Below are 112541 nucleotides of genomic sequence, written 5' to 3'. Positions count from 1 at the left end.
CGGTCTGCACCGGCTCGATGATCCTCGGCGCGGCCGGGCTCCTCGACGGCAAGCGGGCGACGACGCACTGGATGTTCCGCGACCTGCTGACCGGCCTGGGCGCGACGCCGGTCGCCCGGCGCTGGGTCGAGGACGGCCGGGTGATCACCGCGGCGGGCGTCTCGGCCGGCATCGACTTGGCGCTGCACCTGGTCGAACGGCTGGCCGGGCGGCAGATCGCGACGAACGTCCAGTTCGCCATCGAGTACGACCCGGAACCGCCGCAGGGCGGCCTGGACTGGGCGAACCAGCCCTACGGCGACCTCAAGCCGCTGCGCGAACACACGCTGCGGGCCGGGCTCGCGGACAACCCGGAGCTCCTGGGCAAACTGCTCGCGCACACCTGAACCAACGTCGTCGGCCATCCGGGTGATCGGGCGGAATGCCAGGCATCCGAGGGCTACATTCACCCCCGCTCGATCAGGTGATCTCGCGGGTGAGGTGTAGCCGTGCGGTTCCAGGTCCTCGGCCCGATGACGGCCTCCGTCGTGCTGCCGTCGGCGGCCCAGCCGCGGCGGCTGCTCGCCGTCCTGCTCGCGCGCGCCGGCCAGTACGTCGGCCGCGACACCCTCGTCGACGAGCTGTGGCCGGACGGCGCGCCGTCCAGCGCCGCGGCGATCGTGCAGGTCACCGTGTCGAAGCTGCGCAAGACGCTCTCGCCGGGACTTGGGACCGCCGAGGCCGGGCAGCGCCTGCTCTCGGGGCCGCGGGGCTACGCGCTGGCCGTCGAGCCGGGGGAGCTGGACGCGGACGACTTCGTGACGCTGCTGTCCTCCGGCGCCGACGACCGGGCGCAGCGCCGCCGCGCGCTCGAACGGGCCTTGGCGTGCTGGCGGGGTGACGCCTTCGCCGACGTCGCGGGCGGGCCGCTGCTGGAGGCGCACAAGCTCTGGCTGGAGGACCGGCGCTCAGCGGCGTTGCTGCAGCTGGTGGAGCTGGAGCTCGCCGACGGGGACGGCCGGGCCGTCGTCGAGCGGCTCGACCCGGTCGTCGCGGCCCGCCCCGCCGACGAGCGGTTCGCCGCCCGGCTCGCGTCCGCGCTCGGCGCCGTCGGCCGTCGCGAGTCGGCGCTGGAGGTGCTCCGGCGGACGCGGCGGGCGCTCTGGGAAGAGGCGGGCGTCTGGCCGGGCGACGACCTCGTCGCGGTGTACCGCCGGATCGCCGGCACCGACTGGACGACGCCGGGGCCGCCCGCCCAGCTGCCGCCGGCCGTGCCCGACTTCACCGGCCGCGCGGGCGAGCTCGCCGACGTCGGCCGGGCCCTGCGCGGCCCGGGGCCGGTGGTGCTGCACGGGGCCGCCGGCGCGGGGAAGTCCGCGCTGGCCGTCCAGGCGGCCTGGCGGGCGCGCCGCCGGTTCCCCGACGGCCAGCTGACGGCGTCACTGCGCGACGCGGACCCGGCGACCGTGCTGTCCGGCTTCCTGCGCCTGCTCGGCGCGACGCCCGCGGAGCTGGCCGACCGCGCGGGCCTGACCGGGCTGTGGCGCGGCTACACCGCGGACCGGCGGCTGCTGGTGCTGCTGGAGGACGTGACCAGCGAGGCCCAGGTGCGGGCGCTGCTGCCGAGCGGTCCCGGCTGCGCGACGCTGGTCACGGCGCGCCGTGAGCTGCCGGGCTTGTGTGGAGCGCGGCCGGTTCCGGTCGTCGGACTGTCTACAGAGGACGCCTGGGCGTTGCTCGCGGCGATCGCGGGCGAGGCGCGTCTGCGGGCGGAACACAAAGCGGCGCAACGACTTCTCGGCCACTGCGCCGGGCTGGCACTGGCGGTCCGGATCGCCGGGGCGAAGCTGGCGGCGCGGCCGAACCTGCGCGTGGCCGACCTCGCGGCCCGGCTCGCCGACGACCGTCGCCGGCTCGACGAGCTGTCCGCGGGCGATCTCGCGGTGCGGACAGTGGTGACGTCGGAGCTGCGGGAGAGGCCGGCGCCGGACCGGTATCTGCTGCGTTTGCTGGCGGCTTTCGCCGGTCCGGTACCGGATTGGTGCGCCGCGGCGCTGCTGGACTGCCCTCTGGACGAGGCCCGCGCCCGGCTCGACACGCTGGCCGGTGCCCACCTGCTGGACCTGGCTGGGACGCACTGGGCGGTGGCCCCGTTCGCCCGGCTGGTGCTGACGGAGGGGGCGGCGCCGGAGACGGACGGGGTCGCGCTGCGCCGTGCGTGCGAGGTCACGCTCGCCCTCGCGGAGCGCACGCGGGGGGAGGCCGGTGGTGGCCTGGTGGGGGAAGGGACCGCGCGCGGGTCGTATGGCCCGGCCGGGCTTGCTCGGGGTGACGCCGGTGATGGCCCGGCAAGACCGGAGGTCGTGCTCGGGGCGCGTGGTGCCGCCGATCCCGTGGGCTGGGCCGCCGCGGAAACCGCGCACCTCGCCGCCGCCGCGAGGCTGGCCGGCGCCCACGGCTGGCACGACCTCACCGAACGCCTCGCCGACACGTGCACCGCCCTGGCCGGCACCCCGTGGCTCGGCCACGCCGCCCGCGCCGTGTCGGTCCTCGGCCTCGCCGCCGCCCGGCGCAGGCAAGACCCGCACGCCGAAGCCGAAAAGCTCTACAACCTCGGCTCCGTCCACCTCCAGCACGGCCGCGGACGGCAGGCGCGCAACTACTTCGTCATGGCCGAGAACCGCTTCCGGCAGCTGGACGATCCGCAAGGCACCGGCGCCGTGCTGGCCGCGCTCGCCGACGTCGACCTCGACGGGGGTGATCCGCAGGCCGCCGAAGCCGCGCTCGTCGAGGCACTCGACCTGCTGCGCCAGTGCGGCGATCGTCATGGGCAGGCGGCCGCGGCAGCGCAGCTGGGCTCGCTGGCCGAGGACGTCGGGGACGTGCGACGCGCCGTCGAGAGCTTCGAGGTCAGCATGCTGCTCGCCCGGGAATGCGACGACGGCCGCTGGCACGATCACGCCGCCAAGCGCTATGCCGATGTCCTCCGCCGGCACGGTGGCTGTGACCAGGCGGCCGATCTGCTCACCGGTGCTCTCGGCGGTGCCGTCCGGACCCGGGAGCGGCATTGGGAGGCCCACGTCCTGCGCAGCCTCGGCGACCTGCACACCGACGCGGGAGAGCTCGGCCACGGCGAACGCTGCCTGACGCGCTCGCTGGCGCTGTTCGAGCAGATCGGGCACCGGCACGCCGCCGCCTACACCCACCGCTCCCTCGCCGAGCTGCGCCGCCGCACCGGTGATCCGGCGGGCGCGCGGTGGCACCTGCGGGTCGCCATGGGGGTGTTCCGGGAGCTGCGGGACCGGCGCGGTGCCGGATACACCCTGCTCAGCCTCGGCCGGACGCACGCCGACGAGGGGGCCGGACCGGAGGCCGCGCGGCTGCTGCGGACGTCGGCGGGGCTGTTCGAGGAGCTCGGGTTCCCGCTGTGGGAGCTGCGCGCGCTGCGGGAGCTCACCGCCGTCACCAGTGAATCCCCGGCACGGGACCGGACTCGTGAAGTCTTGACGAAGATCAGGACCTGACGCGCTCCCGCCGGGGTCCGCGGCGCCGCCGTTTGGCGAAGTTATGGCCGTCCCGATTTGGCTGCCGCCGTCTGGGATCGTCGCAGGAGAAGGAGCAAGGCATGCCGGGACAACGGATGCTCGCGCGCGTGGCGGTGGGGCTGACCGCTTCGGCCGCGATGGTGGTCGCGACCATCGGCACGGCGTCGGCGAGCGTCGAGGTCACCAAGCTCAGCCAGTCGGCCGCCGCGTCGCAGCTGTCCGCCGCCGGGGTCACGCACTCGTCGAGCGGGGGCTGCACCACGCGGTCGAACTCGACCTGCACGTCCTACGAGCAGATCAACCAGACCACGGTCACCGGGGTGATCACGCTGAAGCGGGCGAGCGGCTGCGCGGTCAACATCACCGGCGGCACCGAGGTCGGCCACGCGTCGGGCACCTACAGCCACTACAACGGCTACAAGGTCGACATCGCCCACAACAGCTGCATCGACAGCTACATCAAGAACACCTTCAGCTACATCGGGCTGCGCGGCGACGGCTACCCGCAGTGGAAGGCCGGCTCCGGCAACCTCTACTGCGACGAGGGCAACCACTGGGACATCACGTACTACACCTGCGGCTGCTGACGTCCGGTGCCGGGGCCTGCCCGTCACGAGGGCTGCGGGCAGTTCCCGGTTACCGGCCGAGACCGCCGGGTACCTCTCCGGAGTGAAGACGACTTCGAGCGGCAGCCGGACGGCCGTGCCCGCGGGCCTCGTCGTGCTCGCCGGTGTCTACCTCGTGCTCGCCCCTTGGATCGCCGGGTTCGGCGGGGCGGGCGTGCTCGCGCTGAGCAACACCGTCGTCGGCCTGGTCCTGGTCGCGCTGGCGATCGCCCGGCGCGCGCGGCTCCTCGGCTGGGTCGTGCCCGTGCTCGGCGCCTGGGCCGCGCTTTCGCCGTGGCTGCTGCGGTCCGCGGCGGAGACGCAGCCGTCGGCTGCCGCGTTCGCCGGCAACGCCGTCGCCGGGGCCGTGGTCGTCGTGGCGGGAGTGGTCGCGGTCCGCGGCGCCTGACCCCTTGCGCAGCAGGGGAGACGAGCCCACCGCTCCCCGGTTCGTACGGTCGTTCGCACGACCGGAACGAGCATGGGAGCACGATGACCCTGGCAGAATCGGCGCGGCCGGACTCGGCCGCCCGGCCCGCGGAACCCCGCCGCCTGGCGGCGCTCATCCTGCTCTGCGCGGCCAACTTCATGGTGATCCTCGACTCCCAGACCGTGATCATGGGCGTGCCGGTGATCGCGGCGGACCTCGGGCTCTCCCCGGTCGAAGCGCAGTGGATCCTCTCGGGCAACCTGCTGACGTTCGGCGGCCTGCTGCTGCTCGGCGGCCGGGCCGCGGACCTGCTCGGCCGCCGCAAGCTCTTCATGATCGGCACGGCGCTGTTCCTGCTGGTGTCCCTGCTTTCCGCCGTCGCCACGGGAGGTCCGCTGCTGCTGGCCGCGCGGTCGCTGCACGGGATTTCCGCGGCACTGATGGCGCCGACGGCACTGGCGATCCTCACCGACACGTTCCCGGAAGGCCGCGCGCGCAACCGGGCGTTCGCCGCGTGGTCGGGGATCGCCGCGCTGGGCGCCACGATCGGCCTGCTGCTCGGCGGCGCGCTGCTCGACTGGTTCGGCTGGGAGAGCCTCTTCTACGTCAACGTCCCGGTCGCCGTGCTGATGCTGGTGCTGAGCCCGGTGCTGCTGCGGGAAAGCCGGGACCCCGCGGCGCACCGCACCTTCGACGTCGCGGGGGCGGTCCTCACCACCGCGGCACTGGGGCTGCTGGTGTACGTGCTGGTCGAAGCGCCCACCTGGGGCTGGACCAGCTTCCGCACGCTCGGCCTGGCGCTCGTCTTCGTGGCGCTGACCGCGGCGACCGTCGTCGTCGAGCGGCGGTCGGCGGCCCCGCTGCTGCCCGCCCGGTTGTTCCGGTCGGCCACCGTGGTCGGCGGCAACGTGCTGACGGCCCTGATGGCGATGCTCGCCTACGGGTTGTCGGTCATCCTTTCGCAGTACTCGCTGGGCGTGCTCGGCTACACGCCGATCGTGTTCGGGCTGAGCCAGTCCGCGATGCCGATCGCCGCGGTGATCGGCGCCTACGTCGGCCAGGCCGTACTCGCCCGGCGCGGCCTCCGCCCGGTCGCGGTGACCACCATGCTGCTGATGGGCGTCGGCAGCTTCCTGCTGACCGGGCTTTCGCCCGACTCCGGCTACCTGACGACCGTGCTGCCCGGCCTGGTCGTGTTCGGACTGGGACTCGGCATCGGCCCGGTCGTCCTGGCCTCGGCCGCGCTGAAGGGCGTCACGACGGCCGACGCGGGCATCGCCTCGGGGATCAACGTGGCGGCGTTCCAGGTCGGCGGCGCGCTCGGGGTCGCGGTGGTCTCGACGGTCATCGCGACGAACATGGCGGCGAACCCCGGTCCGGCGGGTGCGCTCACCGGGTTCCACGCGGGGATGTTCGCCTGCGGCGGGATCGGGGCGGCCGGCGTGGTGGTCGCGTTCCTCCTGCTGAAGAACGCCCGGCGCGGGCAGCTCGTCGCCGTCCCGCGGATGCACTGACGGCGTCAGTTCCCGATGTACAGCCAGCTTCCGGAGTCGTCGCCGGGGCGGTACGCGCTGTCCGCCCGCTTCGCGACCACTCCCGGCAGGCCGTGCTGGCGGCTCGCGCCGAGCACGTCCTCGCCGCCGCCGAGGAAGTAGCGGGGGACCTGCCAGTGGCGGTCGGCCACCGGCAGGCCCTCCAGCAGCTCGCGGCGTTCGGTGTAGGGCAGCTCCAGCGTCGGCTTGCCGTCGAGGTGCAGGACGTCGCTGGCGAAGAAGAACACCGGGCAGTGCTTCTTGAGGCGCCTCGCCGCGTTGTCGTCGGCCCGGCGGCGTTCTTCGAGGCCTTCGGGGGAGGGCTTGCCGTCCTTGATCACGACCACTTCGCCGTCCAGCAGCACTTCCGTCGACCCGAGCTCTTCGCCCAGCTTGTGGAAGTCCGGGTAGCGGCCGGTGACGTCGGCACCGGTGTCGTCGTGCGCGGTGACGCGGCCGCCGGAGACCTGCAGCATCGTGCGCAGGCCGCCCCAGGCGAACTCGTAGGCCCACTCGCCGTCGTCCGCCGGGAGCTCGCCGGGGACGGCCGTCATCGGCTCGAGGAACTCCGGCGCGTCCTCGTGCCCCGGTTCGGCCGGGTCGAGGCGGCGCAGCGTCCAGTCGCGGTCGCCGTCGTCGCCGTGCCGGTTGAGGAAGACGTACTTGCCGCGCGCCCGCTCGCCGTGGAAGACGACCTCGACCTTGTGGTCGTTCCAGTGCAGGGTTTCGTACTTCCCGGTGTCCCACACGGTCATCCGGCCGCCGCCGTACTCGCCGGCCGGGATCTCCCCGGAGAACGTGAGGTACTCCATGGGGTGGTCCTCGGTGTGCACCGCGAGCCGGTTCACCCCGGGCGCGAGCGGCAGCCCCCGCGGCACGGCCCACGACACGAGCACGCCGTCGCGTTCCAGCCGGAAATCCCAGTGCAGCCGGGAGGCGTGGTGTTCCTGGATGACGAAGAGGTCGTCGTCCCCGGGCTCCGGCGGCCCGTCCGGCCAGGGTTCGGGGGTGCGGTCCTTCCCGCGTTTGCCGCGGTATTCGGTGAGCTTGTCCGCCATCGCCGCCCCGGTACCCCTTCCGCTCGACGAGCTTCCAGGGTACCGGGACGCCGGGGTCAGTCCGTCTCGGCCATGGCTTCGGCGAACTGGGCCGCGTACAGCCGGGCGTAGGCGCCGCCGCTGCCCAGGAGCGTCTCGTGGTCGCCCTGCTCGACGATCTGCCCGTGCTCCATCACCAGGATCACGTCCGCGTCGCGGATCGTGGAGAGCCGGTGGGCGATGACGAAGCTCGTGCGGCCGCTGCGCAGCGAGTTCATCGCCCGCTGGATCAGCACCTCGGTGCGGGTGTCGACCGAGCTGGTCGCCTCGTCGAGGATGAGGATGACCGGCTTGGCCAGGAACGCCCGCGCCACCGTGATCAGCTGCTTCTCGCCCGCGCTGACCGTGCCGCCCTCGTCGTCCAGCACCGTCTCGTAGCCGTCCGGCAGCGTCCGGACGAAGCGGTCGACGTGGGTCGCCTTCGCCGCTTCGATGATCTCCTCGCGGCTCGGGTTGTCGGCGCCGTAGGCGATGTTGTCCGCGATCGTGCCGCCGAACAGCCACGCGTCCTGCAGCACCATGCCGGTCTGGTCGCGCAGCTCCTCGCGGTTCATCTTCGCGATGTCGACGCCGTCGAGCGTGATCCGCCCGCCGTCGAGCTCGTAGAACCGCATGAGCAGGTTGACCAGCGTCGTCTTGCCCGCGCCGGTCGGGCCGACGATCGCCACCGTCTGGCCGGGCTCGACGCTCAGCGACAGGTCGTCGATCAGCGGCTTGTCCGGCAGGTAGCGGAACGAGACGTCCTGGAACTCGACGCGCCCGCGGATCACGGCCGGCCGCTCCGGGTGCTCCGGCTCGGGCGCCTGCTCCTCGGCGTCGAGCAGCGCGAACACCCGCTCGGCCGACGCGACACCGGACTGCAGCAGGTTCGCCATGCTGGCGATCTGCGTGACCGGCTGGCTGAACTGGCGCGAGTACTGGATGAACGCCTGCACCTCGCCGAGCGTCAGGCTGCCCGACGCGACGCGCAGCGCGCCGATCACCGCGACCAGCACGTAGCTCAGGTTGCCGATGAACATCATCGCCGGCTGGATCATCCCGGAGATGAACTGCGCCCGGAAGCTCGCCTCGTACAGCGTTTCGTTCTGCTTGTCGAAGATCGCGGCGGCCTCGTCGCGGCGGCCGAACACCTTGACCAGCGAGTGCCCGGTGTACATCTCCTCGACGTGCGCGTTGAGCTTCCCGGTCGTCGACCACTGCTTGATGAAGTTCGGCTGCGCCCGCTTGCCGATCTTCGCCGCCACGACCGCCGAGAGCGGCACCGTGAGCAGCGCGATCAACGCCAGCAGCGGCGAGATCAGGAACATCATGATCAGCACGCCGATCACCGTCAGCAGCGACGCGACGATCTGCGACAGCGTCTGCTGCAGCGACATCGCCAGGTTGTCGATGTCGTTGGTGACGCGGGAAAGGACCTCGCCGCGCGGCTGGCGGTCGAAGTACTTCAGCGGCAGCCGCGCGAACTTGTCCTCGACGTCCTGGCGCAGCCGGTAGACGGCGTTCTGCACCAGGGTCGTCGTCAGCCGGGCCTGGATGAGCCCGAAGAACGACGCGATGACGAACAGCGCCAGCACGGTCACCAGGATCTGGCCGACCTTGTCGAAGTCGATGCCGACGCCGGGCACGAGGTCGACGCGGCCGTAGATGTCGGCGAGCGTGCTGTTGCCGGCGGCGCGCAGCCCGGCGACGACCTGCTCCTTGGTGACGCCCGGCGGCACCTGCTTGCCGAGCACGCCGGCGAGGATCGCGTCGGTGGCCTGGCCGAGGATCTTCGGCCCGATCACCGTCAGCGCGACGCTCGCCGCACCGAGCACCAGCACGCCGATCAGGTAGAGCCGTTGCGGGGCCAGCATGCGCAGCAGCCGCTTGAGGGACCCCTTGAAGTCGAGGGCCTTCTCCGGCGGCGCGCCGCCGGCCATCCACCGGCCGGGCCCGGCGGTCGCGGCCCCGGTGTTCTTCTGCCGTTCCGCGGTCGGCCGTTCGCCCGCTTCGGTGATGGCGGTCTTCGGCGATTCCGTGGTGCTCACGCCGCCTCCTGCTCGGTCAGCTGGGACAGCACGATCTCGCGGTAGGTCTCGTTGCCGTCGAACAGTTCGTGGTGGGTGCCGGTGCCGACGACGCGGCCCTCGTCGAGGACGATGATGCGGTCGGCACCCCGGATGGTGCTGACGCGCTGCGCGACGATGATCACCGTCGCGTCGGCGGTCTCCGACACCAGCGCGCGGCGCAGGGCCGCGTCGGTCGCGTAGTCCAGCGCCGAGAACGAGTCGTCGAAGAGGTAGATCTCCGGCTTGTGCACCAGCATCCGCGCGATCGCGAGCCGCTGCCGCTGGCCGCCGGAGACGTTCGTGCCGCCCTGGGAGATCGGTGCCTCCAGGCCTTCGGCCATCGCCTCGACGAAGTCCTTGCCCTGGGCCACTTCGAGGGCGTGCCACAGCTCTTCGTCGGTGGCGTCCGGGTTGCCGTAACGCAGGTTGCTCGCGACGGTCCCGGCGAACAGGTACGGCTTCTGCGGCACCAGCCCGACCGCGCGGGCGAGCACCGCCTGGTCGAGGTCGCGCACGTCGACGCCGTCGACCTTCACCGTGCCCCGCGTCGCGTCCATCAGCCGCGGGATCAGGTTCAGCAGGGTCGTCTTGCCGGTGCCCGTCGACCCGATCACCGCGGTCGTCTCACCCGGCCGCCCGATCAGCGAGATGTCCTGCAGCACCGGCTTTTCCGCGCCGGGGTAGCGGAACTCGACGCCGGACAGCTCGAGGTGGCCGTGCAGCGTGCCGGGCTTGATCGGCGACACCGGCGGGCGGACGCTCGACTCGGTGTCGAGCACCTCGCTGATCCGCTCGGCGCTGACCTCCGCGCGCGGCACCATCATGAACATGAAGGTGGCCATCATGACCGACATCAGGATCTGCAGCAGGTAGGACAGGAACGCCGTGAGGGCCCCGATCTGCATGCTGCCGGAGTCGATCCGCTGCCCGCCGAACCACAGCACCGCGACGCTGGAGGCGTTCATCACCAGCATGACGATCGGGAACATCAGCGCCATCAGGCGCCCGACCCGCAGCGACACGGTGAGCAGCTGGTCGTTCGCGACGTCGAAGCGCTCGCGCTCGTGCTTGTCGCGGACGAACGCGCGGATGACGCGGATGCCCATGATCTGCTCGCGCAGCACCTGGTTGATCCGGTCGATCCGCTCCTGCATCAGGCGGAACGCCGGGCGCATCTTGGTGATGATCGTGCCGACCGCGACCGCGAGCACCGGCACGATCACCAGCAGCAGCGAGGACAGCGGCACGTCGAGGTTCAGCGCCAGGATGATCCCGCCGACGCACATGATCGGCGCCGACACCATCAGCGTCAGCGTCATCACGACCAGCATCTGGATCTGCTGGACGTCGTTGGTGGTGCGGGTGATCAGCGACGGCGTGCCGAACTGGCCGACCTCGCGGGCCGAGAAGTCCTGCACCCGGTGGAAGACCCCGGAGCGGATGTCGCGGCCGACCGCCATCGCGGTGCGGGCGCCGTAGTACACCGCGCCGATCGAGCCGGCGATCTGGGCGAGCGTCACGGCGAGCATCACGGCGCCGACGCGCAGGATGTAGGGCATGTCGCCCTTGATCAGCCCGTTGTCGACGATGTCGGCGTTGAGCGTCGGCAGGTAGAGCATGGCGATGGTCTGCACCAGCTGCAGCGCCACGATCACCCACAACGTGGTTTTGTACGGGCGCAGGTGACTGCGCAGGAGCTTGACTAGCACAACGGTTCCCCCAGTGATGTGGTGGTGGTGTTCGGTCCGGGTGACGGTGCGGTGCCCCCGGTCAGGCCGGGCATCCCGGTGGCCAGCTCGTCCAGCAGCCGTTCCAGGGTCGGGAGGAACGGCTCGCCCTCGGTCATGAACCAGTTGACGAAGGCGACGCGGACGGCGCTTTCCACCGTGGAGGCCATCAGCCGGCACAGCAGGTGGTCCGCCCCGCCCGCCCGTTTCGCGATGGTCTCGGCGAGGACGCGTTCGACCGCCGCGTGGGCGTTGAGGAACTCGCCGCGCAGCATGAGCTGACCCATCAGCTCCCGGATACGCGCAACATACGCGCGATCGGGTTCGCCCTCACGCGAATATTGCTCGATCACCGCCTGCTTCACGGACTCCCAGAGCGGCTCGCCCTCCGGCCGGGCGAGCAGGGCTTCGCGCATCCCCTCGTGGCGGTCGACGACCATCGAGCAGACCGCCTGCTCCTTGCTGGAGAAGTAGTTGTTGAATGTGCGGGGCGAGACCCCCACCTCGGCGGCGATGTCCTCGACCCGCACGTTCTCCAGCCCGCGGTCCATCGAGAGCCGCAACGCGGCCTGCGCGAGCGCCCGGCGGGCCTCGCGCTTCTTGCGTTCCCGCAGCGTCAGCTTCGGTGGTTCCTCCGGAGGCATGAACGGAGTGTAGCGAAAAAGTTGCGTGCCCCGCAAAAAAGTGCGCGGCCCGCAAAATTAGGGCGAACCGGACACGCTCGCGATTCCGTCGTGCGGACCCGCCCGGCCTGCGGTATCGGCCCCCGTGTGCGCTGTGTCGCGAACAGCAAATTGCAAAAATGAACCGAATGGCCTAACGCACTGCGCTCACCAGGAGCGACGCTCCCGATCGGCGCTCACTCGGCGCGATCGCGCGGGGACGGGTTGTGGACACGTCACGAGCCTTTCTGCTTGCATGTCGGTCGTCGCCGGGGGTCGGCAGAAGCACCGCGTCCGAACTGAGCAAGGAAGAAGTGGGACCACATGGCCAGCCGGGCCCGGGAACTCCTGGATCGATCACGCGTCCTGCTGGACCGCTCGCGGGTCGCGGCGGCGCAGTACCTCACCGCGCCGCCGAAGCACGGCGGGTACGAGCCCGCGGCAGGGCCGGCGCTCACGCAGCTGCAGCCGCCCGTGCCCGTGGTGGCGCAGACGGCGCCGGCGGACGACGCCGTGCTCGCCGAGATCTGCGCCAGCGTCGCCCTGCGTGACCTCAACCTCCTCGACCAGCTCCTCGCCCGGCTCGAAGAGCTGGAGGCGGGGGAGGAGGACCACCACCGCCTCGCCGAGCTCTACCAGCTCGACCACCTCGCGACGCGGCTGCGGCGCAACGCCGAGAACCTGCGCGTCCTGGCCGGTCAGGAGACCGCCGACGACGCCGCCCGCGCGACGTCGGTGCTCGACGTCATGCGCGCGGCGATGTCCTCGATCGACCACTACGCGCGGATCACCATCGGCCGGGTCGTGAACCTCGGCGTCGTCGGCTTCGCCGCGGAGGACCTGGGCCGGGTGCTGGCGGAGCTGTTCGACAACGCCGCCAACCAGTCGTCGCCGAGCTCGCCGGTGAACGTCAGCGCGCACCTGACCGAGCAGGGCAGCGTGCTCGTCCGGATCGAGGACGAGGGCATCGGCATCCCGGCCGACCGCGTCGACGGCCTCAACGCGCGGCTCGCCGCCGGCGGCGACCTCGACGACGCCGCGGCGCGCCACATGGGTCTCGCGGTGGTCTCGCGGCTCGCCGCCCGCCACGCCGTCACCGTGCGGCTCGACCGGCGCAGCCCGCACGGCACGGTGGCCACCGTGCTGCTGCCCACCGGCATCGTCACCGAGCTGGCCGAAAACGCCTGGTCCGGCACTCGCACCGTCACGGCCGAACCGGTCAAGGCACCGGCCGGGGAGCCGGCCGCGGTCGGCGGGCTCCCGCGCCGCCGCCCGGGTACCTTCCCCCGCGAGGAACCGACGCCGATCCCGCGCAAGCCCACCCCGCGCCCGCGGCCGGTCGAGCAGACCGGCGGGACCACCGCCAACGGCCTGCCGCGCCGGGTGCCCGGCAGCATCCGCGGTGCCGCGCCCGAACCGCCACCGCCACCCCCGGCCGCGGCGGCCGGCACGAACGGCCACGACCAGCTGCTCGCCGACCTCGGCGCCTTCGCCGACGGCGAGCGGGCGGCGCTCGCCGAGAACCGCCCCCAGCAGGACGAGACGCCCGGAGGAACCGCCTCGTGAGCGCCACCCACCCGGCACCGGCCAACTTCGCCTGGCTGCTCGACGACTTCGTGCGCAAGGTCCACGGGGTCAGCCACGCGCTGATCATGAGCGTGGACGGCTTCCCCCTCACCGCGTCCGACTCGGTCGGCGAGGCCGAAGCCGAGCAGCTCGCGGCGATCTCCAGCGGCCTGCTCTCGCTGGCCGGCAACAGCGCGGCGCTGTTCGGCAAGGGCAACTGCGAGCAGATCATCATCCGGCTCACCCACGGCTACTTCCTGTTCATGGGCATCGGTTCCGGTGCCGGGCTCGCGGTGCTGACCTCGGGCGAGGCGGACATGAAGGTGGTCGCCTACGAGATGACCCAGTTCATCACCAACGCCGGCCACGCGCTCACCCCCGAGGTGCGCGCCGAACTGCGCCAGGTGCTCACCGCGCGCCGGCCGCGGGCGTGATGACGATGCCCGACAAGGATGTGATCTCAGTGTCCGAGAAGGACACCGCCTTGCCGCGGCGCAGCCGCCGGATCCGGGCGTACGCGCTCACCGGTGGCCGCACCAGCACCCGCCACCAGCTGCTGGTGGAGACGCTGGTCTCGGTCCCGCGGTACGACCCGGCGCTGAGCGGCACGCTCATGCCCGAGTCCCGCTCGCTCTACGAACGCGCCCGGGCGCGGTGCTCGATCGCCGAGCTGTCGGTCGGGCTCGACCTGCCGCTGGGCGTGGTGCGGGTGCTGATCGGCGACCTCGCGTCCCAGGGCGCGGTGTTCGTCCACCCCACCGCGCACGCCTACCACCACGACACCAACGTCCTCGAGAGGATCCTTGATGGGCTCAAGCGGCTCCCCGCCTGAGGGCGAACTGCTGACGATCTCCGCGAAGATCGTCGTCGCCGGGGGCTTCGGTGTCGGCAAGACCACGTTCGTCGGGTCGGTGTCGGAAGTGCCCCCGATGAGCAACGAGGCGTGGATGACCGAGGCCGGCGAAGGCGTCGACGACATCCCGCCCGGCGGCAAGTCGACGACGACCGTCGCGATGGACTTCGGCCGCATCACGCTGCGCCCGGACCTGCTGCTGTACCTGTTCGGCACGCCCGGCCAGGCGCGGTTCTGGTTCCTTTGGGACGACCTGAGCCGGGGCGCGCTCGGCGCGGTCGTGCTGGTCGACACCAGCCGGATCGACGAGTCGTTCGCGGCGATCAACTACTTCGAGAACGACTCGGAGCTGCCGTTCGTCGTCGCGGTCAACCAGTTCGAGGGCATGCCCGTGCACGACCTCGACGAGGTCCGGGACGCGCTCGCGCTCGACCCGAGCGTCCCGCTGGTCACCTGCGACGCCCGCGACCGCGCCTCGACGATCGCCACCCTGACCGAGCTGGTCGGCCACACGCTGTCGCTCGCCGTGCTGTCCGGCCCACGTGAGCTGGCCACCAGCGCCCCGCACGCCTGAACGAGGAGAGAAGAGCTTCATGCGCAAGGTCCTGATCGTGGGCGCCGGGCAGTCCGGGCTGCAGCTGGCCCTGGGGCTGCTGGCGAAGGACTACGACGTCACGGTGATGTCCGCGCGGACGCCGGAGGAGATCCGGAACGGGCGCGTGATGTCGACGCAGTGCATGTTCCACGACGCGCTGCAGCACGAGCGGGACCTCGGCATCGACCAGTGGGAAGCCGACACGGTGAACGTCGAAGGCCTCGGCGTGTCCGTGGCCGCGCCGGACGGCGGTCGCGCGCTCGACTGGTTCGCCGGGCTGGACCACATCGCGCAGTCGGTCGACCAGCGGGTGAAGATGGCCGGCTGGCTGGAGCTGTTCGAGGACCGCGGCGGCAAGCTCGTCATCCACGGCGTGATGACGTCCGAACTGGACGCTCTCGCCCGGCTGTACGACCTGGTGATCATCTCGGCCGGCAAGGGCGAGCTGGTCCAGCTGTTCGACCGGATCCCGGAGCGCTCGCCGTACACGAAGCCGATGCGCGCGCTGTCGCTGGCCTACGCCCACGGCGTGCGCCCGCGGCCGGAGCACCCGGACAAGATGGCGGTGCGGTTCAACATCGTCCCGGGCGTCGGCGAGCTGTTCATGATCCCCGCGTACACGCTCAGCGGGAACTGCGACATCCTCTTCTTCGAAGGCGTGCCCGGCGGGCCGCTGGACTGCTTCGACGACCGCCCGGGCCCGGCCGAGCACTTCGCGCGGATCCTGGACCTGATGAAGCAGTTCGTTCCGTGGGAGTACGAGCGCAGCCGCGACGCCGAGCTGACCGACGCGAAGGCGACGCTGGCCGGCGGCTACACGCCGGTGGTCCGCAACCCGGTCGGCGCCCTGCCCGGCGGGGCGATCGTGCTGGGCATGGCCGACGTCGTCGTGGCGAACGACCCGATCACCGGCCAGGGCTCCAACAACGCGAGCCACTGCGCCGCGACGTACCTGGACGCGATCGTCGAGCGCGGCGACCGGCCGTTCGACGCGGAGTGGATGGACGCCACGTTCGAGCGCTACTGGGAGTACGCCCGCCACGTCACCGAATGGACGAACGCGCTGCTCCTGCCGCCGCCTCCGCACGTGCTCCAGATCCTCGGCGTCGCGGGCCAGAACCCCGCCGTCGCGAGGCGGTTCGCCAACGGTTTCACCGATCCGACGGACTTCCAGAACTGGTTCCTGGATCCGGCACTCTGGGAGAAGTACCTGGCAGAGGTCTAGATCGCGCGCGGGGCACACTGTCGCGGAGGGACGTTTCGGGCTACGGTTGTCACGTAGCGTGAAGACGATCTCCGAAAGGTGCGTGGCATGCGGGCGATGTGGAAGGGCTCGGTCTCGTTCGGGCTGGTGTCCATCCCGATCCAGATGTACGCGGCCACCGAGAACAAGAACGTCTCGCTCCGCCAGGTGCACGAGGCCGACGGCGGCCGCATCCAGTACAAGCGGTTCTGCACGATCGACGGCGCCGAGGTGCCCTACGCCGAGATCGCCAAGGGCTACGAGCTGCCCGACGGCGAGATGGTCGTGATCACCGACGCCGAGATGGCCGAGCTGCCGCTGTCCTCGCAGCGCACGATCGACGTCCTGGAGTTCGTGCCGCTCGAGTCGATCGACCCGATCCAGTACGACCGGACGTACTACCTGGAGCCGCAGAAGAACGCGGTGAAGCCGTACATCGTGCTGCGGGACGCGCTGCACAAGTCGAGCCAGGTGGCCATCGCCAAGGTCGCGGTGCGGCAGCGGGAGAGCATGGCGGTGCTGCGGGTGCACGCCGACGTGCTGGTGATGACGACCATGCTGTGGCCGGACGAGGTGCGCGAGCCCGACTTCCCCTTCCTGCGCGACGACCCGCCGCAGATCCGGCCGCAGGAGGTCACCATGGCCGGGTCGCTGATCGACTCGCTGGCCGAGCCGGTGTTCGAGCCGGAGAAGTACCACGACCACTACCGCGAGGCCCTCGAGGAGATGATCGAGGCCAAGGTGGCGGGGGAGGAGACGACCAAGCCGGCGGCGGTCACGGCGAAGGCCGACGTGGTCGACCTGATGGCGGCGCTGCAGGCCAGTGTGGACGCGGCGAAGAAGTCCCGCGGGGCGAAGTCCACTTCGGAGGAGTCCGATGAGGACGAGCCGCCGGCGGCGAAGAAGAAGCCGGCGGCGCGGAAGAAGGCGCCGAAGTCCGCCTGATCCCGTCCGGGTGGTCGGGCCGACACGCCGTCGCCGCCTTCCGTGTCCGCGTGCTTCCCGGTGGTACCAAAGGGATTATGCAATGTGCTTCGTGTGACGCGGGCATCGACCACTGCCACGGCACGCTGGTGGTGCACCCAGAAGGCGGATTCGCCGAGTGCACCGAGCCGGCCTGTGGGGACGGTGACCGCGTCCGGCACGGGTTGATCGTCGACTGCCAGGCGCTCGGCCGCGGGTGCGGCTGTGCGGCCGAACCGGGAAAACCCCGGCTGCGCCAAGCTTCCTGAGCCTCCCGCCAGGATCCGTGAAGGTCTTTCCAACCGGCTTCGCCGCCGGCTGGGGAGGCCTTCGCGGCGTCAGGAACGCGTCAAGCGCGTGACACGATCGTGTATGCAGCTGTGTACACGGGCGGGGCGATGTGCTAACACTAACGAGGTCCTTCGGCTCTCCCTCCCCCTCGGAGCCGGAGGACCCTTCACTTTCCGCGGTGTCCCGTGTGGATATGTCAGCGGTCGATGTACAGTTCACCGCATGGTGACCTGTGAGACGCGGGAGTCGGCGCTGGCCCGGATCGGGCGCGCCCTCGCCGACCCGACCCGCTGCCGGATCCTGACCGCGCTGCTCGACGGGCCCGCCTACCCGGGGCGGCTCGCCGTCGAGCTCGGGCTGAGCCGCTCGAACGTCTCGAACCACCTCTCGTGCCTGCGGGGCTGCGGGCTCGTCGTGGCGGGTTACGAGGGCCGTCAGGTGCGGTACGAGATCGCCGACGCGCACCTCGCCCGCGCGCTGAGTGAACTCGTCCAGGTCGTACTGGCGGTCGAGCCGCGGGAGGAGTGCGAGCCGGCATGACGGACTCTTGCGCCGACGGCTGCTGCGCGCCGGTCATCGTGGCGGAGGACCGCCGGGCGGTGCTCGTGCGCCGCGTCCGGCTGCTCGTGGCGGCGACCATCACCTACAACGTCGTCGAAGCCGCCGTCGCGCTGACGGCCGGCACCGCGGCCTCGTCCGGCGCGCTGGTCGGGTTCGGCCTGGATTCGGTCGTCGAAGTCGCTTCGGCGGTCGCGGTCGCCTGGCAGTTCTCGGGCCGCGACCCGGAAGCCCGCGAACGGCGGGCGCTGCGGCTGATCGCCGTCTCGTTCTTCGCACTGGCCGCCTATGTCACGGCGGAGTCCGTGCGGACCTTCTTCGCCGCGGCGGCGCCGGAAAGCTCGCTCACCGGGGTTGTCCTCGCGGCGGTTTCGCTCGTCGTGATGCCCGCCTTGTCCGCCGCTCAACGGCGAGCCGGACGGGAGCTGGGATCCGCCAGCGCGGTCGCGGATTCGCGGCAGACTTTGCTCTGCACTTACCTTTCCGCGGTCCTGCTGGCGGGATTGCTGCTCAACACCCTCTGGGGCTGGTGGTGGGCCGATCCGCTCGTGGCCCTCGTCATCGCCTTCGTGGCGGTGAAGGAAGGCCGAACGGCCTGGCGCGGCGAGCATTGCTGCTGACGCCGTGCCAGGCCGTTCGCGAGTACTCGATCAGTACCAGTGCGCACGCCCACCGATCCGGCGGCCGGTGCCGCCCAGGATGGCCAGTGCAACACCGGCCACCGCGAGAATGATGCCGATGGTGTAAAGCACCGGGATACCGACGATAAACCCGATGATCAGAAGAATTACACCGAGAACGATCACTTTGACACACACTCCTTCGCATGGGACCTGCCCGCCGCGCCGGCCGGGCAGATGCGCTGTCACGGGGAGGATGGCCACTTTCCCGATGCCGCAAACTGCGTCAAATGGAGCAATCTCGGATCAGTACCGGTAGTGATCGAGCTTGTACGGACCGGCGACGTCGACGCCGATGTACTCGGCCTGCTCCTTCGAGAGCCGGGTGAGCTTCACGCCGAGGGCGTCGAGGTGCAGCCGGGCGACCTTCTCGTCGAGGTGCTTCGGCAGCCGGTGGACGTCGGTGGCGTACTCGCCGGGCTTGGCGAACAGCTCGATCTGCGCGATGGCCTGGTTGGTGAACGAGTTCGACATCACGAACGACGGGTGGCCGGTCGCGTTGCCGAGGTTCATCAGGCGGCCTTCGGAGAGCACGATGATCGCGTGGCCGTCCGGGAACGTCCACTCGTGCACCTGCGGCTTGATCTCGTTCTTGACGATGCCCGGCAGCTTCGCGAGGCCGGCCATGTCGATCTCGTTGTCGAAGTGCCCGACGTTCGCGACGATCGCGTTGTGCTTCATCCGGCCCATCTGGGCGGCCGAGATGATGCCGAAGTTGCCGGTGGTGGTGATGAAGATGTCGGCCGTCTCGACGACGTCGTCGAGCTCCACGACGTCGAGCCCGTCCATCGCCGCCTGCAGCGCGCAGATCGGGTCGATCTCGGTGACCGCGACCCGGGCGCCCTGGCCGCGCAGCGCCTCGACCGCGCCCTTGCCGACGTCGCCGTAGCCGCAGACGACGACGCGCTTGCCGCCGATCATCACGTCGGTGGCCCGGTTCAGTCCGTCCACAAGGGAGTGCCGGATGCCGTACTTGTTGTCGAACTTGGACTTCGTCACGGAGTCGTTGACGTTCATCGCGGGGAAGAGCAGCTCGCCGTCCTTCGCGAGCTTGTAGAGCCGCTTGACGCCGTTGGTCGTCTCCTCGGTGACGCCGCGGATCTCCTTGGCCATGCGGGTGAAGCGGTCGCCGTCGGCCGCGAGGCTCGCGCGCAGCGTGTCGAGGACGATCCGGTACTCCTCCGGGTCCTCTTCGGACGGCTGCGGCACCGCGCCCGCGGCTTCGAACTCGACTCCCTTGTGGACGAGCAGGGTGGCGTCGCCGCCGTCGTCGAGGATCATGTTCGGCGCCTGGCCGCGGGAGAAGGCGAAGAGCTGGTCGGTGCACCACCAGTACTCTTCGAGCGTCTCGCCCTTCCACGCGAACACCGGCGTGCCCGCCGGGGCGTCGACGGTGCCCTCGGGGCCGACGACGACGGCCGCGGCGGCCTCGTCCTGGGTGGAGAAGATGTTGCACGACACCCAGCGGACCTCGGCACCGAGCGCGACGAGGGTCTCGATGAGCACGGCGGTCTGGACGGTCATGTGCAGTGACCCGGCGACCCGCGCGCCCTTCAGCGGCTGCGCGGCGGCGTACTCGCGGCGGATCGCCATCAGGCCGGGCATCTCGTGCTCGGCCAGGCGCAGCTGCGTGCGGCCGGCCTCGGCCAGGGAGAGGTCGGCGACGGCGAAGTCGAGACCGTTGCGGGTCTGCAGTTTGTCACTCATTCTTCGATGCACTCCGGAGCTCGTTTGCGGGACGCTCGGGAGGCGTGACGCGACACCAAGAAAGGCACCTCCCTCGCGGGAGGCGCCCTTGGAGTCGTGGTCCGGGCCGAGCGTGGCGGAAAAAGTTCCGTCGCAGCGCCTCTCGGCCCACGACCAGGATGGCAAAGCCGCCGGGAAGCTGTCAAGCGAGCGAGCGGGCCATGAGAACGTCGTCGACGTCGGCGCCGTCGACGCGGAATTCCGCCCGCAGCACGCCTTCGACGACGAACCCGCAGCTCTCGTAGACCCGCCGGGCGGCGGCGTTGTGACCCAGCACGCGCAACGTCACCTTGCGCGCGCCGCGCCGCCGCGCTTCGGCCACGGCGGCGTCGACGAGCCGGCGCGCGATGCCGAGCCGGCGCCGGTCCGGGTCGACGGCGAGCCCGCCGATCACCCGAACGTGGCGGTGGGCGGCGATCGGAAAGCCTTCGGCGATGCGGACGTAGCCGGCGACCGCGCCGTCGTGTTCGGCGACGAGGAAGTCTTCGGGGCGGGTGTCCTCGTCGAAGAACGGCGTGCCGGGCGGCGGCGGGGGAGCGGGCGACACCAGCGAGTCCCACGTGCGCTCGTCGAGCTTCGCCAGCACGGCCTCGTCGTCGGCGCGGGCCGTCCGGATGGTGATCACCCGAGCTCCCGCCAGGCCTGCTCGACGATCCCGGCGAGCTCCTGGGGGTCGTGGTTGCCCTCGGTGCCCAGGCTCCGCACCGCGACGGTCAAGCCGGGGCCGGTGCGCTGGCAGTTCAGGACGAAGGACTGGTCCGGGTCCGGGGTCGAGCCGGGCGCGGCCGGGGCGTTGTGCACCAGGCACTGCACGGCGCCGACGCGCACCAGCTCGGTGCCCGGCTTGGCCACGCCGAGGGCCTGGACGTCTTCGAAGGGCGCGAACAGCTCCGGCGACGGCGCGCGCACGGCGACCAGCTGGACCGACCGCAGCAGCCGCTCGTCCTGGTAGTCCTGGACCACCGCGCCGGCGCCGTCGTAGGCCGCCGACACGCGGGTGGCGGTCTCCTGGTCGGTCTTGGTGATGCGGTCGATCGTCGCCTTGCCGCGCGCGGCGTCGAGCTTCGCGATCGCGTCCTGGGCCTTGCCGAGCCCGCCGAGGTTCGCCGGCGCGGTCAGGGCCTGGCCGCTCGGGCCGCCGCCGAGCAGGCCCAGCACCAGCCACGGCACGCCGACCAGGAACGCACCGACGACCACGCCGATCAGGCCGGTGGCGACGGGCCGCGCGAGAAAGGGGCGCGGTGCGGGCGCCGGCGCCCGCGGCGGCTGCGGCGGTGCGGGTTCAAGCGGCTGCGGCGGTGGGAATCCCTCGGTCACCGCCGAATCCTGGCGCAAGCCGGTCCCTCCCGGGAAGGGAAATTTCCCCTCCCGGGTCAAATCAGGTGCGCGCGCCGCCAAATGCCCTCGGACCGGCCGCCGATCAGCCCCGCCTCGCGCAGGAACGGCACGATCTTCTCCGCCATCCACCGGCGCGTCTCGTGGAAGTGCGGGTTCGCGAGCGCCGCGGCCCGGCCTTCGCGCGCGTCGATCCCGACGCTGCGGTAGACCCGCGGGTCGACCATGCTGTCGATCACGCCGAACGCGACGAGCGCGGTCCGCACCCGGTGCCGGTGCAGCGCCGCCTTCGACAGTTTCGGCGTCTCCCGCAGGACTTCCTCCTTGGCGAACCGGACGTGCCGGGCCTCCTCGACGACGTGGATGCGGTTGACCGAGCGGATCAGCGGCTGGATGCCGTCGTCGTCCATCATCGAACGCTGCAGCCGGTCGGTGGTCTCCTCGGCGACCAGCACGCTGGCGAACATCGACGGCCCGGCGGCGGTCGCGCCGAACACCTTCGCGGCGCGGTGGACGACCTTCGGGACGCCGTAGCGCGGCACGCCGAGCCGGTCGGCGGTGCGGGCGAACATCACCGAGTGCCGGGTCTCGTCGCCGATCTCGGTCATCGCGTACTGGGCGTGCTCGGTGCGCGCGTCGAGGTCGAAGACGTACCGGGCGAGCAGCTGCATCAGGACGATCTCGAACCAGAGGCCGACGCTCATGATGCTGGCGATCTCGTGCTTGGACAGCTCGATCCGCTGCTCCGGCGTCAGCTTCGCCCAGAGGTCGGTGCCGTAGAGGGAGACGCGCTCGAGCGGCATGTACGCCTTGCCCTCGGCGAGCGGCGCGGCCCAGTCGATGTCCACGTACGGGTCGTAGGAGTTCTTCGCGGAGCTCTTGAGCAGGCGAGCCGCGGTCACGTCCCGGTCCTGGGCCTCGACGCCCATGGCGGCCTCCGAAAGTAGGGGGTACACGCTGTACTAGCTAGTTTGGGAGCGTACACCGGCTCGCGGGCCGTGAGTAGGCTTCCGCCGTGACCAAGGTCGACGGACGGGCGGCGCGCTGGGCGGGCCAGCAGGAACGGCGCCGCGCCGAGTTCGTCGACGCGGCCCTGGAAGCGATCGCCGAGCACGGCCCCGACGTCTCGACCGAGCAGATCGCCGAGCGCGCCGGCGTCGCCCGGACGCGGCTGTACAAGCACTTCGACGACGCGGCGGACCTGCAGCGGGCCATCGCCCAGCGGGCGGCCGAGCTGGTGACGGCCGAGCTCGAGCCGCTCTGGCACCCCTCGGGCTCGCCGAACGAGATGATCTCGACGGTGATCGCGACGCACCTGCGCTGGCTGACCGAGCACGTCTCCCTGCACCGCTACCTGGCGCGCGCGGAACCGGGGCCGGCGGACGTCCGCGGCACGATCGCCCGCCACCTGAGCAGCCTGTTCGCCGGCTACCTGACGGCGTTCGGCCGCGACCCGGCCCCGGCCGACACGATCGCGTTCGGCCTGGTCGGCTACGTCGAATCGGCGACGGCCCGCTGGCTCGACCACCCGGGCGCGCTCACCCTGGACCAGCTGACGGCCCAGCTCAGCGGCACGATCTGGGCGATGCTCGACCACACGCTCCAGGCGGTCGGCGTCGCACTGGACCCGGACCGGCCGCTGCCCCTGCCGGACGGGCTCTAGCCGCGGCAGACCGGCCTAGTCTTCGCGGAGGAACTCCGCCCGCACGCCCAGCAGCCGCACCGCGCGGGTCAGCTCGAACATCCCCAGCACCTCCCGCGCCGCTCGCTCGATCTCGGCCGCGTCCGACGTCGGCTCCGGCAACGTGATGCTGTGGGTGTGGGTCATGAACGGCACGAACCGCACCTTCACCGCGACCCGCGCGGCCGGCCGGCCTTCGTCGAGGACGTCCTGCCAGACGCGCTTGGCCAGCGCCGACACCTCGGCGGCCATCTCCGCCGGGTCCGTGAGGTCGCGCTGGAACGTCGTCTCGCGGCTGCGGGAGCGGGCCACGTACGGCGTCGCGCTCACCTCCGCGTCGCTGATGCCGCCGCCGAGCAGGCGCAGCCACGGGCCGGTCTTCGGGCCGAACCGCGTGGCCAGCGCCTCGACGTCCGCGCCGGCGAGGTCGAGGACGGTGTGGACGCCCAGCTCGGCGAGCTTCTTGGTGGTTTTGCCGCCGATGCCCCACAGCGCGTCGGTCGGGCGCGCGGCCATCACGTCCCACCAGTTCTCCTGCGTCAGCCGGAAGATCCCGCCCGGCTTGCCGAACCCGGTCGCGAGCTTGGCGCGCAGCTTGTTGTCGCCGATCCCGACCGCGCACGACAGCCCGGTCTCGCGCAGCACGGCGTCCTTGATCGAGGCCGCCAGCGCCTCCGGGGCGTCGGTTTCGGCGCCGATGAACGCCTCGTCCCAGCCCAGCACCTCCACGACCACCGGGAGCTGCCGCACCGCCGCCATCACGTGCTCGGACACCTCGAGGTAGGCGGGCGGGTCACTGGGCAGGAAGACGGCGTCCGGGCAGCGCTTGGCGGCGATCCGCAGCGGCATGCCGGACTGGACGCCGAACTCGCGGGCTTCGTAGGACGCGGTCGCGACGACGGCGCGTTCGGTCGGGTCGCCGTTGCCGCCGACCACCACGGGCTTCCCGCGCAGCTCCGGACGGCGGGCGATCTCGACCGCGGCGATGAACTGGTCGAGGTCGACGTGCAGGACCCACTTCACGGGCCCAGTCTGCCCCAGAACGTCAGATCCGGTGGCGCGCCACGTGGGTCCAGACGGTGCCGGTGAGGGCGAGGATCCCGCAGAGGGTGACGCCGGGGTCGGGCAAGATCAACCCCAGGACCAGCAGGGTCACGGCGACGACGTCGACGGAGATCAGCAGGGCGCTGCGGAGCGCACGTGACTTCGGGCGCCGCCCTTCGCGCAGGGCTGTGGCCAGATCGGGGTCGGTGACCTCGAGGTTCCGCTCGATCTTCTCGAGCTCGGTGCGATCGTGGTGACTGAGCATCGGGGTACTCCTTCGGCGCCGAACCCGCCGTGTCGCCGTAGCGAATACCCAATCGTCCTCCCGGCTAACCGCCAAACGTCTTCTCATTTTGTGCTTTTTGCTGCTCCGACCGGGTGATCCGCGCTCCGTGACCGCCCGGGACCACGCTACGTTCGGGCGGACACGAGGCCGGCCAGGCCGGCTTCGCGCCGGTCAGAGGCCGGTCTGGACCTTCAAACCGCGGAGGACTCCATGACCCTGCCCACCGAACCGATCGGCAGCATCCCGCGCCCCGGGTACCTCGTCGAGGGGCTCGGCGCGTTCGCCGCCGGACGGATCGACGCCGCCGCGCTCGCCGAGCTGGAGGGCCGGGCGCTGGCCGACACGATCAGCCGGTTCGAGGAGACCGGCTCGCCGGTCGTGTCGGACGGTGAGCAGGGCAAGCCGAGCTTCGCGACTTACCCGCTGGCCGGGCTGACCGCGCTGGCGCCCGACGGCGTCGTCATCCCCTTCGCCGACGGGCACACCCGGCAGCTGCCGCGGCTGACCGCGGGCCCGTTCCGCTACGCGACCCACGCCGACGAGTACCTGACGCGGGCGAAAGCGCTCACGGACCGGGCGGTCAAACAGGCCGTGATCGCCGCGTCCGCGATCTCACTGATCTACCCGGGCGACGGCATCGACGGGTACTCGCAGGAGGAGTTCGTCGCCGACCTCGTGGACGAAGCCGAGGCGGACATCCGGCGCAGCCTCGACGCCGGGGCCCATACCGTCCAGATCGACTTCACCGAAGGGCGGCTGTCGCTGAAGCTCGACCCGTCCGGTGGGCTGCTGCGGCAGTTCGTCGACCTCAACAACGCCGTCCTCGACCGGTTCACGGCGGAGGAGCGCGCGAAGATCGGCGTCCACACCTGCCCGGGCGGCGACCAGGACTCGGTGCACAGCCTCGACGTCGACTACGCGGGCCTGCTGCCGGCGTTGCTGTCGCTCAAGGCGGGCAACTTCTACGTCCAGCTCGCGAGCGAGGCCGAGCCGGCCGCGGCGCTGGAGGTGATCCGCGACAACCTCAAGGCGGACCAGCGGATCTTCGTCGGCGTGATCGACCCGATCGACCCGCGGGTGGAGACGCCGGAGGAGGTCCGCGACCGCGTGCTCGCGGCGGCGAAGTACCTGCCGGCCGACCGGCTCGGCACGTGCGACGACTGCGGGTTCTCGCCGTTTGCGGACGACACGTCGACTTCGCGCGACATCGCGTTCGCGAAGATCCGGGCGCGGGTGGAGGGCACGGCGCTGGCGGCCGAAAAGCTGTGACGGTGGCGGCCCTCAGGCCGTTTCGGCGGCGACCTTGACCCCGAGCGCGACGAGCACGCTCCCGAGCACGGCGTCGAGGCCCCGCCGGACGCGGCCGTCGCTGAAGAACCGCTTCAGCGCGCCGACCACGAGGGCGAGGGCCGCGAACCAGAGGATGGTGCCGGCGGTCGCGATGGCGGCGAGCTCGAGCGTCTGCAGGGTGGCGCCGTCGGCGGGCAGGAACTGGGGGAGCAGGGCGAGGAAGTAGACGGCGACCTTGGGGTTGAGCAGGTTGGTGAAGAGCCCCTGCCGGAAGGCGGCGCCGGCTTTCAGGGACTTCCCTGGGCCGGTGTCGCCGAGGTCCCGGTACTCCCCGCGGCGCACGGCCAGCCAGGCCTTCACCCCGAGGAACACGAGGTAGGCGGCCCCGACGAGCTTGACGACGCCGAAGGCGACGGCCGAGGCGGTGAGCACGGCGGCGACCCCGAAGGCGATGGCGACGACCCACGCGAAGACCCCGAGCGAGATCCCGGCCCCGGCGGCGATGCCGGCGCGCCGCCCACCGGTGAGCGAGGACCGGGTGACGACGACGAAGTCGGGCCCGGGCGACATCGCCCCGAGGATGACGACGAGCAGGAACGACGCGGCGGTGGCACCGGGGATCATGCGCTGAGGATACGACCGGGGCGCCACCGGTTTTCCGGCTCGACGGGGTTACTTCACCTTCGAGAAGGTGCACCTGCCGGAGATCTCGACGTACTCGCCCTTCTTGGTGGTGAACCGCATCAGGCCACCGTTGGCCTTGAGATCGTTCGCGATGATGTCGTTCCCGGAGTCGTCGCGCAGCCGGGCCCAGTAGCCATGACCCGCGCAGTCGGCCTTGTAGCTGCCGGGCTCCATGTCCTCGCCGACCTGGTAGGTGCCTTCCCCGACACTGGTGGCAGGCTCCGCCGGCGGGGTGGTGGAGGCGGCCGCCCCGGGGCGCCATCCGATGGCGTCGTACGTGACCCGATCGTTGAACTGCGGGCCACAGCGCGCCAGTCGCGAGTGACATCAGAAGTAGGAGTCGGCGATCCAGAGGAGGTCGACATCGCCCGCGCTGTTGCTCAAGTGAGGCTTGTGACACCCAACGGTGTTCGAACCGGGAAGAACCCCGCGCCTCGCGGTGTTCGATCAAGCGATGACCCGGCACACAACGCCGACTGTTCGAATTTGAACTTCCGGTAGGGTCGATCACGTGGGCGATCCCAGGGGAGAAGGCATGACGGCTGAGGTGCGGACGCGGGTGCGGATCCCGCTGCGACTCCACGGCGGCGTCGCCGTCGAGGCCGACGCCGTCACCTTCCGGGGCCTGGACGACGGGGGTGAGCACCTCGCCCTCGTGCTCGGTACTCCCGGGGACGTGCCGCTTGTGCGGCCGCACTCCGAATGCCTCACCGGGGACGTCTTCGGGTCCGCGCGCTGCGACTGCGGGCCTCAGCTGGCCGAGGCCGTCGAACGGATCTCCGAGGCCGGCGGCTACCTGCTCTACCTGCGTCAGGAAGGCCGGGGGATCGGGCTCTACAACAAGCTCGACGCCTACGCGCTGCAAGACCAGGGCCTCGACACCTACGCCGCCAACGCCGCGCTCGGCCTGCCCGAGGACGCCCGCGACTACGCCGTCGCCGCGCAGATGCTCGAAGCGCTGGGTGTCACGGAGGTGGACCTGCTGTCGAACAACCCCGACAAGGCCGCTCAGCTGCGCAAAGCCGGGATCGCCGTGCGCGAGCAGGTGCCGACCGGGGTCTTCGCCACCGAGAACAACGTCCGGTACCTCCGCGCGAAGGCCGAGCAGACCGGGCACACCCTGCCCGGGCTGGCCAGCTAGGCCAGGCGCTGCGCCGCCGCGGCCACCGGGCTCGTGGTGAGCTTCTCGAGCAGTCCGATCAGGACCGTCTGCTCCGACGGCGTCAGCGACGCCGCCCACTCCCGCTCGCGCGCGTTGTGCGCCTGGTACGCGTCCGTCACCGCCGAGTGGCCCGCCTCGGTCAGCGCGAGCCGGACCGCCCGCCGATCGCGGGGGACCTGCGCGCGCGTCACCAGGCCGTCCCGCTCCAGCGTCTTGACCAGCGCCGACACCGCCGCGCGGCTCATCCCGGCCAGGCGCGCCGCGTGGCGGGACTCCAGCGGGCCGCCCAGCCACAGCACGAACAGCACCCGGAACCCGCCCCAGCTCAGGCCGCGGGGACGGTGCACCGTCGACTCCCAGTCGTAGACCAGCGCGCCGGCCAGCCGGTGCAGGGTGAGGCCGAGGCGCATCGCGACGGGGTCGGTGTCCGGCAGCTCCGCCTTCGTCTTCCCGATCGCGTAGTCGACGAACGAGAGGTAGTCGAGGTCTTCGGCCGGTCGGTCGGTCATGCGGCCCAGATTAGGCGAAGGGGTTCCGCGCACCGCCCCGGCGGGTTACTGTGACCGGCGAGATAGTCAAAGCTTTGACGATCAGAAGGAGCGCTCGCCGTGACGAAGAAAGCCTTCGCCTCTTCGGCCGACCTGGCGGAGAAAGCGCAAACCCTGGAAGTCCTGGACGACGGCGTCTACGCGCTGACGGCCGAGGGAGACCCGAACATCGGCGCGATCGAGGGCGAGGACTTCCTCGTCTGCTTCGAAGCGCTGGCCACGCCGGTCGCCGCGGCCGAATGGCTCGCGAAACTCCGTGAGCACACCGACAAACCCGTGCGCTACCTGGTGCTGAGCCACTACCACGCGGTGCGCGTGCTCGGCGCGTCCGCCTTCGACGCCGAAGTCATCGTCGCGCACGAGAACACCCGGGCCCTGGTCGCCGAGCGCGGCAAGGAGGACTGGGCGAGCGAGTTCGGCCGGATGCCGCGGCTGGCCAAGGGCGCCGACTCGGTGCCCGGCCTGACCTGGCCGACGCTGACCTTCTCCGACCGGCTGACCATCGACCTCGGCGGCGACCGCGGCGACCTCGTCCTCCAGTACTGCGGCCGCGGCCACACCGAAGGCGACATCGTCGCCTGGCTGCCGCGCCGGAAGATCCTCTACGCCGGCGACCTCGTGGAAGCCGAAGCCGCGCTGTACACAGGTGACGCGTTCCACCGCGACTGGGCGTCGTCCACTTTGGACCGCGTCGGCGAGTTCGGGGCCGAGACGCTGATCGGCGGACGCGGCGGCGTGAGCCGGGGCCGCGACGCCGTCGGGGCGGCCATCGCGCAGACCCGGCACTTCCTGGACACGATGATCCGCGAGGTCGGCGCGGCCCGCGAAGCCGGCGGCACGCTGAAGGACGCCTTCGAACGCACGCACGCGGCCCTCGTCGGTCAGTACGGCCAGTGGCCGATCTTCGAGCACTGCCTGCCTTTCGACGTCTCGCGGCTGTGGGACGAGCTGGGCGGCATCGAGCGGCCGGTGGTGTGGACCGCCGAGCGCGACCGCGAAGTCTGGGACCAGCTCCAAGGATGACGGTCGCGGTCCTCGGCAGCGGCCCGGTCGGCCAGACGGCCGCGCTGCTGCTCGCGCGCTGGGGCGTACCCGTGGTGCTCGTCGACGAACACGAGGTGCGCGACCCCGTGGGGTCCAAGGCGATCTGCCAGCAACGGGACACATTGGACGTCTGGGCGTCCCTCGGCGCGGGCTGCCTCGCCGAGGAAGGCCTCACCTGGACGACCGCCCGGACGTTCCACCGCGACACCGAGCTGTTCTCGCTGAAGCTCCCCGACGGTGGCTCGGCGCTGCCGCCGTTCGTCAACCTCTCGCAGGCCCGCGTCGAAGAAGTCCTCGACGAGCTGATCGCCGAGCAGCCGCTGATCGACGTCCGGCGCGGCCACCGCGTCACCGGAGTGACCCAGCCCGGCCGTGTCGTGGTCGAGTGCGAGACGAAGGACGGGCCGCGCCGGATCGAGGCCGACTACGCGATCGCCTGTGCGGGTTCGCGGGGCGACACCGTGCGGCGGGCGCTCGGCCAGCACCTGACCGGGTTCTCCTTCCGCGACCTGTTCCTCATCTGCGACATCCGCGCCGACCTGCCGGGCTGGGCGGCCGAGCGCCGCTTCCACTTCGACCCGCCGTGGAACCCGGGCCGCCAGGTGCTCATCCACCCGTGCCCGGACTCGCGGTTCCGCATCGACTGGCAGGTCCCGGACGACTACGACCTCGTGGCCGAGGAGACCGGCGGTGCCCTCGACGACCGGATCCGGGCGATCATCGGCGACCGGCCCTACGAGGTCGTCTGGCGTTCGGTGTACCGGTTCCACACGCGGCTCGTCGACCGGATGCGGGTCGGCCGCGTGCTGCTGGCCGGGGACTGCGCGCACCTGGTCGCGCCGTTCGGGGCGCGCGGGCTCAACTCGGGGGTCGCCGACGCGGAGAACGCGGCCTGGAAGCTCGCCTGGGTCCTGCGCGGCGACGCGGACGAGGAGCTGCTGGAGAGCTACCACACCGAGCGGCACGCGGCGGCCGCCGAGAACGCGGCGGTCACCACGGCCACCATGGACTTCCTGGTGCCGCAGGACGACGGGCAGCGCGAACGCCGTCTGGACGTCCTCACCCGCGCGGCGACCGACCCGGCGGTGCACGAGCAGGTCGACTCGGGACGGCTGGCCGAACCGTTCTGGTACCCGGATTCGCCGTTGACCACGCCGGACCCGGACCGGCCGTTCGCCGGTCGGCCCCCGCGGGGCGCGGTGCCACCGCCGGGGCCGGGGGTGCTGCTGCCGGACGTCACCGTCGCGAATGGACGGTTGCGGGACCTGGCCCGTCAAGGGTTTCTCGTGCTGACGACCCCCGGGGTGCGAGCCGAGGGGGTGCGGTCCGCGGAGATCCCGGTGGGCGGAGCACTCGGTGCGCGTCCGGGCGAAGCCTGGCTGGTCCGCCCGGACGCGTACGTCGCTGCCGTGTTACGGGTAGCTGACCAGCGGGCTCACCTGGTGCCCGGTGTTCGCGGCGTCACCCGAGTCGTTGATGACGTGCGCGATCGTGCCGACGCCGCCGAGTGACACCGAAACGAGGTTGTGGAACCGGACCCCGGAGGTGTTCGGCACCTCGAAGGAGTGACTGGCCACAATGGACGGATTGGTCTGGAAGAAGCAGTAGCTGCCCAGGCCCCACCCTTCGTGGCTGGTCACCGAGTCGGCCACCTTGTACGCCGCCCAGCCCTGCCGGCCGCCGCCGCTGGACCAGGAGCCCTGGTCCGGCGGGTCGTACGGCATCTCGTTCTGGAAGAAGTACGTCCGGCCGCCGTTGCCGTTCCAGAGCACCTCGTACTGCTGGTAGTGCTCGACGAACAGGCCGTACATCGTCACGTTCGCGCCGTTGACCACCAGGCCGTTCGCCGCGGTGTTGACGTTCCAGCCGACGCCGTTCGAGTGGTCGCCGCGCCACAGCCACATGTGGTCGCCGATGACGTTGTTCGAGTTGACCACCAGTGTCTGCGTGGCCTTCCCGACGGCGGCGCCGCCGATCCGGAAGAACACGTCGTGCAGCGACGTCGGGTCCGCGGCGTGGTTGGCGTTCGACCCCGGCTGGCCGACCTGCACGAGCACCGGCGAGTTCACCGCGCCGGCGTCGATCAGCAGGCCCGCGATCTTCACACCGTCCACATCGGACGTCGTGATCGCCGCGGTGCCGCTGGTGGGCATCAGCGTCGCCAGGCCGAGGCCGAGCACAACCGTGTCCGGGCGCGTGACGTTCAGCGCCTGGTCGAGGTGGTAGACGCCCGGCGTGACCAGGAGGTTCTTACCCGCGGCCAGAGCCGCGTTGATGGTCGCGGCCGAGTCGGACGGGTGCGCGACGTAGAACTCGCTGAGCGAGATCGACTGCCCGGCCGGCGCGCCGTGGCCCCAGCTGGTGCCGACGGAGTTCTGCCGCAGGGCCGGGACGAACACGTTGTAGCTGCCCGAGCCGTCGACGTAGAGGAACGGCTTCTCGCGGATCACCGGGGTCTGGCCGACGACCGTCTCGGGCGGGTTCGGGAAGCTGGCCGGCGGGGTGCCGGTCGAGCCGACGAACACCATGTTCCACACGCCGCCCTGCCAGCCGCCGAGCTCGCTGTTGCGGGTGAGGAACTGCTGCTGCGAACCGGACACGGCCACGCCGTCGATCTTGCTGTCGGCGATCAGGCCGCCGCTGGCCCAGCCGTCACCGCCGTTCCACAGCTGGATCTGGCTGCCCTTCAGGTGCATCCGGCGGTAGGGCGCGGCCTGCGCGACGGCCCAGCGCTCGACCTGCCCGGCCGGCAGCGTCACCGAGAGGTTCTCGGCGGAACGCCAGAAGTTCTGCGTCGCGTTGCCCTTGTTGGCCGGGTTGTCGCCCTGCTGCAGCCAGTCCGCCTCGACGCGGACGTGGCCGTTGAGGTTGACGTCGTCGGGGGAGAGGCCCAGGCCCGCGACCTGCTCGTAGAAGCCGAGGTTGACGTCGGCGTTGTAGGTGCCCGGCTTGAACAGCACGGCGTAACGCTCGGTGCCGAACTGGTTGGTGTGCTGCTGGTTCGCCAGCTGCGTCAGCCGGTTCTGGATGGTCGCGGCCGGGGTCGACGGGTCGAACACCGACACGTTCGGCCCGAGGTCCGGGTTGCGCGGGTCGGTCGGCGGGATGGTCGTCCCGCCGCCGGTGCCGTGCACGGCGACCTCCCAGAGGGAGTAGCCGTAGCCGGTCGCCCGCTGGGTGCCGTTGACCCGCAGGTAGCGGGCCGTGCCGGTGACGGGCACGGTCTGCGTGCCGCCCGTGCCGGTGGTGGTCGAGTACGCCGTCGTCCAGCTGTTCGCGTCACCGGACAGCTGGACGGTGAATGCTGTGGCGTACGCGGCTTCCCAGGTGAGGACCACGTCGCAGAGCTGCTGCGCGGAGCCCAGGTCGACCTGCAGCCACTGCGGGTCGCTGAACGCGCTGGACCAGCGCGTCCCGGCGTTGCCGTCGACCGCGGCCGAGGCGGGGGTCCCGCCGTTCTCGGTCGAGGACGCGGTCGCCGGGTGGCCCTGCGCGAGGTTGGTGGTGCCGCACGCGGCGGCCTGGGCCGGCGCGGAGCCGACCACCGCCGCGGTGGTGACCGCGGTGACGAACGTGGTGGCGATGACGAGGAGGCGGTGTACGGGGGAGAACGTCGTTGATCTCATCGGCCTGCCTGCTGATCGGGGGGAGGACGTGCGAAACGGACCGGGCGAGCCCCACAGCTCGCGCCGGCGTCGGGTGGTGCGGCGGGTCCGCCCCCAGGTCACCCGCCCGGCGCCGTGAGCCGGAGGAGCGGTACCGGGTGGTGCGAGGAGCGCGAACCAGTCAGCCCGAAGGGGTGCGTGTCGCGGCGGAACGATCCCGGGTGGCGGTCACGGAACCGGTTCCGACAGCGGTTCGCAGTTAACATCGCGGGGTTCGGCGGAGTCAAGGATCCGGCGCGGATTCGTTCTCCCGGACCAATCCCCGGGGTGGTCCGCGACCGTCCGGCGCAGCGTCGTTGACATTTTACGGCTCTTTATTTATATCCTGAACTAAGAGCGTGCCGACGGGCGGGACCCACACCCGCGCCGAGGACCACGTGAGCCGATCCGCGCCGGGGCAAGGCCGTCCCGGCGCCGGTTCGCCGTGGAGGTGCCCCATGCAACGCCGCATGCCGAGAACCCGGGTTCTCGCCGTCCTCGCCCTGACCCTGGCCGCCCTGCTCCCCGCGCCGGTGGCCCAGGCCGCCCCCGTCCTGCTCTCCCAAGGCCGCCCGGTGACGGCGTCCTCGACCGAGTCCGCCGCGTTCCCGGCGTCGGCCGCGGTCGACGGCGACCCCGGCACCCGCTGGTCCAGCGCGTTCGGCGACCCGCAGACCCTGCAGGTCGACATCGGCTCCACCCAGCAGCTGTCCCAGGTCGTGCTGAACTGGGAAGCCGCCTACGCCAAGGCGTTCACGATCCAGGCGTCCACCGACGGCGCCACCTGGACACAGCTGTACGCGACCACCACCGCGACCGGGGGCACCCAGACGCTGACCGTGACCGGCAGCGGCCGGTACGTCCGGCTGACCGGCACCCAGCGCGCGACGCAGTACGGCTACTCGCTCTGGGAGTTCCAGGTCTACGGCGGAGGCGGCACGACCCAGCCCGGCGACGTCCTGCTCTCGTACGGCAAGTCCGGCACGGCCTCCTCGTACCAGGACGACGGCGCGTGCCCCGGCTGCCTCCCGGCGAAGGCGTTCGACCACGACCCGGCCACGCGCTGGGCGACCAGCGCGACCACCGGCTGGGTCGACCCGGGCTGGATCACCGTCGACCTCGGCGCCACCGCGGCCGTGCACCAGGTCGTCCTGCAGTGGGACCCGGCCTACGCCGTCGCGTACCAGCTCCAGGTGTCGAACGACAACGTGAACTGGACGTCGCTCTACTCGACCACCACCGGCAAGGGCTTCAAGGAGACGCTGACCGTCAACGGCAGCGGCCGGTACGTCCGGATGTACGGCACCGCCCGGTCCAACGGCTACGGCTACTCGCTGTGGGGCTTCGACGTCTACGGCACCGGCGGCAACCCGACGACTCCGCCGCCCGCGCCGCCGGCCCCGCACTTCCCGGGCACGCTGGTCTGGAGCGACGAGTTCAACGGCGCCTCGGGCGCGGGCCCGGACGCGAGCAAGTGGACCGCCGAGACCGGCCCCGGCGTCAACAACGAGCTCGAGTACTACACGAACAACAACAACGCCAAGCAGGACGGCCGCGGCAACCTCGTCATCCAGCTCCGCCGCGAGGCGACGCCGGGATCGGCGTGCCCGGTCGACCCGATCAGCGGCAGCGGCACCTGCCAGTACACCTCGGGCCGGATCAACACCGCGGGCAAGTTCAGCTTCACCTACGGCCACGTCGAGGCGAACATCAAGGTGTCCGGCACGCAGGGGCTCTGGCCCGCGTTCTGGCTGCTGGGCGCGAACTTCTTCAGCGGCACGCCGTGGCCGAACTGCGGTGAGATCGACATCATGGAGCACGTCGGGAAGTCGCCGAACCTGGCCTACTCGACCATCCACGCGCCCGCGTACAACGGCGCCGGCGGCATCGGCGCGCCGCTCGACCTCGGTCAGGACGTCGCCGCCGGCTTCCACAAGTTCGGCCTCGACTGGGACGCGAACCACATGACGTTCTCCGTCGACGGCAACGCGTTCGAGACGATCAACCGCGACACCGTGGAGAGCACGCGGGGGCCGTGGGTCTACGACCACCCGTTCTTCCTGATCCTCAACAACGCCATCGGCGGCGACTTCCCCGGCCCGCCGGGAGCGGGGACCGTGCTCCCGCAGGACATGGTGATCGACTACGTGCGGGTCTACCAGTGAGGCGGCTGGCCCTCGGAGCGGTGGTCGCGGTGGGCCTGCTCACCGTGCCGCTCTTCACCGCCCAGGCCGCGCCGACGCTGCTCTCGCAGGGGCACGCCGTGACCGCGTCGTCCACGGAGAACGCGGCGTTCCCCGCTTCGGCCGCGGTGGACGGCGACCCGGGCACCCGCTGGTCGAGCCTGGCCGCCGACCCGCAGACGCTGCAGGTCGACCTCGGCTCGTCGCACACCCTGAACCAGGTGGTGCTCCAGTGGGAGTCGGCCTACGCCAGGGCGTTCACGCTCCAGGCGTCGGCCGACGGTTCCCAATGGTCCACTGTGTACTCGACGACCACGGGCACCGGTGGCACGCAGACGCTGCCGGTGTCCGGGGCCGGCCGATACGTCCGGTTGACGACCACCCAGCGTGCGACCCAATGGGGTGTCTCGCTCTGGGAGTTCCAGGTCTTCGGCGACGGGACAGCGCAGGCGTGCGGCAGCGCGAACGCGGCACTCCGGCAGCCGGGGACCGCCTCCAGCGTGCAGTCGGATGCCTTCCCGGTGTCCGCGGCTTTCGACGGCGACGCCGGGACGCGCTGGTCGAGCCTGGCCGCGGACCCGCAGTGGATCCAGGTCGACCTCGGCAGTTCGCGTCCGGTCTGCGGCGTCGACCTGACGTGGGAAGCCGCGTACGCGAGCGCGTACACGATCCAGCTGTCCACCAACGGCTCGACGTGGACGACGGCGGCGACCGTGACCGGCGCCGGCGGCACCGAGCACCCCGCGGTGAGCGGCACCGCGAGATACGTGCGGCTCAACGCCACGGCACGGGTGACACAGTGGGGCATCTCGCTGTGGGAGTTCGCGGTGAACACGAGCGACAGCGCACCGCCGACGACCACGCCGACCAACCCCGGTGGCTGCCCGTGGGTGGGTTCTTCCGCGCCGGTCGCCGACCGCGTCAACCAGTTGATGGCGGCGATGACCGCGCAGCAGAAGATCAAGGTGCTGCACGGCAACGGCGCGACCGGGCCGTACATCGGCAACACCGACGCGGTGCCCGAGCTGTGCATCCCGGCGCTCGGCCTGCAGGACGGCCCGGCCGGGGTCGGTGACGGCCTCGACGGCGTCACCCAGTTCCCGGCGCCGGTGTCGGCCGCCGCGACCTGGGACACCGGCCTGATGAACCGGTACGGCTCGGCGATGGGCGCGGAGTTCGCGGGCAAGGGCGTCGACATCGCCCTCGGCCCGACGATCAACCTGGTCCGCGACCCGCGCTGGGGCCGCAACTTCGAGACCTACGCCGAGGACCCGTACCTCGCCGGGGCAGCCGGGACCGCGACGATCCAGGGCATCCAGAGCCAGGGCGTGATGGCGCAGGCCAAGCACGCGGCCGCCTACAACGTCGAGGCCGGGGCGTCGCGCGGCACGCCGTCGGACAACGTCATCATCGACGACCGGACCCTGCACGAGCTGTACCTGCCGGCGTTCCAGCAGGTCGCGAGCCAGGGCCAGGTCGCGTCGATGATGTGCGCCTACAACCAGATCAACGGTGTCCCGGCATGCCAGAACGCCGGTGTGCTCACGACGGCGATCAAGCAGGACGCCAACTGGGGCGGCTTCGTCGGGTCCGACTGGGGCTCGGCGACCGGCGGCCCGCGGCAGCTGGCCAACGGCGGCCTCGACATGGAGATGCCCGGCGGCGCGTTCTTCGGTCAGGGCCTGCTCGACGCCGTCTCGCGCGGCGAGGTCACGCAGGCCCGGGTCGACGACATGGTCCGCCGGGTGCTCACGCAGATGGTCAAGTTCGGCGTCTTCGACCGGGCCCGGCGGGGGACACCCCAGTCGGTCGTGACGAACGCGGCGAACGTGACGACCGCCCGGGACGTCGCGGCGGCCGGGTCGGTGCTGCTGAAGAACACCGGTGTCCTGCCGCTCACCGCGTCGACGAAGTCGATCGCGCTGTCCGGTGGCGACGGGATCGACCCGCAGAACATCGGCGGCGGCAGCGCCAAGGTCAACCCGTCGCCGGCGTCGGTCAACCCGATCAACGGCATCAAGGCGCGGGCCGGGTCCGGCGTCACGGTGTCCTATGTGGACGGCGCCGGGGAGCACGTCCAGACGCCGAACATCCCGGGTGCGGTCACCGCCGCGAAGGCCGCGGACGTCGCGATCGTGTTCGCCAGCTACGGCGAGTCCGAGACGCAGGACCTCGACACGATCGACCTGCAGAACCAGCAGAACGACCTGATCGACGCGGTCGCGACGGCCAACCCGCGCACGATCGTCGTGCTCAACACCGGGTCGGCCGTGACGATGCCGTGGCTGTCGAAGGCGGCCGCGGTCATCGAGGGCTGGTACCCGGGCCAGGAGAACGGCAACGCGCTCGCGTCGCTGCTCTACGGCGACGTCAACCCGTCGGGCAAGCTGCCGGTCAGCTTCCCGAAGCAGATCGCCGACCTGCCGACGGCGAACGTCCAGCAGTTCCCGGGCGCCAACGACCGGATCGAGTACTCGGAGGGCCTCAACGTCGGGTACCGGTGGTACGACAGCCGGAACATCGAGCCGCTGTTCCCGTTCGGCTTCGGCCTGTCGTACACGACGTTCGGGTTCTCGAACCTGGTCGTCACACCCCAGGGCACGAACGGCACCGCCACCGTGACGGCGACGGTGACCAACACCGGCACCCGCGCGGGCGCCGACGTCGTCCAGCTCTACGTCGGCCAGCCCAGTGGGAACGGCGAGCCGCCCAAACAACTGAAGGGGTTCAAGAAGGTGCAGCTCAACCCGGGACAGAGCCAGCAGGTGTCGTTCCCGGTGACCCCGCGCGACCTCGCGCACTGGAGTGGATCGTGGACGACGAACGCGGGCCAGTACCGCGTCTACCTCGGCGACTCTTCGCGCAACGTCCCGCTTTCGGCGGCGCTGACCGTCTCCTGAGTCGACTCCCGGATCACCAGGGAGGTCGGGACGATCAGCGGCTCGTCCGGCTGGGGTGCCCCACCCAGCCGGTCGAGCAGCTGCCGGGCCGCCGTCTCGCCCATCTGTCGCAGGGGCTGGCGGATCGTCGTCAGCGGCGGCTGGGTGTGCGCGGCCAGGGGGATGTCGTCGAAGCCGACCACGGCGACGTCCCCGGGCACCGTGTGCCCGGCCTTGCGCAGCCCGGCCAGCACCCCGGCCGCGGTGAGGTCGTTGTGCGCGAAGACGGCGTCGAACTCCGGGCCGGTGGCGAGGAGCTGGAGGATCGCCGCCTCGCCGCTTTCACTCGTGAAATCGCCTTCGATGACGAGATTCGAGTCCAGTACGAGGCCCGCGTCGCGGATCACGTCGCGGAACCCGTTGAGCCGGTCGCTCGTGCAGCCGAAGGCACGCGGCCCGGTCACCGTCGCGAGCCGGGTGCGGCCGGTTTCGAGCAGGTGGCGGGCCGCGGCCGCGCCGCCCTGCCGGTTGTCCGTGCCCACCGACGGGAACGCGGGCCGCCGGCCGCGGTCGTCGATCACCACCACCGGCAGCCCGGAGTCGTGCAGCACGCGCAGGTGCCGCACGGCGTCCGGCGGTTCGACGAGCAGCAGCCCGTCGAACGCCTTCGCCGACACCTGCCGGGAGAACTCGCCGAGGGAGTCCGCGCCGCGGTTGGCCGTGGACAGCAGCAGGCCGTAGCCCTTGGCCTCCACGACGTCGGCGACGCCCTGCAGCACCTCGCCCATCCACGGCCAGGTCAGCCCCGGCACCAGCATCCCGACCGTGCGGGTCACCCCGCGGGCCAGCCCGACCGCGCCGGCGCTCGGGATGTACCCGGTCGCCGCGATGACCTCGCGGACCCGGATCGCGGTCGCCGCGTCCACATCGGCCTTGTTGTTGAGGACCCGCGACACGGTCGTCTTGCTCACCCGCGCGCGGCGGGCGACCTCGGCGATCGTGACGCGCATCCGTCCTCCCGGGCAGAGGTGACCTGTGGTGCCAAGGTACTCGCCCCGGGGCCCGCCGCGAGAGGTGCGAGATCGATCAAGTCCGGACGGAAATCCGCACGAGGCTCGCGTCGCCGGACCGCCAGCCCGTCCGGACCGCCACGTACCGGGCCGGGCCGGTGTCCGCCGTCCGGTAGGTGCGGCCGTCGGTGCTGGTTTCGACGCTCGCCGCGGGACGGCGGCCGGGTGTCCAGGCCAGTTCGACCGCGGAAACCGCCGTCACCGTCCCGAGATCGACGACCATCCGGCCGCCGGGGCCGGGCCGCCACGCCGTCGCCGGGTCGTCGTCCACGGCCGCCGCCGGGCTCGACATGCCGGGCGGCAGCGGTTCGGCGGGAAACGTGGTCCGGCCGAGCGCGGCGTCGGCCAGCGGGTACGGCCGGACGTCACCGAACACGACCGGCACGCTCCGGCGCGGCGGCAGCACCACCGGCCGCGGGCGGCCACCGTCCGGCGTCACCGTGACGAGCACCGGCAGGAACCCGGACGGCAGCGTGAGGTCGACCCGGCTCGCGTCGCGCACGACCGCCTTCAGCCCGGCCGGGCCCCGCACGGCGAACCGCGGGGGTTCGATGCGGCCTTCCGCCGCGGCCAGCGCGTAGGAGACTTCGGTGCCGGTCCGGGTGATCGTCTGCTCGCCGCGGTAGAGCCGGTACGCGTCGCCGTCCTTCGGGAGGGTCGCCGTGCCGGTCGCCGGGGCGCCGGAAAGGTTGAGCAGCACGAGGAAGCCATCGGTGCCGGTCACCCGGACCGCCGGTGCGGTGGAGGTAGCTCGGGCGGCCGGCTTGCGAGGCACCGGGTACAGCTCGGCGAGCAAGGGCGCGGCGGGCCCGTCGGACAGCGTGACGCGGTCACCGGTGACCGTGATCGGGTTCGGGCCGTCGACGAGGATGCCGGCCCGGCCGTCGATGTCGAGCCAGCCCTTCGTGCTGCTGAGCGCGGGCACGGGGTAGCTCGCCACCGGCGTCCAGGTGGCGCCGTCCGGTGACGTCTCGACGCGGTACTTGCGCCCGGCGGCGGCTTCCCAGCTCAGCCGGACACGGTCGATCGTCTGCGCGGAGCCCAGGTCGATCGCTAGCCAGCTGTCGGCGCGTGGACGGTCCGATGTGGACACCGCCCAGCGCGTGGCCGCGTCGCCGTCGTTGGCGTACTTGGCCTCCTTGCCCGAGCTCGCCGAAGAGGCCGACGCCGTTCCGGCTCGCGCCAGGTCCGGGCCGTCGCCGTCGCGGACCTCGAAGGCCCAGAGCGAATAGCCGTACGTCGGGTCCGGCTGGACGCCGAGCATGCGGACGTGCCGGGCGGTGACCGGGGCGAACGTCAGGTCGTCGGTCCGGGCACCGGTGGGCGCGGCCGCGGCCTCGATCGTGACCTTGCCTTCGGCGGCGGTGTAGGTGCGATCGCCGTCGAGGCCGGGGACGCCGGGCATGGCGAGGTTGTAGACGTTCAGGACGCCTTCGCTCTCGGCGACGCCGGTGCTGGCGTAGACCGCGGCGCCGGTGGGGAGGGTGGCGAGCGCGGCGTACCCGGCGTCGAAGCGCAGGACGCCGACCGTGCCGTCGAAGCCGTCCCGGACCTTGGTGTAGGTGGTGGCGTGGCGCTCCTTGACGGCGATGTTCGTGGCCGGCAGCAGCATCGGGTTGGCGCCGCCGAGCACGAACAGCCAGTCGTCGTGGTGCGGCTGCCAGGCGAACTTGACGAAGCCGGGCTTGGTCACGGTCGCGGCCCAGGCGGCGGGGGAGCGGTGGGCGAGCAGACCCGGCGCGGCACCGAAATCGGCGACCCCGGCGGCATGGGCGTCGAACTCGTTCCCGGTCGCCGGCTTGATCGGACCTCCGTGCTTCGCGCGCCATTCGTGGAGCAGGTAGCTGATGGCGAGCTCGGCGCGGGCTTCGGGCTCGTACTTCGGTTCACCGGAGAACTTCGTGATCCGGTCGGCGGGCGCGTAGGCCTGGTAGGGCTCGAGCCGCGCGGCGAGGTCGGCCTCGGCGCGCGCGGCGTGGCGGTCGCCGAGGACCTGGGCGCGGAAGGCGAGCGGGATGACGTCGCGGCCGTAGAGGTGCTCGCGGTCGGCGACCATCGGCATCAGCGGCTCGCCGGCGTCGCTGGTCATCAGCAGCATGGTGCGCCAGAGCAGTTCGCCGTTCGGCTGGGCGGTGAGCACTTCGGGCAGCGGGGCGCCGGCCGCGAGGAAGTGCATCGCGTTGCGGCCGGAGGTGCGCCACAGTTCTTCCTGGTAGTGCGGGCCGAACGAGCCGTGGTTCTCGACCAGGAAGGTGTCGTAGAGGTTGGTGGCGGTGTTGGCGTCGATCGGGACGCCGTCGACGAGCCGCGGGTTGGCGAGGTCGGCGGCCGGCAGCCCGGTCTCGTTGCGGCTCCAGGCGCCGAAGGCTGCGCGCCAGTCCTTCGCGCGCGGGTCGTCCGGCGCCCACGCGAGCGCGGGGGCGAGCGACTGGGCGTAGACGCCCATCTCTTCGAGCTTGGTGTCGCCGACGAAGCCGCCGTCGAGGCCGTGGGGCGTCCAGGTCCCGGACGCCGGGTCGTCCTCGGTGCCGAGCGCGGTCGTGTAGGCGGCCTGTTCGGCGGTGATGCGCTCGACGTTGGTTTTCGTGGCCGCGTCGAGGTCCGTCCACAGGAGACGGGCGGCGAGCAGGAAGTACGACTGGAAGGTGGTGTCGAAGAACAGCCGCCGGCCCCATTCGGTACCGCCGGTGAGCAGGTTCGACGCCGCGAAGTGCTTGATGGTGGCGAGGGTGTGGGCCTTCAGGGTCGGCTGGTCGACCCCGGCCGTCTCGGCGTCGTAGCCGGGACGGGTCAGCAGGAGGGCGTTGCCGAGCACGACGGCGAAGGTGAAGTCCTTCGCGGGATAGATCCCGGCCGCGGCGTCGAACTGCTGCTCGGCCCAGCGGGTGTGGCGCAGCAGCACCCGCAGGTAGGTGGCGGCGACGGGGTCGGGCGGGCCACCGGGTGCCTTGCCGGTCGCGGCCGCCGCGACCCCCGGCAGCAGTCCCGAGGCCAGGAGGGCCGCGACGCCGCCCGCGCCGACGAGGGCCTTTCGCCGGTTCAACTCGCCCATGGTCCGGTCTCCGCTCGCTGACAACCTTGTCAGCGCGGATTCTGTGACGGCCTGTCGCCGCGGGGCAAGCCCGGCGCCGGATCCCGTCCGGTTTCGGACAGGCCTGGGTAATTCGTATAACGGCCTATACCGCAGCCCTCGGGTGGGAGCAATCTCACCGCGGGCCGCCGCGCCGGCCGTGCTGAGATGACAACGTGATCACCGATCCCGGCGTCCTCCTCCTGCTCGTCCTGGCCGGGGTCGGTGCCGGCCTGACCGGGTCCATCGCCGGGCTCGCCTCGCTCGTCTCCTACCCCGCGCTCCTCGCCGCGGGACTCCCGCCCGTCACCGCCAACATCACCAACACCGTCGCCATGCTCGGGACCACCGCCGGTGGCGCCGCGGGTGCCCGGCCGGAGCTCGCCGGCCAGCGGGGGAAGATCGTCCCGCTCTGCGTCATCACCACCGTCGGCGGCGCGTGCGGCGGGCTCGTCCTGCTCCTGACCCCGTCCGGCGCCTTCACCGCGATCGTCCCGTGGCTGATCGGCGGCGCCTCGGTCGTCCTCATGGCGGGCCCGCGCCTGCGCCGGCTGGCCGAAAGCGCCGAGCACCACGGCCTGAGCCCGGCCACCGGCGTCGCCGCCTTCTTCATCGGCATCTACGGCGGCTACTTCGGCGCCGCGGCCGGCGTGCTCATGCTCGCCCTGCTCGTCTCCGTGTGGAGCCAGCCGCTCGCCCGGACGAACGCGGCGAAGAACCTGGTCACCGGTTCGGCGAACCTCCTCGCCGCGATCATCTTCGCCGTCACCGGCAAGGTCGACTGGCCGGCCGCCCTCGCCGTCTGCCTCGGCTCCCTCGCCGGCGCGTGGCTCGGCTCGACGCTCGTGCGCCACCTGCCCGCCACGCCACTGCGCATCGGGATCGGCATCGCCGGTCTGGGACTCGCGGTGGTGCTGACGTTCACCTGAAAACAGGGCATGATCGGCGGGGTATCGGCGAGCAGGAGACCAGATGAGCATTGTCGGGACCCGGGTGGTCCGCCAGGAGGATCAGAACCTGATCACCGCGGGCGGCACCTACGTGGACGATCTACGGGAGGAAGCGCTTTCCGGCGCCGCGCATGCGGTGTTCGTGCGCAGTCCCGTCGCGCACGCGCGGATCGAAAGCATCGATGTCAGCGAAGCGAAGGCGGCGCCGGGGGTGCTCGGCGTGTTCACCGCCGCCGACCTCGGCCTCGACCCGCACGCCGCGGGGCCGGTGAAGGAACCGTGGCTGGCCGCCGACGTGGTGCGTTACGTCGGCGAGCCCGTCGCGCTCGTCCTCACCGAGGAGCGCTACCAGCTGGCCGACGCGGCCGAGCTCGTCGACATCGACTACGACCCCCTCGGCGCCGTCGCGAGCATCGACGCCGCGCTGGCGGACGAGACGCTGCTGTACCCCGAGACCGGCAGCAACGTCATGCAGGTCAACGGGGCGCAGGAGTTCGATGACGGGATCTTCGCGGACTGCGACGTGGTCGTCTCGACGACCATCGTCAACCAGCGCGTCGCACCGGCGCCGCTGGAAGTCCGGGGCGCGTCCTGCGCCTGGGGCGAGGACGGCAGGCTGACGGTCTGGCTTTCCACGCAGAACGCCCAGATCGCCCGCACGCAGGTGGCGATGAGCCTCGGTGTCGGCGAAGAGAACGTCCGCGTCATCGCGCCGGACGTCGGCGGCGGGTTCGGCGCGAAGATCGGCGCCGACCCCGAGGCGACCGTCCTCGGCTGGGCCGCCAAGGAGATCGGCCGGCCGGTCCGCTGGGTCGAGTCGCGCAGCGAGAACCTCACCTCGATGACGCACGGCCGCGCGCAGCAGAACACCGTGACCATCGGCGGCAAGCGCGACGGCACCGTCCTCGCGTACCGCCTCGACGTCATCCAGGACGCCGGCGCGTACCCGCGGACGCTGTTCCTGCCGACGCTGACCGAGCTCATGGCCGTCGGCGTGTACCGGTTCCCGAAGGTGGAGACGCGCAGCCGCGCCGTCGTCACGAACACGACCCCGATCGCGGCCTACCGCGGCGCGGGCCGCCCGGAGGCGACGGCCGCGCTCGAGCGCGCGATGGACCGCTTCGCCGGCGAGCTCGGCCTGGACCCGGCCGAGGTCCGCCGGGTCAACTTCATCCGGCCCGAGGAGTTCCCGTACACGACGCCGACGGGCGCTTCGTACGACACGGGCGAGTACGCGGCGGCGCTGGACAAGGCCCTCGAAGCCGCCGGCTACGCCGAACTGCGCGCCGAGCAGCAGCGGCGCCGGGAGGCCGGCGACCCGATCGAGCTCGGCCTCGGGATCGCCGCCTACGTCGAGATCACCGGCGGCGACTCCGGTGGCGAGAGCGGCCGCGTCGACGTCCACCCGGACGGCTCGGTCGTCGCCTGGACCGGCAGCTCCCCGCACGGGCAGGGCCTCGGGACGTCGCTGGCGATGCTCCTGTCCGACCAGCTCGGCGTGCCGCTGGACAAGATCACCGTCCGCCACGGCGACACCGACGAGGTGCCCAAGGCGGTCGGCACGTTCGGCTCCCGGTCGCTGCAGCTGGGCGGCTCGGCGATCCGGCAGGCGGCCGACGAGGTGATCGCGCAGGCCCGCGAGCTGGCGGCCGACCTGCTGGAGGCGTCGGCGGACGACCTGGAGCTGGACGCCGAGCGCGGCGTCTGGCAGGTCCGCGGCGCGCCGTCGAGCTCCGTGCTCAGCTGGGCGCAGGTGGCCGCGGCCGCCGACGGCAAGCTCACCGCCGACGTCTGGTTCGGCGGCGGCAAGCCGACGTTCCCGTTCGGCGCGCACCTCGCGGTGGTCGAGGTCGACACCGAGACCGGCAAGGTCGACCTGCGGCGGATCGTCGCGGTCGACGACGCCGGCCCGATCGTGAACCCGCTGACCTTCCGCGGTCAGCGGCACGGCGGGCTCGGCCAGGGCGCGGCGCAGGCGTTGATGGAGGTCGTCACCTACGACGAAGACGGCAACCCGACGACCGCGACGCTGGCGGACTACTCGTTCATCACGGCCGTCGAGCTGCCGGACTTCGAGCTGGTCGACATGGCCACCCCGACCGACCGGAACCTGCTGGGCGTCAAGGGGATCGGGGAAGCGGCGACGATCGGCTCGACGCCCGCGGTGCACAACGCCGTCGTGGACGCGCTGTCCGCGCGCGGCGTCCAGCACCTGGACATGCCCACGACGCCGATCCGGGTCTGGGCCGCATTGGAAGAAGCTTCGAAGGGAAACGCGCAGTGAAGGTCTCGATCGAGGTCAACGGGCAGCCGGTGGCCGAGGAGGTGCCCGACCGGACGCTCCTGGTGCACTTCCTGCGTGACACCGCCGGGCTGACCGGCACGAACATCGGCTGCGACACGACGTCCTGCGGCGCGTGCACGGTGCTGCTCGACGGTGAGTCGGTCAAGTCCTGCACGGTGCTCGCCGCGCAGGCCGACGGCCACGCCGTCACGACCGTCGAGGGACTGTCCTCTTCGGACGGTGCGCTGCACCCGGTGCAGCGGGCGTTCCGCGAGCAGCACGGCCTGCAGTGCGGGTTCTGCACCCCGGGGATGATCATGGCGTCGGTGTCGCTGCTGGACGACAACCCCAAGCCGACCCGCGACGAGGTGCGGGCCGGCCTCGAGGGCAACCTCTGCCGCTGCACCGGTTACCACAACATCGTGAGCGCCGTGATCGACGCTTCGGGCCAGGAGGTGGACTGGTGATCCCCGCCGAGTTCCGCTACGAGCGGGCGTCCACAGTGGACGAAGCGCTTTCGTTGCTCGCTTCGCACGGTGACGAGGCGAAAGTGCTGGCAGGCGGGCACTCGCTGCTGCCGCTGATGAAGCTGCGCCTGGCGGCACCGGAGTACCTGATCGACATCGGGCCGCTCGACGAGCTGCGGTACGTCCGCCTCGACGGCGACGACGTCGTGATCGGCGCTCTGTCCCGGTACAGCGACCTGTCCCGGGACCCGGTGCTGCTGGAGCACGCGCCGCTGCTGGCCCACGTGTCCGGCGAGGTCGGCGACCGCCAGGTCCGCCACCGCGGCACGATCGGCGGTTCGCTGGTCCACGCGGACTCCGCGGCCGACCTGCCGGCGGCGGTGCTGGCGTCGGACGCGGTGCTGGTGGCGCGCGGCCCGGCGGGGGAGCGGCGCATTCCGGCGTCGGAGTTCTTCCTCGGCCCGTTCACGACGCCGCTGGAGCCGGACGAGCTGCTGACCGAGGTCCGGGTGCCCCGCCAGACCGGCGTCGAGTGGGGCTTCCAGAAGTTCACCCGCCGCGCGATCGACTGGGCGATGGTGGGCGTGGCGGTCGCCGGCGGCCGCGTCGGCCTGGTGAACATGGGCGGCGTACCCCTGCGCGCGACGGCGACCGAAGCGGCGCTGGCTTCCGGAGCGTCGGTCGCCGAGGCCGCCGAACTGGCAGCGGAGGGGACGTCGCCCCCGGACGAGCCCCACGCGACGGCCGAGTACCGCCGTCACCTGGCGCGAGTCCTCACCCGGCGGGCCCTGACGCACTGAGTCGTCGATCACCGGCGTCGTTCCCCGGCACCGGTGATCGCGACGGCCGATTCCCGCGAGTCTTCGTCCCGCGGCGACGGCAGGATCAAGGGTGTGAAGACGGAAACCCTTGCGCACACGGCCATCGAGCCGGGCATCCTGTACTTCGGCACCCCGGTGGTCCTGATCTCCAGCGACAACGAGGACGGCTCGGCCAACCTCGCACCGATGTCCTCGGCGTTCTGGCTGGGGTGGCGAGCGATGCTCGGGCTCGGCGCGCGGTCCAAGACCGCCCAGAACCTCCTGCGTACGCGGGAGTGCGTGCTGAACCTGCCCTCGGACGTGCTTGCGTCGGCCGTCGACCGGCTGGCGTTGACCACGGGGTCGGATCCGGTTCCGCCGGGGAAGGTTTCCCGCGGGTATTTCCACGTCGCGGACAAGTTCTCGCGGGCCGGGTTGACGCCGGTTGTTTCCGAGACCGTGTCGCCGCCTCGGGTCGCCGAGTGTCCTGTTGCGATGGAGGCCGTTGTCGAGGCTGTGCACCCTGTCGCCGATGAGGATCCTTCGCAGCGTGGCGGGATTGTCGCCATCGAGGTGCGGGTTCAGCGGGTTTTCGTGCATGAGGACATTCGGGTACCCGGAAGTCCCGATCGCATCGATCCCGATGCTTGGCGGCCCTTGATCATGAGTTTTCAGAAGCTTTACGGGCTGGGGTCGCAGGTTCATCCGTCGACGCTGGCCCGGATTCCGGAGCGGCTTTACCGGGGGCCGGATATCGAGCGGGCTCGTGCTGTTTCTCGTGGTTGAGGTTTAGTGATCCCGCCTCAAGCCGCGTCGAGTTGGGTCAGCAGCGGTCCCAGCGTCTTGATCCCCGCTGTCACCGCTGCTCGCCCCTTCGCCGAACTCACCAGCGGCTGCTGCGTCAGCAACGCCACCACGTACCGCCCACCCACGACACCCGTCGTGTTCAGGACCAGTGCGTTGCGCAGGATCATCCACCCCTGCTTGATCTGCCACGAGCGACCCGGCAAGCCGTCCGGGATCCCGAAATACTGGTCCCACCCGTCGTCCGCCGGGTTGCGCGCATTCCCCAACGCTGCCAGCAACGGCGCCGCCACCTCGTCCGGGATCACGTCCTCCAGGTACTCGTACGTCGTCACGACGTCGTTCGCGCTCGTCTTCGCCATTCCCCACTGGGTCGGGTCGGTGGGCGGCGTCGTGTTGGACAGACCGATCAGGGCCGCCGTGCGGGTCACGATCGCGTTGCCGCCGTTCTCTTCCCAGAACTGCGACGCGATCGCGTCGTTGCTGCCCTCCAGCATGTCGGTCAGGTCCTCGACCGCGTCCGCGTCCGGGAGCGCCCAGCCGTCGTTCGACCGGACCTCGTCGATCGCGATCAGGAGCTTGACCACCGATGCCGTGTAGAACGGCTGGTCCGCGTCGGACGAGGCCAGTGCCTTGCCCGACTCTCGGTCGTACAGGACGAACCCGACACTCGTGCCGCGCGAAGCCGCCGCCACCGCCTCGGTCACCTCGGTCGCCACCGACGACAAGTCCGGGTAGGGCACCTCGGACGTCGATGCCACCGGGCTCACGGCCGTGTCGTCAGGGGAGTCAGGAGAGTCGGCAGAAGCCGCGGGAGCCGAGACGGCCGCCGGGGTCACCCGGTGCCCGTCCACCACGACCACCGTCCCCGCCGTCAACGCGGCCGCCGCCAGTCCCGCGCCCGCCAAAGTCCACCCGATCCGTCTTCCCATGCCTGGTCAACGCCCGGCGTTCCCGGATCGACCTGTCGTTTCGCTGTGTCTTGCTGTGGGAATACTGTGGCCGCCGCCGGGCGCTAAGTGATGGTGTGAGCGACTTGAAGATTCTGGTGGTGGGCGCCGGCGCGACCGGCGGGTACTTCGGCGGACGGCTGCAGCAGGCAGGCCGCGACGTCACCTTCCTCGTGCGGCCCGGCCGGGCGAAACTGCTCCGGGACCGCGGCCTGCGGATCACCGGCCTCGGTGAAGCCACCGTTCTCACGCCGCGGCTCGTCGAGACCGGAAAACTCGACCGGACCTTCGACCTCGTCCTGGTGGCCGTCAAAGCGACCGGGTTGACCTCGGCCATCGACGATTTCGCCCCCGCGGTCGGGCCCGGCACGCTGATTCTCCCGTTCCTCAACGGCCTCGCGCACCTCGACGCCCTCGACGCGCGGTTCGGCGAGGACGCCGTGCTCGGCGGCGTCGCCAAGGTGCAGACCACGATCGACGACGACGGTGCCATCCGGCGGCTCGGCCCGTTGCAGAGCCTGGCCTACGGCGCCCGTACGGCATCCGCGCCCGAGCGGCTCGCCGACGTCGATTCCGCCTTGAAGAACGCCGGGTTCGCCGCCGATCTCGACGCGCGGATCACCGAGTCGATGTGGTCGAAATGGGTGTTCATCGCCGCGATCGGCGCGGTGAACAGCCTGATGCGCGCCACGATCGGCGACGTCGTCGCCGTCCCGGGCGGCACGGAGTTCGCCGAAGCCGTCGTGGCCGAAGCGGCCGCCGTCGCCGAGGCCGCCGGGTACCCGGTGCCCGCCGCCGATCTCGCGGCCACCCGCAAGACCGTCACCGATCCCGGGATGGGTGGATCTTCGCTCTACCGTGACCTGGTCGGCGGTCACCCGGTCGAGGGGGACCAGATCTTCGGCGATCTCACCGCGCGTGCCCGTGAGCTGGGCGTTGCCGTGCCTCTTCTCGATCTCGTCACCCTGCAGCTGCGCGTGCACCAGCACCGCATCGGGTGACTCGGTCACCGAGCGCGCTTTGCCCGCACAGGCCGGGGATCGTGGTCTTTCGGGCATCGGCGTGGCGGCGTCAGCACCCCTTTCCGAGGCACTGCTACCCTTCGGCAGGAAAGTTGCTTGAGGGTTTGACAAAGAAGCAGCGAGGGGAAATGGCGGACAGGTTCGAGTTCGTCCTCGAGGTCGTCGAAGCCCTCGTCGTCGGCCGGGCGACCGGTGGCGACGTACGGCGCTACCCGTTGCGCGCGGGCAACCTCCCATCGGACCCGGTGCGGTTCGTGCGGGTCGCGCGCCAGGTCTACGACGCGCTCGAGGAGCGACGGCTTTCGGTGTCGGGCGAACTGCACCCCGGGGTGCGGACGGCGTTCGAGCTGCTGGCCGAGCCGCGTGTTTCGGTTGCGGTGAGCGGGATCGACGGCCTCGGCGCCGACGTCGCCGTGCTGGTGGTCACCGATGGCGCCCAGGCGCTCGGCATCACCCAGGCCCCGGACACCGACGAGCTGCTGTTCTCGCTGTTCGCCGACGAAGAGCTGGTCGAGGTCGTCACCGGCGTGCTGCCCCCGGCTCCGGCCGCGACCACCGGCAGGCACGTCGTGCACCGCGCCGCCGGGCGCGAGGTCTCGGCCATGACGGCGAAGCGGCTCGCGGACGCCGAGTTCGACGAGGAAGAGACCGACGCCTTCGGCATGATCGAGGTGAAGGCCGTGGTCCGCCCCGGCCGTCGCCCGCCGGCGCCGAAGCCGTCGGACGTCGCGACGCTCGAGCGGGTGCTGGCCGAACCGCGGCTGGGCGGCGGCCACATCGCCGTCACCGCGCAGAGCCGCCGCGGCGAGCGCCTCGCGGGCGAACCGCTGAGCTGGCTCGACACCGCTGACGGCCGCTACCTCGTGCGCACCAAGACCGGCGAGGCCGGCGACCTGACAGCCGAGTACGTACCGGCCGGACGGGCCGACCTCGCCCGCGCGATCCGCGACGCCATCGCCGCGGTGTACTGACCGGAAAGGGAACAGTCCTGATGACGGAAGAGACCGAGGCGGTTGCCCAGGCTCTCCAGGCGACGGCGCAGATGCAGACCGCGACCGAACCCGCGCAGAAGGCGATGGCCGCGGTCCGCGTCGGGCTCGCCGGCGCCCAGCTGAAGCGGCTCGCGCAGACCGGCGGCTTCGCCATCGACGACACCACGGGCAACCAGCTGATCGAGGCGCTCGAAGGCGTGCTCGAGTCGCTGGAGCAGCGCTGGTCCAACCTCCAGCGGCTGCACGACGCGCCCGCGATGAGCCGGACCGCGACCGGCCAGTGGGTCTCCGCGCACATGGTCAGCACCGCGGCCGACGAACACGGCCTGGTCACCCAGCTGCAGGCCGCGCGGCAGGAGTTCCCGACCTACATCGAAGCCATCAAGCTGGCGAAGAGCAACTACAAGTCCCGGGAAGAGACCACGCGCACGACGCTGACCTCGCTCCCGACCGCCGATCAGAGCTGAGGGAGACCGAGACCGTGGCACCCACCGCCGAGTCCGTCTCGGACCCGTCGTCGCCGGACTACGACAAACGCAGTCCGCTCTACGACGTGACGGCCGATTCGTCGTCGAAGTACTACGTCGGGCCGATCAAGACCGACAACACGCCCTCGGGTGACGAGATCCGCGAGATGGCCACCCAGCAGATCGACGACGAGATCCGGGCCGGCTGGCTCGGCCCCGCCGTCGACCCGGTGCTGCGCGACAAGAAGATCCAGGAGCTGTACCAGCAGCACCTCGACAACGCCAAGCACGGCCTCGACGAGGGTCTCGCCATGCGCGAGAACGGCGGAGCGCCGCGCACGCTGTGGGCCAACGCGAGCCACGAGCAGATGAACGACGCCATCACGCAGGACGCCAACCCGGCGACCGTCGCCGAGACGTCGGAGGAATGGGTCTCGGTCGGCAACGACCTGGGCACCCACCAGAAGACCCTCGGCGACGCGATCAACGCGAGCACCAACAACTGGCAGGGTGACGCCGGTGACGCCGTCCGCGAGCACCTCGCCGGCGTCGGCAAGTGGCTGGGCGCGACCGCGCAGGGCGCGACGCTCGCCGGGCGCCAGCAGGAGATCCACTCCCAGGCGCTCAACGAGACCCAGCGGCAGATGGCGGCCAACCCGCCGGTGCAGTTCGACCTCCAGAGCACCAACCAGAAGCTGATGGCGATGACCGACCCCGTGCAGTACGCCGCGGCGGCCGGCGAGGCCATGCAGACCTACCGGGCGCAGACGGCGGCCCGGGACCACGCGGCGCAGATCCTGACGCAGTACGACGACACCATCGGCGGCGCGGTCGCGACGCCGCGGTTCCCGGCTCCGCCGAAGCTCCCGACCGCCACGGCGCGGTCGGCGACCACCGCGGCGGGCGGCGCCGGTACCGGCGCCGACGGTTCCCAGCCGCTGACGGCCCGCACGGCCATGGACCCGCTTTCGGCGCGGATCCCGGGTGAGGGGACCACCGGCGGCATCGACGGCGCGAACGGTGCGGGTGGCGCGGGCGCCGGTGCGGGTGCGGGTGCCGGCATCCCCGGCGGTGGCTCGGGCGCGGGTGGCTCCGGTTTCTCCGGCAGCGGCATTCCCGGCGGCGGTTCCGGCGCGGGCGGTTCCGGCTTCTCCGGCGCGGGCATACCGGCCGCGTCGGGCGGCGGTGGCGCGGGCGGCTCGGGCGCCGGTGGGTCGGGCTTCTCGGGAGCCGGCATCCCGGAGATCCCGGGCGGCAGCTTCACCGGCTCCGGCATCCCCGGTTCGTCGATCCCGGTCAGCGGCGACGGGACGACGTCCTCCGGCTTCTCACCGTCCGGGATCGGCGGCGGCGGTGGTGGTACCGGCGGCAGCGGCTTCAACCCGGGCTCGATCCCGGGCATTCCGGACACCTCGGGCGGGGGCGGCGGCGGTATCCGCGGCGGCGGCATCCCCGGGTTCACCCCGTCCGGCATCGACCCGATCACCGGCCTGCCCACCGGCTCCGGCCCGGGCGGCATCCCCGGCAGTGGCATCGGCGGCAAGATGCCGACGATCGGCCGCGGTGGCGGGATCAACGGTGAGAGCATCGCCAGCAGGCTCGGCGGCATCGGTGGCGGTGGCGCCGGCGGCGGCGGTTCGCTCGGCGGGATCGGCGGCTCGGGCTCGGGTGCCGGCGGTGCGGGCCTGCGCGGCGCGGGCAACCTGAGCGGTGGCGCCGCGTCCGGCGCGGCCGCGGAGGCCGAGGCGGCCGCCATGCGGAACGCGGGCACGGCGGGTAAGGCCGGTGCGGCGGGCAGCCCGGGCATGGGCGGCATGGGTGCCGGTGCCAAGGGTGGCAAGGGCGACAACGACAAGGAACACAAGGCCGCCGACTACCTCGAGAGCGACGACCCGAACTTCTTCGCGGGCGAAGAAGCGGTGGCGCCTCCGGTGATCGGTGACTGGAAGAACCAGGATTGGAAGTGAGCGCATGACGGCCGCCGGCTTCGAAGTAGAGCCTGACGAGCTGATCGCGCACGCGAGCCACGTCGAGAGCCTGGTGGACCGGCTCAACACGGCGGCTTCGGCGGCGGACACGGCGATGTCGGACCACGCATACGGGCTGCTGTGCGCGTTCCTCCCGCCGATCATCCGGCCGACGGGTGAGAAGGCGAAGGAAGCGCTGGACGCGTCGACCGAAGGCGTGCGCGGCCTGGCGGACAACGTCAAGACGGCGGCGCAGTCCTACCGCGACGGCGAAGAGGGCAACGCCCAGCCGTTCGAGCGGCAGCTCACGGCCGCACCACGCACGGCGGAGAAGGCACAGGCATGACGAGCCCGAACAACGGCCTCGGGGACCTGATGCGGGACCCCGACGAGACGATCCGCCGGATGGACGACTGGGCGGCCGGGTTCGCGGCGAAGGCCGAGCGCTACCAGGCCGCGCAGGAGGAGACCGAACGGCTGCGGCTGACCGCGAGCAGCAGCGACGGCGCGGTGAGCGTCACCGTCGGTGCCGACGGCACGGTCACCGACCTGACGTTCAGCAACAAGATCAAGTCGTTCCCGCTGGACGAGCTGTCCCGGGCGATCCTCACGACGATGCGCCGGGCCCAGTCCGGCATCGCCGAGAAGGTCGCGGGCGTGATGTCCGAGCGGCTCGGCGACGAGGACCGCGAGACCCGGACGCTGCTGCTGGACAACCTGCGCGGCCGGTTCCCGGACCCGGACGAGCCGGACGACCCGCAGCCGCCCGCCGACCCGCCGCCCGCGCCGCCGCAGCCGCCGTCGGCCGCCGGTGGTGCTCCCGCCGGCGGTGCCGGCGCGCCTCCGGCCGGGCCGCCGCGCCGCGGGCGCACCGGTGACCCGGACGAGCAGGACAACAACCCCTGGTGACCGCGCCCGCCGTGGCCGGGGGCTGAGACCCGGCCATCGGCGTGGCCCGGCCGGGCGGCACTGCTCGACAGACGGCGTCCGGGGGTCGACACTGGGCCGATGACCGGCCTGATCACCGGAAGCCGCGTCCGCCTGCGCCCCGCCGCAGCCGCGGACGCCGCCCGGTTCGAGGAGATCCTGTCGCATCCGGAGGTCGCCCGCTGGTGGGCGGACGCCGAGGTACCGGTGGCCACCCAGGTGTCCTACCTGCTGGACCCCGACGAGGGCACCACGACGTACGCCATCGAGCACGAGGGCGTCGTCGTGGGCATCGAACTGGCCTTCGAAGAGGCCGACCCGCAGTACCGGCACGCCGGGATCGACATCGCCGTCCACCCGGACTGGCAGGGCCGTGGCCTCGGCTCGGACGCGATCCGGACGCTGGCCGAGCACCTGTTCAGCGTGCGCGGGCACCACCGGGTGGTGATCGACCCCGCGGCGGACAACAAGTCCGCGATCCAGCTCTACCAGTCGCTCGGCTTCCAGCCGGTCGGCACCATGCGCTCCTACGAGCGCGGTCCGGACGGCAGCTGGCACGACGGGCTGCTGATGGACCTGCTGGCCGAAGACCTCCTCCCGGCGCTCGCGGGTTCGTGAGCACCCCGGCGCCGGCCGAGGCGGCTCGGCAGCTGCGACGGGTCGCCGTCGCGAGCGCGATCGGGACCACCATCGAGTGGTACGACTACTTCATCTACAGCACGGCGACGGCGCTCGTGTTCGGCAAGCTCTTCTTCACGTCGCTCTCGCCGGCGTCCGGCACCCTCGCCGCGTTCGCGACGCTCGGCGTCGGGTTCCTGGCCCGCCCGGTCGGCGGGATCCTGTGGGGCCACTTCGGCGACCGCGTCGGCCGCAAGGCGATGCTCGTGCTGTCGCTGCTCCTCATGGGCGTCGCCACGGTCGGCGTCGGCCTGCTGCCCACGTACTCCGCGATCGGCGTCTGGGCCCCGATCCTGCTGCTGGTCCTGCGGCTGCTGCAGGGCCTGAGCGCGGGTGGTGAGTGGGGCGGTGCGGCGCTGATGGCGGTCGAACACGCGCCGGAAGGGCGTCGTGGCCAGTACGGCGCGTTCTCGCAGATCGGCGTCCCGGCCGGGCTGATCCTGGCCCAGCTGTTCTTCTTCGTCCTCGGCCGCACCATGACCGACGCGCAGTTCGCGGCGTGGGGCTGGCGGGTGCCGTTCCTGGCGAGCATCGTGCTCGTCGGCGTCGGCCTGGTGATCCGGTTGCGTATCGAGGAGTCACCGGTGTTCGCGCGGCTGCGGGAAGAAGGGGCGCGCAGCAGCCGGCCGATAGTCGACGTCTTCCGCGAACGGCCCCGGGCGCTGCTGGTGGCGTCGGGCAGCTTCATCGCCAACACCGCGATCGGCTACATCTTCCTGGCGTACCTGCTGTCCTACGGCACGTCGGTGCTGAAGATCGACCGCACCACCCTGCTGGTGGTGGTCATCGTCGGCAGCGTGACGTGGCTGGTGAGCATCCTGGTGACCGCGGCGTGGTCGGACCGCGTCGGCCGCAAACCGGTGTACCTGGCCGGGTCGATCCTGCTGGTCGTCTGGCCCATCCCGTTCTTCCTGCTGGTCGACACCAAGGCCACCGGCTGGCTGATCGTGGCCGTCGTGGTGCTGAACGTCGGCCTCGGCGCGACGTACGGGCCGCAGTCGGCGTTGTTCGCGGAGCTGTTCGAGCCGCGGTACCGCTACAGCGGCGCGTCGTTCTCCTACGCGGTCGGCGCGGTGCTGGGCGGTGCCTTCGCGCCGTTGATCGCGACGAAGTTGCAGGCGGTCACGGGGACTTCGTTCTCGGTGGCGCTCTACCTCGTCGGGGTGGCGGTGCTCAGCTTGGTCGCGGTGCTGTTCATCCCGCGCTCACAACCGGTCTAGGCGGACCGCGGCGGCCATCCGCTCGTAGCCCGCGTCGCCGGGGTGGAGGTGGTCGCCGGAGTCGTACGCCGGGAGCATCCGCAGCGGGTCGGCCGGGTCGCGGACCGCGGCGTCGAAGTCGACCACGCCGTCGAAGACGCCGCCGGTGCGGATGAACGTGTTCACCGCGGTGCGGGTCGCTTCGAGCGTTTCGTCGTAGACGCGCCAGCCCTTGAACGGCGTGAGCGTGCCGCCGAGGACGCGGATGCCGCGCGCGTGCGCCTGCGTCACCAGCTGCCGGTAGGCCGAGGTGATCGCGGCCGGGTCGGTCTGGTGCGGGTCCTGCTGGATGTCGTTGATGCCTTCCAGCACGATCAGCGTCCGCACGCCGCCGACGCTCAGCACGTCGCGGTTGAAGCGGGACAACGCGTTCTGGCCCGCGCCCGACCCGGGCACGTCGAGCAGCAGCCGGTTGGCGCTGATGCCCGCGTTGAGCACACCGAACCGGCCGTGCAGCCGGTCGGCGAGGTAGTCCGGCCAGCGGTGGTTGGCCCCGGCGACCGAGCCGACGCCGTCGGTGATCGAATCGCCGAGCGTCAAGATCGAGGCTTCGGCCCCGCCCTGGACGTCGACGCCGGAAACGTAATGCCACACCGACGTCTGCTCGGTGTAGGGCGCGCCCGACTCGCTGCCGGCGAAGTCGCCGGCGCGGGTGAAGTACGACGTCTGCGCCGCGGCCGGGTGGTAGGTGACGGGCCCGGACTTCGTGGGCACGTAGGTCGTGACGAGCAGGTTGGCGTCGGCCGGCACCCGCAGGCCCACCGGGTCGCTCAGCGCCTCGGCGCCGGCGGGGACGACGACGCTCGCCGCGCCGCCGAAGGTGAGGGAGCGCAGCGTGCCGGGCACGGCGTCCGGGCCGGTGCCCTGGACGGCGATCGTGACGTGCCCGAAGGTCAGGGGAGAGGCGCCGAAGGCGTTCGAGAGGTGCACGCGCGTCCGGGTGCCGCCGGCGCTGCTGTGCACGACGTTGCGGATCGAGTAACCGGGGTAGCCGTCCGGGGTGTTGCCGACGGCGGACGCGGGCGAGGCGGCCCACGTGCCGACCCAGCCGCCGACGGCGTGTTCGGCCGTGGCGGGGAGAGCGCTTTCCGGGTCCGCGCCGACGGGGTTCCCGCTGCCGGACGTCGTGAGGATGCCGAACCCCGCCAGTAGTGCCGCGCTCAGAGCCAGGAAGCGTCGCATGCACTCACCGTGGCGCGACTACTCCAGGTCAGGGACCGCTGATCAGGTGATCGAATCGGACAAGATCCCGGACAGTCCGGGGCGGGCCCGTCCGGGATTCTGGGGATGCCGGACGGGCCCGCGCGAGGTGGCCGTTGCCGCGACGGCCGCTCGCCGGAGTTGCCCGGTCCCGATCGGGCGGAGGCTGGCCCGGATCGTTTCGTCGTAGCGACTCCGGAGGGCGTGTGCGAGACGCCCTCACCTCAGAGCACGGCCACCGGCCCGGGGCGGTTCAGTCCGTTCGCGAGGTTTTCTCGCGCCGCCGCAGGCCGGGGACGTGGAAAGCCGTGAAGGGCACACCGAAGGAACTCGGTGTGCCCTTCACGGCCTTCGAGCGGGAGGCTCAGGCTGCGGCGGCGGGAAGGCCACTGCCGAGCGCGCGGTGCCCGGCATCGGTCAGTTCCGCCGGTGCCCACTGGCCGACGACGGTGACGCCGACCGCGCGGATCAGCCCGGCGCGGGCGAGGTCGTGGGCGGTGTTCTGGTCACAGCAGGACAACCCGTCCACGCGGAGGTCGGGTTCACAGCTGCAGCGGAGCTCGGCACGCCCTTCGGCGACCGCCTTCAACATGGCGATGGCTCGGCGGCTCAACGCGTTCGGGTAGGTCGACATCAGTCTGGCCTTTCGGTGCGCGGCTGGTTCTGGCGGCGAGTGCTGCAGCTCGTTACCCAGGACCACGAGCCCGACGTGAGCACGGTTCATAACGATCGCTCCGGTTGGCCCCTTGACAGCGGCAGGCGCAGCGACGATGGTCATTCATCGGATGAATCAGCTCCGCCATCGACAGATCGGCCAGCAAGGGGCGAACTCTGTCGTCATTCCGCCGTAGTCATCCGATCCCTGGAGGTTCAGTGACGACCTTCCCTCGCCGTCAAGCCCTCGGCATCGCCCTGGGTGGCGCCGTGGCACTCAGCGCGGCCGGCCGCACCCCCGCCGGTGCCGCCGTGCCCGTGGACGCCGCTCCGGACAGCCCCGACACCCCGATCGTGCCGCCCCCGCCGCCCGTCCCGGTCGCGCTCGACGCCTGGTTCTCGAACGACGGCATCGACAGCGCGTCGGCCACCGGGGGCGACTTCGACGGCTCCGGCTACACCTTCCCGGCCGAGCACCTGCCGGTGGGGCAGACCACGACCGTCGGCGGCGTCCCGTTCCGGCTCGGTTCCGCCGCGGCCGGCGCCAAGAACAACATCGCCGCCACCGGCCAGACGATCGACCTGCCGAAAGGCCGGTACTTCGTCGCGTACTTCCTGGTCGCCGCCAGCTACGGCACCACCGGGGGGACGGCGACCGTGCACTACGCCGACGGCACCACGAGCACCGGCTCCCTCTCCGGTCCCGACTGGTACACCGGCACCGGCGCCCTGGTTTCGCCGTTCCGCTACGCACCCGGCGGGGTCGTCGACGACAACCCCGTTTCCCTGGCCACCGGCCAGGTCTGGGTCGACCCGGCCCGCGACGCCGTCGCGCTGACCCTGCCCACCACGGCCACGCCGGCGCCGAACGTCTCCAGCCTGCACGTCTTCGCGCTCACCCTGCAGCCGGTGGCCGTGGGCCGCGCGGCCCTGATCCTCGACGGCCGCTCGTCGGCCAACCTGCTGGCCGACGGCGGTCCGCAGGCCGCCGAGGCGACCGTCGTCAACGCGGGAACGGTGTGGCTCGGCGCGCGCGACAAGATCACCGTCACCGTCGACGTCCCCGGTGGCCGCACGACCGTGCCGGCGACCATCCGCGCGCTGGCGCCGGGGGAGCAGGCGACGGTCCGGCTCGGGCTCGCGCCGAACGCGTCCGTGCCGCCGGGGACCACCACGAACGGCCAGGTCCGCGTCACGGCCGGGCGCGGCACTCTCGCCACCCAGCAGGTCCCGATCACCCTCGGCGTCCCGGACTTCCGGCCGACCGACGCGTCGCTGTCGACGCACCGCGCGCCCTATTGGTTCACCGACAGCAAGTTCGGCATCTTCATCCACTGGGGCGTGTACGCCGTGCCGGCGTGGGCGCCGGTCGGGCAGCAGTACGCCGAGTGGTACTGGCAGAACCAGCAGGACCCGAACGGCGCGACCTACGCCTATCACAAAGAAAAGTACGGCGAGGACTTCGCCTACGACGACTTCATCCCCATGTTCACCGCGGCGAAGTTCGACCCGCGGAGCTGGCTGAACCTCATCGCGGACGCGGGTGCGGAGTACTACGTCCTGACGTCCAAGCACCACGACGGTTTCGCGTTGTGGGACACCGAGGTCAGCGACCGCAACTCCGTGAAGCTCGGCCCTCGCCGGAACATCATCGCCGAGCTGTTCGCGGCGTCGCGCAAGTACACGCCGCAGCTGCGCAACGGCCTGTACTTCTCGCTGCCGGAGTGGTTCAACCCGGACAACCCGTGGATGGGCCACGCGCCGCGCAACCCGTACACCGGCGCGCCGCTGCCCTACACCGGGTACACCGCGGGGAAGGACTTCGTGCGCGACTACCAGGCGCCGCAGGTGCTCGAGCTGATCTCGGACTTCGACCCGGACGTCCTGTGGTTCGACATCGGCGGCGTCAACGACTCGCGCGCGGTGGTCTCGGAGTACTTCAACCACGCGAAGAACCGCAAGCGCGCCAAGGACGTCACCTACAACGACCGCGGCGGCATCCCCGACCACGACTTCACGACGCCGGAGTACACGACGTACCCGAACACCGTGGTGGCGAAGTGGGAGGCGAGCCGCGGCCTCGACCCGTTCTCCTACGGCTACAACCGCGCGACCCCCGACGACCGGTACATGACGGCGGAGGAAGTCGTCCGGACGCTCGTCGACATCGTGTCGAAGAACGGCAACTTCCTGCTCGACATCGGCCCGGACTTCGACGGCACCATCCCGGACGTGATGCAGAAGCACCTGCGCGACGCGGGTGCGTGGCTGAAGGTCAACGGCGAAGCCATCTACGGCACGACGTACTGGTCGCGGATGGCCCAGCTCGGCGACCTGCGGTTCACGGTGAAGCAGAACGAGGCCTTCTACGTGCATTCGCTGGTGGCGCCGGGCAGCAGGCTGGTCGTCGACGCGCCCGTGCCGATCCGCTCCGGGGACCGCGTGACGCTCCTGGGCCACCGCGGGAACCTGCACTGGACGGTGGAGAACGGCTCGCTGGTGATCGACGTCCCGGCCGCGGCCCGGCAGGCGGGCCGCTTCGCCTGGGTGTTCAAGATCGCCTGGAGCTAGAGGTCGGCGTTCTTGCCGATGTAGAGCTCCGCGAACGCCGCCGCGGCCGCGGGTGAACCCAGCAGGCGACGCATCCGGGCCTCCGCGATGCGCGCCGCGAACGGGTTCTCGCCCGCGGCCGCGGTGTGGTGGAAGATGTCCGACAGCCACAGGGAGAACTCCTGGTACTGCCACACCAGCGGCAGGCACGCGGCGGAGTACCCGGCCAGCTTCGTGGGGTCGCCCGCGTAGTGCGCCTCGTACGCCTCCGCGAGGAGGAACGCGTCGTGCAGGGCGAGGTTCATGCCCTTCGCCGCGATCGGCGCGACCAGGTGCGCCGACTCGCCCGCCAGGTGCAGCCGGCCGTGCGCCATCGGCTCCACGACGTAGTTGTGCATGTCGAGGATCCGCTTCTCGACCAGCTTTCCCTCGGTGATCGGGCCGTCCGGCACCGCGAGCCGGGCCTGGAGCTCTTCCCAGACGCGCTCGTCGGGCCAGTCCGCTTCGGTCTCGCCCGCCGCGGTCTGCAGGTAGAACCGCGTCACCGTGGGCGTGCGCGCCATGTGCGCGCCGAACCCGCGCGGGTGGATGCCGAACAGCACGCCGGCGGCGGACGGCGGTGCCTCCGCGAGCAGGGCCAGCCAGCCGATTCCGTAGTCGTGGTGGGCTTTCACGGTCGATTCCGGGGGCAGGTGGCCCTGGGAGACGCCGCGGGCGCCGTCGCAGCCGGCGATGAAGTCGCAGTCGAGCCGGTGCTCTCCCGCGGCGGTCCGGAACGTGACGGCGGGGGAGCCCGACGTCAGGTCGTGCAGCCGGACGTCGGAGACCTCGAAGACGGCTTCGCCACCCGCGCCGGTGTACTGCGCGACCAGATCGGTGACCAGAAGCTGTTGCGGGTACACGAAATGCCGTTGTCCGGTGACGTCGCCGTAGCGGAAAACGTGGCGCTGCCCGGCGAACCGGAACTCGAACGCCTCGTGCCGAGGCGCCTTCGCGACGAGCTGCTCGCCGAGCCCGCGTTGTTCCAGGCCGCGTACGGCCCACTCCTCGATGAACCCGGCCCGCGGCCGCTGTTCGATGAACGCCCGGCTTTCCCGTTCCAGCAGCACACAGCCGATTCCCGCCCGCCGCAGGAGGTTCGCCACCGTGAGCCCGGCCGGGCCCGCCCCCACCACGGCCACCGCCGTGCGCCTCGCCACCATGCGCCCGAGGGTAGCGCGAACCCGTTCAGTAGTAGTGGCGCAAGAGCGGCCACGCCGTCGACCACGGCTCGGTCAGCGTGCACAGCGAGAGCATGACGCCGTCTTCGTCGTTGTCGATGCCTTCGGCGTTGTGGAACTTGGTCACCACCCGGCACCCGGTGATCAGCCGCGTCGCGGGCGAGTCGCGCTCGAAGCTCCCGATCAGCAGCACCGGGCCGACCTGCCGGTCCGGCGGCGGGCCCCAGTCGGCGTAGGACATGTGCGGCGAGTACGGCTGGGGCAGCCCGCGCGCGGGCCCGAAGTGCTCGAGCGCGCCCGCTTCCCCGTAGTTCCCGGCGAGGATCACCGCGGTGTCCCGCTCGGTGGCGGGGATCCGCGCCCACACACCGGCGACGCTGTCGGCGAACTCCGGCCAGCCCACCTGCTCGCCGGGCTCCTTGTTGACCGCCAGCACCGGACCCAGCGCCGTGGCCGGCAGCACCGGGAGTCCGGTGAGGACGGACACCGCGACGCACACCGCCGCGGCCACGCCGGTCAGGGCCCGCGCCACCGTCCCGGCCCGGGCCAGCCACCCCAGTGCGGGTTCGGCACCGAGCGCCACCAGCGGTAGCAGCAGCGGCACGGCGTAGTACGGCTTCCCGCCCAGCGCCAGCAGGGCGACGCAGACCACGGGGTAGGCGATCGTGAGGGCGAGCGCCCAGCGCACGCGCTCGTCGAACAGCGGCCGCCGGAGCCCGGCGATCCACACCGGCACCAGCACCGGCGACAGGTAGACCAGCTGCATCGGCACGAACAGCACGCGGTTCTCGACGCCGTCGTCCGCGCTGATCCCGCCCGCGACGGTGAGCATCGGCCAGCCGTGCGAGGCCTGCCAGAGCACCGTCGGCGCGGCCAGCACGAGGGCGACGCCGATGCCCGCGGCGAGCCACCAGGTCCGGAACACCCGCCGTGGCCCGGCGACGGCCACGCCCACGCCGAGCCCGGCCAGCAGGAGCAGCACCAGCCACTTGTTCGCCAGGCCGAGTCCGGCCGCGGCGCCGACGGCGAGCCACCACCGGCCGTCCCCGGTGCGCAGCAGCCGAAGGCCGAAGAAGGTGACGAGCGACCACAGGAACGTGTCGGCGGTGTTCGTCGCGAGCATGTGCGTCACGGCCAGCACGTACGTCGAGAGCGCGGTCGCGAGCGCCGTGAACAGCTGCGCGCGGCGGTCGCCGCCGAACTCGCGGGCCATCAGCACGACGACCACGACCGTCGCCATGCCCAGCAGGGTCGCGACGACGCGCAGTCCCATCGGGGTTTCGCCGAACACCGCCGTCGAGGCGCGCGCGAGCCACGGCGTGATCGGCGGGTTGTCGACGTAGCCCCAGTCCGGCCGTTTCCCGGCGGCGACGAAGTACAGCTCGTCGCGGTGGAAGCCGTAGCGGCCGGACAGCGCGGTCAGGATCACCGCCTGCGCGGCGACGACGATGCCCACTCCCGTCGCGGCGAACCGCGGCAGTTCCCGACCGGCCCCCATGGCAGTCCCCCCATCGGCGTGCCCGGATGCTACGCCGGTGATCACGCTTCCGGGAGCACTCCGACGAACTCGCCGCCCGCGTCCGCGACCAGCTCGGCGATCGACTGCGCGCGGCGGATCGGCGTGAACTCCACGTGCCCGCGTTCCGACACGGTGAAGCCGTGCACGGCCGGGCGCGGCAGCGTGTTGTAGGCGTAGTGCGCGCCGAAGTAGTAGGCGCCGGTGTCGTGCGCGACGACGAAGTCGCCCGGCTCCAGCAGCGGCAGCGGCCGTTCCTTCGCCAGGAGGTCGCCCGCGAAGCACAGCGGCCCGGCGACGTCCTGCGGCACCTCGGGTCCCGTCTTCGGGCGGCCCGCGGCGTCGAGCGCGGTCAGCCGCAGCGGCCAGTGCTCGGGCTGGAGCACCGTGCGGGCCGCGACCTGCGCGCCCGCGTGCGTCACGGCGATGTGCCGGCCGCCCGCGACCTTCGTGTACTCGACGGTGCTGACGAGGAAGCCGTTCTTCGCCAGCAGGGACCGGCCGAACTCCGTGACGAAGGAGTAGCGCCCGTCGGCCAGCGCCGGGACTTTCGCCAGCAGCGTCGCGACGTAGTCGGCGTGGGTCGGGCCGGGGTCCTCGGAGGCGAAGTTCACTGGCAGGCCGCCGCCGAGGTCGAGGCTGGTGACCTGCCGGCGTCCGGCTTCGGCGTTGATCTCCTCGGCGAGCGCGTGCACCGCGGCGACGCCGTCGGCCATCAGCTCGGGCGGGCAGCCCTGCGAGCCGACGTGGACGTGCAGCCGGGTCAGCCACGGCCGTCGCGCGAAAGTTTCTTTGACGAGGTTTCGGTTGTCCCGCAAGGGAATGCCGAACTTCGACGTCGAGGTGGCGGTGCTGGTGTCGCCGATCCGCCCCGCGCCGATCTGGGGGTTGATCCGCAGGCCGAGCACCGAGCGCGGGGTGTCCTCGACGAGCGCGTCGAGACGGGCGAGCTCCTGGAAGTTGTCGGCGTTGATCGCGGTGCCTTCGGCGAGGGCGTGCACGAGCTCGGCGGTGGTCTTGGCGGGGGAGTCGAGGACGAGCCGCGCACCGCGGACCCCGGCGGCTTCGGCGACCGCGGTCTCACCCGGGCTCGCGACCTCGGCGTCGACCCCGAGATCGGCGAGGTACCGCAGGACGGGCGCGAGGCCGCACGCCTTCGCGGCGACGGTGTGCTGGACGCGCCCGAGCGGCGCGAAGGCCTTCGTCAGGTCCTCGACGGCCTCGCGGATCCCGGCGAGGTCGACGAAGCCGGCCATCGGGTCGAGGAGGTCGTTGCCCGCGGCGGCGGCGAGGGCGTGGAGCTTGCGATCGGTGCGGTTCACGTCTGCCAGTCTTGGACCTGGTCTGTGGGACGGTCCAAGACTTCGTCCGTCCTGATCTATAGGCCCGGCCTATAGTGGCTGGGTGGACCTGCGCCGTTGGCACTACTTCGCCGTGCTCGCCGAGGAGATGCACTTCACTCGCGCGGCGGCGCGGCTGTTCGTGTCCCAGCCTTCGCTGAGCCAGCAGATCCGGGCGTTCGAAGCGGAGCTGGGGGTGGCGCTGCTCGACCGTTCGGGCCCGCGCTTCGCGCTGACGGAGGCCGGCCGCGTGGCGGCGACGGAGGCCCGGGAGCTGCTGGACCGCCTGGACCGGGCCCGCGGCGTGATCACGGCGGCCGGCCGCGGCGACGCGGGAAGGTTGCGGATCGCGTACACGCGGTCGGCACCGGGCCCCCTGGCCGGCGACCTGGTGGCGGCGTACCGCACCGCGTTCCCGGGAGTGGAGCTGGCGTTGGAGACGGGCTGGACGAGCCTGAACCTGGCGCGCCTCCTCGCGGGCGAGATCGACGTGGGGTTCGTCCGCCCACCGGTGGTGGCACCGGGCATCGAGGTGGCGGTGGTGGGGTCGGAGGAGGTGCTGATCGCCCTGCCGTCCGGGCACGCGCTGGCCCGCCGCCGCGGCCGCCTGCGCCGGGCCTGGATAGCGACGGAGCCGGCGGTGTTCTGGCCGCGATCGAACGGGCCGGGCCAGTACGACGCGATCAGCGAGCAGGTCTGGCCGGGCGGAGTGCCCCGGATAGTCCGCGAGGAACCGGAGGACGAGCAGCTGCTGCGCGCGGTGGCGGAGGGAGCGGGGATCGCGGCGGTCCCGGAGCACCGCGCGCGCGGGTTGCGGCCGAGGGGGGTGGTGTTGAGGCGGTTGGAGGAGCCAGTGCCGGTGATCGATCTGGGGTTGGCTTGGCGGGCTGGGGCGGTGGGGCCGGTAGTGCGGGCGTTCGTGGAGTTGGCTCGGGGTGGGGAGGGGTAGGTGGGGTCGGGGTTGCGCGGCGGGTGCCGGCTCGTGTGGAGGGGGCGCTGAGGGTTGGTTCGGCGGGTGGGGAAGGTCGCGGATGGCTCGTTCGCGACGCTCGCCGGCCGCAGCCGCAGCCGAGTCCCCGGGAGCCGCAGCCGCAGCCGGGAGCCCGGGAGCCGCAGCCGCTGACCGCAAGCCGCAGCCGCCGGCCGGAGGCGGAGGCGCCGCCGTGGGCCGGAGCCGCCGCCGCGAGCTCGCATCCGCAGCCGGGAGCTGGAGTCGGGGGCTGCAGCCGCGAGCCGCCGCCGGCCGGAGCTACCGCCGCGAGTCCGCAGCCGCGGCCGGAGTCGAGTGGCCGCGCGAGCCGGAGCCGCGAGCTGAAGCTGCGCCGCGGGCCGGAGCTGCCGGCCGCAAGCCGCCGACCGGAGCTGCCGCCGCGAACCCACAGCCGGAGCGTGGCGTGCGCCCCAACAACGTCGCGCGAGGTGCACCCTCCCGCGCCCCACATCACTCGGGCGGGGCCACCCGCGCGGCGTATGCTCGCGGGCGGACAGGAGGGGATTTCCATGGCAGGCCACGAAATCACCGACCGCATAGCCGACCTGATCGACGAGGAGCACCGGCTGCGCAAGGGCGCCCTCCACCACGGTGGACTCACTCCGGACGAACGCCTCCGGCTCAAGGACCTCGAACGGCAGCTCGACGAGGCCGTCGACCTGCTGCACCGCCGTCAAGCCCTGTCCGTCTTCGACGACGACTTACCGGCGTCGCCGCGGGGCTGAACGTCAGCGCCGGGGGAGCTCGGGGGAGTCGGTGTCGAGGGGCACCGCGCCGGAGCGGACGAGTCCCAGTTGGACGGTCTGGCGGCCGGTCAGCCGCTCCAGGATCCAGTCGACGGCCGTGCGGACGCGGTTGCCCGGCATCGCCATGAGGTGGTACGCGCGGGTCACCGCCTTCGCCGGGAGCCCGGAAAGCGGGATGTGCAACGGGTTCGCCGCGGCCGCACCGGCGCCGAGGTCGACGACGAAGCCGAGGTCGTGGTGCCGGTAGGTGCCGGCGCTGCCGTACCCCAGTGACGCCGCGACGTTGCGCCCGGCGAGCTTCCCCTGCCGCTCGGCGTGCTGCGCGGTCATCGCCGTGTACTGGCCGGGGCGGGTGAGGTCGGGCACCGCCGCCGCGTCGCCGCAGGCGAAGACGTCGTCGTGGCCGGGCACGACGAGCTGTTCGGTCACGCAGAGGCGGCCCTTCGCCGTCTCGAGCCCGAGGTCGGCCACCAGCGGGTCCGGCCGCACGCCGACGCACCACACGAGGGTCCGGGCCGGCACCGGCTCGCCGTTCGTCAGCGTGACGCCCTTGGCGTCCGCGTGGTCGACCGAGGTCTTCATGAGCACCTCGACCCCGCGGGCGCGCAGCACGCGGTCGGCGGTACTCCCCAGCCGCTTGCCGAGCTCGGGCAGCACCCGCTCGGCGACGTCGAGCAGCAGCCAGCGGATCTTCTGCCCGGCCAGCTCGGGGTGGCGCGCGGCGAGGGCGTCGGTGAACGCCGGACCCTGCGCGGCGACCTCGGTCCCGGTGTAGCCGGCGCCGACCACCACGAACGTGCAGCGCGCGTCGCGTTCGGCGGGGTCCTCGGCCGTGGCGGCCAGCTCGATCTGGCGCGTGATGTGGTCGCGCAGGTACAGCGCTTCGGGCACGCCGCGGAACCCGTGGGCGTACTCCGGGACGCCCGGGATCGGCAGGAGCTTGTTGACGCTGCCCGCGGCGAGCACCAGCCGGTCGTACCCGATCCGGTGCTCTTGGTCCTCCGGATCGGTGAACGTGACGTGCCGGGCGTCGAAGTCGACGCCGGTCGCGACGCCGAGCACCAGGCGGACGCCGGGGAGCGTCTCGGGGATCGAAACCGTCACGCGCCGCGGGTCGAGGATCCCGGCTGCCACCTCCGGCAGGAGCGGCAGGTAGAGGAAATAATCCGTGGGGTTCAGCACCACCACTTCGACGTCTTCACCGGCACTTTTCCGGAGGCTCTTGGCCGCGTGGTAACCGGCGAAACCACCCCCGACGATCACGACTCGCATGGATCTCCTTCCCGGCCGGATGTCCGTCTTCCGGCGATTACCCGAGGTCGGGGCGGGGAAGCCCGCGGGGTTGACCTGGGGGCCCAGGGGCGTACGGTCAGAGGAGTTGGCTGTTGTTCAGAATCACGTGCTCCGGTCAGCGCCCCTGCACGCTGCGATAGGGAGCGCCATGTACTGCTTTCGCACGATCGACGAACCGTCCGGCCTGACCTACACCACCACCAAGAGACCGGGCGGCATCCGCGTGGTCACTTTAGTCGGTGACATCGACGCGGCAACCGTCGAAACCTTCGACGAGGCCCTCGCCACGGGCGAGCGGCTGATCGTCGACCTGACCCGGGTCGCGTTCCTCAGCTGCGCCGGCGTCCGCTCGCTGCTCGAAGCGAGCGCCCGCGTCAGGCTCGCCGTCGTCCTCGGCGGCCACGCCGTCACGCGCTCGCTGGAAGCCACCGGCGCGGACGTGCTGCTGGAGATCCACCCCCGCGTCGACGCCGCGCTCGCGGACCTGACCCCGGTCCCCGAACCCGGCCGGGAGGCGTGACCGCCGTCCACTATGGACGCTGTGCCTGCCTCGGTCAGTCGTCCGGCCAGTCGCCGGTCGCCTTCTCGTAGCCGATGGCACCGGCCCGTTCGGTCGCGGCCTTGACCGCGGCGAAGATCGCGCCCTGCACCGCCGCCGCGATGATCACCTGACGCCAGGTGTAGTCGCGGTCGGTGGCGTCGGGCGCGTCTTCTTCGCCCGCCACGCGCTTCCAGACCTGCTTGAACGCCTGGCCGGCGAGGATGCCGCCGAGCGCCCCCGCCACCCAGCTCAGCGGCTTGTACAGCACCTTGTTCACGAGTCGCTCCTCCGTCGCAGGATCAGCCGGATCACGATCACCAGGCCCAGCACCCCGGCGAAGATCGGCACGGGGTTGCTCCGCACGGCGTCGGCGCCCTGGCGGAACTTGACCGCGGTCGTCTCGTTCGTCACGTCGGCGACCTTCGCGGTCGCCTGGTCGAGCTTGTCGTCGACGTTCTCCTTGACCCGGCTCTTCACGTCGAGCTTCTGCCCGAGCGCGGCCAGGGTCTCGCTCAGCTCCTCCCGGGTGGTGTCCCGGTCGAGCCGCGCCTCTTCGGCGTTCTTGGGGAAGTCCCCGCTCATGTGTGCACTCCCTGTTTCACCGTGTCCACGTCCTGCCGGACGCCGCTGATGGCCTCTTCGGGCACCGGTGGCACGCCCTGCGCGACTTCCTTCTTGCCGACGAGCGCGGCGATCCCGGCGACCAGGAACAACGCGACCGCGACGATCACCGCGGCCAGCCAGCCGGGCACGACCAGCGCGAGCGCCAGCACGGCGGCCGCGACCAGGGTGCCGACGCCGAACAGCGCGCACAGGCCCGCCGCGCCGAACAACCCGGCGCCGAGGCCCATCTTCTTGCCCTTGCGCTGCAGTTCGAAGACCGCGAGCCGCATCTCGTCCCGGACGAGCCGCTTGACCTCGTCGGTCAGGTCCGTCACCAGCTCGCCGACCGAGCGGTCGGCCGCCGCCTTCTTGTTCACTTCTTCGATCACGGAACACCTCCTTGCCTGGGCGGCGTGTACCCGCTCCGCCCGGGACCAACCACGCCGGTTTTGCCCGGTGCGGCACTGGGACCGAGATAGCGCGACCGACGTCACACGATCGAGTGACACGACGGGGTGGGCACCCTCTCGCCGCGTTTCGCCTCCGGAAACCCCGGGTAGGCGGCGGGTATGACTTCCCCCGACGTCCCGGCCGTGGAACTGAACAACGGCGTGCGGATCCCGCAGCTCGGGTTCGGCGTGTTCCAGATCCCGCCCGACGAGACCGCCCGGACCGTGCGGACCGCGCTGGAAGCCGGCTACCGCCACCTCGACACGGCGCAGATGTACCGGAACGAGGCAGGCGTCGGCGCCGGTATCGCGGAGTCGGGGATCGCGCGCGAAGACGTCTTCGTCACCACGAAACTGGCGAACGACGCGCAGGGCCACGACAACGCGATCACCGCGCTGGAAGGCAGCCTGCGGCGGCTCGGCTTCGACTACATCGACCTCTACCTGATCCACTGGCCGTTGCCGCACAAGGACACCTACGTCCGGACGTGGCAGGGATTCGAAGACATCCTGCGGGCGGGCAAGGCCCGCGCCATCGGCGTGTCGAACTTCCAGCCCGCGCACCTCGACCGGCTCGCCGAGGAGACCGGCACCGTGCCCGCGGTCAACCAGATCGAGCTGCACCCGGCGTTGCAGCAGACCGGGCTGCGCGCCTACCACCAGGAGCACGGCATCGCCACCGAGGCCTGGAGTCCTTTGGCCCAGGCGGAAGTCCTGGACGACCCGGTGCTGACCGACCTGGCCGCCAAGCACGGCCGGACGGCCGCGCAGGTGGTGCTGCGCTGGCACCTCCAGCTCGGGAACATCGTCATCCCGAAGTCGTCGACGCCGGAGCGGATCGAGCAGAACATCGACGTGTTCGGCTTCGAGCTCGACGACGAAGACCTGACAGCAATCGGCAAGCTCGACGAGGGCCACCGCACCGGGCCGGACCCGGACACGTTCAAGGGGTGACCGTGGCGTTTCCCTCTGCAACCGGCCGGGTACTTCACCCGGTGAGGTCCCCCTGGAAGGAGCGTTCGGCATGAGCACCAACGCGTACCTGTCGTTTCTCGTGATCGGGGTGGTGCTGGTTCTGATCGACGGGCAGATCATCTACCGCAGCGGCCGCCGCTACCTGGAGAACTCCTACGGCGACCCGGCGGCGGGTGCGTCGATGACCCGCCTGGTCACGGTCCTGTTCCACCTCGCGACACTGGGCGTCCTGGCGCTCGTGTCGACCATCGACATCGGCGTCGGTATCACGGGCGTAGTCGCTCGCGTCGGCGTCTTGCTGCTGATCCTGGCCATCGCCCACGGCATCACGCTGGCCGTGCTGTCGCGCATCCGCGGCGAGCAGGAGGTGGAGGCGGTCGTCCAGCGCGGCCCCCGGCAGCGGGTCGAACCCGAGCAGCAGGGCCCGACCGTGACACCGGCGCCGGGCCAGCCGGGTACCTACCCCGACGTCAGCCCGACGCTGGAGAACCGGTCCCCGTACTCGGCTTCGTAACCGGCTATCCCGTCCGAGGGCGGCGCTTTCCCGGGAAAGTGCCGCCCTCGGACGGGTCCGGGGTCAGGTTTCCGCCATCGGCAGGTCCACCTCGGTGTGCCGGGTGGCGAGCGTGCGGGCCAGGTCCGCCAGCTTGACGTTCAGGTCCTGGGACGCGCGGCGCAGCACGTCGAAGGCTTCGTCGGCGCTGATGCCGCGGCGCTGCATCAGGATGCCCTTCGCCTGGCCGATCACGTCCCGGCTCTCGACCGCGCGACGCAGGTTCTCCGCCTCCAGGTCGGCCGCCACCACGGCCTCCGTGTGCGCCAGCGCCAGGGACGCGTGGGTCGCCAGCAGGAGCGCCCGGTCGATCGCCGGCCCGTCGAAGGCGCCCGGCCGCCGCGAGTAGATGTTGAGCGCGCCCGAGCGCCGCGGCGGGCGGGCGTCGGGGAGCAGGGTCGTCGCCAGCACCGAGTGGTAGCCGTGGCCGGCCGTGGCCGGGCCGAACACCGGCCAGCGCGGGTCGCGGGCGAGGTCCTGCGACCAGGCTATCGCCGGCCCGTCCGGGCGGGCCGACTCGACGCACGGGCCCTCGTCGTGGTCGTACTGCACCTGGTCGAGCTTCGCCGCGACCGGGTCGGTCTCCACCGGCGTGTGGTAGCGGCCGTCGGGCTCCCGGAGGGTGACGCTGACCAGGTCGGCGTCCGGGATGAGCGCGCTCGCCGCGCCGACGACCAGCCGGAGCACGCCCCCGACGGTCGGGGTCACGTCGAGCAGCGTGCGCGTGAGGTCGGCGAACTGACCGGCCAGCGGGCCCACCGGCCGGTCGCCGTCCAGTCCGAACGCGGCCCGTTCCCGCGCCCACTCGTCTTCACCGATGCTCATGCTTCTCCGTCGTCTCCGGGGTGTGCCCTCCATTCAACCCGATGCCGGTGGTCACTCCGACGCGTGGCGCAGCGCGGCCCGCGCCCGGTCGACGAAACCCGGGCCCGGCCACAGCTGGCGAGCCTGCGGCACGCGGTCGGACAGGTCCGGGTGCGGCAGCGTCGCCGCGGCCGCCCGGGCCGCCAGCACCCGCTCGCCGAGCTCGGCCCGCCGTTCGGGCGAGCACTTCAGCCGGACCTCGCGCACCGCCGCCGGGCCTTCGTCGTGGACGTGCCGGCGCACGGCGCGGATCAGCTCGCCCAGCAGGCGTTCGAACCGCGTCTCCTGCGGTCCCACGCCCTCCAGGTCGCGCATCAGGCCCTCGGCCTTCGTGAGCTCCCCCTCACCGTCGATGAAGGACTCTTCGGCGACGGCGTGGCGGACGAGCGCCGCGATCAGGTGGTCGGCGAGGTCCTTGCGGTTCTCGGGGCTGCCCTGGCCGAGCTCGATCTCGGTGCACAGCCGGTCCAGCTCCCGGTGATCGCCGGCGAGGACGGTGGTCAGGTCGGTTGCGGGCTGGCTTCCGTTCATGCACGCTCCTGGTCCGGACTCGGGGTTTCCCCGAGCGGATACCCGCTGCCCGGCGGCCGAATCCCGTGTCGGCCCGGCGCACGCCGGGTAACCGCACCGGAGAACCGGATCTCGAGGAGGATGATCATGGCAGCGCCGTCGTCGGTGATCGAGCGCGAGCGGAAGTACGAGATCGTGGCGGGCAGCGGGGTGCCGCGACTCGTCGGCGTGGCGGGCGTCACGGCCCAGGACGACCCGGTCGAGCAGATCCTCGACGCGTCCTACTACGACACCGAGACCTTCCGGCTCGCCAAGAGCGGCATCACGCTGCGGCGCCGCGTCGGCGGGCACGACGCCGGCTGGCACCTCAAGCTGCCGGTCTCCGCCGACGAGCGGCAGGAGATCCAGCTGCCGCTGGGCGGGGAGCCGAACAAGGTCCCCGGCCGGCTGCGCCGCCTCGTGCGCGCCTACACGCTGGGGGAGAAGCTGGTGCCGATCGCGCACCTGCGCACCGACCGGTTCGCCCACCGGCTGGCCGACGGCGACGGCCGGACCGTCGCGACCCTCACCGACGACCACGTGACGGGGGAAGCCGGCGGGGAGAGCGCGCGGCTCGACGAGTGGCGTGAGCTGGAGCTGGAGCTCGACCCCGCGACCGACCCGGGCCGGCTCGAGGAGTTCGACCGGGCGCTGGCGGAAGCCGGCGCGTCGGCCTCGCCGTGGCCGTCGAAGCTGCGGCGCCTGATCGGCGATCGCGTTCCCGCGCAGCCCCGCGGCCGCAAGAAGCCGACGGCTGGCGACGTCGTGGTGACGTCGTTGCGCGAGCACTACGCCCGGCTGCGCCGCGCCGATGTCGGCGTCCGCCTCGACGTCGAGGACTCCGTGCACCAGCTGCGCGTCGCCACCCGGAAGCTGCGCAGCGCGCTCCGCACGTTCGGGTCCATTGTGGACAAGGACGCGACCGCGTCCCTCGCGGCCGAGCTGAAGTGGCTCGGGCAGGAGCTGTCCCCGGCCCGGGACGCGGAGGTGAGCGAGCAACGGCTGCAGGCCCGGCTCGACGAGCTCCCCACCGAGCTGGTGCTCGGGCCGCTGCATCAGTACCTCACCCGGTACTTCGCCCGCGAGGCCGAGGAGGGGCGCACCCGGGCGCTGGCGGCCCTGACCGGCAAGCGGTACCGGAACCTGCTGCGCGCGCTGGACACCGTGGTGGAGGAACCGCCGCTGACCGGCCGGGCCCGCAAGCCGGCGAAGTCCGCGCTGCGCGAGCCGGTGCGCAAGGCCGCCCGGAAGCTGCGCCGCGCCGAAGCGGCGGCGCGCCGTCTGGACGGCCACGAGCGCGAAACGGCGCTGCACGAGGTCCGCAAGAAGGCGAAGCGGGCCCGCTACGCCGCCGACACCGTCAAGCCGGTCTACGGCAAGAAGCTGCGGAAGTGGCGCAAGAACGTCAAGGCCGTCCAGAGCACGCTGGGCGAGCACCAGGACACCACGGTCGGCCGGGACGTCCTGCACCACCTCGCCCTCGCCGGGCACGGGGAAGGGCAGAACACGTTCACGTTCGGGATGCTGTACGAGCGGGACGCCGAGACGGCGGCGCGGCTGCGCGAGCGGTTCGCGGGGGAGTGGCGGCGGCTCCGCGAGGGCGGCCGCCCGGGCTGGCTCCGCTGAGCCGCCGGGGCCAAGCTCAGCCGTCGCCGCTGAGCTTGCCCCGGAGCTGCTCCAGCGTCTGCGACAGCAGGCGGGAGACGTGCATCTGGGAGATGCCGACGCGGTCGGCGATCTGGGTCTGGGTCAGCCCGCCGAAGAACCGCATCACGAGGATCGCGCGCTCCCGCGCCGGCAGCTCCTGGAGCAGCGGCTGGAGGGCCTCGTGGTTCTCGACCATGGTCATCTCGTGGTCGGGTTCCCCCATGGTGTCGGCCAGCGACAGCGCCTCGGCGTCGTCGTGCACCGGCTTGTCGACCGACAGGGCCTGGTAGGCGTTGCCCGCCAGCAGCCCTTCCCGGACTTCGTCGACGTCCAGGCCCAGGTGCTCGGCCAGCTCGGTCGGCGTCGGCGCGCGGCCCAGGCGCTGGGACAGCGCCGCCGAACCCTGGCTCAGCGACAGGTGCAGCTCCTTGAGCCGGCGCGGGACCCGCACCGACCAGCCGGTGTCGCGGAAGTGCCGCCGGACCTCGCCCATGATCGTCGGCACCGCGAAGGACAGGAAGTCGTGGCCGCGGGTGGGGTCGAAGCGGTCGACCGCGTTGATCAGGCCGATCCGCGCCACCTGGACCAGGTCCTCGCGCGGCTCGCCGCGGCCGGAGAAGCGGGTGGCGATGTGCTCGGCGAGCGGCAGCAGCTCGGTCACCAGCCTGCCGCGGACGACCTCGTGCCGCGGGTCGGCGGGGTCGAGGGTGCCCAGCTCTTCGAACAGGGGTTCGCAGTGGGCGTACTCGTCCGGGCGGTGGAGGAGGGTTTTCCGCTCGGGGCTCACGCGCTCGTTCCCGCGTTGAGAACCAGTTCGATCGTGACGATGCCCGCGCCTCCGCCCGGGAGGACGTCGCAGTGCGCGGTCACCGACCGGCTCAGCGTGGTGAGCACGTGCCACCCGAAGGTGCGGTCGCTCGGGGGCCGCGGGTCGCTCGACCGGGTCGAAATGGTCACGTGCAGGCCGTCGAGACCCTGGCGGAACCGGCAGTGCAGCTGGGTGCCGAGCTCGGCCAGCTGGACGAGTTGGGCGCAGGCCTCGTCGACGGCCATCTTGGCGTCGGCGATGGCGTCCAGCCCGAAGTCCGCGCGCGAGACCACACCGTGGGTGAGCATCCGGACCAGCGGGATCTGCTCCGCCATGGCCGGCAGGCGCAGCTCCACCAGTTCCTCGAGCAGCTCGTCCAGCGTCGGCTTGCCGCCGTGCGAGCCACCGCTTCGTGTTTCTTCCATGCGTGAAGTACTACCCATCTGGGCGAATGACGACACTTGCTGGTCAGGGATTTCCGGTTTAGTCACCGGCCGAGCGCCCGTTCGAGCTCCTTCTTGGTCATCTTGGAGCGGCCGTCGATGTTCCGCTTCTTCGCTTCGTTGTAGAGCTGGTCCTTCGTCGGGCCGCCGGGACCCTTCCCCTTGCCGGCCCGCTCGCCGCCGCGCTGCTGCGGGGACTTGTCCTGGAGCGACGACCTGCTGGCCTGCCGGGACTCACCGGCCTGCGCGCGGTTCTTGTTGACCGTGCGGGCCGCGATCTCCTTCGCCCGCTTCTCACCGACGCCGCGGTCCTCGGCCGAGTCCTTGACGTGCTCGTACTGACGCTCGCGCTTCTTGCTCCACGACTGAGGCATGGGCCGCTCCTTCCGCTCCGGGGCTGGGTACCCCGTCGATCATGAGGTAAACGCCACTTCCGGGCGGTGAGCGGCGTCTTCCCGTCACGCTGGGCAGCCGGTTACCCACGCCGGGAGCGGGTAAGCGGAGCGGGACGGAAAGGAGGCGCCGATGCGGATCGGGTACACGCTGATGACCGAGCAGACCGGGCCGAACGAGCTGGTCCGGTTCGCCGCCGGAGCGGAGCAGGCCGGCTTCGACTTCGAGGTGATGAGCGACCACTACTCGCCCTGGCTGGCCGAACAGGGGCACTCGCCCTACGCCTGGAGCGTGCTGGGCGCTGTCACGCAGGTCACCGACCGCGCTGAGCTGATGACGTTCGTGACCTGCCCGACCATGCGCTACCACCCGGCCGTGGTCGCGCAGAAGGCGGCGACCGTGCAGGCGCTGTCGGGCGGGCGATTCACCCTCGGGCTCGGGGCGGGCGAGAACCTCAACGAGCACGTCGTGGGCCGCGGCTGGCCGCCGGCGAACGTCCGGCACGACATGCTCGCCGAGGCCGTGCAGATCATCGGCGGCCTGTTCGACGGCGGCTACTTCGACTACGAGGGGAAGCACTTCCGCGTCGACTCGGCGAAGCTGTGGGACCTGCCCGAGAAGCGGACGCCGATCGGGATCGCGGTGTCGGGTTCGCAGTCGATCCAGCGGTTCGCCCCGGTGGCCGACGCGATGATCGCGGTCGAGCCGAAGGCGGCGCTGTCGAGCGAGTGGGACGCGACGAAGCTCGGCCCGCCGAGCCGCAAGATCGCGCAGCTGCCCGTGTCGTGGGGCACCGACCGCGACGCGGCCGTGCGGCGCGCGCACGAGCAGTTCCGCTGGTTCGCCGGCGGCTGGAAGGTCAACGCCGAGCTGCCGGGCCCGGCCGGGTTCGCCGGCGCCACCCAGTTCGTCCGCGAGGACGACGTCGCCGGCTCGATCGCCTGCGGCCCGGACGTCGAGCCGATCGTCGAGGGTATCCGCGAGTTCGCCGAGGCGGGCTTCACCGACGTCGCGCTGATCCAGATCGGCGGTGACCAGCAGGAAGGCTTCCTGGACTTCGCCGAAAAAGAGCTGCTCCCGGCGTTGCGGGAGTAGCTCCACCCGTTCGGGCTAGCGCGGAACGCCGTCGGCAGGAGTAATACCCGCAGTACGGGAGAAGTCCGGCGACGGGAGTTGCGGATGACCGACGTGAAGCCGACCCTGCGGGCGGTGCCCCTGGCGGTGGCGCGACGCGGACCCAAAGGCGGGACGCTGCTCGCGCTGCTGCGCACCACCGACCCGAAGCAGATCGGGCTGCTGTACCTGACGACGTCGTTCGCCTTCTTCATGGCGGGCGGCGCGATGGCGCTGCTGATGCGCGGCGAGCTGGCCCGGCCGGGGCTGCAGTTCCTGTCGCCGGAGCAGTACAACCAGCTCTTCACCATGCACGGCACGATCATGCTGCTGCTCTACGCCACCCCGAACCTCTTCGGGTTCGCGAACTACATCCTGCCGCTGCAGATCGGCGCGCCGGACGTCGCGTTCCCGCGGCTCAACGGCTTCGCCTACTGGCTCTACCTGTTCGGCGGGCTGATCGTCATCAGCTCGTTCCTCACCCCGGGCGGCGCGCCCGACTTCGGCTGGACGGCCTACACCCCGCTGTCCAACGCCATCCACTCGCCGGGCATCGGCGGCGACCTGTGGATCATGGGCCTGATCGTGTCCGGGCTCGGCACCATCCTCGGCGCGGTCAACATGGTCACCACGATCGTGTGCCTGCGCGCGCCCGGGATGACGATGTGGCGGATGCCGATCTTCACCTGGAACATCCTGTTCACCGCGGTCCTGATCATGCTGGCGTTCCCGATCCTCACGGCGGCGCTGTTCGGCCTCGAAGCGGACCGCCGGCTCGGGGCGCACGTGTTCGACCCCGAAAACGGCGGGGCGATCATGTTCCAGCACCTGTTCTGGTTCTTCGGCCACCCCGAGGTCTACATCGTGGCGCTGCCCTACTTCGGGATCGTCACCGAGATCGTGCCGGTGTTCAGCCGGAAACCGCTCTACGGCTACCGGCTGATGGTGTTCGCGACCGTCGCGATCACCGGCCTCTCGGCGGTGGTGTGGGCGCACCACATGTTCGCCACCGGCGCGGTGCTGCTGCCGTTCTTCTCGATCATGACCTTCTTCATCGCCGTGCCGACCGGCATCAAGTTCTTCAACTGGATCGGCACGATGTGGAAGGGGAACCTGACCTTCGAGACGCCGATGCTGTGGGCGGTCGGCTTCATGGTCACGTTCCTGTTCGGCGGCCTCACCGGGATCATCCTGGCGTCGCCGCCGCTGGACTTCCACGTGACCGACAGCTATTTCGTCGTCGCGCACTTCCACTACGTGCTGTTCGGCACGATCGTGTTCGCGACGTTCGCCGGGATCTACTTCTGGTTCCCGAAGATGACCGGCCGGATGCTCGACGAGGGCCTCGGCAAGTGGCACTTCTGGACGACGTTCATCGGCTTCCACACGACGTTCCTGGTGCAGCACTGGCTCGGCGACGAGGGCATGCCGCGCCGGTACGCGGACTACCTGACCTCGGACGGCTTCACGACGCTGAACACGATCTCGACGATCGGCGCGTTCATCCTGGGCGCGTCGACGCTGCCGTTCATCTGGAACGTCGTGAAGAGCTACCGCTACGGCGAACAGGTCCTGGTCGACGACCCGTGGGGCTTCGGCAACAGCCTCGAATGGGCGACGACGTGCTCGCCCCCGCGGCACAACTTCCTGGACCTGCCCCGCATCCGGTCGGAGCGGCCCGCGTTCGAGCTGCACCACCCGGAAGCGGTCGCACGGATGAACGAGGAGCGGCACGTCCGCTCGAAACGGGCCCAGGCCCGGGTGGACGCGTCGCACTGACCCCGGGGCTCAGACCGGTGCGGGCTCCGGGTGCGGTGCCGAGACCGTGAGGCGCCGGTCGGCCTCCGTCACCCGCAAAGCCCGGCGGACCATCGGGTTCGTCCCGGTGCGCACCGACAGCTCGGTGCCGTTCTGCTCGGCCTGCAGCGCCGTGTGCAGGAGCACCCGGACGCCCGCCACACCGAGGAAGTCCACTTCGGACAGATCGAGGGTCAGCCGCTCCGGTCTGGCCCACAGGCGGTCCGAGACGAGGGCGGCCAGATCGCCGGCCGTCGCGGTGTCGAGCGCGCCGCGGACGGTGACCAGCACCGCGTGCGGAGCGGGCCACGTCGTGCGCAGCCGCAAGGAGGGATTTCGGAGCTGGGGGACCATCAAGCCGGTTCGCCGCCGTCCAGATACCGCGCGGGGCCGAAGCGCCGCGCTCGAGGTGTTCCGAGCCGGCTGCTGTGCTGAACCGATGACCGAACCCTAACCGGGTGCGAGCGGTCCGCAACCGTCGTTGCTCCGAACGGGCGTGTGGCGCTCCGCGGCGGTGACCGCTTGTGCCCGCGCTCACCGGGATGCAGTAATCTCGCCCTGGACCCGTTAAAGCGCTAGCGGCCCACTAGTGGCGCGCGCCCGGGTCCTCCCTGGTCAAGAGCGCCCGAAGAACCAAGAAGAAGGGCGTCACCAGGATGACGGGCGGCCATGAGCAGCTCACCGCGCGGCTGGACGAAGTGACTGTCGCGATGGAGTCCCTGACCGCGATGCTGGACTCGGAACTCGACCTGGGCCAGATGTTGCAGGCGGTGTGCGATCACGTGGTGCAGGTGGTGCCGGGGGCCGACATGGCCAGCATCACCCTGGTGCGCGAAGGCGTGCCGGAAACGGTGGCCAGCACGGACCAGCGGGCCGTGAACTTCGACCGCGAGCAGTACCGGATCGGGGACGGCCCGTGCCTGCGCGCGGCCGAGACCGGCCAGCCGGTGCGCGTCGGCGTCGGCGCGGTGGGCGACGTCTGGCCGCAGTTCGTGTCGAAGGCCGAGCAGCTGGGCGTGGCGAGCTTCCTGGCCGCGCCGCTGACCGTCGACGAGGACATGTCCGGCGCGGTGAACCTGTTCGGCTTCGGCGAGCACGGCTTCAGCGAGCTGAGCACGAAGATCCTCGAGCTGTACACGGCGACGGTGGTGGTCGGCCTGCGCAGCGCGCGCCGGTACTTCGCGGCGCGCGAGCTGATCGACCAGCTGAACCGCGCGCTCGAGACGCGCGCGGTGATCGACCAGGCCAAGGGGATCCTGATGGCCGCGCACCGGATCAGCGCCGAGGAGGCGTTCCAGCGGCTGGTGAAGCGCTCCCAGGACGGCAACCGGAAGCTGCACGAGGTGGCGGCGGAGTTCGTGGAGGCGGTCGCGACCACGACCGCGTGACGGGAGCCGGCCCGCTGGGCTACGGCTGGCCGGTCGGGACCTCGTCCGGCGGGGCCTCGGTCTCCGTCAGCGGGTCGGGCCGGTGCCTGCTTCGCTGGCACGTCGTGCAGACCAGGGTCCGGCCGAGCACGGTCCCGTCGTCGGCCACGACCTGGGCGACGTGCATCGTCGGGAACCCGCAGACTTCGCAGGGCAGCGACCCGTCCTCACGGCTGATGCGGAGCTGGGTGCCCATCCGGCCTCCTGGTGTGACTTGGGTCTCACATACCTTGCCGGTTTCCCGGTCGGAACCGGCCGAATTCACTCGTTCGGCCTAGTCTCGGCTGTCTCCGGGAACCCGTTCGGTGCCTCTTGTGTTGGGTGGGATGAGACCGGGTAATCGCCTCGGCGAAGCGTGACCGGGGAGTGCCGGAGGGGAGAAACATGCGAGACAAGCGGAACGACCTTCGACCGGTGGCGGACCTCCTCCTGGAGGGCGGGGACACGCCGGAGCAGGCTTCGACGCGGCGCAAGGCGGCCCTGGCCGTCGCCGCGAACGCCAAGGACGCCGAAGACTGCGCCCAGCTGCTCGACATGCTGGGCCTGCACCGGTCCGGCGGCCGCAGCAGCAGCGAAGTCGCCTGACGCACGACGCTCCCGGAGCCCGCCGAGACCACCCGTCCGGCGGGCTCCGGCGCGTCACCCTCCGCTACCACGCCGCGTTTCGGGCACCGGCCACGCGGGTATCGCTGCCGGTGAGGAGGTCGAGACATGGCCAGACCGGTGTGGAGCGGTGCGCTGAGCCTCGGGCTGGTCACCGTTCCGGTGGAGCTGTACCCGGCGGTGGCGGACCACACGATCCACTTCCACCAGTTCGAACGCGGCACGTCCGACCGGATCCGCAACCGCCGCGTCAACGAGCGGACCGGCGACGAGGTGACCCAGGACGAGATCGTCAAGGGCTACGACCTCGGCGGCGGCGACCACGTGCTCGTCGAGCCCGACGAGCTGGACGAGATCGCCCCCGAGCGGTCCCGGCGGATCGACATCGAGCAGTTCGTCGGGCTGGCCGAGATCGACCCCTGGTTCTTCGACCGCACGTACTGGCTCAAGCCGGCGAAGGAGGACTTCGCCAAGGCGTACGGCCTGCTGCTGCAGGCGATGGACCGCAGCGAGAAGGCGGGCGTCGCGAAGTTCGTGCTGCGCGGCAAGGAGTACCTCTGCGCGATCCGCGCGGGCGAGGACGTGATGGTGCTCAACACGCTGCACTTCGTCGCGGACCTGCGGAAGCCGAAGGACGTCATGGGCGGCCTGCCCAGCCTGCCGAAGCCGCGGCCCAAGGAGCTCGACATGGCACTCGCGCTCGTCGACGAGATGACGTCGCCGTGGAAGCCGGCCGACTACCGCGACGAGTACTCCGAGCGCGTCGAGAAGCTGATCAAGGCCAAGGAACAGGGCAAGGAGATCGCCCACGAGGAGGAGCCGGAGCCGTCGGCCGACGTCGTCGACCTCTTCGAGGCGCTGTCACGCAGCGTGAAGAACCGCAAGGGCGGCGGCAAGAAGGACCTCTCCGGCCTGTCCAAGTCCGAACTGGGCAAGCTGGCCCGCGAGCAGGGTGTGAAGGGGCGTTCGAAGATGACGCGCGCCCAATTGGAGAAGGCGCTGAAGGCATCGTGAGCCGGAGCCGGGGAAAGCTCGAAGTCGCGACCCGCGTCGCCCTGGACACCCCCGGCGACCTGGCCGAGCACTACACGCCGGGCGTCGCGGACCAGGCGAAGCGGATCGCGGACGATCCGTCGGCGCTCGCCCGCGAGACCGTGAAGGCCAACTCCGTCGCCATCGTGTCCGACGGGTCGGCGCTGCTCGGGCTCGGCGACCAGGGCCCGGCCGCCGCGTTGCCCGTGCTGGAGGGCAAGGCGGCGCTGCTCAAGCGGTTCGCCGACGTCGACGCGTGGCCGATCTGCCCGGTCAGCCGCGAACCCGACGACCTCGTGCGCACCGTGAAGGACCTCGCGACCTCCTTCGGCGCGATCAACCTCGAGGACATCGCCGCGCCGCGGTGCTTCACGATCGAGCGGCGCCTGCACGACCAGCTGGACATCCCGGTCTTCCACGACGACCAACACGGCACGGCGGTCGTCGTGCTCGGCGCCCTGCACAACGCGCTGAAGCTGACCGGCCGCGAGCCCGGGGACACGTCGGTCGTCATCGCCGGCGCCGGCGCGGCGGGCAGCGCGATCGCGCGGCTGCTGCTGCGCGCGGGCTACCGCGCCGAAGGGATCGTCGTCTGCGACAGCGAAGGCGTGCTGCACGCGGGCCGCGACCTGATGGGGGAGAAGCACTGGCTGGCGGAGAACACCAACCCCGCAGGGGCCACCGGAAGCGTGCGGGACGCGGTGCGCGACGCGGACGTCTTCGTCGGCGTCAGCGCGGGTGGCCTCCTCGAGCCGGCCGACATCGCCGCGATGGCCGACCGGGCGATCGTGTTCGCGCTGGCCGACCCGGATCCGGAGGTCGACCCGGACGCGGCGCGCGAGCACGCGGAGGTCGTCGCCACCGGACGCGGCGACCATCCCAACCAGATCACCACCGTGCTGGCGTTCCCGGGCATGTTCCGCGGCCTGCTCGACTCGGGTGCGGCGCGGGTGACCGGGGAGATGCTGCTGGCGGCGTCGCGCGCACTGGCCGACGTGGTGGGCGAAGACCTGGACGCGGGGCGCATCGTGCCGAGCGTGTTCGACGAGGCGCTGGTGCCGGCGGTGGCGGAGGCGGTCATCGGCGCGGCGAAAGCGGCCGAATAGACCGAAATGTCCACTGTGGACCGGTCAGGGCCGCTCGGTGCCGTCCGCGGCCGGACCGCGGGCCGTCTCGGCGCGGGCGATGTGCCACGCCACGAGGGCGCCGGCGCCGACCGTGCCCCACAGCACGAGCCCGGCGTCGCGGGCGAACAGGCCGACGACCAGCATGAGCCCCGCGGTGATGTCGGACAGCACGAGCAACAGGTTCCACCGCCTGGCTTCCCGCGGGGTGCGGCCGGCGAAGGCTGCCGCGAACGCGGGGTCGCTCGCCTGCAGCTCCGCCTCGATCTCGCGCAGAGCGTGGCGTTCGCGATCCGGCAGCATGGGGGCCTCCTCGCCTCGGCTATCGCAGTGGTACCCGTTCCGCCGGCGACCGAAGCGGCACTTTCCGGGGAAAGTCAGTGGTTGTCGCGGGGGATGCCCTTGGTCTTCGCGATCCGCTGGTACGCCACCGCCGGGCGCAGCACCATGCCGTCGCAGAGCTGGTCGACCATCGACCGCTGGATCTCCTGCCACGGGGTCTGCGCTTCCGGGACCGGGTACCCGCCCGACTCTGCCAGCTCCTTGTGCCGCAGCGCGAGCTCTTCGTCCGGGATGAGCACGTTCGCGGTGCCGGCGGCGAGGTCGATCCGCACCCGGTCGCCGGTCCGCAGCACCGCCAGCCCGCCGCCGGCCGCGGCTTCGGGGGACGCGTTGAGGATCGACGGCGACCCGGACGTGCCGGACTGGCGGCCGTCGCCGAGGCACGGCAGCTCGTGCACCCCGCGCTTGATCAGCTCGGCGGGCGGGCGCATGTTGACGACCTCGGCCGAGCCCGGGTAGCCGAGCGGGCCGGTGCCGCGCATGACGAGCAGCGAGTGCTCGTCGACGCCGAGGTCCGGGTCGTCGATGCGGGCGTGGTAGTCCTCGGGGCCGTCGAACACGACCGCCGTGCCCTCGTAGACGCCGCCGGTCAGGTACCGGCGGCGGAACTCGGGCGAGATCACGCTCGACTTCATGATCGCCGCGTCGAAGAGGTTGCCCTTGAGGACGAGGAACCCGGCGTCGGCGGTGAGGGCGGTGTCGAAGGTCCGGATGACGTCCCGGTCGCCGGCTTCGGCGTCGCGGCAGTTGTCGCCGAGCGTGCGGCCGTTGACCGTCGGCGCGTCCTCGTGGACGAGCCCGTGCCGCATCAGCTCGTGCACCACCGCCGGGACGCCGCCGGCGCGGTGGAACTCCTCGCCGAGGTACTTCCCGGCCGGCTGGAGGTCGACCAGCAGCGGGACGCGGTGGCCGAGCCGCTGCCAGTCGTCGAGGGGCAGGTCGACGCCGACGTGCCGGGCGATCGCGCCGATGTGGATGGGCGCGTTGGTCGAGCCGCCGATCGCCGAGCTCACCACGATGGCGTTCTCGAACGCTTCGCGCGTCAGGATGTCGGACGGCTTGAGGTCCTCGCGCACCAGCTCCACGATCCTTCGTCCGGTCAGGTAGGCCATCCGAGCGCGGTCTCGGTGCGGTGCGGGGATGGCGGCGCAGCCGGGCAGGCTCATCCCGAGCGCCTCGGCGAGCGCGTTCATCGTCGAGGCGGTGCCCATGGTGTTGCAGTGCCCCGGTGACGGCGCGGACGACGCCACGAGCTCCATGAACCCGGCGTCGTCGATCTCGCCGGCGGCGAGCAGCTCGCGGGCCTTCCAGACGATCGTGCCGGACCCGGTGCGCTCGCCGTTGTGCCAGCCGTTGAGCATGGGACCGCCGGAGAGCACGATCGACGGGATGTCGACGGTCGCGGCGGCCATCAGGCAGGCCGGGGTCGTCTTGTCGCAGCCGGTGGTGAGGACGACGCCGTCGATCGGGTAGCCGTAGAGCGTCTCGACCAGGCCCAGGTAGGCGAGGTTGCGGTCCAGGGCCGCGGTGGGGCGCTTGCCGGTCTCCTGGATGGGGTGGACCGGGAACTCGATGGCGATCCCGCCGGCCTCGCGGATGCCCTCGCGGGTGCGGTCGGCGAGCTGGAGGTGGTGGCGGTTGCAGGGGGAGAGGTCGGAGCCGGTCTGGGCGATGCCGATGATGGGTTTGCCGGACTGCAGCTCTTCCCTGGTCAAGCCCCAGTTCATGTACCGCTCCAGGTAGAGGGCGGTCATTCCGGGGTCGGCGGGGTTGTTGAACCAAGCTTCGCTGCGCAGTCCCATACTGGTCAGTCTGTCAATGCGGCGGCTGGGATGCACGCTTTGGTGGGTGGGCAAGCCCTTCCGGCACCCCGAAGCCTTCATTGTGACTACGGCCGGCAACACCGCGTCAAGGCGGGAAAGATGCCTTGACCCGGTGCTGCCGGCCGTGTTTTGGCTTCGGATCGGGGTGCGGGGGGTCTGGGTTCTCGTCGGTGGCTGGTCTCGAGGTCCCTCGCGGTGCCCCGTGTCAGCCCAGGCCGTTCAAGCCGATCACTCGGGAGTACCAGTGGGCGCTGCGCTTCAGCGTTCGGACCTGTGTCGCGTAGTCGACGTGGATCAGGCCGAACCTCTTCGCGTACCCCTCGGCCCACTCGAAGTTGTCGAGCAATGACCAGTAGAAGTACCCGCGTAGGTCTACGCCCGCCGCCACGGCGTCGTGCGCTGCTCGGAGGTGGGAGTCCAAGAACGCCACGCGGTCGGTGTCGACGATGTCGCCGCCGTCGGAGACTATGTCCGGGTACGCCGCTCCGTTCTCCGTGATGTACAGCGGCACGCTTCGGTAGCCGCGGTGGACCTGCAGCAGCGACTCCGTCAGGCCGGCCGGCTGGACCTCCCAGCCGGAGTCCGTGCGGGGGGCCGCCGGGTCCGGGACGAAGTGGACGTCGCCCGCTCCGACCCACTCCGGGCCCGCCGGCTCGCTGCCCGGCACCGGACGGCCCGCCACCCGGTAGTCGCGGTAGTAGTTCACGCCCAGCCAGTCGATGTGCGCCGCGATGATCGCCGCGTCCTCCGCCCGGACCATGTCCCCCAGCCCGAACGGTGCGAGGTCGGCCACCAGGTCGTCCGGGTAGCCGCCGCGCAGCACCGGGTCCAGGAACAGCCGGTTCTGCAGGCCGTCGATCCGGCGGGCCGCGGAGACGTCGGAGACGTTCGCCGGGTCGTGCGGCACGACCGGGTAGAGGTTGAGCGTGATGCCGGCCGGGACGCCCGGCGCGTGGCGGCGGATCACGTCCATCGCCAGCCCGTGCCCCAGCAGCAGGTGGTGCGTGGCGGCCACGGCGGCCGGGTGGTCGGTGCGGCCGGGTGCGTGGATGCCGCCCGCGTAGCCGAGCATCGCCGCGCACCACGGCTCGTTCAGCGTCGACCAGCTCGCGACGCGGTCACCGAGGCGCTCCAGCACCGTCTCGGCGTACTCGGCGAACCGGTAGGCGGTGTCCCGGTTCGTCCAGCCGCCCCGCTCTTCGAGCGCCTGGGGGAGGTCCCAGTGGTAGAGCGTCGCCCACGGCTCGATGCCGGCCTCCAGCAGGCTGTCGACCAGCCGGTCGTAGAAGGCGAGCCCGGCGGCGTTGGGGGCGCCGCCGTCCGGGCGCACCCGGGGCCACGCCAGCGAGAAGCGGTAGGCGCCGAGGCCGAGCCGGCGCATCAGGCCGACGTCCTCGGAGTACCGGTGGTAGTGGTCGGCGGCCGGGTCGCCGGTGTCGCCGCCCACGACCGCACCCGGGCGGCGGGCGAAGACGTCCCAGACCGAGTCGGTGCGCCCGTCGGCCGTGGTGGCCCCTTCGACCTGGAACGCCGCCGTGGCGGCGCCCCAGACGAAGCCGGGCGGGAACATCTGCGCGGTCTCCGCCCGAACGCTGTCGGGATGTACGGACATGGTCACCCTTTCACGGCACCTTGCATGATCCCGGCCACGATCTGGCGGCCGAGGAGGACGAAGACGATGAGGATCGGGATGGTGGCCAGGGTCGTGCCGGCCAGCACCAGCGAATAGTCGACGTAGTAGCCGCTCTGGAGCTTCTCCAGCGCGACCTGGACGGTCGGGTTGCCCGCGTCCAGGACCACCAGCGGCCACAGGAAGTCGTTCCACGACATCATGAACGTGAACATCGCCAGGATCGCCGCGGCCGGCCGGACCGCGGGCAGGCAGACGTTCCAGAAGATCCGGATCATGCTGCAGCCGTCGACGCGCGCGGCCTCGATCAGCTCGTACGGCAGCGCGTCCACTGTGTACTGCCGCATCCAGAACACGCCGAACGCGGTGACCAGGTTGGGCACGATCACCGCTGTCAGGCTCCCCGTCCAGCCCAGCTCGGACATCGCGATGAACAGCGGGATGATGCCCAGCTGGGTGGGCACCGCGAGCGTGACGACGATGAACACGAACAGCTTGTTGCGCCCCCGGAACCGCAGTTTCGCGAAGGCGAACCCGGCCAGCGACGAGAACAGCACCGTCGTCAGCGTCACCGTGCCGGACACGATGACGCTGTTGGCCAGTGCCTTCCAGAACGGCACGGTGTCGAACACCCGCGCGGCGTTGGCGAAGAAGTTGCCGCCGGGCACGAACGGCGGGATGCGCTCGGTGAGCATCCCGTTGTCGCGGCTGGCCACCAGGAACGACCAGTAGAACGGGAACAGCGAACCGAGCACGAAGATCGCCAGCACGACGTAGGTCGCCTTGCGTGGCTTGCCGAGCGTGGCGACTCTTCGTCGGAGTCCCGTTTTCGAAATGTCGCTGTGGAGGGTGGTCATTTCTTCTTCACCGCCTGGGGACGCGCGATCCGGCCGGTGAGGAAGAAGTTCACCAGCGCGATGAGCACGATGATCACGAACAGCACCCAGGCGATCGCCGAGGCGTAACCGAGATCGGCGTTCTGGAACGCCGTCTGGTAGAGGTACAGCGTCACGGTCTGGAACTGGTTGGTGGAACCGCCGTTGTTCGACCCGGGCATGGCGTCGAACAGCTTCGGCTCGGTGAAGATCTGCAGGCCGCCGATCGTCGAGGTGATCGTGACGAAGATCAGCGTCGGCCGGAGCAGCGGCAGGGTGACGTTCCAGAAGCGGCGCCACGTGCCGGCGCCGTCGATCAGGGCCGCTTCGTGCAGCTCCTTCGGAATGGCCTGCATGGCCGCGAGCACGATCAGGGCGTTGTAACCGGTCCAGCGCCAGTTGACCATGATCGCGATCGCGACGTGGCTGCCGAAGCGGCTGGCCTGCCAGTCGACCGGATCCAGCCCGATGGTCTGCAGCACGCCGTTGATCAACCCGTACTTCGGGCCGAAGAGGTTGGCGAAGATGATGCCGATGGCGACGAGGCTGGCCGCGTACGGCAGCAGGATGCCCACCCGCCAGCCGGTCGCACCGCGCAGCCGGGCGCCGAGCAGGGCCGCCAGCAGCACGGCGATGATGATCTGCGGGATGCTGGAGAGCAGGAAGATGCTGATCGTGTTCGTCAGCGCGTTCCAGAACTGCGCGTCGGCGAAGAGCTCCTTGAAGTTGTCGAGGCCGATGAAGTCGGGGTCGTCGCTGCCGGCTTCCCACTTGAACAGCGAGACGTACGCGGTGTACAGCAGCGGGAACAGCCCGACGATCCCGAAGAGGATGAAGAACGGCGCGATGTAGAGGTACGGCGAGACCTTGACGTCCCACCGGCTCAACCGGTGACGGAAGGTGGGCCGGGGAGACGTTCGCTCCCCGGCCTTACTCCCTTCCGGCGCGACCTTGTCGAGGACGGTCATCGGCTCAGCGCGTGATCTTCTTCGCGGCGTCGACCATCTGGTTCCAGCCGTCCGCCGCCGACTTGCCCTGTTCGACCGCCTGCAGTGCCGGGCTGGAGGCGTTCTCCTGGATCTGGCCGTCGCCCGGGCCCTTGTACTGCGGCTTCTGGACCTTCTTGGCCTGCTCGGCGAACAGCTCGCCGACCTTCGTGCCGCCGAAGTAGTCGTCGGTCTTGCTCAGCAGCGCGGGGTCCGTGAGGGCCTTGACCTGGCTCGGGAAGGTGCCCTTGGCCTGGAACGCCTTGATCTGCTGCTCCGGCGCGGTCAGCCACGCGGCCAGCTCGGCGGCTTCCTTCGGGTGCTTCGACTGCGTCGGCACGGTCAGGTACGAGCCGCCCCAGTTCCCGCCGCCGCCGGGGAAGGCCGCGGTGACCGCCCACTTGCCGGCGTTCTCGGGGCCCGCCTGCTCCTTGATCACGCCGAGCATCCACGCCGGGCACACCTTCGTGGCGAACGCGCCCTGCTTGAAGCCGGTGTTCCACTCGTTGCTGAACGCGGTCAGCTTGGCCGACTCGCCCTTGGCGACGGCGTCGGTGACCTTGGTCCAGGCGTCCTTGATGCCCTGGTTGCTCTCGACGGCGAGCTTGTCGTCGCTGCCGATGTAGCCCTGGGGGAGCTGGTTGACCATGGCGTTGAAGTTCTGCGCGGCCGAGTCGAACCAGGCCTTGCCCTTCGACTTGGAGACGTAGTCGGCGCCGGCGGCGAAGTAGCTGTCCCAGGTGGCGAACAGCGGCTTGACCTGCTCGGGGTCGGTCGGCAGGCCGGCGGCCTGGAACATGTCCTTGCGGTAGCACATGGCGAGCGGGCCGATGTCGGTGCCGTAGCCGATGAGCTTGCCGTCCTTGGTCTTGGCGGCGTCGTACTTCCAGCTCAGCCAGCGGTCGGGGGAGGCGTCGGCCGGCCCGATCTTGCTCAGGTCGTTGAACTTCGAGCCCTTGTCGAGGAAGTCGGACAGGTGGCCCTCTTCGAGTGCCGTGACGTCGGCGAGGCCCGAGCCGGCGGCGAGCTTGGTGACGAGGTCCTCGTGGTACGGGCCGCCCTGGCCGGTCTTGCGGTGGGTGATCTTGATGTTCGGGTGCAGCCGCTCGTACTCCGGGATGAGTGCCTCGTAGCCGAACTCGGTGAACGTCGCCAGCGTCAGGTCCACGTGCTCGTTCGGGCCCGCCGCGGGCGGGGTGCTGCTGTCACCGCCGCTGCCGCAAGCCGTGGCGCCGAGCGCCGTCATCGTGATGCCCAGTGCGAGGACCAGGCCGTTCCGGATCGTTCTCACGTGTTCAACCACCTTGTTGACGGGAATGAGCGCTCTCACTGCTGGGAGCCCGACTGGGAGCGCTCCCAGGTGTCGCAGAGTCTGCTGGGGGCCTTCACCGGTGTCAAGGGGTCGTGACCGGAGTGTTTCCTGCGAGGAGCGCTCCCGGACTTCGTCTCCGCCTGCCGGTTAAGCTGTCGGCGTCCAGGTGGTTGTGGGAGCGAGGGCGGTAGGCGTGGGGCCTCGAGCAGGGGATGAAGAGCGGCCGACGTTGGAGGATGTCGCGGCGTTCGCCGGCGTGTCGCGGTCGACGGCGTCGCGCGCGTTGAACGACGACGCGTACGTCAGCGCGGCGGCGCGCGAGAAGGTGCAGGCCGCGGCCCGTGACCTGGGCTATTCCCCGAACCAGGCGGCTCGTTCGCTGGTCACCCGGCGCACCGGCGCGATCGCGGTGGTGCTGTCCGAGCCCGAGGACCTGCTGCTCGACGACCCGTACCGCGCCGCCGTCATGCGGGCCGGCTACCGGGAGCTCGCCGACGTCGGCCGCCAGATGGTGCTGATCTTCAGCGACACCCGGCAGGACCTGAGCCGGACCGTGCGGTTCCTCGAGGGCGGCCACGTCGACGGCGCGCTGGTGTTCGCGCCGCACCGGGCCGACCCGCTGCCCAAGGCGCTGCGGCTGCTGCGGATCCCGGTGGTGTTCGGCGGGCAGGCGGCCGGCATCCGCCGCGGCGTCCACGTCGTCGACTTCGACAACGAGGGCGGCGCCCGCCTGGCGGTGGAGCACCTGGTCGCGGCCGGGCGGCGGAGGATCGGGACGGTCGCCGGGCCGCAGGACCAGAGCGCCCCGATCGACCGGCTCGCCGGCTGGCGCAAGACCCTACTCGACGCCGGGCTCGACCCCGCCGACCTGGCCGAAGAGGCCGACTTCACGCTGTCCGGCGGCGCTTCCGCGATGTCGGCGTTGCTCGCGCGGCACCCGGACCTCGACGCGGTCTTCGTCGCGAGCGACATGATGGCGGTGGGCGCGTTGCGCACGCTGGACGCGGCCGGCCGTCGCATCCCCGAAGACGTCGCGGTGGTCAGCTTCGACGACAACGCCACGCTGGCCCCGGCCATGGACCCGCCCCTGACGTCGGTGCACCAGTCCCCGCGCGAGCAGGTCCACGCCATGGTCGAGACGCTGATGCAGCTCCTCGACGACCAGAGCCTCAAGCCGCGGCAGCAGATCCTCCCGGTCTCCCTGGCGGTCCGCGCCTCGAGCTGACCGTGTCGTCCACCTGCGTACGCGTGTCGTCCATCCGCGTACGCGTGTCGTCCGGCTGAGTCCGGGACCAGTGCCGTGCCGGGATGGCCGACACGCGTACTTGCGTGGACGACACGCGTACCTGGATGGACGACACGGTGGGGGGCGCCGGTGGCTGGGAGCGGTCCCGCCTGAGGTGCACGCCTTCGGCGCTAAACGGTGTTCGCTCGGCACTCCGCGTGACCGTTTCGCTGGGCCGTTCGAGTGACGCGGCGACCATCGGCCGCGGCTGTTCAGGAGTGTTCAGTGGGCCGGGGCGAGCCGGGAGCGTAGGTGTGACGTCCGCGGCCGCGGTGTCCTTCTGACTCGATTCTTTACATCCACGTTTCCGGCTGGCTACCGTCTGCGCCTGGAAGCGCTCCCAGATCGCTGGCTCCCTACGGACAAAGGAGTTCCGAAGCCATGCGTTCCTCTCCCCGATGGCGCCCTGTGCGCCGAACGCGCTGGTTACGCGGCCGCGCGCTGAGCATGGCCTCGGCCGTGGTCGCGTTCACCGCCGCGCTGGTCGTCCCCTCCTCGGCGCTCGCCGCCGACGTCGCCTGTTCCGTCACCTACACCACCAACGACTGGGACACCGGGTTCACCGCCAACGTCTCGCTCCGCAACGACGGCGCGGCACTCGACAGCTGGAAGGTCGGCTGGACGTTCCTCGACGGCCAGAAGGTCCAGCAGGGGTGGAGCGCCACCTTCGCCCAGTCCGGTGCCGCGGTCACCGCGACGAACCTCTCCTACAACGGCCACCTCGACACCGGCGCCAGCACGAGCTTCGGCTTCAACGGCTCGAAGGGCTCCGCCAACCGCCCGCCCACCGACTTCTCGGTCAACGGCACCGCCTGCACCGGCGCCAACAAGGCTCCGACCGTCAGCCTGACGTCGCCCACCGCAGGCGGCACCTACTACGCCCCGGCCACCATCCCGCTCGCCGCCACGGCGGCCGACACCGACGGCACCATCAGCAAGGTCGAGTTCTACGCCGGCGACACGCTGCTGGCCACCGACACGGCCTCGCCGTTCGAGGGCAGCTGGGCCAACGTCCCCGCCGGGACGTACTCGGTCACGGCCAAGGCCTACGACAACAAGAACGCCTCGACGACCTCGACCCCGGTGAGCGTGAAGGTCCTCTCCGGGCCCACGATCGTCGCGACGCCGTCGACCGCGCAGGTCAAGCAGGGCGGGACGACGACGTTCGCCGTCTCCCTCGCCGGCGCACCCACCGGCTCGGTCACGGTCGGCGTGGCGAGGACCGCGGGCAGCACCGACCTCACCGCGACCCCGACGAGCCTCACCTTCACGTCGGCGAACTGGAGCACGCCGCAGAACGTCACCGTGAAGAGCGCCGACAACGGGGGAGCGCTGGGCAGCGCGACCTTCACCGCGAGCAGCAGCGGCTACACCGCGGCCACGGTGACGGTGAACGAGATCTCGTCGTCCACATCGGACTACCAGCTCGCGTTCCTGACCCAGTACAACAAGATCAAGGACCCGAACAACGGCTACTTCCGCAAGTTCGGCAGCATCCTGGTGCCCTACCACTCGATCGAGACGCTGATCGTCGAGGCGCCGGACCACGGTCACGAGACGACGTCGGAGGCATTCAGCTACTACCTGTGGCTGGAGGCGTCCTACGGGCGGATCACCGGTGACTGGTCGCCGTTCAACCAGGCGTGGACGTCGATCGAGACCTACGCGATCCCGTCCGCGGCCGACCAGCCGGGCAACTCCGGCTACAACGCGAGCAAGCCCGCCACCTACGCGGCCGAGTACCCGAGCCCGAAGCAGTACCCGTCCCAGCTGCAGTCCGGCGTGTCCGTCGGCGCCGACCCGATCGCGGCGGAGCTGAAGGCGGCCTACGGCTCGGCGGACGTCTACGGCATGCACTGGCTGCTCGACGTCGACAACATCTACAAGTTCGGCCACTGCGAGGACGGCACGAACACCGCGCCCGCGTTCATCAACACTTTCCAGCGCGGTTCGCAGGAGTCGGTCTGGGAGACGGTCACCCAGCCCAGCTGCGACATCCTGAAGTTCGGCGGCAAGAACGGCTACCTCGACCTGTTCACCGGCGACTCGTCGTACGCGAAGCAGTGGAAGTACACCGACGCGCCCGACGCGGACGCCCGCGCCGTGCAGGTGGCCTTCCAGGCCGAGAAGTGGGCCGCCGCGCAGGGCAAGAGCTCGGACGTCGCCGCTGTGGTCAAGAAGGCGTCGAAGATGGGCGACTACCTGCGGTACTCGCTGTTCGACAAGTACTTCAAGAAGATCGGCAACTGCGTCGGCGCGTCGAGCTGCGCGGCCGGCAGCGGCAAGGACAGCGAGCACTACCTCGTCTCCTGGTACTACGCCTGGGGTGGGTCGATGGACTCGGCCAGCGCGTGGGCCTGGCGCATCGGTGACGGCGCGGCCCACCAGGGCTACCAGAACCCGCTGGCGGCGTACGCGCTGTCGACGGACCCGGGTCTGAAGGTCACCTCGGCCACCGGCGCGAGCGACTGGGCGACCAGCCTCGGCCGGCAGCTGGAGTTCCTGCAGTGGCTGCAGTCGTCCGAAGGCGGGCTCGCCGGCGGCGCGACCAACAGCTGGGAGGGCCAGTACGGCACCCCGCCGTCCGGCACGCCGACGTTCTACGGGATGTTCTACGACCAGCAGCCGGTCTGGCACGACCCGCCGAGCAACCAGTGGTTCGGCTTCCAGACGTGGGGCATGGAACGGATCGCCGAGTACTACCAGGCGACCGGCGACGCCCGCGCGAAGAAGATCCTCGACAAGTGGGTCCCGTGGGCGATCGCGAACACCACGGTCGGTGCCGGCGGGAGCTTCCAGATCCCGGCCGACCTCGGCTGGAGCGGTGCGCCGGACACGTGGAACGCGTCCAGCCCGGGGTCGAACACGAGCCTGCACGTCACGGTGAAGAACTACAGCAACGACGTCGGGGTCGCGGCCTCGCTGGCCAAGACGCTGCTCTACTACGCGTCCGGGTCGAGCAACGCCTCGGCGAAGACCGTAGGGGAGCAGCTGCTCACGGCGCTCTCGGCGAACACCGACACGCAGGGCATCGCGGTGCCGGAGACCCGGACGGACTACAACCGGTTCGACGACGCCTACAACGCCACGACGGACCAGGGGCTGTACGTGCCCACGGGCTGGACGGGCACGATGCCGAACGGCGACGCGATCAACTCCAGCTCCACGTTCGAGTCGATCCGGTCGTTCTACAAGAGCGATCCACAGTGGCCGAAGGTCCAGTCCTACCTGGACGGTGGCGCCGCGCCGACGTTCACCTACCACCGGTTCTGGGCGCAGTCGGAGATCGCCACGGCGTTCGCCGCCCACGTCGCCCTGTTCGGCTGAAAGGCACTCGATGAAGCGACTGCTCGCTCTCGCGGTCGCCGCACTGGTCGGGGGCGCCGTTCTCACGGCGTCCCCGGCCACCGCGGCCCCCGCGGCTTCCGGTACCGGGACCGGCTACTGGCACGCGTCCGGTTCCCAGCTCGTCGACGCCACCGGTGCGCCGGTGCGGATGACCGGCGTCAACTGGTTCGGTGCCGAGACCGGCAACTACTCGCCGCACGGCCTGTGGAGCCGCAACTACAAGGACATGCTCGACCAGATGGCCGGCCTCGGCTACAACACGCTGCGGCTGCCGTACTCCAACCAGCTGTTCGACGCCGGCGTCAAGCCGAACAGCATCGACGCCGTCCAAAACCCCGACCTGCAAGGGCTTTCCGGCCTCCAGGTGCTCGACAAGATCATCGCGTACGCCGGCACGAAGGGCATGCGCGTCATCCTCGACCAGCACCGGCCGGACTCCGGCGCGCAGTCCCCGCTCTGGTACACCAGCGCGTACCCGGAGAGCCGCTGGCTGTCCGACTGGACGATGCTCGCCCAGCACTACAAGGGCAACACGACGGTGATCGGCGCCGACCTGCACAACGAGCCGCACTCGATCCAGGGTGGCGGCGGCGCGTGCTGGGGCTGCGGCGACACCGCGACCGACTGGCGGCTCGCCGCCGAACGCGGCGGCAACGCCGTCCTGGCGGCCAACCCCGACTGGCTGGTCATCGTCGAGGGCGTCGACTGCGTCAGCGGCACCGGCGACCCGCAGTGCGGCTGGTGGGGCGGCAACCTCTCCGGTGCCCGCCAGTTCCCGGTGCGACTGTCCAAACCGGACAAGCTGGTGTACTCGGCGCACGAGTACGCGACGTCGGTGTTCGCCCAGCCGTGGTTCTCCGACCCGGCGTTCCCGGCGAACCTGCCGGCGCTGTGGGACCACTTCTTCGGCTACCTGCAGAAGCAGAACATCGCGCCGGTGCTGCTCGGCGAGTTCGGCACCACCCTCGCCGACCCGCGCGACAAGACCTGGCTGCAGGAGCTGATGAAGTACTCGGGCACCGGCACGACCGGGATGAGCTTCACGTACTGGTCGTGGAACCCGAACTCGGGCGACACCGGCGGCATCCTCAACGACGACTGGACGACGGTCAACCAGGCCAAGCAGGCGATCCTGCAGCCGTACCTGATCCCGCCGGTGGGCTCGGGTGGCGGGACGACCGACCCGCCGCCCGCGGTGAGCTGCGCGGTCACCTACCACGTCGACAACGCGTGGCAGGGCGGTTTCGTGGCGTCGGTGACGCTGAAGAACTCCGGCACCACGCCGCTGAAGACCTGGGCGCTCGGCTGGACCGTGCCTTCGGGAACGCAGATCACCGGCGGCTGGGGCGCCACCGTCACCCAGTCCGGACAGCAGGCGACGGCCAAGGCGCCCACCTGGGCGCCGGACCTGGCCGGCGGCGCTTCGACGTCGATCGGCTTCCAGGCGACCGGCGCCTCGACCGGCAGCCCGAGCGGCTTCGCCATCGGTTCCACCCCCTGCAGCGCCTGACCCGACAACACGAAGGAGCACACTCGATGAAGAGTGAATTCTGGTCCCCGAAGAGGAAGGTGCGGCTCGCCGCGGCTTCCTCGGTGACGGCCGCCGCGGTCGTCGCCGGGCTGCTGGTGGCGGGCGGCAGCCCGGCGGTCGCCGCCACCGGCTGCAAGGTCACCTACGCGACCAACCTGTACGAGCCCGGGTTCACCGCGAACATCACGGTGACCAACCTGGGCGACCCGATCACGTCCGGCTGGGACCTCCAGTGGGACTTCGGCGGCAACCAGCAGGTCCAGCAGGGCTGGAGCGCGACGTTCACCCAGACCGGCAAGCACGTCAGCGCGAAGAACCCGTCCTGGGGCGCCACGCTGGGGACGAACGCCACCGCGAGCCTCGGCTTCAACGGCCAGTACTCGGGGTCGAACGCCGCCCCGACGTCGTTCACGCTCAACGGGGTCGTCTGCACCGGCAGCACCGGCGACCCGACCACGACGCCCACGACCCCGACGACCCCCACCACCCCGACGACGCCCACCACGGTGACGACCACGCCGAACCCCGGCACCCACGTGGACAACCCGTACTCCGGCGCGAAGGGGTACGTGAACCCGGACTGGTCGGGTGAGGTGAGCGCGGCGGCCGCGGCCAAGGGCGGCACGCTCGGCGCGCAGATGGCCAAGGTGGCCAACACCTCCACGGCCGTCTGGCTGGACCGGATCGCGGCGATCGAGGGCACGTCGAGCGCGCGCGGCCTGCGCGGGCACCTCGACGCGGCGCTGGCCCAGCAGAGCGGCGGCACGCCGGTGACGATCCAGATCGTCGTCTACGACCTGCCGAACCGCGACTGCGCGGCGCTGGCGTCCAACGGTGAGCTGCAGGCCGGGTCGAACGGCCTGGCCCGGTACAAGAGCGAGTACATCGACCCGATCGCCTCGATCCTCTCGGACTCGAAGTACGCGCCGCTGCGGGTCGTCGCGGTCGTCGAGCCGGACTCGCTGCCGAACCTGATCACCAACACCGCGACGGCCAAGTGCGCCGAAGCGCAGTCCACCGGCGCGTACACCCAGGGCATCCAGTACGCGCTGAACAAGCTGCACGCGATCTCCAACGTCTACAACTACCTGGACATCGCGCACTCGGCGTGGCTGGGCTGGGACAGCAACTTCCAGCCGTTCGTGAACCTGGTCAAGCAGACGCTGCAGGGCACGACGGCCGGGGTGAACAGCATCGACGGCTTCATCAGCGACACGGCGAACTACACCCCGCTGACCGAGCCGAACCTGCCGGACTCGAACCTCAACGTCGGCGGCCAGCCGCTGCGGTCGGCGACGTTCTACCAGTGGAACCCGTACTTCGCCGAGGTGCCGTTCGCCACGGCGATGTACAACGCGTTCGTCTCCGCGGGCCTGCCGAGCGGCATCGGCATGCTGGTCGACACCTCCCGCAACGGCTGGGGCGGTTCGGCCCGGCCCAGCGGCGCCTCCGGATCCACTGTGGACGCCTACGTCAACTCGGGCCGGATCGACCGGCGGCTGCACCGCGGCAACTGGTGCAACCAGAGCGGTGCGGGGCTGGGCCTGCGGCCCACGGCCTCTCCCGCGGCGCACTTCGACGCCTACGTCTGGATCAAGCCGCCGGGTGAGTCCGACGGTGCGAGCTCGCAGATCCCGAACGACGAGGGCAAGGGCTTCGACCGGATGTGCGACCCGACCTACCACGGCAGCGACCAGGCCAACGGCGGCAACCTGACCGGCGCCCTGCCCAACTCGCCGCTGTCGGGCAAGTGGTTCCAGGCCCAGTTCGAAGAGCTGGTCCAGAACGCCTACCCGCCGGTGTCGTAACCGAAGCTCCCGGGCCGGGCGGTGCCGCGCAGCCGCCGTCCGGCCCGGGTCTCCACCCCTCCCTTCGAGCAGAGGAGCTCCCATGAAGAACCGGCTACGGGCCACACTGGCGTCGTTCGGGGCCGCGAGCGTGCTGCTGTCCGGCGGAGTCGTGCTGACCGCCCCACCGGCCGCGGCCGACACGCAGCTGTGCGACAAGTACGGCTCGCTGCGCATCCAGAGCGGCAAGTACATCGTGCAGAACAACAACTGGGGCGACGACACGACCCAGTGCCTCTCGGTGTCCGCCTCCGGGTTCACCGTCACGACGGCGTCGCACAACCGGCCGACCAACGGCGCGCCGGGCAGCTACCCGTCCGTCTACGCCGGCTGCCACTACGGCAACTGCAGCGCCAACAGCGGGCTGCCCCGCCAGGTCCGGTCGGTCGGCTCGCTGCGGTCCCATGTGGACTACACGACCGTCCAGGCGGGACAGTGGGACGCCGCCTACGACGTCTGGTACGACCCGTCGCCGAACCCGTCCGGGCAGAACACCGGCGCCGAGGTGATGATCTGGGGCAACCACCGGGGTGCCCCGCAGCCGGTCGGCAGCGTGATCGGCACCGCCCAGCTCGCCGGCGCGACGTGGACCGTCTGGTTCGGGAACATCGGCTGGAACGTGATCTCCTACGTCCGGAACTCCGGAACGGACAGTCTCGACGTCAGCCTGTCCGACTTCACCCGGGACGGCGTGAACCGCGGCAAGATCAGCGACGCCTGGTACCTGACGAGCGTCCAGTTCGGGTTCGAGCCGTGGCAGGGCCAGACCGGGCTGGGCGTGCGCTCGTTCAGCGTGTCGGGCTAGAGGTCCTTGCGGAAGGACAGCCGGTCCAGGCCCGGCCCGTCGTAGTCGGGCTGGACCGGCAGGCCGTCGACCTCCTTCGGCCCGGCTTCGGTCACGAACCCCATCCGGGTGTGGAAGGCGTGCGAGCCCTTGTTCACCGGCGAGGTGATGGCGCGGACGGTGCTCCGGCCGTTGGCCCGGCTGTAGGCGAAGAAGCGCTCGTACAGGGCGGCGCCGAGACCCTTGCCGCGCTCGGCGGGGTCGACGCCGACGAAGTGGATGTAGCTCTCGGCCGGCCGGGACGGCGAGAGGAACCCGATCAGGAACGCGACGATCCCGTCGTCGGCGGTCACCAGGAAGCTGCTGCCGGTGAAGTGCTGGAACATCAGCTTGGGCAGGAGGAGGGCCCGCTGGCGGGAGCCTTCGTCCCCGCCGAGGCCGCCCCACCAGGAGTCGAGGACGGCGAGGACGGGCAGGTGGTCGGCCGGTCCGGGGTGGCGGACGGCGTGGCCGGCGAGCGGGGTGAGGTCGGGAGTCGTCACCCGGCCAGGGTGTCAAACGGGGGAGTGCTGCGCGACTGGGTTTGTTTCGTCCACTGTGTCCTGATCGTAGACGGGAGACGCCGGGTGTCCTCCTCCCGGAAGGTGTCAGGGCACCACCCGGTGCACGCCGATGAGCACCTGCTGCCAGACGGCGGCCGGGTCGGCGCCGCGTTCGACCGACTGGAGCGCGGGCGCGACCACCGTCTCCTGGATCTTCCCGTCGCCGGGGCCCTTGTACTGCGGTTTCCCGACCTTCTGCGCCTGGGCGACGAAGACCTGCCCGCTCAGCGCGCCGCCGAAGTAGCCGTTCATCTCGCTGAGCAGGTCGGGGGAGGTGAAGGCGTCGACCTGGCTGGGGAAGTTCCCGCTCGCGCGGAACGCGTGCAGCTGCTGCTCCGGCGCGGTCAGCCAGGCGGCGAGCGCGGCGGCCTCCTTCGGGTGCTCGCTCGCGGCCGGCACGGTGAGGTAGGAGCCGCCCCAGTTGCCGCCGCCGTCCGGGAAGGCGTCGGTGATCGCCCACTTGCCGGCGTTGCCGATCCCGGCCTGCTGCTCGATGACGCCGAGCATCCACGATGGACAGACCTTCGTCGCGAAGGCGCCGAGGCGCAGGCCGTTGTTGCCGTCGTCGGCGAAGGCGGTGAGGCCGGCCGACTGCCCCTGCTTCACGGCGGTGGTGACCTGGTTCCAGGCGTCCCGGAGGGCGGTGTTCGTCTCGAGCGTCGGGTGGTCTTCGCGGTCGAGGTAGCCGACCGGGAGCTGGTTGACCATGGCGTTGAAGTTCTGCGCCGCGGAGTCGAACCACGCCTTGCCCTTCGAGCGCTTGACGTACTTCTCGCCGGCCGTGAAGTAGCTGTCCCAGGTCGCGAACATTGTCTTGACCGAACCGGGGTCGGTCGGCAGCCCGGCCGCCTCGAGGAGGTCCTTGCGGTAGCACATCGCGAGCGGGCCGATGTCCGTGCCGTAGCCGACGAGCTTGCCGTCCTTGCTGCGGCCGGCCTCGTACTTCCACTCCAGCCACCGGCCCGGCTTGACGTCCGGCGGGCCGATTTCGGCCAGGTCGGCGAACTTCGCGGACTGCGCGAGGACGTCGGAGAGGTGGCCCTCCTCGACGGCCTGGACGTCGGCGAGGCCCTGTCCGCTCTGCAGCTTGCCCAGCAGGTCCTGGTGGTACGGGCCGCCCTGGTCGGTCTTCACCTGGCGGACGTCGATCCCGGGGTGGGTGAACTTGTACCCGGGGATCAGGTCGTCGTAGCCGAACTCGCCGAAGGTCGCCAGGGTGAGCGTGATGCGCTCGGGCGTGGCGGGGCCGCAGCCGCCGGTCAGCACGACCAGGACGATGGCGACGGCGACGGCCAGCCGCCTTCGGATCAGCCTCATGCGCTCCCCCTCCGGGGCTCACTCCCTCGTGATTGGGAGCGCTCCCGGACGGAGTGTTGTTTCCGGGACCGCCGGGTGTCAAGGTGCGCGACGGCGGGTGTCCGGGCGGACACGCATTCGCGTCCGGAACTTTCGTGCGGGGAATTCATGCGGGGAATCTCATGCGGGGAAGGAATGCGATGAAGCGTCCGACGATCACCGACATCGCGCGGGAGGCCGGCGTGTCGAAGGGCGCGGTGTCGTACGCGCTCAACGGCCGCCCGGGCGTCTCGGAGGCGACCCGGCACCGCATCACGCGGATAGCGCGAGAGCTGGGCTGGTCCCCGAGCAGCACGGCGCGCGCCCTGTCCGGCGGCCGGGCGGGGGCGATCGGGCTGGTGCTCGAGGGCCCGTCGGAGGCGTTCTTCCCGGCCCTGCTCGACGGGTTCTCCCCGGAGCTGCTGGTCCGGATCGCCCCGGGCCGCGACGAGGCATTGGCGGTGTACCGCCGCTGGCGCGCGGAGCGCAAGGTGGACGGAGTGCTGCTCACGGGCCCGGACTGCGCGGCGGAGCTGGTGCGGATCGGCCTGCCGGCGGTGGTGCTGGGCGGACCGGGCGGGCTACCGGGCGTGCCGTCGGTCCGGCTGGACGACACGGCGGGAGCGGCGGAGGCCCTGGAGTACCTGGCGGCGCTGGGACACCGGCACGTGGTCCGGATCCCGGGGGCGGCGGCGTTCGCGGAGGAGGGGGAGCGGGCGGCGGCATTCGCAGGGGAGACGCGGCGGCTGGGGTTGTCGGGTGGGCAGGCCGGCTCGGCGTGCGGTCTCGGAGAGCGCCGCGGTGCTGGGGGCGGAGGTGCGGGGCGGGCCGGGCCGCCGACCGCGGGCACGGCCGATCGCGGCGGCTCGTGGGCCGCGGGTCCCCTGGACGGGGGTGGGCGCTTCGGCGGGAGCCCGGCGGCTGGTTCGGCCGATCGCGGCGGCCCGTGGGCTGCCGGTCGGCTGGATCGTGGTGGGCCTCCCGGCGCTGACCCGGCACTCGGTTCCGACGATCGCGGCGGCTCGTGGGCGGCGGATTCCCTGGACGGGGGTGGGCGCTTCGGTGCGGGCCCGGCGGCTGGTTCGGCCGATCGCGGCGGTTCGTGGGCTGCCGGTCGGCTGGATCGTGGTGGGCGTCCCGGCGCCAGCCCGGCAGCTGGTTCCGACGGCGGCGGCGCGGGGCAGGCCGGGTTGCGGGCCGTCGGCGGTCGCGGTGACCTTCTCGGGGCGATTTCGGCCGCCGGTCAAGGAATCCGGCCCGCCGCCCCTGCAAGCCGGGCCTGGCCCGCTCGCGAAACCACCCTCCACATCGAACCCTCGGCCGATGCGATCCGCCGCATCCTCACCGCCCACCCGCCGCCCACCGCGCTCCTCTGCGACACCGACTCCCTCGCCGTCGCGGCGCTTGTGGCCGCCCGGGAACTCGGGCTCGCCGTGCCCGGGGAACTCTCCGTGGTCTCCTGGGACGACTCCGAACTCTGCCGGCTCGTGCGGCCCGCCCTCTCCGCGATCCGGCGGCCGCTGCCGGAGCTCGGGGGGCTTGCCGCTTCGATGCTGCGGGACCTGATCGCCGGGGACGACGTCGGGGACGTCCTGGCTTCGCGGCCGCGGCTGATCACGCGGGGCAGCACCGGCCCCGTCCACTGAACGGGGCCGGTGCCGCCCAACGGGACTCAGCTCCCCTGACAGGTCGGTGACGGCTGGGCCGGGTTCGTCCCCGCCGCGTTCACCACCAGGCCGAACGTCGTCTCGCCGTCGGGGGCGACCGCGCCGTTCCAGTCGGCGTTGCGGACCGTCACCACCGAGCCCGACTGGCTCAGCGTGCCGTTCCAGACGCTGCCGATCGTCTGGCCCGTCGGCAGCGTCCAGCCCACCTGCCAGCCGCGGTAGGCCGTCGTGCCGTGGTTCATCACCGTCACCGTCGCCTGGTAACCGCCGCTCCAGGCGTTCGTCACCTCGTACATCGCCATGCACGAACCACCCGACGGCGGTGGCGTCGTCGGTGTCGTCGGCGGGGTGCCCGGGTCCTTCACGCCCGTCACTTCGCCGTGCCCGCCGTCGAACGTGACGTCCGAGCAGCCGTAGAACGTCTCGGCGCTGTCGGAGCGCTTCCACACCGAATAGATGACGTGCCGCCCGGACTTGTTCGCCGGCAGCGCGCCGGTCCACTTGTACTGCCCGTCGACCGTGCCGACCTGGCCGGTCACCGGCGGGTGGTCGATCGTCAGGAACGGCTGGTCCTCCAGGGAGTCCCAGGTGAGCGGCTTCGACGGGTCCCACCCGTCCTTCGTCACGTACGTGTAGAACCAGCCCGGGTGCGCGGCCCACGCGTTGTAGGAGAAGTCGAACGAGGCCCCGGACGTGAGGTGGGTCAGCGGCCAGTCGCCGACCTGGTCGAAGCCGGCGTAGCCCGGGTTGCCGCCGGAGCACAGCTTCCCGTCGGGGATGAAGCCGCGCGTGCGCCCGGCGCCGTCGGACCGCAGCACGGCGAACCAGTTGTACAGCGAGTTGGCGCCGCTGGTGGCCACCGCGGCCGCGCAGGCCGGGTTCTGCGGGATGATCTGGCCGGTCGAGCTGAGCCCGTCCTGCCAGCACAGGAACGTCCGGCTGCCCGGTTTCATCAGGGCGCCGTGCGCCTCGGCCGTGCCGGTGTTCAGCAGGATCGCCGTCAGGCTCGCCAGCAACACGGTGACGGCGGCGAGGATCGTACTTCGTCTCCTGGTCACGTCTGTCCCTTCGTCGGGTAGCGTGCGTCGAAGACTGGGAGCGCTCTCACGATCAGGATACGCGGTGGTGGTCGCTTCCGGAATCCCGCGGTGACGACCGGCGGCGCCGTGGCCTACCTTGGCGGAGGTAGCCGATCACCGGGCCGGCCGTGGAGAAGGGCAAAGAGTGGACAGTCCGTCATCGGTTCCCGCCTGGGTGCGCGCCGAACCCGCCCGGCTCCTGGGCTTCGCCGCCCACGCGGCCCATCCCGCCGGCGGCTTCGCCTGGCTCGACGACGCCGGGCGCCCGGTCCTCGACCGGCCCGTCGAAACCTGGATCACCTGCCGGATGACGCACGTCTTCGCGCTGGCCCGGCTCCAGGGCGCGGCGAGCGGCGAGCAGGTCGCGCACGGCGTCGCGGCGCTGACCGGCCCGCTTCGTGATCCGGACCACGGCGGCTGGTACGCGACGACAACGTTGTCAGAGAAGCGCGCGTACGAACACGCCTTCGTCGTCCTGGCGGCGTCGAGCGCGGCCGCCGCCGGCGCCGAGGGAGCGGAAGCCCTGCTGGCCGAGGCCCTCGAAGTCGTCGAACGCCGGTTCTGGGAACCGGACGCCGGCCGCGTCGCCGACGTCTGGGACCGCGGCTGGACGCACCTGGAGGACTACCGCGGGGCCAACGCCAACATGCACACGGTCGAGGCGTTCCTGGCCGCGGCCGACGTCACCGGCGACCGCGTGTGGGCCGAGCGCGCGCTGTCTATTGTGGACCACCTGGTGCACGGCGAGGCCCGTGCCCACGGCTGGTTGCTGCCGGAGCACTACGACGCCGGCTGGCACGTCCGGCTGGAGCACAACCGGGACGAGCCGGCTCACCCGTTCCGGCCGTTCGGCGCCACCATCGGCCACCTCTTCGAGTGGGCGCGGCTGGCCGTGCACCTCAAGCGCGCACTCGGGACCGGCGCGCCGGAGTGGCTGCTGCCGGACGCGGAGGCGTTGTTCGCGACGGCGGTCCGCCACGGCTGGGCCGTCGACGGCCACCCGGGCTTCGTCTACACCACCGACTTCGCCGGGACGCCGGTCGTGCGCACCCGCCTGCACTGGGTCGTGGCGGAGGCGATCGCCGCCGCGTGGACGCTGCACCAGGAGACCGGCGACGCGGCCTACCTCGACCGGTTCCGGGAGTGGTGCGAGCACGCCGACGCGTGTTTCCTCGACCGCGAGCTCGGCTCGTGGCACCACGAGCTGGACCCGGAGAACCGTCCCGCCGCCGCGGTCTGGGCGGGCAAACCGGACATCTACCACGCCTATCAGGCGACGCTCCTGCCCGCGTTGCCACCCGCCGCGTCGTTCGCCGGCGCGCTGATCACGCGCGGCTAGACTGCGCCGGAACCCGATGCCGACGAGGAGAACCATGTCGCCTTACGCCGCCGCCGAAAACCGGTACGCGGGCATGCCGTACCGGCGGGCCGGACGCAGCGGGCTGAAGCTGCCCGCCGTGTCGCTCGGCCTGTGGCACAACTTCGGGGACGACAAGCCCCTGGACGTCCAGCGCGCGGTGCTGCGCCGGGCGTTCGACCTCGGCGTGACGCACTTCGACCTGGCCAACAACTACGGCCCGCCGCCCGGCGCGGCCGAGGCGAACTTCGGCCGGCACTACGCCGCCGACTTCCGCCCGTACCGCGACGAGATCCTGGTGTCGTCCAAGGCCGGCTACCTGATGTGGGACGGGCCGTACGGCGAGTGGGGCTCGCGCAAGAGCGTCCTGGCCAGCCTGGACCAGAGCCTCGCGCGCACCGGCCTCGACCACTTCGACATCTTCTACTCCCACCGCCCGGACCCGGAGACGCCGATCGAGGAGACCATGGGTGCCCTCGACACCGCGGTCCGGTCCGGAAAGGCGCTGTACGCGGGCATTTCCAACTACTCGCCGGAGCAGACCACGGCCGCGCTGGCCGCGCTGAAGGAGCTCGGCACGCCGCTGCTGATCCACCAGCCGTCGTACTCGATCCTGAACCGCTGGGTCGAGGACGGCCTGCTCGACACCCTGGACGAGCACGGCGTCGGCTCGATCGCGTACTCGCCATTGAGTCAGGGCCTGCTGACCGACCGCTACCTCGACGGCGTCCCGGCCGATTCGCGGGCGGCCGGCGCCAGCCCGTTCCTGACGAAGGACCGGCTCACCGAGGAGATCCTGGCGACGATCCGCGCGCTGAACGACGTCGCGAAGCGGCGCGGGCAGACGCTGGCGCAGCTGGCCATCGCCTGGGTGCTGCGGCGCGGCCGCGTCACCTCCGCGCTGATCGGGGCCAGCAGCGTCGCCCAGCTCGAGAACACCGTCGCGGCGGTCGCGAACCTGGAGTTCACCGACGACGAGCTGGCCGAGATCGACCGGATCGTCGCGGCCTAGCAGCCGATCCGGGCGGTGCCCACGGCCACGTCGTCGAACCACAGCGTGTCGGCGTCGGTGCCGTAGCTCTCCCAGCCGAGGCGCAGGTCGGTCACGGCCGGGTGCCAGGCCCGGCCGAGCCACTGCTGATCGACGTCGGGCGTGGGCACGCCGTCGACGACCAACCCGGGCACCTCGGTGCCGCCCAGCCACGTCCGCAGCTGCCCGCCGGCGCCGTCGATCGCGAACTCGAAGCACGACCAGGCCCCGGTCGGTAGCGGGACGCTCTGGGCGACGCCGGCCGGGCTCTGCGCGGGCAGCGTCGCGTCGTCGGACTCGCGGTTCCACTGCAGGGCCCGGTTCTGCCCGCCGGCCCGCAGGTCGCGGCCGCCGTCCGCGGTGTCGCGCAGCGCCATGAAGGTGACGTGCCCGGCGGGCAGCGGGGTCGTGTGGCGGACCCAGAACCGGCCGTACAGCACGCCGGAACCGGACACGCTCGTCCCGAAGAAGGCGTGGTTGCAGTAGTTACCGCCGCCGGCGACCTTCACCGAGCGGGTGCCCGAGTGCGCGACCGCGGGGTCGACGGTCACCGTGCCGGTGCCCTGGCAGTTCGCCGCGCCGACGGTCCAGCGCCCGGTCGGTGCGCTGCCGGTCTGCTGCTCGAAGTCGTCGCAGAACGTCGCGGTCCCGCACCCGGCGGGCGGCGGCGCGGACGTCGTGGTGGTCGGGGTCGGCGTCGTCGTCACCGGGGGAGCGGGGTCCCCGCACGCGACGCCGTTGAGCGCGAAGTTCACCGGGTCGGCGTTGGTCCCGCTGGAGGTGCCCTGCAGGCCGAACGAGACGGTGCCGCCGGCGGGTAGCGCAGCGTTGTAGGGCAGGCTCTCCGCGGTGACCGCGGCGCCGGACTGGCGGACGGTGGCGTTCCAGGCGGACGTCACGGACTGGTTGCCGGCGTAGTGCCAGGTGAGCGCCCAGGAGCCGAGCGCGGTGGCGCCGTTCGTCACGGTGATCTCGGCGGTGAACCCGGTCTGCCACTGGTTGACGCGGTAGCCGACCTCGCACGCCGGTGCGGCCGTCGCCGGCCCGGCCGCGACGACCACGACGGTGCTCGCGGCGAGGCAGAATCCGGCGAGGGCGGCGGCGAACCTGTGCATCGGGGCCTCCCGGGGACGCGGACAGGGGCGCCACGGCTCACGCCACGGCGCCCCTGGGTGGTGGCCGCGTTCTGATGAGGCGACCTGGCATGGGAGCGCTTCCAGCCGCCGGAAAGGTAACCCCGGTGTGTCGTCGTTGTAAAGCGCGGCCCGGACGCGAGCCGGCCCGGTGGTCCGCTTTCGGGTGCGTCGGCCGGGGTGAGCCGCAACTGAACGCTCCTGAACGGCCGAAGCCGTTGGGAGGCAAAGCATCCCGTGGTCGCGCTGCGCCACCGTCCGGCGGCGCCGGATGCGGCCGTTGGAGTGGATTCGGAGAATTCCTGGCCAAGATCACGGCGGGGTTTACAGCGTCCGGCGGCGACGGGTACTGTCCAGCGCGGCTGGGAGCGCTCTCACACCTCTGTATCGGACTCGAGCTTGTTCAGGACCAAGGGAGTGATCGATGCGTTCCGGACCAGCACTGCTCGGTGCCTTCAGCGCGCTCGCCGTCGTCGGCGCGACGACGGCGTTCACGCTCGGCACACCTTCACCTGCGTCGGCGGCGACAGCTTGCGAGGTCGGCTACACGGTGAACGACTGGGGAAGCGGTTTCACCGCCACCCTCAGCCTGAAGAACCTCGGGACGGCGCCGCTGTCCGGGTGGCGGATCAGCTATGCCTACACCGGAAACCAGCAGCTGCAGCAGGGCTGGAACGGCACGTGGGCGCAGTCCGGCAAGACCGTCACGCTCACCCCGGCGACCTGGAACGCCACGATCGCCCCGAACGCGTCGGTCACCGCCGGCGCCAACTTCGGCTACAGCGGGGCGAACGCGGCACCGACGTCGTTCAGCGTCAACGGCGAACCGTGCGGGGGCACCCAGCCGCCGACCACCACCCCGACCACCCCGACGACCCCGACCACCACCACGTCCACGCCGCCGCCGAGCGGCGCGCCCCAGCTGCACGTCTCGGGCAACCGGCTGGCCGACGCGGCGGGCACGCCGGTGACGCTGCGCGGGGTGAACCGCTCCGGCGGCGAGTTCGCGTGCGTGCAGGGCAACGGCCTCTTCGACGGGCCGATGGACGCGGCCTCGGTCGCCGCCATCAAGAGCTGGCACGCGAACGTCGTGCGCGTGCCCTTCAACGAGGACTGCTGGCTGGGACTGTCCAACGTGGACCCGCGGTACGCCGGCGCCACCTACCGCGCGGCGGTCAAGTCCTATGTGGACCTGCTGCACGACAACGGCCTGGTCGCGATCCTTGACCTGCACTGGACGCACGGCGTCTACACCGGGAACTCCTCGGCGTGCAGCGACGTCAACGCCACCTGCCAGAAGCCGATGACCGACAGCGAGCACTCGGTGGACCTGTGGACGTCAGTCGCGAGCACGTTCAAGGGGGACAATGCCACCATCCTCGACCTGTTCAACGAGCCCTACCTCGACCGCGCGGTGTCCGGCTCGGCCCAGGCGTGGACGTGCTGGCGGGACGGCGGCTCGGCGTGCTCGGGCATCGGCTACCCGGTGGCGGGCATGCAGACGCTGGTGAACGCGGTGCGCGCGACCGGCGCCACCAACGTGATCATGCTCGGCGGCCTCGCCTACTCCAACGACCTCACCGGCTGGCTGCAGTACAAGCCGAGCGACCCGGCCGGTAACTTGGCCGCGTCCTGGCACTCTTACAACTTCAACACGTGCAGCTCGTCGTCGTGCTGGGACAGCCAGCTCGCGCCGGTCGCCGCGGCGGTGCCACTGGTGGCGGGGGAAATCGGCGAGAACGACTGCGCGAGCGGGTACGTCAGCGGCCTGATGGACTGGTTCGACCGGCACCAGGCGTCCTACCTGGGCTGGACCTGGAACACCTGGCCGTGCACGTCCGGCCCGGCGCTCATCACGTCCTACGACGGCACGCCGACGGCGTTCGGCGCGGGCATCCGCGCCCACTTCCTCCTCGCGGCCGGCTGACGGGACCGGGCGTGGGGGGGCGGGGCGGCGGAATCTTCCGCCGCCCCGTTCCCGTTCCTCCGTCAGGACGTGGTGCAGGGGCTGCCGTTGAGCGCGATCGCGGTGGGTTTGCCGTTGGTGGTGCCGGACGTGCCGGTGAAGCCGAACTCGGCGCTGCCGCCCGGCGCGATCGTCTTGTTCCAGCCCGCGTCGACCGCCGAGACCGCCGTGCCGGTCTGCGTCACCTGCGCGTTCCAGGCCTGCGTCACGCGCTGACCGTCGGCGAACGACCAGGAGACCGTCCACCCGTTGACCGCGCCGGTTCCGGTGTTCCCGACCTTCACCCCGGCCTGGAAACCACCCTGCCACTGGTTCGTGACGGTGTAGGCCGCCGTGCACGACGAAGACGGCACCGGAGTGGCGGTCGTGGTCGTCGGGGGAGAAGACGTGGTGGTGGTCGTCGTCGTGGGCGGCGGCTGGTCACCGCCGGACTCGCCGATGATCACGCCGCGCCCGTTCGTGCCGACGTACACCCGGCCGTACACCCGCGGATCGCCGCTCAGCGCCGCCCCGATGTTGCCGTACTGGTGCTTGTCGTCGTTGATCCGCGTCCACGACGCGCCCGCGTCGTCCGACCGGAAGATCCCGCGCACGCCACCGATCTTCGCGATGGTGTATAACGCCGCATACGTCCGGCCGGGAGCGGCCTTGCCGAACCCGATGTTGTCGGCTTCGGTGACCCCGCTCAGCTTCGTGAAGGACGCTCCGGAGTCGGTCGAGTGCCACAGACCGTACGTCGATCCGGAGCCGCCGGCCAGCCAGACGTCGCCGGTCACACCCGCCACCGCCTTGAAGTGCACCGACGCACTGGGCAGCCCGGTGGCCGCGGTCGCGGTGAACGTCGCGCCGCCGTCGGTGCTGACGTAGAACCGGCCCGCCGCGAACCCGTAGAACCGCTTCGGGTCGACGCGGTCGGCCTCGACCACCGCGCCGGCGGGGATGCCGGCCGACGTCGTCCACGACGAGCCGAAGCCCACCGAGTAGCTGACGCCCGCGCCGTCCGGGCTCCACACGAACCGGCTGCCGTCGGCGGCCGCGGCCACCGTCCCGCCACTCGCGCCGCCGCCCGGTTCGGCGCCCTGGAACCAGTTCTTGCCGCCGTCGGTGGAGAAGGCGACGCGGTTGTCGTTCGGCCGGGCAGTCCGGTCGAGCGTGCCGGTGCGCACGATCGTCGCCGGGTTCAGCTCGGCGTAGTCCAGGCTGGTCGTCGTCGTGAACACCGGCGAGGTGAACATCGCCGACGGGACGGCGTCGAGGCTGTCGTGCCGGAACCCGCCGATGTCGCCGAGCCCGGAGAGCAGCGGCGCGCCCGACGGCGGGCTGATCAGGTCCAGCACCGCGGTCTCCTCGAGGCCGCCGACGACCGGCTTGAGCGTGATCTTCCCGCCGCTGTCCCACTTCGTGAGGTCGGACGTGCCGTAGATGGTCGCGCCGGTGCCGTAGAGCAGGTGGTTCGAGTCGAACGGGTCGATCTCCACCGACTCGGTCATCCAGCCGAGCTTCGGCGAGGGCACCGGGGGAGCGGCCTGGACGCCGAAGGTCAGCCACGGCACCGAGGAGATGTCCTGGGTGTAGCGCAGCGAGCGGTCCGGGTAGCTCGTCCAGTCCCAGATCCGCGTCCAGGTGGTGCCGCCGTCGGTGCTGCGGAAGAAGATCACGTCCGGCCACCACGACACCTGCGTCGCGACCATCAGGGTGTTCGGGTGCTGCCGGTCGATCGTCAGGCCGCTGTAGCCGAAGTAGTCGTCGGTGCTGTCGGAGGCGATCGGGCTGATCCGCGTCCAGGTCCCGGTCTTCGTGGCGTACTTCCAGACGTCGCCCTTCGCGCCGTCGTATGGGCCACCGGTGTCGCTGGTCGCGAGGTAGAGGTAGCCGCCGACCGGGTCGAGGACGCCCTTGTGCGCCAGGAACCCGGTGGGCTGCCCGGCCAGCCGCGCCCACGTCGTGCCGCCGTCGGTGCTGCGGTAGACGGTGTTCGCCTTGTCCGCGACGCCGACGTAGATCGTCTGCGTGGTGGTGCCGCGGGTGCCGGTCGACGGGTCGAACGTCACCCAGGTGACGCCCTCGTTGTCGCTGGAGTAGCCCGACGGGTCGCTCGGGTCGGGCGCGTAGTTCCCCGGGTTGGGGAAGGCGGTCACCTTCGCCCAGGTGACGCCGGAGTCGGTGCTGCGCCAGAGCCCGTTGCCACTCGGGGCGCCGAGGTAGAGGACGCTGTCGCGGTTCGGGTCGATCGCGAGCCGCTCGCCCATGCCGCGGCCGGGCATGTTGCCGCCGAGCTTGAACGGCAGCGCCGCGGCCTGCCAGGTCGCGCCGCGGTCGGCCGAGCGCAGGACCGCGCCGGGGTTCGGGTCCCAGCTGTTGGTGTACATCCCGGCCGCGGCGTAGACCCGGTTCGGGTCGACGGGGTCCGTGGCCAGGCTGACGACGCCGTTGTGGCCCCAGTCGGTCCAGCCGACCGAGTCCAGCAGCGGGATCCAGCGCCCGGTGGCGGTGTTCCAGCGGTACGCGCCGCCGATGTCGGTGCGGGCGTAGGCGAGGCCGGGTTCGGCCTGGTTGAAGATGATGCCGGGGACGAACCCGCCGCCGCCGATCTCCGCGTTGCGCCACGTGGTGGCGGCCGCGACGGCGGCGGGGGACGCCGGCGCGGCGGCGACGGTGACCGCGACGGCGACCGGCGTCAGGACGGCCAGCAGGATCGCGAGCAGGTGTCTCGGTGATCGGGAACGCGTACTTCGCACGGTTGCCTCCACAAGTCTGCCGACAGGAGGCTGGAAGCGCTTCCAGGAACTTAAACCACGGCTCGGACCAGGTCAAACGCTTCGACGATTTCGCTCGCCGACTCCGTCCACAATGGAATTCGTGAACCGGCGGAACCGGCCGTGCGTGTCCATTGTGTACCGGTTCGCGGCCGGAAAGGAAGGTGTGGCGGACGGAGCAACGTTGTGCGCCAATCGGTGTCACATATGTGAACGTCGATCACGTTTCTGAATTGTTACCAACCACTGTCTTGCCCGGTTTTTTCCGGCGTGTGAGTGTGGTGCCGCTGGCTGGACTGGACCTACGAAAGAGGCGACCCGGCAATGACGCAGACAGCCCCGGCGCGGCATATCAGCCGAACCACCTTGTACTTCTTCGGCGCGCTCGGCGGCATCCTCTTCGGTTACGACCTCGGGGTGATCTCCGGCGTGCTCCCGTTCATCGGGAAAGCCTGGTCGCTGACCGCCTGGGACAAGGGCGTGATCACCGCCAGCCTGTCGGTCGGTGCCATCGTGGGCGCGCTGTTCTCCAGCCGCATCAACGAAGCGCTCGGCAGGCGGCGCACGATCATGGTCGCCGCGGTGATCGTCATCGTGGGCACGCTGGCGGCGAGCTTCTCGCCGACGTTCGCGCTGCTCGTGATCTCGCGGCTGGTGATCGGCCTCGGCATCGGCCTTTCGTCGTCGACCGTGCCGACGTACCTGTCCGAACTGGCGCCCGCCCGGTTGCGGGGCGCGATGGGTGCGCTGAACCAGATCTTCATCGTGCTCGGCATCCTGATCGCGTTCCTGGTCAGCTACTGGCTCGGCCCGATCTCCGCGTGGCGCTGGATGTTCGCCGGCGCGATCGTGCCCGCCGCGATCCTGCTCGTCGGGCTCGCGTTCCTGCCGGAGACGCCGCGCTGGCTGCTCAAGAACGGCCAGGAAGCGGAAGCCCGGCGAGTCCTGGAGAGCGCGCACGGCAACACCGTGAACCTCGACGAGGAGATCGCGACCATCCGCGAGGTCATCCAGATGGACACCGAGGGCAAGCCGCGCTTCCGCGACCTGTTCTCCGGCTTCGTGCGCCCGATGATGATCGTCGCCATCCTGCTCGCGGTCGGCCAGCAGTTCAGCGGGGTCAACGCGATCAACGCGTACTTCCCGACGATGCTGATCGGCCTCGGCTTCGCCACGCAGGCCGCGCTGCTGTCCGGCGTGCTGCTGGGCGTCACGAAGTTCCTGTTCACCGCGTGGGTCGTGTTCGTCGTCGACCGCTGGGGCCGCAAGCCGCTGCTGCTCATCGGCAACGTGATCATGGTGATCACGCTGGTGGCGGCCGGGCTCGTCGTGCTGAACGTCCACGACACCGGCACGCGCGGCATCCTGATGCTGGTGATGATGGTGCTGTACCTGGTCGGCTACGAGCTCGGCTGGGGCGCGGTCGTCTGGGTGATGATGGCCGAGGTGTTCCCGCTGAAGTACCGCGCGACGGGCATGGGCGTCAGCAGCGTCGTCCTCTGGGCGGCGACCGGCATCGTGAGCGCGGTGTTCCCGCTCATCTCCGCCGTGGGTTCGCTCGGCATCGGCGGGTCGATGTTCCTGTTCGCCGGGATCAACGTGGTGCTGTTCGCGCTCACCAAGTGGCTCGTCCCGGAGACCAAGGGCCGCTCGCTGGAGCAGATCGAGCTCGACCTCCGGGCGCGGCAGGGGGTCGCGGCCACGAGCTGACCCCGGGGGGTAACGGGGCACGGCGGCGGGGGGGGGGGGGGGGAGGTCGTGAAAGAACCCCCCGAATGCCGCACGAAAAAAACCCCATCGACGAACCACACCCCC

Annotated in this window: 102 protein-coding genes and 1 riboswitch (1 of these 103 only partly in view); of the genes, 57 read left to right on the top strand and 45 right to left on the bottom strand. The window is 71.4% G+C overall.

Features of this window, described 5'->3' with window-relative positions:
* The 5 genes from ACZ7PG_RS41170 to ACZ7PG_RS41150 form a co-directional block, all read left to right on the top strand.
* Positions 1–386, top strand: the 3' portion of a protein-coding gene (locus ACZ7PG_RS41170; RefSeq protein ID WP_470244621.1) for a DJ-1/PfpI family protein. 319 nt of this gene lie to the left of the window's left edge; the window shows 386 of its 705 coding nt (coding positions 320–705); its start codon lies beyond the left edge, outside the window; it ends in the stop codon at positions 384–386.
* Positions 387–488: 102 nt separating this feature from the next.
* On the top strand, positions 489–3503 hold the full coding sequence (locus ACZ7PG_RS41165) for an AfsR/SARP family transcriptional regulator (protein ID WP_470244620.1): 3015 nt from the start codon (positions 489–491) through the stop codon (positions 3501–3503).
* Between the two features lie 101 nt (positions 3504–3604).
* Positions 3605–4111, top strand: a complete 507-nt coding sequence (locus tag ACZ7PG_RS41160) for a hypothetical protein (protein ID WP_470244619.1) — start codon at positions 3605–3607, stop codon at positions 4109–4111.
* A gap of 82 nt (positions 4112–4193) precedes the next feature.
* On the top strand, positions 4194–4538 hold the full coding sequence (locus tag ACZ7PG_RS41155) for an SPW repeat protein (protein ID WP_470244618.1): 345 nt from the start codon (positions 4194–4196) through the stop codon (positions 4536–4538).
* Between the two features lie 83 nt (positions 4539–4621).
* Entirely contained in the window at positions 4622–6073 is a 1452-nt protein-coding gene (locus ACZ7PG_RS41150; protein ID WP_470244617.1) for an MFS transporter, read from the top strand.
* Positions 6074–6078: 5 nt separating this feature from the next.
* Here the strand turns inward: ACZ7PG_RS41150 and ACZ7PG_RS41145 are convergent, their stop codons facing one another.
* Genes ACZ7PG_RS41145 through ACZ7PG_RS41130 form a run of 4 tightly spaced genes read right to left on the bottom strand, consistent with a single transcriptional unit; the run spans position 6079 to position 11607 of the window.
* Positions 6079–7149 carry a DNA polymerase ligase N-terminal domain-containing protein gene (locus ACZ7PG_RS41145; protein WP_470244616.1) on the bottom strand — a complete coding sequence of 357 codons (1071 nt, stop codon included), beginning with the start codon at positions 7147–7149 and terminating at the stop codon, positions 6079–6081.
* Positions 7150–7205: 56 nt separating this feature from the next.
* Positions 7206–9215, bottom strand: a complete 2010-nt coding sequence (locus ACZ7PG_RS41140) for an ABC transporter ATP-binding protein (protein ID WP_470244615.1) — start codon at positions 9213–9215, stop codon at positions 7206–7208.
* Complete coding sequence (locus tag ACZ7PG_RS41135; protein WP_470244614.1) at positions 9212–10945, bottom strand: ABC transporter ATP-binding protein; 1734 nt, start codon at positions 10943–10945, stop codon at positions 9212–9214. The genes ACZ7PG_RS41140 and ACZ7PG_RS41135 overlap by 4 nt, the downstream gene beginning before the upstream one ends.
* On the bottom strand, positions 10939–11607 hold the full coding sequence (locus tag ACZ7PG_RS41130) for a TetR/AcrR family transcriptional regulator (RefSeq protein ID WP_470244613.1): 669 nt from the start codon (positions 11605–11607) through the stop codon (positions 10939–10941). Before ACZ7PG_RS41130 ends, ACZ7PG_RS41135 begins: the two co-directional genes overlap by 7 nt.
* Positions 11608–11949: 342 nt before the next feature.
* On the opposite strand from ACZ7PG_RS41130, the gene ACZ7PG_RS41125 reads away from it, so the two are divergent.
* The 9 genes from ACZ7PG_RS41125 (at position 11950) to ACZ7PG_RS41085 (ending at position 18314) form a co-directional block, all read left to right on the top strand.
* Complete coding sequence (locus ACZ7PG_RS41125; RefSeq protein ID WP_470244612.1) at positions 11950–13191, top strand: sensor histidine kinase; 1242 nt, start codon at positions 11950–11952, stop codon at positions 13189–13191.
* The gene (locus ACZ7PG_RS41120; RefSeq protein WP_470244611.1) at positions 13188–13625 is read left to right on the top strand and encodes a roadblock/LC7 domain-containing protein; all 438 of its coding nucleotides are present in this window, start codon (positions 13188–13190) and stop codon (positions 13623–13625) included. The genes ACZ7PG_RS41125 and ACZ7PG_RS41120 overlap by 4 nt, the downstream gene beginning before the upstream one ends.
* 5 nt (positions 13626–13630) lie before the next feature.
* Positions 13631–14023, top strand: a complete 393-nt coding sequence (locus ACZ7PG_RS41115; protein ID WP_470244610.1) for a DUF742 domain-containing protein — start codon at positions 13631–13633, stop codon at positions 14021–14023.
* A complete protein-coding gene (locus tag ACZ7PG_RS41110) occupies positions 13998–14618 on the top strand; it encodes a GTP-binding protein (RefSeq protein ID WP_470244609.1) in 621 nt (206 codons plus the stop codon). The genes ACZ7PG_RS41115 and ACZ7PG_RS41110 overlap by 26 nt, the downstream gene beginning before the upstream one ends.
* Positions 14619–14637: 19 nt before the next feature.
* The gene (locus ACZ7PG_RS41105) at positions 14638–15864 is read left to right on the top strand and encodes a styrene monooxygenase/indole monooxygenase family protein (RefSeq protein WP_470244608.1); all 1227 of its coding nucleotides are present in this window, start codon (positions 14638–14640) and stop codon (positions 15862–15864) included.
* An 87-nt stretch (positions 15865–15951) separates the two neighbouring features.
* Entirely contained in the window at positions 15952–16827 is an 876-nt protein-coding gene (gene ku, locus ACZ7PG_RS41100) for a non-homologous end joining protein Ku (RefSeq protein ID WP_470244607.1), read from the top strand.
* 77 nt (positions 16828–16904) lie between these two features.
* A complete protein-coding gene (locus ACZ7PG_RS41095) occupies positions 16905–17114 on the top strand; it encodes a hypothetical protein (protein WP_470244606.1) in 210 nt (69 codons plus the stop codon).
* A 244-nt stretch (positions 17115–17358) separates the two neighbouring features.
* The gene (gene cmtR / locus ACZ7PG_RS41090) at positions 17359–17676 is read left to right on the top strand and encodes a Cd(II)/Pb(II)-sensing metalloregulatory transcriptional regulator CmtR (protein ID WP_470244605.1); all 318 of its coding nucleotides are present in this window, start codon (positions 17359–17361) and stop codon (positions 17674–17676) included.
* Entirely contained in the window at positions 17673–18314 is a 642-nt protein-coding gene (locus ACZ7PG_RS41085; RefSeq protein WP_470244604.1) for a cation efflux transmembrane domain-containing protein, read from the top strand. Before cmtR ends, ACZ7PG_RS41085 begins: the two co-directional genes overlap by 4 nt.
* 30 nt (positions 18315–18344) lie before the next feature.
* Here ACZ7PG_RS41085 and ACZ7PG_RS41080 read toward each other — a convergent pair whose 3' ends face one another.
* The 5 genes from ACZ7PG_RS41080 to ACZ7PG_RS41060 all read right to left on the bottom strand — a co-directional run bounded on the left by ACZ7PG_RS41080 (position 18345) and on the right by ACZ7PG_RS41060 (position 22384).
* On the bottom strand, positions 18345–18500 hold the full coding sequence (locus tag ACZ7PG_RS41080; protein ID WP_086678182.1) for a hypothetical protein: 156 nt from the start codon (positions 18498–18500) through the stop codon (positions 18345–18347).
* 120 nt (positions 18501–18620) lie between these two features.
* Positions 18621–20081 carry an adenosylhomocysteinase gene (gene ahcY / locus ACZ7PG_RS41075; protein WP_470244603.1) on the bottom strand — a complete coding sequence of 487 codons (1461 nt, stop codon included), beginning with the start codon at positions 20079–20081 and terminating at the stop codon, positions 18621–18623.
* A gap of 73 nt (positions 20082–20154) precedes the next feature.
* Positions 20155–20231: riboswitch (S-adenosyl-L-homocysteine riboswitch) on the bottom strand.
* A 31-nt stretch (positions 20232–20262) separates the two neighbouring features.
* Complete coding sequence (locus ACZ7PG_RS41070) at positions 20263–20745, bottom strand: GNAT family N-acetyltransferase (RefSeq protein ID WP_470244602.1); 483 nt, start codon at positions 20743–20745, stop codon at positions 20263–20265.
* Positions 20742–21437 carry a hypothetical protein gene (locus ACZ7PG_RS41065; protein WP_470244601.1) on the bottom strand — a complete coding sequence of 232 codons (696 nt, stop codon included), beginning with the start codon at positions 21435–21437 and terminating at the stop codon, positions 20742–20744. The genes ACZ7PG_RS41070 and ACZ7PG_RS41065 overlap by 4 nt, the downstream gene beginning before the upstream one ends.
* A gap of 56 nt (positions 21438–21493) precedes the next feature.
* Complete coding sequence (locus ACZ7PG_RS41060; protein WP_470244600.1) at positions 21494–22384, bottom strand: AurF N-oxygenase family protein; 891 nt, start codon at positions 22382–22384, stop codon at positions 21494–21496.
* Between the two features lie 86 nt (positions 22385–22470).
* Here ACZ7PG_RS41060 and ACZ7PG_RS41055 point away from each other — a divergent pair, with 86 nt between their 5' ends.
* Positions 22471–23118, top strand: a complete 648-nt coding sequence (locus ACZ7PG_RS41055) for a TetR/AcrR family transcriptional regulator (protein ID WP_470244599.1) — start codon at positions 22471–22473, stop codon at positions 23116–23118.
* A gap of 15 nt (positions 23119–23133) precedes the next feature.
* Here ACZ7PG_RS41055 and ACZ7PG_RS41050 read toward each other — a convergent pair whose 3' ends face one another.
* Positions 23134–24159, bottom strand: a complete 1026-nt coding sequence (locus tag ACZ7PG_RS41050; protein ID WP_470244598.1) for a DNA polymerase IV — start codon at positions 24157–24159, stop codon at positions 23134–23136.
* A gap of 22 nt (positions 24160–24181) precedes the next feature.
* Positions 24182–24445, bottom strand: a complete 264-nt coding sequence (locus tag ACZ7PG_RS41045) for a DUF3040 domain-containing protein (protein WP_470244597.1) — start codon at positions 24443–24445, stop codon at positions 24182–24184.
* Between the two features lie 231 nt (positions 24446–24676).
* On the opposite strand from ACZ7PG_RS41045, the gene ACZ7PG_RS41040 reads away from it, so the two are divergent.
* Positions 24677–25735, top strand: a complete 1059-nt coding sequence (locus ACZ7PG_RS41040; protein ID WP_470244596.1) for a cobalamin-independent methionine synthase II family protein — start codon at positions 24677–24679, stop codon at positions 25733–25735.
* 12 nt (positions 25736–25747) lie between these two features.
* Here ACZ7PG_RS41040 and ACZ7PG_RS41035 read toward each other — a convergent pair whose 3' ends face one another.
* Positions 25748–26380, bottom strand: a complete 633-nt coding sequence (locus ACZ7PG_RS41035; RefSeq protein WP_470244595.1) for a LysE family translocator — start codon at positions 26378–26380, stop codon at positions 25748–25750.
* A 48-nt stretch (positions 26381–26428) separates the two neighbouring features.
* Positions 26429–26614: a hypothetical protein gene (locus ACZ7PG_RS41030; RefSeq protein ID WP_470244594.1), complete on the bottom strand. Its 186-nt coding sequence runs from the start codon at positions 26612–26614 to the stop codon at positions 26429–26431.
* Between the two features lie 361 nt (positions 26615–26975).
* Here ACZ7PG_RS41030 and ACZ7PG_RS41025 point away from each other — a divergent pair, with 361 nt between their 5' ends.
* A complete protein-coding gene (locus tag ACZ7PG_RS41025; protein ID WP_470244593.1) occupies positions 26976–27581 on the top strand; it encodes a GTP cyclohydrolase II in 606 nt (201 codons plus the stop codon).
* Here the strand turns inward: ACZ7PG_RS41025 and ACZ7PG_RS41020 are convergent.
* Positions 27578–28111 (bottom strand): MarR family winged helix-turn-helix transcriptional regulator, encoded by a 534-nt coding sequence (locus ACZ7PG_RS41020; RefSeq protein ID WP_470244592.1) that lies wholly within the window; start codon positions 28109–28111, stop codon positions 27578–27580. The genes ACZ7PG_RS41025 and ACZ7PG_RS41020 overlap by 4 nt on opposite strands.
* A 99-nt stretch (positions 28112–28210) precedes the next feature.
* Between ACZ7PG_RS41020 and ACZ7PG_RS41015 the strand changes: the two genes are divergently transcribed.
* Positions 28211–29173 (top strand): MBL fold metallo-hydrolase, encoded by a 963-nt coding sequence (locus ACZ7PG_RS41015; protein ID WP_470244591.1) that lies wholly within the window; start codon positions 28211–28213, stop codon positions 29171–29173.
* Positions 29170–30705: an FAD-dependent monooxygenase gene (locus tag ACZ7PG_RS41010; protein ID WP_470244590.1), complete on the top strand. Its 1536-nt coding sequence runs from the start codon at positions 29170–29172 to the stop codon at positions 30703–30705. Before ACZ7PG_RS41015 ends, ACZ7PG_RS41010 begins: the two co-directional genes overlap by 4 nt.
* Here the strand turns inward: ACZ7PG_RS41010 and ACZ7PG_RS41005 are convergent.
* Positions 30607–32820, bottom strand: coding sequence for a discoidin domain-containing protein (locus ACZ7PG_RS41005; RefSeq protein ID WP_470244589.1), 2214 nt, complete (start codon positions 32818–32820; stop codon positions 30607–30609). The two genes, ACZ7PG_RS41010 and ACZ7PG_RS41005, sit on opposite strands and share 99 nt — an antisense overlap.
* Before the next feature lie 488 nt (positions 32821–33308).
* Here ACZ7PG_RS41005 and ACZ7PG_RS41000 point away from each other — a divergent pair, with 488 nt between their 5' ends.
* Both ACZ7PG_RS41000 and ACZ7PG_RS40995 read left to right on the top strand, forming a co-directional pair.
* Positions 33309–35003 carry a discoidin domain-containing protein gene (locus ACZ7PG_RS41000; protein WP_470244588.1) on the top strand — a complete coding sequence of 565 codons (1695 nt, stop codon included), beginning with the start codon at positions 33309–33311 and terminating at the stop codon, positions 35001–35003.
* Positions 35000–37921, top strand: coding sequence for a glycoside hydrolase family 3 C-terminal domain-containing protein (locus tag ACZ7PG_RS40995; RefSeq protein ID WP_470244587.1), 2922 nt, complete (start codon positions 35000–35002; stop codon positions 37919–37921). Before ACZ7PG_RS41000 ends, ACZ7PG_RS40995 begins: the two co-directional genes overlap by 4 nt.
* On the opposite strand, the gene ACZ7PG_RS40990 is transcribed toward ACZ7PG_RS40995, so the two are convergent.
* Together ACZ7PG_RS40990 and ACZ7PG_RS40985 are read right to left on the bottom strand one after the other, a co-directional pair.
* Positions 37864–38910: a LacI family DNA-binding transcriptional regulator gene (locus ACZ7PG_RS40990; protein WP_470244586.1), complete on the bottom strand. Its 1047-nt coding sequence runs from the start codon at positions 38908–38910 to the stop codon at positions 37864–37866. The genes ACZ7PG_RS40995 and ACZ7PG_RS40990 overlap by 58 nt on opposite strands.
* A 76-nt stretch (positions 38911–38986) precedes the next feature.
* Complete coding sequence (locus ACZ7PG_RS40985; protein WP_470244585.1) at positions 38987–42022, bottom strand: discoidin domain-containing protein; 3036 nt, start codon at positions 42020–42022, stop codon at positions 38987–38989.
* 194 nt (positions 42023–42216) lie between these two features.
* Here ACZ7PG_RS40985 and ACZ7PG_RS40980 point away from each other — a divergent pair, with 194 nt between their 5' ends.
* From ACZ7PG_RS40980 to ACZ7PG_RS40960, 5 genes are all read left to right on the top strand, one after another.
* Positions 42217–42969, top strand: a complete 753-nt coding sequence (locus ACZ7PG_RS40980) for a sulfite exporter TauE/SafE family protein (protein ID WP_470244584.1) — start codon at positions 42217–42219, stop codon at positions 42967–42969.
* A gap of 43 nt (positions 42970–43012) precedes the next feature.
* The gene (locus tag ACZ7PG_RS40975) at positions 43013–45274 is read left to right on the top strand and encodes a xanthine dehydrogenase family protein molybdopterin-binding subunit (RefSeq protein WP_470244583.1); all 2262 of its coding nucleotides are present in this window, start codon (positions 43013–43015) and stop codon (positions 45272–45274) included.
* Positions 45271–45741 (top strand): (2Fe-2S)-binding protein, encoded by a 471-nt coding sequence (locus tag ACZ7PG_RS40970; RefSeq protein WP_470244582.1) that lies wholly within the window; start codon positions 45271–45273, stop codon positions 45739–45741. Before ACZ7PG_RS40975 ends, ACZ7PG_RS40970 begins: the two co-directional genes overlap by 4 nt.
* Positions 45738–46541, top strand: coding sequence for an FAD binding domain-containing protein (locus ACZ7PG_RS40965; RefSeq protein ID WP_470244581.1), 804 nt, complete (start codon positions 45738–45740; stop codon positions 46539–46541). The genes ACZ7PG_RS40970 and ACZ7PG_RS40965 overlap by 4 nt, the downstream gene beginning before the upstream one ends.
* Before the next feature lie 93 nt (positions 46542–46634).
* Positions 46635–47327 (top strand): flavin reductase family protein, encoded by a 693-nt coding sequence (locus tag ACZ7PG_RS40960; protein ID WP_470244580.1) that lies wholly within the window; start codon positions 46635–46637, stop codon positions 47325–47327.
* Between the two features lie 17 nt (positions 47328–47344).
* Here ACZ7PG_RS40960 and ACZ7PG_RS40955 read toward each other — a convergent pair whose 3' ends face one another.
* A complete protein-coding gene (locus ACZ7PG_RS40955) occupies positions 47345–48277 on the bottom strand; it encodes a serine hydrolase (RefSeq protein WP_470244579.1) in 933 nt (310 codons plus the stop codon).
* Positions 48278–48372: 95 nt separating this feature from the next.
* Here ACZ7PG_RS40955 and ACZ7PG_RS40950 point away from each other — a divergent pair, with 95 nt between their 5' ends.
* The 8 genes from ACZ7PG_RS40950 to ACZ7PG_RS40915 all read left to right on the top strand — a co-directional run bounded on the left by ACZ7PG_RS40950 (position 48373) and on the right by ACZ7PG_RS40915 (position 55568).
* Positions 48373–49296, top strand: coding sequence for a ketopantoate reductase family protein (locus tag ACZ7PG_RS40950; RefSeq protein WP_470244578.1), 924 nt, complete (start codon positions 48373–48375; stop codon positions 49294–49296).
* Positions 49297–49445: 149 nt separating this feature from the next.
* Positions 49446–50288, top strand: coding sequence for an ESX secretion-associated protein EspG (locus tag ACZ7PG_RS40945; RefSeq protein ID WP_470244577.1), 843 nt, complete (start codon positions 49446–49448; stop codon positions 50286–50288).
* 20 nt (positions 50289–50308) lie between these two features.
* Complete coding sequence (locus ACZ7PG_RS40940) at positions 50309–50776, top strand: hypothetical protein (RefSeq protein WP_470244576.1); 468 nt, start codon at positions 50309–50311, stop codon at positions 50774–50776.
* Positions 50777–50790: 14 nt separating this feature from the next.
* Entirely contained in the window at positions 50791–52743 is a 1953-nt protein-coding gene (locus ACZ7PG_RS40935) for a hypothetical protein (RefSeq protein WP_470244575.1), read from the top strand.
* 4 nt (positions 52744–52747) lie between these two features.
* Positions 52748–53089 (top strand): type VII secretion target, encoded by a 342-nt coding sequence (locus ACZ7PG_RS40930; protein WP_470244574.1) that lies wholly within the window; start codon positions 52748–52750, stop codon positions 53087–53089.
* Positions 53086–53652 (top strand): YbaB/EbfC family nucleoid-associated protein, encoded by a 567-nt coding sequence (locus tag ACZ7PG_RS40925; RefSeq protein WP_470244573.1) that lies wholly within the window; start codon positions 53086–53088, stop codon positions 53650–53652. The genes ACZ7PG_RS40930 and ACZ7PG_RS40925 overlap by 4 nt, the downstream gene beginning before the upstream one ends.
* A gap of 99 nt (positions 53653–53751) precedes the next feature.
* Positions 53752–54288: a GNAT family N-acetyltransferase gene (locus tag ACZ7PG_RS40920; protein ID WP_470244572.1), complete on the top strand. Its 537-nt coding sequence runs from the start codon at positions 53752–53754 to the stop codon at positions 54286–54288.
* Positions 54285–55568: an MFS transporter gene (locus ACZ7PG_RS40915; RefSeq protein WP_470244571.1), complete on the top strand. Its 1284-nt coding sequence runs from the start codon at positions 54285–54287 to the stop codon at positions 55566–55568. The genes ACZ7PG_RS40920 and ACZ7PG_RS40915 overlap by 4 nt, the downstream gene beginning before the upstream one ends.
* On the opposite strand, the gene ACZ7PG_RS40910 is transcribed toward ACZ7PG_RS40915, so the two are convergent.
* Entirely contained in the window at positions 55554–56789 is a 1236-nt protein-coding gene (locus tag ACZ7PG_RS40910; protein ID WP_470244570.1) for an SGNH/GDSL hydrolase family protein, read from the bottom strand. The genes ACZ7PG_RS40915 and ACZ7PG_RS40910 overlap by 15 nt on opposite strands.
* A gap of 382 nt (positions 56790–57171) precedes the next feature.
* Positions 57172–57441: a hypothetical protein gene (locus ACZ7PG_RS40905; RefSeq protein WP_470244725.1), complete on the bottom strand. Its 270-nt coding sequence runs from the start codon at positions 57439–57441 to the stop codon at positions 57172–57174.
* 239 nt (positions 57442–57680) lie between these two features.
* Here ACZ7PG_RS40905 and ACZ7PG_RS40900 point away from each other — a divergent pair, with 239 nt between their 5' ends.
* Positions 57681–60032, top strand: a complete 2352-nt coding sequence (locus tag ACZ7PG_RS40900) for an alpha-L-fucosidase (protein ID WP_470244569.1) — start codon at positions 57681–57683, stop codon at positions 60030–60032.
* Here the strand turns inward: ACZ7PG_RS40900 and ACZ7PG_RS40895 are convergent.
* From ACZ7PG_RS40895 to ACZ7PG_RS40885, 3 genes are read right to left on the bottom strand one after another with little or no spacing between them, the layout of a single operon-like run.
* Positions 60029–61213, bottom strand: coding sequence for a 4-hydroxybenzoate 3-monooxygenase (locus ACZ7PG_RS40895; RefSeq protein WP_470244568.1), 1185 nt, complete (start codon positions 61211–61213; stop codon positions 60029–60031). The two genes, ACZ7PG_RS40900 and ACZ7PG_RS40895, sit on opposite strands and share 4 nt — an antisense overlap.
* A gap of 25 nt (positions 61214–61238) precedes the next feature.
* On the bottom strand, positions 61239–62729 hold the full coding sequence (locus ACZ7PG_RS40890; RefSeq protein ID WP_470244567.1) for an ArnT family glycosyltransferase: 1491 nt from the start codon (positions 62727–62729) through the stop codon (positions 61239–61241).
* A gap of 41 nt (positions 62730–62770) precedes the next feature.
* Positions 62771–64069 (bottom strand): type III PLP-dependent enzyme domain-containing protein, encoded by a 1299-nt coding sequence (locus ACZ7PG_RS40885; protein WP_470244566.1) that lies wholly within the window; start codon positions 64067–64069, stop codon positions 62771–62773.
* 82 nt (positions 64070–64151) lie between these two features.
* Between ACZ7PG_RS40885 and ACZ7PG_RS40880 the strand changes: the two genes are divergently transcribed.
* Positions 64152–65036, top strand: coding sequence for a LysR family transcriptional regulator (locus ACZ7PG_RS40880; protein ID WP_470244565.1), 885 nt, complete (start codon positions 64152–64154; stop codon positions 65034–65036).
* A 551-nt stretch (positions 65037–65587) separates the two neighbouring features.
* Entirely contained in the window at positions 65588–65803 is a 216-nt protein-coding gene (locus ACZ7PG_RS40875) for a DUF2630 family protein (RefSeq protein ID WP_470244564.1), read from the top strand.
* A 3-nt stretch (positions 65804–65806) separates the two neighbouring features.
* Here the strand turns inward: ACZ7PG_RS40875 and ACZ7PG_RS40870 are convergent, their stop codons facing one another.
* The gene (locus ACZ7PG_RS40870) at positions 65807–67096 is read right to left on the bottom strand and encodes an NAD(P)/FAD-dependent oxidoreductase (RefSeq protein ID WP_470244563.1); all 1290 of its coding nucleotides are present in this window, start codon (positions 67094–67096) and stop codon (positions 65807–65809) included.
* Between the two features lie 169 nt (positions 67097–67265).
* On the opposite strand from ACZ7PG_RS40870, the gene ACZ7PG_RS40865 reads away from it, so the two are divergent.
* Positions 67266–67637 carry an STAS domain-containing protein gene (locus ACZ7PG_RS40865; RefSeq protein WP_470244562.1) on the top strand — a complete coding sequence of 124 codons (372 nt, stop codon included), beginning with the start codon at positions 67266–67268 and terminating at the stop codon, positions 67635–67637.
* 34 nt (positions 67638–67671) lie between these two features.
* Here the strand turns inward: ACZ7PG_RS40865 and ACZ7PG_RS40860 are convergent, their stop codons facing one another.
* From ACZ7PG_RS40860 to ACZ7PG_RS40850, 3 genes are read right to left on the bottom strand one after another with little or no spacing between them, the layout of a single operon-like run.
* The gene (locus ACZ7PG_RS40860; RefSeq protein WP_470244561.1) at positions 67672–67935 is read right to left on the bottom strand and encodes a DUF4235 domain-containing protein; all 264 of its coding nucleotides are present in this window, start codon (positions 67933–67935) and stop codon (positions 67672–67674) included.
* Positions 67932–68240: a DUF3618 domain-containing protein gene (locus tag ACZ7PG_RS40855; RefSeq protein ID WP_470244560.1), complete on the bottom strand. Its 309-nt coding sequence runs from the start codon at positions 68238–68240 to the stop codon at positions 67932–67934. Before ACZ7PG_RS40855 ends, ACZ7PG_RS40860 begins: the two co-directional genes overlap by 4 nt.
* Positions 68237–68650, bottom strand: coding sequence for a phage holin family protein (locus ACZ7PG_RS40850; protein WP_470244559.1), 414 nt, complete (start codon positions 68648–68650; stop codon positions 68237–68239). The genes ACZ7PG_RS40855 and ACZ7PG_RS40850 overlap by 4 nt, the downstream gene beginning before the upstream one ends.
* 180 nt (positions 68651–68830) lie before the next feature.
* On the opposite strand from ACZ7PG_RS40850, the gene ACZ7PG_RS40845 reads away from it, so the two are divergent.
* Both ACZ7PG_RS40845 and ACZ7PG_RS40840 read left to right on the top strand, forming a co-directional pair.
* Positions 68831–69664, top strand: a complete 834-nt coding sequence (locus ACZ7PG_RS40845) for an aldo/keto reductase (protein ID WP_470244558.1) — start codon at positions 68831–68833, stop codon at positions 69662–69664.
* A gap of 70 nt (positions 69665–69734) precedes the next feature.
* Positions 69735–70199, top strand: a complete 465-nt coding sequence (locus ACZ7PG_RS40840) for a hypothetical protein (protein WP_470244557.1) — start codon at positions 69735–69737, stop codon at positions 70197–70199.
* Positions 70200–70262: 63 nt separating this feature from the next.
* On the opposite strand, the gene ACZ7PG_RS40835 is transcribed toward ACZ7PG_RS40840, so the two are convergent.
* Together ACZ7PG_RS40835 and ACZ7PG_RS40830 are read right to left on the bottom strand one after the other, a co-directional pair.
* Entirely contained in the window at positions 70263–71063 is an 801-nt protein-coding gene (locus tag ACZ7PG_RS40835) for a GAF and ANTAR domain-containing protein (protein WP_470244556.1), read from the bottom strand.
* Positions 71064–71114: 51 nt separating this feature from the next.
* On the bottom strand, positions 71115–71633 hold the full coding sequence (locus ACZ7PG_RS40830) for a hemerythrin domain-containing protein (protein ID WP_470244555.1): 519 nt from the start codon (positions 71631–71633) through the stop codon (positions 71115–71117).
* A 126-nt stretch (positions 71634–71759) separates the two neighbouring features.
* Here ACZ7PG_RS40830 and ACZ7PG_RS40825 point away from each other — a divergent pair, with 126 nt between their 5' ends.
* The gene (locus ACZ7PG_RS40825; RefSeq protein ID WP_470244554.1) at positions 71760–73277 is read left to right on the top strand and encodes a CYTH and CHAD domain-containing protein; all 1518 of its coding nucleotides are present in this window, start codon (positions 71760–71762) and stop codon (positions 73275–73277) included.
* A gap of 16 nt (positions 73278–73293) precedes the next feature.
* On the opposite strand, the gene ACZ7PG_RS40820 is transcribed toward ACZ7PG_RS40825, so the two are convergent.
* The 3 genes from ACZ7PG_RS40820 to ACZ7PG_RS40810 form a co-directional block, all read right to left on the bottom strand.
* Positions 73294–74085 carry a SigB/SigF/SigG family RNA polymerase sigma factor gene (locus ACZ7PG_RS40820; RefSeq protein WP_470244553.1) on the bottom strand — a complete coding sequence of 264 codons (792 nt, stop codon included), beginning with the start codon at positions 74083–74085 and terminating at the stop codon, positions 73294–73296.
* Entirely contained in the window at positions 74082–74531 is a 450-nt protein-coding gene (locus ACZ7PG_RS40815; RefSeq protein ID WP_470244552.1) for an ATP-binding protein, read from the bottom strand. Before ACZ7PG_RS40815 ends, ACZ7PG_RS40820 begins: the two co-directional genes overlap by 4 nt.
* Positions 74532–74593: 62 nt before the next feature.
* Positions 74594–74923, bottom strand: a complete 330-nt coding sequence (locus ACZ7PG_RS40810) for a plasmid stabilization protein (RefSeq protein WP_470244551.1) — start codon at positions 74921–74923, stop codon at positions 74594–74596.
* Positions 74924–75074: 151 nt separating this feature from the next.
* Between ACZ7PG_RS40810 and ACZ7PG_RS40805 the strand changes: the two genes are divergently transcribed.
* A complete protein-coding gene (locus ACZ7PG_RS40805) occupies positions 75075–76037 on the top strand; it encodes a TIGR03557 family F420-dependent LLM class oxidoreductase (RefSeq protein ID WP_470244550.1) in 963 nt (320 codons plus the stop codon).
* A gap of 84 nt (positions 76038–76121) precedes the next feature.
* Complete coding sequence (gene ctaD, locus ACZ7PG_RS40800) at positions 76122–77834, top strand: aa3-type cytochrome oxidase subunit I (RefSeq protein ID WP_470244549.1); 1713 nt, start codon at positions 76122–76124, stop codon at positions 77832–77834.
* Positions 77835–77843: 9 nt separating this feature from the next.
* Here the strand turns inward: ctaD and ACZ7PG_RS40795 are convergent, their stop codons facing one another.
* Positions 77844–78179: an STAS domain-containing protein gene (locus ACZ7PG_RS40795; protein ID WP_470244548.1), complete on the bottom strand. Its 336-nt coding sequence runs from the start codon at positions 78177–78179 to the stop codon at positions 77844–77846.
* Positions 78180–78508: 329 nt separating this feature from the next.
* Between ACZ7PG_RS40795 and ACZ7PG_RS40790 the strand changes: the two genes are divergently transcribed.
* Entirely contained in the window at positions 78509–79240 is a 732-nt protein-coding gene (locus ACZ7PG_RS40790; RefSeq protein ID WP_470244547.1) for an ANTAR domain-containing response regulator, read from the top strand.
* Positions 79241–79259: 19 nt separating this feature from the next.
* Here the strand turns inward: ACZ7PG_RS40790 and ACZ7PG_RS40785 are convergent, their stop codons facing one another.
* Positions 79260–79475 (bottom strand): hypothetical protein, encoded by a 216-nt coding sequence (locus ACZ7PG_RS40785; RefSeq protein WP_470244546.1) that lies wholly within the window; start codon positions 79473–79475, stop codon positions 79260–79262.
* Positions 79476–79663: 188 nt separating this feature from the next.
* Here ACZ7PG_RS40785 and ACZ7PG_RS40780 point away from each other — a divergent pair, with 188 nt between their 5' ends.
* The 3 genes from ACZ7PG_RS40780 to ACZ7PG_RS40770 all read left to right on the top strand — a co-directional run bounded on the left by ACZ7PG_RS40780 (position 79664) and on the right by ACZ7PG_RS40770 (position 82020).
* Entirely contained in the window at positions 79664–79864 is a 201-nt protein-coding gene (locus ACZ7PG_RS40780; protein ID WP_470244545.1) for a hypothetical protein, read from the top strand.
* A 126-nt stretch (positions 79865–79990) separates the two neighbouring features.
* Complete coding sequence (gene ku / locus ACZ7PG_RS40775) at positions 79991–80896, top strand: non-homologous end joining protein Ku (protein WP_470244544.1); 906 nt, start codon at positions 79991–79993, stop codon at positions 80894–80896.
* Positions 80893–82020: an NAD(P)-dependent malic enzyme gene (locus ACZ7PG_RS40770; RefSeq protein ID WP_470244543.1), complete on the top strand. Its 1128-nt coding sequence runs from the start codon at positions 80893–80895 to the stop codon at positions 82018–82020. The genes ku (ACZ7PG_RS40775) and ACZ7PG_RS40770 overlap by 4 nt, the downstream gene beginning before the upstream one ends.
* A gap of 24 nt (positions 82021–82044) precedes the next feature.
* Here the strand turns inward: ACZ7PG_RS40770 and ACZ7PG_RS40765 are convergent, their stop codons facing one another.
* The 6 genes from ACZ7PG_RS40765 to ACZ7PG_RS40740 all read right to left on the bottom strand — a co-directional run bounded on the left by ACZ7PG_RS40765 (position 82045) and on the right by ACZ7PG_RS40740 (position 88985).
* Complete coding sequence (locus tag ACZ7PG_RS40765) at positions 82045–82341, bottom strand: DUF3040 domain-containing protein (RefSeq protein WP_470244542.1); 297 nt, start codon at positions 82339–82341, stop codon at positions 82045–82047.
* Between the two features lie 74 nt (positions 82342–82415).
* A complete protein-coding gene (locus ACZ7PG_RS40760; protein WP_470244541.1) occupies positions 82416–84182 on the bottom strand; it encodes an IlvD/Edd family dehydratase in 1767 nt (588 codons plus the stop codon).
* Between the two features lie 226 nt (positions 84183–84408).
* A complete protein-coding gene (locus tag ACZ7PG_RS40755) occupies positions 84409–85821 on the bottom strand; it encodes a GH1 family beta-glucosidase (protein ID WP_470244540.1) in 1413 nt (470 codons plus the stop codon).
* A complete protein-coding gene (locus ACZ7PG_RS40750; RefSeq protein WP_470244539.1) occupies positions 85818–86690 on the bottom strand; it encodes a carbohydrate ABC transporter permease in 873 nt (290 codons plus the stop codon). Before ACZ7PG_RS40750 ends, ACZ7PG_RS40755 begins: the two co-directional genes overlap by 4 nt.
* On the bottom strand, positions 86687–87676 hold the full coding sequence (locus ACZ7PG_RS40745; protein WP_470244538.1) for a carbohydrate ABC transporter permease: 990 nt from the start codon (positions 87674–87676) through the stop codon (positions 86687–86689). The genes ACZ7PG_RS40750 and ACZ7PG_RS40745 overlap by 4 nt, the downstream gene beginning before the upstream one ends.
* 4 nt (positions 87677–87680) lie before the next feature.
* Positions 87681–88985 carry an ABC transporter substrate-binding protein gene (locus ACZ7PG_RS40740; protein ID WP_470244537.1) on the bottom strand — a complete coding sequence of 435 codons (1305 nt, stop codon included), beginning with the start codon at positions 88983–88985 and terminating at the stop codon, positions 87681–87683.
* A gap of 250 nt (positions 88986–89235) precedes the next feature.
* Between ACZ7PG_RS40740 and ACZ7PG_RS40735 the strand changes: the two genes are divergently transcribed.
* The 5 genes from ACZ7PG_RS40735 to ACZ7PG_RS40715 all read left to right on the top strand — a co-directional run bounded on the left by ACZ7PG_RS40735 (position 89236) and on the right by ACZ7PG_RS40715 (position 97822).
* Entirely contained in the window at positions 89236–90231 is a 996-nt protein-coding gene (locus ACZ7PG_RS40735) for a LacI family DNA-binding transcriptional regulator (RefSeq protein WP_470244536.1), read from the top strand.
* A 507-nt stretch (positions 90232–90738) separates the two neighbouring features.
* Complete coding sequence (locus ACZ7PG_RS40730) at positions 90739–93618, top strand: glycoside hydrolase family 48 protein (RefSeq protein WP_470244535.1); 2880 nt, start codon at positions 90739–90741, stop codon at positions 93616–93618.
* A gap of 10 nt (positions 93619–93628) precedes the next feature.
* Positions 93629–95149 (top strand): cellulase family glycosylhydrolase, encoded by a 1521-nt coding sequence (locus ACZ7PG_RS40725; RefSeq protein WP_470244534.1) that lies wholly within the window; start codon positions 93629–93631, stop codon positions 95147–95149.
* 26 nt (positions 95150–95175) lie between these two features.
* A complete protein-coding gene (locus ACZ7PG_RS40720; RefSeq protein WP_470244533.1) occupies positions 95176–96978 on the top strand; it encodes a glycoside hydrolase family 6 protein in 1803 nt (600 codons plus the stop codon).
* Between the two features lie 82 nt (positions 96979–97060).
* Complete coding sequence (locus ACZ7PG_RS40715) at positions 97061–97822, top strand: GH12 family glycosyl hydrolase domain-containing protein (RefSeq protein ID WP_470244532.1); 762 nt, start codon at positions 97061–97063, stop codon at positions 97820–97822.
* Here ACZ7PG_RS40715 and ACZ7PG_RS40710 read toward each other — a convergent pair.
* Together ACZ7PG_RS40710 and ACZ7PG_RS40705 are read right to left on the bottom strand one after the other, a co-directional pair.
* Entirely contained in the window at positions 97819–98343 is a 525-nt protein-coding gene (locus ACZ7PG_RS40710; RefSeq protein WP_470244531.1) for a GNAT family N-acetyltransferase, read from the bottom strand. The genes ACZ7PG_RS40715 and ACZ7PG_RS40710 overlap by 4 nt on opposite strands.
* 105 nt (positions 98344–98448) lie before the next feature.
* Entirely contained in the window at positions 98449–99720 is a 1272-nt protein-coding gene (locus ACZ7PG_RS40705; protein ID WP_470244530.1) for an ABC transporter substrate-binding protein, read from the bottom strand.
* Between the two features lie 179 nt (positions 99721–99899).
* Between ACZ7PG_RS40705 and ACZ7PG_RS40700 the strand changes: the two genes are divergently transcribed.
* Complete coding sequence (locus tag ACZ7PG_RS40700) at positions 99900–101384, top strand: LacI family DNA-binding transcriptional regulator (RefSeq protein ID WP_470244529.1); 1485 nt, start codon at positions 99900–99902, stop codon at positions 101382–101384.
* A 26-nt stretch (positions 101385–101410) separates the two neighbouring features.
* Here ACZ7PG_RS40700 and ACZ7PG_RS40695 read toward each other — a convergent pair whose 3' ends face one another.
* A complete protein-coding gene (locus ACZ7PG_RS40695; protein WP_470244528.1) occupies positions 101411–102463 on the bottom strand; it encodes a lytic polysaccharide monooxygenase auxiliary activity family 9 protein in 1053 nt (350 codons plus the stop codon).
* A 166-nt stretch (positions 102464–102629) separates the two neighbouring features.
* Between ACZ7PG_RS40695 and ACZ7PG_RS40690 the strand changes: the two genes are divergently transcribed.
* Together ACZ7PG_RS40690 and mgrA are read left to right on the top strand one after the other, a co-directional pair.
* Complete coding sequence (locus tag ACZ7PG_RS40690; RefSeq protein ID WP_470244527.1) at positions 102630–103823, top strand: AGE family epimerase/isomerase; 1194 nt, start codon at positions 102630–102632, stop codon at positions 103821–103823.
* A 34-nt stretch (positions 103824–103857) separates the two neighbouring features.
* A complete protein-coding gene (gene mgrA, locus ACZ7PG_RS40685; RefSeq protein WP_470244526.1) occupies positions 103858–104853 on the top strand; it encodes an L-glyceraldehyde 3-phosphate reductase in 996 nt (331 codons plus the stop codon).
* On the opposite strand, the gene ACZ7PG_RS40680 is transcribed toward mgrA, so the two are convergent.
* The gene (locus ACZ7PG_RS40680) at positions 104850–105986 is read right to left on the bottom strand and encodes a cellulose-binding domain-containing protein (protein WP_470244525.1); all 1137 of its coding nucleotides are present in this window, start codon (positions 105984–105986) and stop codon (positions 104850–104852) included. The two genes, mgrA and ACZ7PG_RS40680, sit on opposite strands and share 4 nt — an antisense overlap.
* A gap of 442 nt (positions 105987–106428) precedes the next feature.
* On the opposite strand from ACZ7PG_RS40680, the gene ACZ7PG_RS40675 reads away from it, so the two are divergent.
* Positions 106429–107931 (top strand): cellulase family glycosylhydrolase, encoded by a 1503-nt coding sequence (locus ACZ7PG_RS40675; RefSeq protein ID WP_470244524.1) that lies wholly within the window; start codon positions 106429–106431, stop codon positions 107929–107931.
* A gap of 62 nt (positions 107932–107993) precedes the next feature.
* On the opposite strand, the gene ACZ7PG_RS40670 is transcribed toward ACZ7PG_RS40675, so the two are convergent.
* A complete protein-coding gene (locus ACZ7PG_RS40670; protein ID WP_470244523.1) occupies positions 107994–110708 on the bottom strand; it encodes a cellulose binding domain-containing protein in 2715 nt (904 codons plus the stop codon).
* A gap of 342 nt (positions 110709–111050) precedes the next feature.
* On the opposite strand from ACZ7PG_RS40670, the gene ACZ7PG_RS40665 reads away from it, so the two are divergent.
* Complete coding sequence (locus ACZ7PG_RS40665; protein WP_470244522.1) at positions 111051–112436, top strand: sugar porter family MFS transporter; 1386 nt, start codon at positions 111051–111053, stop codon at positions 112434–112436.
* Positions 112437–112541 lie beyond the last annotated feature (105 nt).

Source organism: Amycolatopsis sp. NPDC114504, from assembly GCF_055633595.1.
The sequence above is the reverse complement of the archived record's forward strand: the minus strand, read 5'-3'. Positions and strand labels throughout refer to the sequence as shown.

Coding starts and splice junctions, on each gene's coding strand:
- ACZ7PG_RS41160 (WP_470244619.1), top strand. CDS start 3,605: ATGCCGGGACAACGGATGCTCGCGCGCGTGGCGGTGGGGCTGACCGCT.
- ACZ7PG_RS41150 (WP_470244617.1), top strand. CDS start 4,622: ATGACCCTGGCAGAATCGGCGCGGCCGGACTCGGCCGCCCGGCCCGCG.
- ACZ7PG_RS41145 (WP_470244616.1), bottom strand. CDS start 7,149: ATGGCGGACAAGCTCACCGAATACCGCGGCAAACGCGGGAAGGACCGC.
- ACZ7PG_RS41130 (WP_470244613.1), bottom strand. CDS start 11,607: ATGCCTCCGGAGGAACCACCGAAGCTGACGCTGCGGGAACGCAAGAAG.
- ACZ7PG_RS41125 (WP_470244612.1), top strand. CDS start 11,950: ATGGCCAGCCGGGCCCGGGAACTCCTGGATCGATCACGCGTCCTGCTG.
- ACZ7PG_RS41115 (WP_470244610.1), top strand. CDS start 13,631: ATGCCCGACAAGGATGTGATCTCAGTGTCCGAGAAGGACACCGCCTTG.
- ACZ7PG_RS41110 (WP_470244609.1), top strand. CDS start 13,998: ATGGGCTCAAGCGGCTCCCCGCCTGAGGGCGAACTGCTGACGATCTCC.
- ACZ7PG_RS41105 (WP_470244608.1), top strand. CDS start 14,638: ATGCGCAAGGTCCTGATCGTGGGCGCCGGGCAGTCCGGGCTGCAGCTG.
- ku (WP_470244607.1), top strand. CDS start 15,952: ATGCGGGCGATGTGGAAGGGCTCGGTCTCGTTCGGGCTGGTGTCCATC.
- ACZ7PG_RS41095 (WP_470244606.1), top strand. CDS start 16,905: ATGCAATGTGCTTCGTGTGACGCGGGCATCGACCACTGCCACGGCACG.
- cmtR (WP_470244605.1), top strand. CDS start 17,359: ATGGTGACCTGTGAGACGCGGGAGTCGGCGCTGGCCCGGATCGGGCGC.
- ACZ7PG_RS41085 (WP_470244604.1), top strand. CDS start 17,673: ATGACGGACTCTTGCGCCGACGGCTGCTGCGCGCCGGTCATCGTGGCG.
- ahcY (WP_470244603.1), bottom strand. CDS start 20,081: ATGAGTGACAAACTGCAGACCCGCAACGGTCTCGACTTCGCCGTCGCC.
- ACZ7PG_RS41060 (WP_470244600.1), bottom strand. CDS start 22,384: ATGGGCGTCGAGGCCCAGGACCGGGACGTGACCGCGGCTCGCCTGCTC.
- ACZ7PG_RS41045 (WP_470244597.1), bottom strand. CDS start 24,445: ATGCTCAGTCACCACGATCGCACCGAGCTCGAGAAGATCGAGCGGAAC.
- ACZ7PG_RS41040 (WP_470244596.1), top strand. CDS start 24,677: ATGACCCTGCCCACCGAACCGATCGGCAGCATCCCGCGCCCCGGGTAC.
- ACZ7PG_RS41035 (WP_470244595.1), bottom strand. CDS start 26,380: ATGATCCCCGGTGCCACCGCCGCGTCGTTCCTGCTCGTCGTCATCCTC.
- ACZ7PG_RS41030 (WP_470244594.1), bottom strand. CDS start 26,614: ATGGAGCCCGGCAGCTACAAGGCCGACTGCGCGGGTCATGGCTACTGG.
- ACZ7PG_RS41025 (WP_470244593.1), top strand. CDS start 26,976: ATGACGGCTGAGGTGCGGACGCGGGTGCGGATCCCGCTGCGACTCCAC.
- ACZ7PG_RS41020 (WP_470244592.1), bottom strand. CDS start 28,111: ATGACCGACCGACCGGCCGAAGACCTCGACTACCTCTCGTTCGTCGAC.
- ACZ7PG_RS41010 (WP_470244590.1), top strand. CDS start 29,170: ATGACGGTCGCGGTCCTCGGCAGCGGCCCGGTCGGCCAGACGGCCGCG.
- ACZ7PG_RS41005 (WP_470244589.1), bottom strand. CDS start 32,820: ATGAGATCAACGACGTTCTCCCCCGTACACCGCCTCCTCGTCATCGCC.
- ACZ7PG_RS41000 (WP_470244588.1), top strand. CDS start 33,309: ATGCCGAGAACCCGGGTTCTCGCCGTCCTCGCCCTGACCCTGGCCGCC.
- ACZ7PG_RS40990 (WP_470244586.1), bottom strand. CDS start 38,910: ATGCGCGTCACGATCGCCGAGGTCGCCCGCCGCGCGCGGGTGAGCAAG.
- ACZ7PG_RS40985 (WP_470244585.1), bottom strand. CDS start 42,022: ATGGGCGAGTTGAACCGGCGAAAGGCCCTCGTCGGCGCGGGCGGCGTC.
- ACZ7PG_RS40975 (WP_470244583.1), top strand. CDS start 43,013: ATGAGCATTGTCGGGACCCGGGTGGTCCGCCAGGAGGATCAGAACCTG.
- ACZ7PG_RS40955 (WP_470244579.1), bottom strand. CDS start 48,277: ATGGGAAGACGGATCGGGTGGACTTTGGCGGGCGCGGGACTGGCGGCG.
- ACZ7PG_RS40945 (WP_470244577.1), top strand. CDS start 49,446: ATGGCGGACAGGTTCGAGTTCGTCCTCGAGGTCGTCGAAGCCCTCGTC.
- ACZ7PG_RS40940 (WP_470244576.1), top strand. CDS start 50,309: ATGACGGAAGAGACCGAGGCGGTTGCCCAGGCTCTCCAGGCGACGGCG.
- ACZ7PG_RS40930 (WP_470244574.1), top strand. CDS start 52,748: ATGACGGCCGCCGGCTTCGAAGTAGAGCCTGACGAGCTGATCGCGCAC.
- ACZ7PG_RS40925 (WP_470244573.1), top strand. CDS start 53,086: ATGACGAGCCCGAACAACGGCCTCGGGGACCTGATGCGGGACCCCGAC.
- ACZ7PG_RS40920 (WP_470244572.1), top strand. CDS start 53,752: ATGACCGGCCTGATCACCGGAAGCCGCGTCCGCCTGCGCCCCGCCGCA.
- ACZ7PG_RS40910 (WP_470244570.1), bottom strand. CDS start 56,789: ATGCGACGCTTCCTGGCTCTGAGCGCGGCACTACTGGCGGGGTTCGGC.
- ACZ7PG_RS40905 (WP_470244725.1), bottom strand. CDS start 57,441: ATGTCGACCTACCCGAACGCGTTGAGCCGCCGAGCCATCGCCATGTTG.
- ACZ7PG_RS40895 (WP_470244568.1), bottom strand. CDS start 61,213: ATGGTGGCGAGGCGCACGGCGGTGGCCGTGGTGGGGGCGGGCCCGGCC.
- ACZ7PG_RS40890 (WP_470244567.1), bottom strand. CDS start 62,729: ATGGGGGCCGGTCGGGAACTGCCGCGGTTCGCCGCGACGGGAGTGGGC.
- ACZ7PG_RS40875 (WP_470244564.1), top strand. CDS start 65,588: ATGGCAGGCCACGAAATCACCGACCGCATAGCCGACCTGATCGACGAG.
- ACZ7PG_RS40870 (WP_470244563.1), bottom strand. CDS start 67,096: ATGCGAGTCGTGATCGTCGGGGGTGGTTTCGCCGGTTACCACGCGGCC.
- ACZ7PG_RS40865 (WP_470244562.1), top strand. CDS start 67,266: ATGTACTGCTTTCGCACGATCGACGAACCGTCCGGCCTGACCTACACC.
- ACZ7PG_RS40855 (WP_470244560.1), bottom strand. CDS start 68,240: ATGAGCGGGGACTTCCCCAAGAACGCCGAAGAGGCGCGGCTCGACCGG.
- ACZ7PG_RS40845 (WP_470244558.1), top strand. CDS start 68,831: ATGACTTCCCCCGACGTCCCGGCCGTGGAACTGAACAACGGCGTGCGG.
- ACZ7PG_RS40840 (WP_470244557.1), top strand. CDS start 69,735: ATGAGCACCAACGCGTACCTGTCGTTTCTCGTGATCGGGGTGGTGCTG.
- ACZ7PG_RS40835 (WP_470244556.1), bottom strand. CDS start 71,063: ATGAGCATCGGTGAAGACGAGTGGGCGCGGGAACGGGCCGCGTTCGGA.
- ACZ7PG_RS40830 (WP_470244555.1), bottom strand. CDS start 71,633: ATGAACGGAAGCCAGCCCGCAACCGACCTGACCACCGTCCTCGCCGGC.
- ACZ7PG_RS40825 (WP_470244554.1), top strand. CDS start 71,760: ATGGCAGCGCCGTCGTCGGTGATCGAGCGCGAGCGGAAGTACGAGATC.
- ACZ7PG_RS40815 (WP_470244552.1), bottom strand. CDS start 74,531: ATGGAAGAAACACGAAGCGGTGGCTCGCACGGCGGCAAGCCGACGCTG.
- ACZ7PG_RS40810 (WP_470244551.1), bottom strand. CDS start 74,923: ATGCCTCAGTCGTGGAGCAAGAAGCGCGAGCGTCAGTACGAGCACGTC.
- ACZ7PG_RS40805 (WP_470244550.1), top strand. CDS start 75,075: ATGCGGATCGGGTACACGCTGATGACCGAGCAGACCGGGCCGAACGAG.
- ctaD (WP_470244549.1), top strand. CDS start 76,122: ATGACCGACGTGAAGCCGACCCTGCGGGCGGTGCCCCTGGCGGTGGCG.
- ACZ7PG_RS40790 (WP_470244547.1), top strand. CDS start 78,509: ATGACGGGCGGCCATGAGCAGCTCACCGCGCGGCTGGACGAAGTGACT.
- ACZ7PG_RS40785 (WP_470244546.1), bottom strand. CDS start 79,475: ATGGGCACCCAGCTCCGCATCAGCCGTGAGGACGGGTCGCTGCCCTGC.
- ACZ7PG_RS40780 (WP_470244545.1), top strand. CDS start 79,664: ATGCGAGACAAGCGGAACGACCTTCGACCGGTGGCGGACCTCCTCCTG.
- ku (WP_470244544.1), top strand. CDS start 79,991: ATGGCCAGACCGGTGTGGAGCGGTGCGCTGAGCCTCGGGCTGGTCACC.
- ACZ7PG_RS40765 (WP_470244542.1), bottom strand. CDS start 82,341: ATGCTGCCGGATCGCGAACGCCACGCTCTGCGCGAGATCGAGGCGGAG.
- ACZ7PG_RS40760 (WP_470244541.1), bottom strand. CDS start 84,182: ATGGGACTGCGCAGCGAAGCTTGGTTCAACAACCCCGCCGACCCCGGA.
- ACZ7PG_RS40750 (WP_470244539.1), bottom strand. CDS start 86,690: ATGACCACCCTCCACAGCGACATTTCGAAAACGGGACTCCGACGAAGA.
- ACZ7PG_RS40745 (WP_470244538.1), bottom strand. CDS start 87,676: ATGACCGTCCTCGACAAGGTCGCGCCGGAAGGGAGTAAGGCCGGGGAG.
- ACZ7PG_RS40730 (WP_470244535.1), top strand. CDS start 90,739: ATGGCCTCGGCCGTGGTCGCGTTCACCGCCGCGCTGGTCGTCCCCTCC.
- ACZ7PG_RS40725 (WP_470244534.1), top strand. CDS start 93,629: ATGAAGCGACTGCTCGCTCTCGCGGTCGCCGCACTGGTCGGGGGCGCC.
- ACZ7PG_RS40720 (WP_470244533.1), top strand. CDS start 95,176: ATGAAGAGTGAATTCTGGTCCCCGAAGAGGAAGGTGCGGCTCGCCGCG.
- ACZ7PG_RS40715 (WP_470244532.1), top strand. CDS start 97,061: ATGAAGAACCGGCTACGGGCCACACTGGCGTCGTTCGGGGCCGCGAGC.
- ACZ7PG_RS40705 (WP_470244530.1), bottom strand. CDS start 99,720: ATGAGGCTGATCCGAAGGCGGCTGGCCGTCGCCGTCGCCATCGTCCTG.
- ACZ7PG_RS40700 (WP_470244529.1), top strand. CDS start 99,900: ATGAAGCGTCCGACGATCACCGACATCGCGCGGGAGGCCGGCGTGTCG.
- mgrA (WP_470244526.1), top strand. CDS start 103,858: ATGTCGCCTTACGCCGCCGCCGAAAACCGGTACGCGGGCATGCCGTAC.
- ACZ7PG_RS40680 (WP_470244525.1), bottom strand. CDS start 105,986: ATGCACAGGTTCGCCGCCGCCCTCGCCGGATTCTGCCTCGCCGCGAGC.
- ACZ7PG_RS40675 (WP_470244524.1), top strand. CDS start 106,429: ATGCGTTCCGGACCAGCACTGCTCGGTGCCTTCAGCGCGCTCGCCGTC.
- ACZ7PG_RS40665 (WP_470244522.1), top strand. CDS start 111,051: ATGACGCAGACAGCCCCGGCGCGGCATATCAGCCGAACCACCTTGTAC.